Here is a 110,933-nt window from a genome sequence, read left to right on the forward strand (position 1 = left end):
TCTGCCACAGGTTTTGCCCCGGTTACCGTGCTGCCGACCAACTCATTGTTTCCAATGGCATTTCGTCCCAACCACATGGATGGCCGGGTCAACCCTGGCCATGACGATTGGGGACAAAGAGCACGATTGCCGAGCTTTTCCGCCCCCTGGGTGGACGTTCCCCCGAGACCTATAGTCTCATCAGTGAATCGGCGGCGGCGCGGGCCTGGTCGGTGACGTTTTCGCCGGCCAGCATGCGGGCGACCTCTTCGCGTCGCTCGGCCGCGCTCAGCCGTTCCACCGCCGTCAGCACCTTGCCGGGCGTCGCTTCGTGCTTGGCGACGCGGTAATGGTGGGCGCCTTGGGCCGCCACCTGCGGCGAATGGGTCACCACCAGCACCTGCAAGCCCTGGCCCAGGCGGGCCAGCCGGTCGCCGACCGCCGCGGCGACGGCGCCGCCGATGCCGGAATCCACTTCGTCGAACACGATGGTCGGTGTCGGCTGCGACTTGGCCAGCACCACCTTCAGGGCCAGCATGAAGCGCGACAATTCGCCGCCCGAGGCGACCTTGCCCAGCGGCGCCGGCGGGCTGCCGGGATTGGTGGCGACCAGGAACTCGATCTCGTCCAGGCCGTGCGGCCCCCAGGCGCTTTCGGCGGCGGTCGTGACGCGGGTGACGAAGCGGGCCTTGTCCAGCTTCAACGGCGGCAATTCGGCGGCGACCGCCTGGTCCAGCAGGGCGGCGGCCTGGGACCGGGTGGCCGAAAGCCGGCGGGCGGCCTCGACATAGGCGGCGCGGGCCGCCTGTTCGGCGCGGGCCAGCCGGGCCAGATCGTCGCCGCCGCCATCAAGTGCTGCCAGGCGGGACGCCAGATCGTCCTTCAAGGCCGCCAGTTCATCGACGGCGACGCCATGCTTGCGGGCGGCGGCGCGCAGCGCGAACAGCCGCTCCTCGACCTTTTCCAGCCGGCCGGGATCAAGGTCGATCTCGGCCGACACCCGTTCCAGCAGGCCGATGGCCTCGGCGGTTTCGAAGGCGGCGCGGTCCAGGGCGGCGATCACCGGGGCAAGCTTGCCCCCGGCGCGGTCGGCGACTCGCTCCAGCAGCCGCTGGGCGCTGCGCAGCGCCTGCTCGACCTCGGCCCGGCCCGACAGGGCGGCCCCGGCGGCATTGATGGCCTCGACCAGTTTTTCGCCATGCTGCAGCATGGCCCGGGTCTCGGCCAATTGGGCTTCCTCGGCCGGTCTGGGGGCCAGGGCGGCCAATTCGTCATGGGCGTGGCGCAGATAATCTTCCTCGGCCCGGGCCTGCTTAAGGCGGGTTTCGGCCTCGATGCGGGCTTGGGCGGCTTGGCGCCATCCGTTCCACACCTGCCCCAGCGCCTGGACTTGCCCGGAATTGGCGGCGAAGGCGTCCAGCACCGGCCGATGGGTGGCCTGATCCATCAGGCCGTGGCTTTCGAACTGGCCGTGGATTTCCACCAGTTCGTCGCCGACCTTCCGAAGCAGGCCGACGCTGACCGGCTGATCGTTGACATAGGCCTTCGAGCGGCCGTCGGCGCTGACCACCCGGCGCAGCAGCAAGGGCTGGCCGTCGGTGTCGATGTCTTGTTCGGCCAGGATGGCGCGGGCGGGGTGGACGGCCGGCGGGTCGAATTCGGCGATCACGGTCAGTTGCGCGCTGCCGTGGCGGACCAGCGAGGAATCGGCCCGGGCGCCCAGCGCCAGCGACAGCGAATCCAGCAAGATCGATTTGCCGGCGCCGGTTTCGCCGGTGAATACCGACAGGCCGGGATCGAAAGCCAGGTCCAGCTTTTCGATCAGCACCACATCGCGGATCGACAGCGACGCCAGCATCGTCGCGCTACCACAACCAGCCGAACCAGCCCCGGCCCTTTTCATCCGCCTTCTTGGCAGAGGCGGCCGTCTTGCCGGTGTTGAGCAAGGAATAGCTATCCTCGTACCAGTCGCTGCCGGGGAAATTGTGGCCCAGCACCGCCGCCGTCTTCTTGGCCTCGTCGGTCAGACCCAGCACAAGATAGATCTCGACCATGCGGTGCAGGGCCTCGGGGACGTGCGAGGTGGTCTGGTACTGCTCGACCACCGCCTTGAAGCGGTTCAGGGCGGCCAGATAATGCTCGCGGCCCTGGTAATAGCGGGCGACGTTCATTTCCTTGCCGGCCATGTGGTCACGGGCAAGGTCGACCTTCAGCTTGGCATCGCGGGCATAGGTCGAGGCGGGGAAACGGTCGATCACCTCTTGCAGGGCCTTCAGCGCCAGTTCGGTCATCTTCTGGTCGCGGGCGACGTCGGTGATCTGCTCGTAGTAGGACAGGCCCTTGAGGTAATAGGCGTAGGCGGCGTCCTTGTTGCCGGGATGCAGCTGGATGAAGCGGTCCAGGCCGATGATGGCGTCGTCGTACTTGTTGCGCTCGTACAGGGCATAGGCGCCCATCAACTGCGCCTTGGTCGCCCACACCGAATAGGGGTGCTGGCGCTCGACCTCCTCGAAGGCCTTCGAGGCGCGGTAATATTCGTTCTTGTCGATCAGGTCCATCGCCTCGTTGTAGAGCTCCTCGACCGGGCGCTCGACGTAATCGTCCTTCTTGTCGGAGCAGGCCGAAAACGCCAGCGAGGCGGCGATCAGGGCGAAGGCGGCGGTACGGGACAGGGCGCGGCTCATGGAATCCCAAGACACAAGGGGTGGTGCCGGACTATAGCACGCTGTCGGCCGCAAGGAAGAGGCTCAGCGCGTCAGCGACAGAAAGGCCGCCGTCAGTTTCTCGGGCAGGCGCTCGACCTGATCGATCACCGCGAAGCCGTTCTCGCCGAAGATGTCGGCGATATAGGAATCGGCCTTGGTGTCCACCGTCATGCAAAAGGTGTGGATGCCTCGTGCATGCAGTTCGCCGACCGCCTTGTGGGTGTCCCACTTCAGGGTGTCCTCGTCGTCCTCGTCGATGTCGGCCGGCTCGCCGTCCGACACCAGCAACACCAGCTTCTTGTCCTCGCGCCGGGCATCCAGGTGGTGGCCGGCGTGGCGCAGGGCCGCGCCCATGCGGGTGGCCATTCCGGCCTGGGCGGCGGCCAGCCGGCCCTGGGCCAGATCCGACCAAGGCTCGGTGAAGGACTTGATGGGCATGTAGCGCACGTCGAGCCGGGTCTTCGAGGCGAAGCCGGCGACCGCGAAGCTGTCGCCCAATTGTTCGATGGCCCAGGCCAGCAAGGCGGTGGCTTCCTGCGCCAAGGTCAGCAATGTCTGGTCCGATCCGGCGACGCGGTCGTTCAGCGAGTGCGACAGGTCCAGCAGGACCAGGACGGCGATATTGCGCCCGGCCGGGACGTGGCTTTGGTGGATGCGGGTGTCGGGGGACAGGCCGGCGCGGCGGTCGATCAGGGCGGTGATCGCCTGGTCGAGATCGATATCGTCGCCCTCGGCCTGGTGACGGATGCGGCGGCGGTTCTGGGGCTTCAGGCGGTCGATCACCCGCTTCAGGCGTTTGGCGGTGTCGGCGTGACGATCCAGCATCCGGGCGATGGGGGCGGGGTCGCCGGCCGGCGGCGGCGCCTCGAAGACGGTGGTCCATTCGGGGCGGTATTCGGCCCGGCGATAATCCCATTCCGGCCAGTGGACCGGCGCGACCAGCGCCTCGGTCTCGGGCGGAGGGGCGGTGCCGTGGTCGGAATGGAAATCGTCCTTGCTGTCGGTGTCTTCCAGGAACTGCCACAGGAAGCGATTGTCGTCGCGATAGAGGGCGATGGTGTCGTCGAACCAGATCCTGGCCAGGGCGAAATCGGCGGTGCGGATGCGGGGCAGCAGGGCCACGCCCAATCGCACCGCCAATTGCGGGTCATGGGGGTCGGCGGCGATTTCGGCCTGAAAGCGGGCGGCGAACTCGGCCAGGACCGCATCGCAGGCCTGGTGGTCGGGGTCCAGCAGGGCCAGCGACAACCGGGTCAGGACATGGCGGATCGGGTTCCAGCCGGGCGGCACCGACCCGGCAAGCGGCCGGGGATGCAGGGACAAAAACAGCCGGCCCAGGCCGGGATGGAGGCCCCGGGCCAGGGTCTCGACGCGGGCATCCTCGAAACACTCGATGGCCAGATGCTGCAACTGGCTGAAATTGTCGGCCATGAACGGCCGGCTCCAGCGCTTGTGGGCGGCCAGATGGGCGATGGTGGCGCGGTAGATATCCAGGGCGCTCGCATGATCGATCACGTCGGGCAGGTGGAAGCCCAGTTTGTCGAGATGGGGGAACTGGCGCCGCGTCGGGTCGCCCCATTGGGTGAAGGGGTGGATGGCGCAATCTTCGCCCCAGAACGCCCGCAGGGTCAGGCGCAGCTGGCGCTCGATATCGGCCAGCAAGAGTCCGCGTCGCTGCTTTTGCAGGGCGGCGTGGGAATCGGCGGTCTCCAGGTTGAAATAGAGGTGGACCTGGAACGGCTGCTGGCGGTAGGCGTCGATGCCGAACTGGGTCCAGGCCAGCAGACCGTCGAAGGTGACCACTTCCAGCAAGCGCGGCGCGTGGTGCAGCAGCGGCGCCAGGCCGCCGCGCGCCTGGTGGGTCATCCGCTTGACGAGGTCGCACCAGGCCCTGACCTCCTGGTCCGAGCCCAGGCGGGCCGCCACGCCCGGCAGGCAGTCCAGGAAGACCGGCGCCAGATGGGCCAGGTCGGGGATTTCCGACAGATAGCGGGCGGTGTCGGCGCCGGGGCCGCCGGGATCAGGCGAAGGCAAGGTCGATCGCATGGGCCAGGGTGGCGCGGATGTCGGGATCGTCGGTCAGCGGCCGCACCATGGCCATGGCGCAGGCGTCGGGCGGGCTCATGCCGGCCGCGATCAGTTGGGCGGCATAGACCAGCAGGCGGGTCGAGGCGCCCTCGTCCAGGCCATGGCCCTTCAAGGCGCGGGCCTTGGCGGCGACATCGACCAGCCGGGCGGCCAGGGCCGTTTCGATGCCGCCCTCGGCGGCGACGATCGAGGCTTCCGCCTCGGCCGGCAGATAATCGAAATCCAGCCCGGTGAAGCGTTGCTTGGTCGATTGCTTCAGGTCCTTCATCAGGCTCTGGTAGCCGGGATTGTAGGAAATGACCAAGTGGAAGTCGGGATGGGCGCGCACCAGTTCGCCCTTCTTGTCCAGCGGCAGAACCCGGCGATGGTCGGTCAGCGGGTGAATGGCGACCACGGTGTCCTGGCGGGCCTCGACGATCTCGTCCAGATAGCAGATGGCGCCGATGCGCGCCGCCACCGTCAGCGGGCCGTCCTGCCAGCGTGTGCCGTCGGCATCCAGCAGATAGCGGCCGACCAGATCCGACGCGGTGACGTCCTCGTTGCAGGCCACAGTGATCAGCGGCTGGCCCAGGCGCCAGGCCATGTGCTCGACGAAGCGCGACTTGCCGCAGCCGGTCGGGCCTTTCAGCATCACCGGCAGGCGACGGCTCCAGGCCGCCTCGAACTGGGCGATCTCGGCTCCGGCCGGGCGGTAGAAGGGTTCGGTGTCGATCAGATATTGGCGGCGGCTGTCGGTCATCGGTGTCCTCGGGATGGGGGCACGACAACAGTAATGCAGCGGCGCGGCTAAAACAGCTCCCCGTCGCCGGGTGGTCCGACCACTTCCTTGGGGCGGGTGGGAATAGCCTACCCTAAAACAGAACCCCCGCCGTCCGAAGGCGGCGGGGGTTCTGCGCTCGTTCACCTGGATGAGAGGTGAAACTTTCAGACGGCGATGGCCAGGGCGGCTTCGGTGGCGTTCATGCCGTTGGCGGCGGCCGAACCCGGCGCGATGGTGGTCCAGGCCCAGGCGGTCTGGTCGGCGAACAGGGCCTTCAGCAGGCGGTTGTTCAGGGCGTGGCCGGAACGGATTCCGTGGAAGGCGCCGATGATGGGGGCGCCGGCCAAATACAGGTCGCCGACGGCGTCCAGGATCTTGTGGCGGACGAATTCGTCGCCATAGCGCAGGCCGTCATCGTTCAGGACCTTGGTGCCGGTGCTGTCGATCACCACGGCATTGTCGAGCGAGCCGCCGCGGGCCAGGCCGTTGGCGCGCAAGTAGGCGACTTCCTGCTCGAAGCCGAAGGTGCGGGCCCGGCTGATCTCGGACTTGAACGAGCCCTTGGTCACGGCCAGCGCCAAGCTTTGCTGGGCGATGGCCTGGCTGGCGAAATCGATGTCGAAGCGGACCTTGAAGCCGGCGGCGGGGGTGAAGGTGGCGGTCTTGTCGCCATCGGTCACCGACACGCGCTTCAGGATGCGGATGGCGCGACGCGGCGCGGCCAGTTCGACGGTGCCGGCGCATTCGATCAGGAACAGGAAGGGGGCGGCCGAGCCGTCCATCACCGGCACCTCGGCGCCGTTGATCTCGATCAGGCAATTGTCGATGCCCGAGCCGGCCAGCGCGCTCATCAGATGCTCGACGGTGCCGATCTGGACGCCGTCTTCGTTGACCAGGCAGGAATTCATGCGGGTGTCGCCGACATGCGACCACAAGGCCGGCACGATGGCGCCCTGGCCCTTGACGTCGGTGCGGCGGAAACGGATGCCGGTATCGGCTTCGGCGGGCATCAGGGTCATGGTGACCTTGGCGCCGGAATGCAGGCCGACGCCCGTGCAGCTGATGGCGGTCTTCAGCGTGCGCTGGCGCAACGCGGTACGGTCGGAAAGCTCGGGGGCGGGCTGGAAGGCGGAGACCACGTCGGCGGCGATGAACTTCACGTCTTTAACCCCTTATCGCCCCGGTTGATCCCGGGCTTTGGTTTCGACGCTCAAACACTAGCTCTTGGGGGTCCAGGCCTCAAATCAATCATTGTTTCGCTTTGTTACACCGCAGCAAAGGCGGTTCCGGCGAAAGAGGAACCCGACGACCGCCACCTTGGCGGCGGTCGTCGGGTCAAGTCGATATCAAGCGCGGATCAACCTTGCCTAGTTGGCCTGACGGCGCAGGAAGGCAGGGATGTCCAGGTCACCGGAATCACGGCCGATGGTCGGCTCGGAATGGGCGGCCGGAGCCCCCATGCGCGGAGCCTGCGGGGCCGGATTGGCGCGGGGTTCGACGCGTTGCTGCGGCTGCGGCTGCTGCGGCGGTTGCTGCGGCTGGCGACGGCTGCTCAGCAAACCGAACAGGCCGCCGGCCCGCCGCGGTTCGGCCTGCGGCTGCGGCTGCGGGGCCGGGTGGGTCATGCGCGGCGCCGGCTGCTGCGGCTGGGCGACGATGCCCGAGACGGTGCGGCCCAATTCGCCCATGTCGGGATGCTCGGCATGCGCCGGCTCGTCCTCGTAGGACGGCTCGACCGCCGGGGCCGGCTCGCGGGCGAAGGTCGGCTCGGCGCGCTGGGCGTGCGCGGACTCGGCGCGGTGGGCGTGCACCGGTTCGGGCTGCGGCTGCGGCCGGGCCTGCATCTGCGGCTGGGGTTGCGCCTCGGCGCGGGCCTGCGGCTGAGGCAGGGGCATCTCGAGGGTGGTCGGACGTTCGGCCGGGGTGACCCGGACGGCGACCGTCGGGGCGGCGGCGGCGGCCTGGGGCGCCGGGCGGGCGACCGGCTGTTGGGCCGGGGCGGTCTGGGCGGCGGTGACCACGGTCGGACGGAAGGCCGGCTGCGGGGCCTGCGGCGCGACGCGTTGCTGAGCGACCGGAGCGGTGTTGCCGCCGACCAGCGAGATCACGGTCGGCTTCGGCGCGGCCATGGCTTCCGAGGCGATGCCGGTGGCGACCACCGACACCCGCATCTTGCCGTTCAGCTTCTCGTCGAAGGTCGAGCCGAAGATGATGTTGGCGTCGGGATCGACCTCGTCGCGGATGCGGTTGGCGGCTTCATCGACCTCGAACAGGGTCATGTCCATGCCGCCGGTGATGTTGATCAGCACGCCCTTGGCGCCCTTCATCGAGGTGTCGTCCAGCAGCGGGTTCGAGATGGCCGCCTCGGCCGCCGCGATGGCGCGCTTGTCGCCCTCGGCCTCGCCGGTGCCCATCATGGCCTTGCCCATTTCGCTCATCACGGTGCGGATGTCGGCGAAGTCCAGGTTGATCAGGCCGGGCATGATCATCAGGTCGGTGACGCCGCGCACGCCGGAATACAGCACGTCGTCGGCCATCTTGAAGGCGTCGGCGAAGGTGGTGCGCTCGGTGGCGACGCGGAACAGGTTCTGGTTGGGGATGATGATCAAGGTATCGACATAGGCCGACAGTTCCTCGATGGCGCCTTCGGCGGTGCGCATGCGGTGCGCGCCCTCGAAGTGGAACGGCTTGGTCACCACGCCGACGGTCAGGATGCCCTGGTCGCGGGCGGCCCGCGCGATGACCGGGGCGGCGCCCGAGCCGGTGCCGCCGCCCATGCCGGCGGTGATGAACACCATGTTGGCGCCGGCGATCTGGCCGATCACCTCTTCCAGGCTTTCCTCGGCCGCCGCGCGGCCGATTTCGGGACGCGAGCCGGCGCCCAGGCCTTGGGTGATGGCGGTGCCCAGCTGGATGCGGCGCTCGGTGCGCGACTGGGTGATCGCCTGGGCGTCGGTATTGGCGACGATGAACTCGACGCCTTCCAGCTTCGACGAAATCATGTTGTTGACGGCATTGCCGCCGGCGCCACCGACGCCGATGACGGTGATCTTGGGCTTCAGCTCGTTGGCCGCCCCGGGAAGAAAGGTCAGCATGTTCATACCTCCGCGCTTGGTGGGCCCATATTTGTGGCCCTTGGTTAATCTCAATGACGCTAGAAATTCCGTTTCAGCCACTGACCGAACCGGCCCCAGCCCGATCCTTCCTCGTCACTTCCGCCCTTGCGGCCCGTCTTGGCGACGGGCTGGTGGGCCAGGGCGTAACGGATCAGACCGGCACAGCTGGAAAAGGCGGGGCCATTGGTGGCTTCGGGCAGACCGTGAAAACCGACGGGGCGACCCAGGCGGACCTGCTTGTCCAGGACCATCGAGGCCAGGTCGCGGGCTCCTTGCATCTGGCTGGCGCCGCCGGTCAGCACGACCCGGCGCCCGGCCATCTTGTCGAAGCCCGAATGTTCAAGATGCGAGCGCACCAGTTCCAACGTCTCTTCGATGCGCGGCTGGATGATCTGGATCAGCATCGAGCGCGGCACCTGGTTGGAGGCGCCGTCCTCGTCCTCGCCGACCAGCGGGACCTTCAGCATCTCGCGGTCGTCGGCCGCCGACGGCATGCACGAGCCGAAAAGGGTCTTCATCCGCTCGGCATAGGACACCGGGGTCGACAGGCCGCGGGCGATGTCGTTGGTGACGTGGTGGCCGCCGACGGGAATGACGTCGGTGTGCACCAACTGGCCGCCGACGAACACGGCGATCGAGGTGGTGCCGCCGCCCATGTCGATGCAGGTGACGCCCAGTTCCCGCTCGTCATCGACCAGGCAGGCCAGGCCGGCGGCATAGGGGCTGATGACCCGGGCCTCGATATCCAGATGGCAGCGATGGACCACGGTGGTCAGGTTGCGCACCGGCCCGATCGCCGCCGAGACGACGTGGATGGCCACACCCAGCCGGTCGCCGTACATGCCGCGCGGGTCCTTGATGCCCTCGGTGCCGTCGATGGTGTAATCGACCGGAATGGCGTGGATCAGCTCGCGGTCGGCGGTGTGGTGGTGGGCTCGGCCATGGTCCAGCATGCGGCGGATGTCGGCCTCGTTGACGGCGTGGCCGTTCATCGCCACCTCGACCTTGACGTTGGTCGAGGCCGGCGCGCCGCCCGAGATGTTGACCACCACCGCCCTGGCCCGTTCGCCGGCCATGTCCTCGGCGGCATCGACCGAGGCGCGGATCGAATGTTCCAGCTCTTCCATGTCGACCACCGCGCCCAGGCGCATGCCGCGCGCCAGCTGGTGGCCGATGCCGACGATGCGCGGCGCCCCGTCCTCCTGGACGCGCGCCAGGAAGCAGCACACCTTGGTACTGCCGACGTCCAACGCTGCGATCAGGCCGCCTCTCATGTCAGGCTCCGTTGTCCTTGCGCTTCGGCGCGTCGCCCGCAGGCGCAGGCGGCCGTTCGGTTTTCAGGATCAGCCGGTCGCTGGTGCGCAGATCGACCATGCGGACATTGCGCCCGGCGAAGCTTTGGGTGCGTTCCAACTCGGCGAAGCGCTTCCACGCCGCGTCGGCGTTTTCTTCCGGCAGGCGCACCTCCAGGCCGTCCTTGACGTCGTCCAGCATCAGGTTCCAGCGCCGGTTGCCGACGCGGACGATGGCTTTGACCCGGGCGGCCATGTCCGGCTCGGCGGACAGCATGGTCAGCACCTCGTCGGCGCGCGGGCCGGCGCCGTCGCCGACCACCAGGGGCAGGTGCTCGAAGCCGGCGACCGAGCCGGGAATCTGGTGGCCGTCCTTGTCGACCAGGATGTGGCCACCATTGTTCTGCCAGACGGCGATGGGTTGGCGTTCGGTCAGGGTGATGTGCAGGGCGCCGGGCAGGTGGCGTTCGACGGCGGCGGCCTTGACCGAGGCGATGGCTTCCAGCCGGTCCTTCACCTGGGCCAGGCTGACCCCCAGGATCGGGTCGCCGTGGCGCGCCCCCAAGGCGATCGCGACCTGGTCCATGCCGGTGCGGCCGCGACCGGCGACGGTGATGTCGGTCAGACGAAAGCCCGCGTCGGCGGTGGCCTGCATCACCGCGGCGATGGCGGTCTGAGTGGTGCGCTGGATAATCCCGGAATGCCACACCACGGCGCCGCCCACCACCAGGGCGGTGATGGCCACGCCGCCGGCCGCCATCTTCTGCAAGGGCGTGAAGGCGAATTTCGGCAGGCGCATGCGGCGCTTGGGCCGGGCCGGCTTGGCCTCGCCGGCCTTGCGGGCGTCGGGGTTGACACGGCGCGCCTTGGGCCGCGCCTCGGGCTGGATCGAGGCGGGGATGCGGTCGTCCGAGGTGACGACGATGTCGGTGTCGCTTATTCGTCGCATGCGGCGTTCTCCACCATCCAACGAACCAGTTCGGGGAACGAGATGCCGACATGGGCGGCGATCTCGGGCACCAGCGAGGTGGCGGTCATGCCCGGCTGGGTGTTGACCTCCAGGACGTAAAGCTTGGGCGCCTGGTGCGGGTGGGTGTCGTCATAGCGCAGGTCGGTGCGCGACACCCCCCGGCAGCCCAGCACCTGATGGGCCTTCAGGGCCAGGGCGCAGGCGTCGGCGTAATCCTCTTCGGGGATCGGTGCCGGCATGATGTGGCGCGACCCGCCCGGGGCATATTTGGCGTCGTAATCGTAGAAGCCGCGTTCCGAGGTGATTTCCAGCGCCCCCAGGGCACGGTCGCCCATCACCGCCACCGTCAGCTCGCGGCCGGGGATGAAGGCCTCGACCAGGACCTGGCTGGCCTCGAACGGCCAATCCTTCAAGGGATCGCGATTGTCGCCGTCCTTCAGGATATAGACGCCGACCGACGAGCCCTCGTTCAGCGGCTTGACCACATAGGGCCGGGGCATGGGGTCGCCCTGGACCTCGCCCTTTTTGACCACGCGGCCCTCGGCCACCGGGATGCCGGCCTGGGCGAACAGAGTGCGGGCGAAGGCCTTGTCCATGGCGGCGGCCGAGGCCAGCAGGCCGGAATGGGTATAGGGCACGCCCATCAGGTCCAGCACGCCCTGGACGCAGCCATCCTCGCCGAAGCGGCCGTGCAGGGCGTTGAACACCACGTCGGGGCGGGTGGCGGCGATGTCGGTGATCAGCTTGGCGGGGTCGCGGACGGCATCGATCGTGGTGACGGCAAATCCGGCCTGGCGCAGCGCCTCGGCGGCGGCGGCGCCCGAACGCAACGACACCTCGCGCTCGGCGGACGCCCCTCCCATCAGCACGGTGACGCGGCGGCTCATGCTTTTTCTCCCTTGGATCCGATGCGGCGGATTTCCCATTTCAGTTCGATGCCGCTGGTCTCGTGGACGCGGCGGCGGACCTCGTCGCCCAGCGCCTCGATGTCGGCGGCGGTGGCGGTGCCGTTGTTCAAAAGGAAATTGCAGTGCTTTTCCGACACGCTGGCGCCGCCGATGGCCAGGCCCCGGCAGCCGGCCTTGTCGATCAGTTCCCACGCCTTGGCGCCCGGCGGGTTGGCGAAGGTCGAGCCGCCGGTGCGCACCCTCTGGGGCTGGCTGTCCTCGCGCGCGGTGCGGATCGCCTCCATGCGGGCGGCGATCTCGGCCGCGTCGCCGGGCGTTCCTTCCAGCACCGCCGACAGGAAGACGACATCTTCCGGGACGGCGCAATGGCGGTAGGAAAAGCCCAATTCTGCGCCGCTCAGGCGCTGGATGCGGCCCTGGCGGTCCATGGTGACGGCCGACAGGGTGACGTCCTTCATTTCGCCGCCGAAGGCGCCGGCATTCATGCGCAGCGCGCCGCCGATGGTGCCGGGCACGCCGGACAGGAACTCCAGCCCGGCCAGGCCGGCATCGCAGGCATGCTTGGAAACGGTCAGGTCCAGGGCACCGGCGCCCACCTCGATGCGGGGGCCGTCGATGCGGATGTCGGCGAACGGGCTGGCCAGGCGCACCACCACGCCCGGTACGCCGCCGTCACGGATCAACAGGTTCGAGCCGACGCCGACCACGGTCACCGGCACCTCGGGCGGCAGGGCCGCCAGAAGCGTGGCCAGGTCGTCTTCGTCGGCGGGACGGAACAGCATTTCCGCAGGGCCGCCGACCCGGAACCAGGTCAAGCCGGCCAGGGGCGCGTCGAAGGCGACGCGTCCCTTCAGCGGCGGCAGATCCTGGGTCCAGTGGGTGGCCTTGCGGGCGGTCATCATTCGGCGCCCTCCGGGACCGGCAGGGCATCCAGCTCGGCCGGCAAGGCGTGCGCCCATTGGGTGATGTTGCCGGCACCCAGGCACACCACCATGTCGCCCTTCTTGGCGATCGAGCGGACCATCGGGGCCAGCTCGGCCGGGCTTTGCAGGGCCAGGACGTTGCGGTGGCCGCGCTCCTGCAGGCCGGCGACCAGGGCGTTCTTGTCGAAGCCTTCCATCGGCTGCTCGCCGGCGGCATAGACGTCGGCGACGATCACGGTGTCGGCGTCGTTGAAGCAGGTGCAGAACTCGTTGAACAGGCTGGACAGGCGCGAATAACGGTGCGGCTGGACCACGGCGACGACATTGCCGGTCGATGCCGAACGGGCGGCTTTCAGCACGGCGGCGATCTCGACCGGGTGATGGCCGTAATCGTCGATGACGGTGATGCCCTTGGCCTCGCCGGTCTTGGTGAAGCGGCGCTTGACGCCCGAGAAGCCGCCCAGCGCCTTCTTGACCACGTCGTTGGCCAGGCCCAGTTCGTTGGCCACCACCACGGCGGCCAGGGCGTTCAGGACGTTGTGCTCGCCATACATCGGCAGGCGGACATCGTCGATCACCCGGCTTTTGCCGGTGACGCGGTCGTTGACCACCACGTCGAAGCGCGCGCCGCCCGGGCCGATCTTGACGTTGGTGGCGCGCACCAGGGCCTGGGGCGAGAAGCCGTAGGTGACGATCTTGCGGTCGGGCACCCGCGAAATCAGCGTCTGCACTTCCGGATGGTCGATGCACATGGCGGCGAAGCCGTAGAACGGGATGTTCTCGACGAAGGTGCGGAAGGCGTCGCGCAGCTTGTCGAAGCTGCCGTAATGGTCCATGTGCTCGGGGTCGATGTTGGTGACGATCACCGCCGTCGAGGGCAGCTTGGTGAAGGACCCGTCGGATTCGTCGGCCTCGACCACCATCCACTCGCTGGCTCCCAGGCGGGCGTTGGTGCCATAGGCGTTGATGATGCCGCCATTGATGACGGTGGGGTCCAACTGCGCCGCATCCAGAAGGGCGGCGATCAGCGAGGTGGTGGTGGTCTTGCCGTGGGTGCCGCCGATGGCGATGGCGGTCTTCAGGCGCATCAGCTCGGCCAGCATCTCGGCGCGGCGCACCACCGGCACCATCTTGGCCCGGGCGGCGACCAGCTCGGGATTGTCGGACTTGACAGCCGACGACACCACCACCACGCGGGCGTCGCCCAGATTCTCGGCCTTGTGGCCGATCTCGACGGTGGCGCCCTTCTTGCGCAGGCGATCGACGTTGTAATTGTCGGCGATATCCGAGCCTTGGACGCTATAGCCCAGGTTCAGCAGGATTTCGGCGATGCCGGACATGCCGATGCCGCCGATGCCGACGAAATGAATGGTGCCGATGGACAGCGGCATCGTCCTCATGGACGCGACTCCTTGGAAGGGGGCGAAAGAGAGATGACCAGATCGGCCAGCCGAAGGGCGGCGTCGGGGCGGCCGGCGGCGCGGGCACAACCGGCGGCGCGGGCCAGGGTGCCGGGTTGCGCGAACAAGGATTCCAGGCGGGCGGCCAGGGTGGCGGCCGAGAAGTCGGTCTGCGGCATCAGCCAGGCGCCGCCGACCTCGTCCAGGGCGCGGGCATTGGCGGTCTGGTGGTCATCGACGGCGTGGGGATAGGGCACCAGAATCGCCGGCCGGCCCAGGCAGGTCAGCTCGGCCATGGTCGAGGCGCCGGATCGGGCGATGACCAGATGGGCGGCGGCCAGGCGCTCGGGCACATCGGCGAAGAAGCTGTCCAGGGTGGCGTCGATGCCGCTGCCGGCATAGGCGGTGCGTACCCCATCCAGATCCTCGGGCCGGCATTGCTGCGAGATGCGGATGCGCGAGCGCAAGGCCTGGGGCAGGGCCTTCAGCGCGGCGGGCACCACCTCGGACAGGATGCGCGCGCCCTGGCTGCCGCCCAGCACCAGCAGGCTGATGGGCGAGCCGGCATCCAGCGCCGGATAGGCGGCGTCGCGCAAGAGCGCGACCTGCGGGCGCACCGGCATGCCGGTCTGGGTGACCTTGGCGGCCCAGGCCAAATCCAGGTGCGCTACCTTGGCATACGAGGTGGCGATGGCGCGGACCCGGCCGGCCAGCAGACGGTTGGCGCGGCCCAGCACGCCGTTTTGTTCGTGCAGCACGGTCGGCAGGCCCAACATGGCGGCGGCGACCATGGTCGGCACCGAGGCATAGCCGCCGAAGCCGATAACGGCATCGGGCCGGACGCGCTTCAGCAGGGCGCGGGCCTGGATGATTCCAGTTCCCAGGGCGGCGGCGGCCTTGATGCGGGCAAGGATGCCGCGCCCGGCGATGGCGCCGGCATGGATTCGCCAGGTGTCGATGGCGCCCAGCGTGCCGCCATAGGCCTGGCCGCGCCGGTCGGTGACCAGGCCCAGGCGCCAGCCGCGCTCGATCAGCGTCGCCGCCAGCGCTTCGGCCGGGAAGACGTGACCGCCGGTACCGCCGGCCGCCAGCAGGGCCAAGGGCGCGCTCATCGCTCGAACTCCTCGGAGCCATAGCGCTTGCGGGTCAGTGCCAGCAGCATGCCCATGCCCAGCGCCAGGGCCAGCATCGACGAGCCGCCATAGGAAATGAACGGCAGGGTCATGCCCTTGGTCGGCATCAGGCGCAGGGTGGATGCCATGTTGACGATGGCCTGCAGGCCGAACTGCACCAACAGGCCGGCCGAGGCCAGCACCACGAACAGATTCTCTTCGTGCATCACGCGGGTCAGGCCGCGCAGCACCACGAAGGCGAACAGCGCCAGCACCGCCAGGCACAAGATGATGCCGAATTCCTCGCCGGCCACGGCCAGGATGAAGTCGGTATGGGCGTCGGGCAGCACCAGCTTGACCCGGCCTTCGCCGGGGCCGCGGCCGAACAGCCCGCCGCTTTTCAGCGCGTTCAGCGCGGTGGTGACCTGATAGGCGCCGTCGCCGGCCGAGGGGTCGATGAAGCGGTCGATCCGGCTTTGCACGTGCGGGAACATGAAATAGGCCCCGACCGCGCCCACCGCGCCCAAGGCTCCCAGCGCGACCACCAGCACGATCGGCAGGCCGGCCAGAAAGAATTGGGTGCCCCAGATGGCGGTCACCACCAGGGTCTGGCCGACGTCGGGCTGCCGCAAGAGCAGCAAGGCGGTCAAGACGAACAGGAAGCAGGCGACGGCGCGACCGGGGAAGCCCGGGTTCAGCCGGCTTTCGGCGAACATCCAGGCCGAGACGATGGCGAAGGTCGGCTTGACGAATTCCGACGGCTGGATCGAGATGCCGGCGATGTTGAGCCAGCGGGTCGAGCCCTTGACTTCGGGGGCCAGGAACAGCACCGCCACCAGCAGCACCAGCGCGGCCCCGAAGCCGATCACGCCCAGGCGCCGAACCTGGCGCGGGCTCATCAGCGACACCGCCAGCATCACCGTCAGGGCCGGCACCAGGAAGATGAACTGGCGACGGATGAAGTGGAAGGGCTCGGCACCGATTCGGTCGGCCACCGCCGGGCTGGCGGCCATGGTCAGCAGCAGGCCGATGCCGGCCAGCGTCAGCAGGGCGGCGATGGTCCAGCGGTCGACGGTCCACCACCAGCGGCCCAGGATCGAGGTATCGGTGCGGCCGAAGCTCATTTCAGGCCCTCCACCAGATCACGGAAGACCTCGCCCCGATGCTCGAAGCTCTTGAACTGGTCCCACGAGGCGCAAGCCGGGCTTAACAGCACGGTGTCGCCCGGTTCGGCGTGGGCGTGGGCCGACTTGACGGCGATGATCAGCTCGCCGCACTGGCTATAGGGGACCTTGCCGTCGAGAATCTTGGCGAAATCGGCGGCAGCCTCGCCGATCAGATAGGCGTGCTTGATGCGGTCGAAATACTTCTCCAGGCTCTTGATGCCGCCTTCCTTGGCCTGGCCGCCGACGATCCAATGAATGTCCTCGTAGCACACCAGCGCCTTCTCGACGGCGTCGGCGTTGGTCGCCTTGGAATCGTTGATCCAGGTGACGCCGTCGATCACCGCGACCCGCTCTTGGCGATGCGCCAGGCCGGGATAGGTGACCAAGGCCGAGGCGATGTCCTTGGGCAGCAGGCCGTCGGCCCGGGCAAGCGCATAGACGGCACAGGCGTTCTGCCAATTGTGGCTGCCGGGCAGGGTGGGAATGTCGCGCAGGTCGCAGACGGCGCGGCCGTGATCCAGCAGCACCCCGTCAGGCGCCGAGATGCCGTTGTCCAGCACCTTCTGGGCCGAGATCGGCACCACCCGAAGGCCCATGGCCATCAATTGCGCCGACATCGCCCGGCCGGGGCCGTCATCGATGCCGATCACCGCGGCCCCGCCGGGGATCAAAAGGTCGAACAGGCGGCGCTTGGCGGCGATATAGCCTTCCATGCCGCCATGGCGGCCCAGATGGTCGGGGGTGACGTTCAGCAGGACGCCGGCCGACACCTGCAGGCGATCGACCAGTTCCAGCTGATAGGACGACAGCTCCAGCACATAGCGGCCGTCGCCTTCCAGATCGGGCAGGTCCAGGGCGGCGGTGCCCAGATTGCCGCCGGCGGCGACGGAAATGCCGTTGGCGGCCAGCACGTGGGCCAGCAGGGTGGTGGTGGTGCTTTTGCCGTTGGTGCCGGTCACCGCCAGGATGCGGTTGGCTGTCTTGGCCCAGCCCAGCAATTCGACGTCGCACACTACCGGCACGCCGGCCGCGCGGGCTTTTTCCGCCAGGGGGTGGGGGTGGGGGAAGGTGTGGGGGATGCCCGGGCTCCACACCACAAGGTCGGCCTTGGCGATGTCGATGGCCAGAAGGTCGGCGACGGGGATGGCTTCCTCGGCGGCGATGCGGCGCGCCCCTTCATTGTCGTCCCAGGCCATCACGCCCGCGCCCGAGGCCAGCAACGCCTTGGCGGTGGCGATGCCGGACTTGCCCAGCCCCATCACCGCCACCCGCTTGCCCTTCAGTTGCGAGACCGTGATCATCGTGGCCTACCTCAGCTTCAAGGTGGACAGGCCGACCAGCGCCAGGATGCCGGCGATGATCCAGAAACGGATGACCACGGTCGGTTCGGCCCAGCCCTTCTTTTCGAAGTGATGGTGCAGGGGCGCCATGCGGAACACCCGCTTGCCGGTCAGCTTGAAGCTGGCGACCTGGACGATCACCGACACCGTTTCCAGCACGAACAGGCCGCCGACGATGGCCAGGACCAATTCATGCTTGGTCACCACGCTGATGGCGCCCAGCGCGCCGCCCATGGACAGCGAGCCGGTGTCGCCCATGAACACCATGGCCGGCGGCGCGTTGAACCACAGGAAACCCAGGCCGGCCCCGACCAGGGCGCCGCAGAACACCGCCAGTTCGCCCGAGCCGGGGACGTAATGGATCTGCAGATAGTTGGCGAACACCGCGTGGCCGACCAGATAGCTGATCAGGGCGAACACGCCGGCGGCGATCATCACCGGGACGATGGCCAGGCCGTCCAGCCCGTCGGTCAGGTTGACGGCGTTCGAGGCGCCGATGATGACGAACACCGCGAAGGGCACGAAGAACCACCCCAATTGAAGCAGCACGCCCTTGAGGAAGGGCACCGCCAGCGAGCCGGCCAGCGGTTCGCGCTGAATGGCATACACCCACCAGGCGGCGATCAGGGCGATGGCGATCTGGCCGGCCAGCTTGGCCTTGCCGGGCAGGCCCTTGGGGTTCTTCTTCGACACTTTCAGGAAGTCGTCCAGGAAGCCCAGAAGGCCGTAGCCCAAGGTGACCAGCAAGACGATCCAAACATAGTGGGACCGAAGGTCGGCCCACAGAAGCGTGGCGACCACCAGGGCGATCAGGATCAGGAAGCCGCCCATGGTCGGCGTGCCCTTCTTGGTCAGAAGGTGCGATTCCGGCCCGTCGGCGCGAATCGGCTGGCCCTGCTTTTGCCACTTGCGCAGCCACTGGATCAGGCCCGGCCCGATCAGGAAGGCGACCACCAGGGCGGTCAGCACGGCGCCGCCGGTCCTGAAGGTCAGGTACTTGAACAGGTTGAAGACCTGATAATCGTCGGCCAGGGGGTAGAGCAGGTTGTAGAGCATCTTTCCCTCATCCCTCCAGCAAGGTCTTGACGATCAGGCCCATGCGGCTGCCGGCCGAGCCCTTGACCATCACCACGTCTCCGGCCTTGACCAGGCCCTTGATCAGCGGCGCCAACTCGGCCGAGGACCCGGCCGCGGGGCCGCGCTTGTCTTCGGGCAGGGCGTCGGACAGGTGGCGCATCAAGGGGCCGGCGCAGGCGACCAGATCGATGTTCCAGGTGGCGACGGCCCCTGCCAGGTCGGCATGCAGTTCAGGCCCGGAATCACCCAGTTCCAGCATGTCGCCCAGGATGGCGATGCGGCGCGCCCCCTTGGCCGGGCGGGCCGCGGCCAGTGTGGCGATCGCCGCCTTCATCGAGACCGGGCTGGCATTGTAGGATTCGTCGATCAGCTCGAAATTGCCGGCGCCGATGGCGATGCGGTGGCGCTCGCCCCGGCCCTTGGGGGCCTTCATGGCGGCCAGGGAACGGGCGGCTTCCAGCGGGTCGGCGCCCAAGGCCTTGACCGCCAGCAGCACGGCGAGCGAGTTCATGCCCCAATGCAGGCCGGGGACGCCGACGCGGTAGGCCACCGGATGGTCTTCCAGCAGGGCGAAGATCGCGGTCTCGTCGGGATCGACGGCGCAGTCCAGCAGGCGGGCGTCGGCTTCGATATGGCTGCCGAAGGTGCGGATGGTGATGTTGCCGGCCGCCTTGGCCAGGCGGCGGAAATGGCGGTTGTCGCGGTTCAGGCACGCGGTGCCGCCGGGTTCGATCCCCGAGAAGATTTCCGCCTTGGCGTCGGCGATGTCCTCGGTCGAGGCGAAGAAGGCCGAATGCACCGCCTCGACGGTGGTGATGATGGCCACATGGGGGCGGACCATGGCGACCAGCGGGGTGATCTCGCCGGGATGGTTCATGCCCAGTTCGAACACGCCGAAGCGGGCATCGCGCGGCATGCGGGCCAGGGACAGCGGCACGCCCCAATGATTGTTGAAGCTGCCCACCGACCAGTGGGTCTTGCCCTGGGGCGCCAGCGCCACGGCCAGCATTTCCTTGGTGCCGGTCTTGCCGACCGAGCCGGTCACCGCGCAGACGGAAGCGGCCGAGCGGGCGCGCGCGGCCCGGCCCAGGTCGCGCAAGCCCTCCATGGTGTCCTTGACCACCACCAGCGGCAGATTGTCGCAGCCTTCGGGGATTCGGTGAACCAGGGCGGCGGCGGCACCGGCCTCGATGGCGGCCTTGACGTGGTCGTGGCCGTCATGGCTGGGGCCGGCCAGGGCGATGAACAGGTCGGCCTTGGCGATGGTGCGCGAATCGATCGACACGCCGCAGGCTTCCCAGGCGGGACCCCGGGCGGTGCCGCCGGTAGCGGCGCGAACCTCGGCCGAGCTCCACAGCGTCATGCGCCCCTCCTGTCCAGGGCGGCCCGGCATTCGGTGGAATCGTCGAAGGGCAGGATTTCGGTGCCGACGATCTGGCCCTGCTCGTGGCCCTTGCCGGCTACCACCAGCACGTCGCCCGCTTCCATACCGTCAATGGCGGCGCGGATGGCTTTGCTGCGGTCGGCGATTTCGACCGCGCCGGGGCAGGCGGCCAGGATGGCGGCGCGAATGGGGGCGGCGGCCTCGGTGCGGGGATTGTCGTCGGTGATGATGACGCGATCGGCCAGACGGGCGGCGATGGCCCCCATCTGGCCCCGCTTGCCGGGGTCGCGGTCGCCGCCGCAGCCGAACACCACCACCAGGCGGCCATGGGCGTGGGGGCGCAGCGCAGTCAGCACGGTTTCCAGGGCGTCGGGGGTGTGGGCGTAATCGACGAAGATCGAGGGCGCCACCGGCTGCAAGCGACCCGGCACGCCCTCCAGCCCTCCCAGGGCGGCGGTGGCGGCGACGGCATCGGCGCCGCAGGCGATGACCAGGCCCAGGGCGGCCAGAGCGTTGGCGGCCTGGAAGGTGCCGGCCAGCTTCAGATGGATGCGGGCGGGACGGCCCAGGATGTCGAGTTCCAGGACCTGACCGTCGGGGGCGGCGAGCGCCGCCTTCAGGCGCAGATCGGCGCCGTTGGCGCCAAAGGCCAGGATCGGCTGGCCGCGAGTCTTGGCGGCCTTCAGGAACAGGTCGGCGACGGGGCTGTCGGCGTTGATGATGGCGGTGCCGGTGGGCGGCAGCAATTCGGTGAACAGGCGCAGCTTGGCGGCGCCGTATTCCTCCATGGTGCCGTGATAATCCAGATGGTCGCGGGTCAGGTTGGTGAAGGCGGCGGCCTCGAGCCGGACGCCATCCAGGCGGAACTGGGTCAGGCCGTGGCTGGACGCCTCCATGCAGGCATGGGTGATTCCATGGTCGGCCAGGCCGGCCAGGGTGGCGTGCAGGTCGGCCGGGTCGGGGGTGGTCAGGCTGCCGCTGTTGGGCCAATCCTCGGCGATCACCCCCAGGGTGCCCAGGGCGGCGGCAGGGTAGCCCAGGGATCGCCACAATTGGCGGGCGAAATTGGCGGTCGAGGTCTTGCCGTTGGTGCCGGTGACGGCGGCCATGTGGGCCGGCTGGCGACCGTGGAAGGCGGCCGCCGCCAGGGCGAAGGCGCGGCGCGGCTCGGGGTGGGGAACCAGGATCGCGCCGTCCGGGGCGGGGGTACCTTCGGGGGCCAGGATCGCCACCGCGCCGGCCTTGATGGCGCGGTCGATGAAGGCGCGGCCATCGGCCTTGGTGCCGGGCAGGGCGGCGAACAGGAAGCCGGGCGCGACCTTGCGCGAATCGGCGGTCAGGCCGGTGATGGTGGGGTTGGCGCCGGTCCAACCGGCGATCAGCTCAGCGAGTTGCGGCAAGATCGCCCCTCCCGTGGCCGGACGTGGCGGGGCGGGCGGCAATGGTCGGCTCGGGCGTGGCCTTGGGCGCGATGCCCATCATCGGCGCCAGTTGGGCGATGATGCGCCCGGCGGCCGGGGCAGCCGTCCAGCCGGCGGTGATGAAGCCATAGGTTTCCTTGGTGCCCTGCGGCTCGTCGATCATGGCGACAACCACATAGCGCGGCGCGTCCATCGGGAAGGCGGCGACGAAGGACGACAACACCGCCTTCTTCTTATAGCCGCCATGGGCGGCCTTCTCGGCGGTGCCGGTCTTGCCGCCGACGTCGTAGCCCGCCACCTCGGCCTTCTTGCCGGTGCCGTCGGTCACCACCATGCGCATCAGCGCGCGCATCTGGTCCGAGGTGCGGGGCTTCAGCACCCGCTCGCCGGGGATGGCGCGGCCGTCGCCGGCGGCCAGCAAGGTGGCGGGGCGGAAGATGCCGCCATTGACCAGGGCCGCCGCGCCGGAAACCAGTTGGATCGGCGTCACCGACAGGCCGTGACCGAACGAGATGGTGATGGTGTTGATCTCGCGCCACGGGCTGGGAACCATCGGGGCGCCGACCTCGGGCAGTTCGATGGTGGGCGTCTGCAGCATGCCGATGCGGCCCATGAACGAGCGCTGGAACTCGGTGCCGGCTTCCAAAGCCATGCGGGCCGAGCCGATGTTCGACGAATGGACCAGGATTTCCGGGACGGTCATCCAGCGGTTCAGGGCATGGTCGTCGTGGATCTCGTGGCTGCCGTACTTCAACGGGCGGGTGGCATCGAAGCTGGAATGCAGGTTGACCCGGCCGCTTTCCAGCGCCATCGCCGTGTTGAACAGCTTGAAGGTCGAGCCCATCTCGTAGGCGCCCTTGGTGGCGCGGTTGAACAAGGCGTCGTTGGCCCCGGCCGGCGGGTCGTTGGGGTCGAAATCGGGCAGGCTGACCATCGCCAGCATCTCGCCGGTATGGATGTCCATCACCATGCCGGTGGCGCCCTGGGCGCGGAAGGTCTCGACCGCCTTTTGCAGTTCGTTCCTGACCAGGGTCTGGACGCGGATGTCCAGGGACAGCCGCACCGGCTCGGCGCTGGACCGCAGGCCCGCATCGAAGCGCTTCTCGATGCCGGCGATGCCCTTGTTGTCGATGTCGGTCATGCCGACGGCGTGGGCGACCAGCGAACCGTGCGGATAGACCCGGCGCTCGCCCTTCTCGAAGTAAAGTCCGGGAATGCCCAAGGCATTGACGTCGTATTGCTGCCGGGGCGTCAGGTTGCGGCGCAGATAGGCGAAGCTCTTGCCGTTGCCCAGCCGGGCGCGGACTTCCGCCTTGTCCAGGTCGGGCAGCACGCGGGCCAGCTTGTCGACCGCTTCCTGGGCGTCGGGCACTTCGTGCGGGCGGGCGTACAGCGACACGGTGGGCAGGCTGGTGGCCAGGATGATGCCGTTGCGGTCGACGATGTCGCCGCGTTCCATTTCGACGCCGTCGATGCGGGCGTGGGGCAGCGCGCGTGGGCGGGCCGGATTGGAATCCAGCACGGCGACATCGACCATGCGCGCGCCGATGACGCCGAAGATGACGGTGAAGACGGCGACGGTGGCGACCAGACGGCCACGGCTGGTTTCCAGGGCGCGCATGCGAACGCCGTCCAGATACAAAGCGGCGGGACCGTTTTGCAGGTCCTCGCCGGCATGCATCAGGGGCGTGGGGGGCTTGCGCGCGAACAGGCTCATCGCAGCCCTCCCGGTCCATCGGGGGTTTGGGCCAGGGCGGGCGACTGGATGATGATGGTGCGGCCGGGCGGCTGGGGTGCCGGCCGGGGCGGCTGCGGCGCCGGTACCGGCGAGGCGGCCAGGACCGAGGGGGGCGGCGGCATGACCGGCGGCGGCTTGGTGGCGGCGGGCTTGACCGGGTCGGTCTTGGGGGCGGGGCGGCCCGGCTCGCTCTTGCCCGGTTCGCTTTTGCCCATCTGGACCGGGGCGGGCTTGGGGGCGGCCAGGGCGGCGGTGGCGGTCGGCTCCTTGCGGGCCGGGGTCAGCGAGGTGATCTGGCTGGGCGCCATCACCCGCATGGACAGGAACTTTTCGGACAGCTGGCGCAGGCGGGCCGGGTCGTTCAGATAGCTCCATTCCGCCTTCAGGACGTGGATTTCTTCCTGGTTGCGCTGGATCTCGCGGTTCAGCTCGGCCAGGCGGGCTTCCTGGTCGCGGACCTCGTGCTTGACGAAGAATAGGCCGACACCCAGAACACCGGCGATGGCGGCCAGCAACAGGCTGGTTCCCAATCCCTTGATCATGCGTCGCCTCCTTCCCAGGCCGGGGCTCCGGTCCGGATGGCGGTCCGCAGCTTGGCCGAGCGCGAGCGCGGATTGCGCGCCTGTTCGGCCGGGCCGGCGGCAACCGCCTTGCGGGTCAGCAGGGTGAAGGTGGGGGCGGGCCCGGCGGCCTGCATCGGCAGATGGCGCGACGCCCCCTCGACCACGCCCGAGCGGCGCTTCATGAAGGTCTTGACCGCGCGGTCCTCGAGCGAATGAAAGGTCACCACCGCCAGGCGGCCGCCCGGGGCCAGCAGCCGCTCGGCGGCGGCCAGGCCGCGGCTCAGTTCGCCCAGCTCGTCATTGACGTGGATGCGCAAGGCCTGAAAGGTGCGCGTCGCCGGGTCGATGGTGTCGTTGCCCTTGCGCACCGCCCGGCGCACCACCTCGGCCAGGTCCGAGGTGCGCTCGAACCGCTTGTCGGCGCGGGCGGCGACGATGGCGCGGGCGACCCGGCGGGCGTGCCGTTCCTCGCCCAGATGAAAGATGATGTCGGCCAGTTCGCCTTCCGACGCATTGTTGACCACGTCGGCGGCCGACGGGCCGGCCTGCTCCATCCGCATGTCCAGCGGGCCGTCCTTGGCGAACGAGAACCCCCGTTCGGCCTGGTCGATCTGCATCGACGACACCCCGATATCCAGGGCGATGCCATCGACCGAGCCGATCCCATGCTCGGCCAGCAGGCGGTCCATGTCGCCGTAGCGGCCGGCCAGCACGGTCAGGCGGCCGCTGGCCGCCTCGGGCAGGGCGCGGCCGTTGGCGACGGCGTCGGGGTCGCGGTCGATGCCGATCACCCGGGCGGCCCCTTGCCCCAGCAGGGCGCGGGAATAGCCGCCGGCCCCGAAGGTGCCGTCGACGAACACGCCGCCACTCAGCGGGGCCAGGCTGGCCAGCACCTCGTCCAGCAGGACCGGGATGTGGGGGATGGATTCCGAGTCCGGGGCGGGAGCGGGGGCGGTCATCGCGGCTCCTGCGACGGAGCCTTGGGCCTCAAGGGCAGGGTGGGGCGGTTGGCCAGGGCGCGGGCGCGGATTTCCGCCTCGGCCGCGCGGTAGCTTTCGGGTTCCCAGATCTGGAAGGTCTGGCCCTTGCCGACGAAGGCGCAGGATTCGGTGATGCCGGCATGGGCCATCACATCCTCGGGCAGCAGGATGCGGCCCTCGGGGTCCCAGGCCAGCTGGCGGGCGTCGGCGAAGATCAGGGCCGACAGATCGTCCTGTTCGGGCGAGAAGGCGTCGAGGTTCTGGGCGCTGTCGGACAGCCGCTCCATGAAGTCCATGCCGCAACCTTCGATGCAGGCATGGGCGAACGAGCGATAGGCGATGATCCCCTGGAAGGGCTGGACGGACAAGGTCGCGCGGAAGCTCGCCGGGACCGATACCCGGCCCTTGCGGTCAACCTTGTTTACGAATGTGGAGAGGAAAAGCCCCATCCCCCGATATCCGCCTACCGAAAAGCCCGTTGCCCCAATCCCCCCTGCCGAATGCGCGCACTTCACCTGGAAACGCCATGCGGTGGGTGAAAATGGGATATCATGGGTAATCATGGGCGTCAATGGTATTGACTAGTAAAAATCTGGGCCAAGGCGCCTGTTTGCAAATTGACGCCAAATTTACCAAAGTACTCGAAGAATGCGCTTTAATTCATTGAAAAATATGATGTTTTTCCGTTGCGCCGAAATTGGCGCACGACAACCGGCCGGCGCGGCGCGGGCCAGGGCTGGGGGGTGGGCGCCGATGGCGCCGCATGGGATGGTATGGGTGGAAAATCGAGAAATTTGCGCCAGACGGCCTGTAAGCCGGGTTCTGTTCCAGGCTGGGCCTGGTGACGACCATTCATCTGGGATGCCCGTTACCGGACACCTCTCGCGACCGACCCGGGCGGCTACGCGGAAGCGCGTTTCGTTCCTACGGGAAAACCCGCAGAAAACCGCCGCCCCTATTTGGTCTTGCTCCCGGTGGGGTTTGCCGTGCCGGCCCTGTTGCCAGGCCCGCGGTGCGCTCTTACCGCACCCTTTCACCCTTACCCGTCCGAAGACGGGCGGTTTGCTTTCTGTGGCACTTTCCCTAGGGTCGCCCCCGCCGGACGTTATCCGGCACCGTACTTCCGTGGAGCCCGGACTTTCCTCTCTCCGCTCTCGCGAAAAGCGGCCGTCCGGCCGTCTGGCGCGCCGGCACAGTGCACCGACGGCGGTGTCGGCGTCAAGGGGGTGGCTGGATGATGTAAGCCGAGACAAATTTCAATAATAAAAGCGATGTTTACTTGGGAGATGCGCAATCAGGCGAGAACTACATCAAATTAACCTGATTTTGATAAACATTAAAAGAAGATTTACCAATATTTCTTCGACATTAACCGGCTGTGAGCAGGCAAAACAAAAGGGTCGGGACCATCTCTGGCCCCGACCCCCGGTTGGGAATGCGCAAGAAACGCGGTCAGCCGAACAATTTGTCGATGTCGTCCTGGCTGATGCCTTGGTTTTCCAAGGCCGGGCCGTTCAGCAATTTGGCATCGTTGTCGCTGATCTCGGGGGCCTGCTTGGGCACGATCTCGGCGATGTTGTCGGGGCCCCAGATGTCGATCATGTTGGTGATCTTGCCTTCGACGAACTTCAGGGTGCGGACCACCTTCGAGATGCGCTGGCCGGTAATGTCCTGGAAGTTGCAGGCTTCGAACAGCGTGATGACGGTTTCCGAGATGTCGTCGGCCAGGCGCTTGACGTAGGCGTCGCCGTGCGATTCGATCTCGCGGGCCAGGGCGTCGATCTTCTCGGCCCCTTCCAGGATCGAGTTGGTGGCGCCCTCGGTGGCGTTGACGATGGCGTCCAGCTCGAAGGTGACGGTCATCAGCCGGTCGTCGTCGCTGTCCTTGGGCTTCAGAGCGGCGATTTCCTGCTTGGTCTGCTCGATACAGACGGCCAGGGCGCGCAGCTCGGTCTTCAGCATCGACACTTCGGCCTGACGCTGTTGGACCACTTCCTCCATGCTCGCCACCTGGGCGGCCACCGGCGGCGGCTCCTCGCCCTTGATCAGGTGCTCGAGGATCTTGATTTCGTTACGGACTTCCTGCAGTGCCTTCAGGACCTCGTTGTTCGAGGTCCCCATCAGCTGCGGCGCCACGTCGCCCTTGCCCGACATCGCCTTCAGGCGCTGGATCTCGGCTGTGAACAGCTTGCGTTCGGTCATCATGCCTGAAAGAACCTCCCCCCCCCAATCACGTTGTCCAGCCATTGGCTGGTCCGCCCACCGCGCCGTCTTGTTCCTGCGCGGCCTCCACCCAGGGGCCATATGCTTTATCATCTTCCAGAATATGGTCGGTCAACCAATTCTTAAGCAGCGACTGGACGTCGGCGCTCAGCGCGTCGCGTTCTCCGGCCCGCCAGCGCTCGCAGATCTGCGTCACCTTCTTTTCCAGATCGTGATGGAGCTGCTCATGCTGCTCGGCCAAAGGATAGTTGGCCCGGCGCATGATCGCCTCCTCGCGGCGGAAGTGATGTTCGGCGTATTCGGCCAGGACCTTCAGCACGCTGCCCACCACTTCGCGGCTCTGGTCGGTGTCGGTGGCGTCGTTCAGCTGCGCCAGCAGGCTGAAGATGATGCGGTGATCGGAATCGAGGATGGCGCTGCCCACGCTGTAAGCCTCGTCCCATGTCAGCATCGCCATCGTCGGCCTTCCCCGTCCCGTGCCCCAAGCCAAAATGCTACAACGCCAACCTTGGCCGCACAACCTGTCGTCGGGATGGTATGCTGGGGGCTGAACCCATTCATGACGGGGCTGTGTCGTGACCCGCTTGCGCTTGGCCACCTTCAATCTGGAAAATCTGGACGACCGCCCCGGGGCAGGCGACTTCGCCGACCGCGTCGCGGTGTTGGCGCCGCAACTCCAGCGGCTGCGCGCCGACGTCTTGTGCCTGCAAGAGATCAATGCCCATGCGCTGACCAAGCGCGGCCCGCGCGAGGTGTCGGCGCTGGATCGGCTGGTGGCCGGCAGCGATTACGAACACCGCCACCGCGTCGTCTCGCTCAGCCGTGGCGGGGTGCGTCCGGCCGACCGTCACAATCTGGTGGTGCTCTCTCGGCTGCCGGTGCTGGAACATTCCCAGGTGTGGCACGATCTGGTGCCGCCCCCCAGCTATCGGCCGGTCACCGCCCAGCCGCGGCCCGATCTGCCCGAGGCGGTGGAATGGGATCGGCCGATCCTGCATGTGGTGCTGGATGCCGGCGGCGGCCGGCGGCTGCATGTGGTCAACGTTCATCTGCGGGCGCCGCGCGCGGCCTGGCTGCCCGGCCAGAAGGACGGCCATGGCCGCTGGAACAGCATCGGCGGTTGGGCCGAGGGATTCTTCCTGGCCGACATCAAGCGGGCCGGCCAGGCCCTGGAAGCGCGCCTGCTGGTCGAACGTATCCTGGACGGCGAGCCCGACGCCCTGATCGCCGTTCTGGGCGATTTCAACGCTGTCGATCACGAGGCGCCGGTCCGCACCATCCGCGGCGACGAGGACGACACCGGCAACGGCCATCTGGGGCCGCGCGTGCTGGTGCCGGTCGAGCGCTCGATCCCGGAAAGTCAGCGCTTCTCGGTGATCCATCGCGGACAGCGCATCCTGCTGGATCATATCCTGGTGTCGCGCCGCCTGCTGGGCAGCTTCCGCGCCGCCGAGCTGCACAACGAGACCCTGGGCGACGAGCTGATCTCGCCGGCGCTGGTGTGGGCCAGCCCGGAAAGCTATCACGCGCCGCTGGTGGCGGAATTCAGCCTCCGACCATCTCGATGAAGACGCCGTGCGCTTCCGACGGCGGAATGCGGATGGTGCCCTCGCTGTCGCGCGAGAAGCTGACCTTGTTGCGGGCCAGCAGTTCGGCGGCGCGGCCGGTATCGGCCACCTGAAGGGCCAGGGCCACCAAGGCCGGCGCTGGCGGCAACTCGTCCAGCTCGGCTTCGGGATGCAGTTGGGTGACGTCGTCGGGGGGCGTCAGGAACACCAGGCCGCGCCCGGTATGCACGGTGACGGTGGTGTCGGTCAGCACCGCCGAATACGGGCCGAACACCTTGTCCCACGACGCGGTCAGCGCCGACGGCTCGTCGACGATGGCGGTGATTGCCGCGATGCCGAAGGCGCCGTTGGGATGGGCCATCCATTCGGGGAAGCGTTCGCGCTCGGCGGTGATGTGCTGGACCAGACGGCTGCGCACGCCGGGCGTGGCCTCGGCCGGCAGCAGCGTTTCCGAGAACATCAAGGTGGCGGTGCCCTTGGGCGTCTCGAGCTTGCGCGACAGCGAGGCTGGGTCGGGAACGTCCAGGCCGGCCCGGCGCAGGCTTTCGATGGCCGCCGCGCCATTGTCGGAGCCGATGGCGATGCCGATCAGGCCTTCGTTCTGGGCGGTGTAGGCGCGCAAGGATTCCGCCTCGGTGCCGGCGCCTTCGGCGGCCTGCAGGGCGATGTAATCCTGGCCGAACATGATGCAATGGTTGGCGGTGCCCCATTCGGGATGGACGCCCTTGGGTGTCAGGGTGAAGCCCAGCCGGGCGAAGGTCTCGGCGGCCTGGTTCAGGTCGCGCACGGCGATGACGGCGTGATCAAGTCCACGAATGTAATTGGCCATCGGTCCCTCACAGCGTTCGAGCAGCGGGGAAGGGTGACACCCGACCGGGGGGGTGAGTCAACACCCGAACGGTCGGTTCAGGATGATTCTGGATTGCGCGAGGAGTTTGCGCGAAGCGCTGCCCGTGCCGGGCCGTCTCAAGCGCCGCCGGGCTGGGTATCGCATCACCGAAAAGCCCGGCGGCGTCTGAGCCGGCCCGGCACGGGCAGCGCTTCGCGGGCTTTGCCTTTGGCGCGCCCGATCCCGGGCGGCTCAATCGCCGCTCGGGCTTTTGGCACAGCACCTAAGCCCGGCGGCGTCTGAGCCGGCCCGGCACGGGCAGCGCTTCGCGCCTAATGACTCATCAATACCGGCACGGTCATGTGATGCAGCAGATGCCGGGTGGCGCCGCCCATCACCAGCTCGCGCAGGCGGGAACGGCCATAGGCGCCCATCACCAACAGATCGACATCCTCGTCGGCCGCGCGCGACAGCAGCATCTCGCCGATGTTCAGGTCCTCGGACCGGATGTGCTCGCACACCGCGTTGGCGCCGTGGCGCGACAGGTGCAGGCAGATGTCGGCGCCGGGCACGTCGCCATGGCCGGCCATGCCGCCGGTCGGGTTGACGGCGATGACGTGGGCCAGCTTGGCCCGGGTCAGGATCGGCAGGGCATCGTGCACCGCCCGCGTCGCCTCGCGTGAGCCGTTCCATGCCACCAGGATACGCTCGCCGATGGTGTCGAAGCGGCCGGCATAGGGCACCACCAGCACCGGACGCCCGACCTCGAGGATCAGCGAATCGGCCAGGCCGGGGCCGTCTTCGCCGGGCAGGGGCTGGCCGACCACCGTCAGATCGACATAGCGCGCGTGCAGGGCCACCGTGCTTTCCAGCGGCCCATCGACGTCGCGCCACTCGGTGGTGACGCCGTAATCGGGCTGGATGCGGTCGAAGATGGCGCGGGCCTCGCGGGCGGCCTCGGCATTGTGCTCGTCCTCGATCTTGTCGAGGATCGAGCCGTACTGGGCGGCGATATATTGCGGCAGATGCTGGCGGTGGCGCACGTTCAGCGCGATCAGGTGGGCCTGGTGGTCCTTGGCCAGGCGGGCCGCCAATCCCAGACGAACGCCGCATTGCGGCGAGTTGTCGACGTGAACCAGGATATCCTTGAAGGCCATGGGTGCCATCCTGTCAGCAGATTGATTGCCCCGATGATAGAGCATCGGAACTGGTCAGACCAGTGACCTGCAAGCAGCCCTGAATCGACAAAAGCGCCCCCTTGCCCTTTCCATCGGCCAAGGGTGCCCCCACCTGTTGCATCAGTGGGTCCATGGTCTCGGGGAAGTGTATCGTCGATGTTCGGTATCGTGCGCGCCCCTGAAATCGATCGCCCCGGCCAGGTATGGTTCAACGTCGACCGTCCGCTGTCGCTGGCGGACCTGAAGGGCCGTCTGGTGGTGCTGGATTTCTGGACCTTCTGTTGCGTCAATTGCCTGCACACGCTGCCGACGCTGCAGGTGTTGGAACAGGCCTTTCCCGACCGGCTGGTGGTGATCGGCATCCATAGCCCGAAATTCGACCATGAATGCCAGCCGGCGGCGGTGGCGGCGGCCATCGACCGCCTGGGCGTCACCCATCCGGTGGTCCACGACCCGCATCTGATCCTGTGGGAGGAATATTGCGTCCAGGCCTGGCCGACCCTGGTGCTGATCTCGCCCGATGGCCACGTCATCGGCCAACTGGCCGGCGAGCCCCATCCCGACATGCTGCTGAAGGGGCTGGGCGACATGCTGTCGCGCCAGCCGGTGCACAGTGCTGCCGGGGCGCTGCCGATCCGCCCGGCTTTGGCCGGCGGGGGCCGCTTGCGTTTTCCCGGCAAGATCAAGCATTGCCCGGGCGCCGGCGGGCAGAAGCAGTGGGCGGTGGCCGATGCCGGCCACCATCAGATCGTGCTGTTCGATGATGACGGCCGCGAATTGCGGCGCTGGGGCAGCGGCGAGGCCGGCTATGCCGACGGATTGGTCGCCAGTTTCGACGGCCCCGAGGGGCTGGCCTGCGATGCCGACGCCATCTATGTCGCCGACACCCGCAACCATGCCATCCGCCGCATCGACCGCGCCAGCGACACCGTCAGCACCCTGGCCGGCTTCGGCTGTCGCGGCGGATTCCTGGAATTGCCGGCGCCGGGGGGCGATACCGCGCTGGCCTCGCCGTGGGACCTGGAAGTGGTCGGCCGCCAATTGTTTTTCGCCAATGCCGGCAGCCACCAACTGGGCTGTCTGGACCTGGACAGCGGCCAGGTCCGATTGGTGGCCGGCAGCGGCGACGAAGACATCGAGGACGGCCCGGCCCAACAGGCCCGGCTGGCCCAGCCCTCGGGCCTGGCGGTGAATGCCGGCGGTGACGGGCTTTATTTCGCCGACAGCGAAACCTCGGCGATCCGCCATCTGTGCCTGAAATCGGGCGAGGTCAGCACGCTGGCCGGGGCCGGCCTGTTCGATTTCGGCCATCTGAACGGCGACTTGGCGCAGTCCCGCTTCCAGCATCCGCTGGCGGTGGCGACCGCGCCGGGGATGATCTATGTCGCCGACAGCTATAACGGGGTGATCCGCGCCATCGACCTCGAGCATTCGCAGGTCACCGATCTCGCCGGCCCGCCGGTCTTAAGCGAGCCGGCCGGCATCGCCGCCGACGGGATCGGCCGCCTGCTGGTGTGCGACACCAACCAGCACCGCATCCTGGAAATCGACGCGAGCACCCATCAGTCGCGCATCTGGGCCTGAAGCAGGGGGGCATGAACTAGGGTGAACCTCTCTTGCGCGGGGTTCTGAACTGCCGCTACCATCGCAGGCCATGGGTTTCGGGGGTGGGGATGGCAGCAAAATCGCGTTCGGACATCATCGGGGATGTCGAAGACTTCGTGGATCGCAACGGCGGCAATTTCGCCGATTTCTTCGTCGGCGTCACCGGCGCGCCCAAGCAGATGCTGTTTAGCCAGCACAAGCTGAAGGACAAGGGCGACGCCTGGATTTCACGCCTGGCCAAGGACGAGTTGGACGCCCACGACGTGGTGGAATATTTCCGCTCCACCCGTGGCGCCAAGTCGCGCAAGAAAGAGGTGGTCGAGACCGACCTTTACGTCTACGCCTTCAAGATCAAGCCCCACACCCGGACCTGACATGAGCCGCACCGCCGATTCCGACCTTGCCCACCTGTTCCATCCCTACACCAACCTGGTCAAGCACCCCGAGACCGGGCCGCTGGTGATCACCCGCGGCCAGGGGGTGCGCGTCTATGACGAGGCCGGCAAGGATTATATCGAGGGGCTGGCCGGCCTGTGGTGCACGGCGCTGGGCTGGGGCGAGGAACGCCTGGTCGAGGCCGCCGCCCGCCAGATGCGCGAGCTGCCCTTCTATCACCTGTTTTCCAGCCGCACCCATCCGCCGGCGGTGCAACTGGCCGAGATGCTGGCGGCCCGGGTGCCGATCGACGATGCCCGCGTGTTGTTCGCCTGCTCGGGCTCGGAATCCAACGACACCGCCATCAAGCTGATCTGGTACCGCAACAACGCCCTGGGCCGGCCCGACAAGAAGAAGATCATCGCCCGCGAGCGCGCCTATCACGGCGTCACCGTGGCCACCGCCTCGCTGACCGGGCTGGTCAACAACCAGCGCTCGTTCGACGTCCCCATCGACCGCATCGTCCATACCGGCTGTCCCCATTACTGGCGCTACGGCGAAAAGGGCGAAAGCGAGGAGCAGTTCGCCACCCGCCGGGCCGAGGAGCTGGAAAAGCTGATCCTGGCCGAAGGCCCGGAGACCGTCGCCGCCTTCTTCGCCGAGCCGGTGATGGGCGCGGGCGGCGTCATCGTGCCGCCGGCCACCTATTTCGCCAAGATCCAGGCGGTGCTGAAGAAATACGACGTGCTGCTGGTCGCCGACGAGGTGATCACCGGATTCGGCCGGACCGGGGCCATGTTCGGCTGCGACACCTTCGGCATCCGCCCCGACATGATGAGTGTCGCCAAGGGGCTGTCGTCGGGCTATCTGCCGATTTCGGCGCTGATCGTCTCGGGCGAAGTGTTCGGCCCCATCGCCGAGGAAGCCGGCCGCATCGGCGTGTTCGGCCATGGCTTCACCTATGGCGGCCATCCGGTCTCGGCCGCTGTCGCGGTCGAGACGCTGAAGATCTATGCCGAGCGCGACATCCTGGGCCATGTGGCCCGCGTCGGTCCGGTCCTGCAGCGCGGCCTGGCCGAGTTGCAGCAGCACCCCCTGGTCGGCGAGGCCCGCGGCGCAGGCCTGATCGGCGCCGTCGAACTGGTCGCCGACAAGGACAGCCGCACCGCCTTCGACCCCAAACTGGCGGTCGGGGCCAAGGTGGTGGCCAAGGCGCAAGGGCATGGGGTGATCTTGCGGGCGATGGGTGACGCGGTGGCCTTCGCGCCGCCCCTGATCATCTCGGAAGCGGAAATCCTAGACATGCTGGGCCGCTTCCGGCGCGCCCTTGACGAAGCTCATGGAGAGCTGGTGGGGGCGGGGGCAGTCTGACCCCATACCTGAAGGGGTTGGGGAGATTACGGGCAAGTTAGTTGCACCATGAAACCCTAATCCTTTAGGATCGCGCCCTAGACAAAGAATGTTCCGCGCCCGGCCGGCACGACACGAGCTGAAGCGACGCGGGGGAGGCCAGACCAGATGGATTACGAGCATTACTTCGCCAAGCGCATCGCCGACCTGAAAAGCGAGGGCCGCTATCGGGTGTTCGCCGATCTGGAACGCCAGTGCGGCCGCTTCCCGGTGGCGCTGAATCACCGCGACGACGGCGTCCACGAAGTGGTGGTGTGGTGCTCGAACGATTATCTGGGCATGGGTCAGCATCCCGAGGTCCTGGCCGCGGCCAAGGAAGCGGTCGATCGCTGCGGTGCCGGTGCCGGCGGCACCCGCAACATCTCGGGAACCAACCATTACCATGTCCTGCTGGAACAAGAGATCGCCGACTGGAACGCCAAGGAATCGGCGCTGTTGTTCACCTCGGGCTATGTCGCCAACCAGACGACGCTGTCGACCCTGGGGGCGACCATCCCCGGCTGCGTGATCTTCTCGGACGAGTTGAACCACAACTCGATGATCGAGGGCATCCGCCATTCGCGCGCCGCCAAGCACGTCTTTCGCCACAACGACCCGGAAAGCCTGGCCGAGGCGTTGAGCGCGTACCCGAAGGAGACGCCGAAGCTGGTGGCGTTCGAATCGGTCTATTCCATGGACGGCGACATCGCGCCGATCAAGGAAATGTGCGACGTCGCCGAGGCCCATAACGCCATGACCTTCATCGACGAGGTCCATGCCGCCGGCATGTACGGCGCCGAGGGCTCGGGCGTGGCCGAGCGCGACGGCCAGCGCGACCGCCTGACCATCATCCAGGCGACCCTGGCCAAGGCCATCGGCGTGGTCGGCGGCTATATCGCCGGCTCGAAATCGATGGTCGATTACGTCCGCTCGTTCGGGCCGGGTTTCATCTTCTCGTCGTCCTTGCCGCCGATGGTCGCCGCCGCCGCCCGCGCCTCGATCCAGGTGCTGCGCCGCACCCCCGAGATTCGCACCCGCCACCAGGAACGCGCCGCCACCTGCAAGGCGCGCCTGAAGGCCCAGGGCATCCCGGTGATGGACTCGGTCAGCCACATCGTGCCGGTGATGGTGGGCAATGCCGCCCTGTGCAAGCAGGCGTCGGACCTGCTGCTGAAGAAGCACCACATCTACGTCCAGCCCATCAACTATCCCACCGTCCCGGTCGGCACCGAGCGCCTGCGCATCACGCCGACGCCCTTGCACACCGACGAGATGATGGATCATCTGGTCAAGTCGGTGGTGGCGGTGTGGGACGAGCTGGACCTGCACAAGATTCACGTCAAGGCGGCGGAATAGCCGCCACATCCGCCCGCGTCAGCGCGCGTCCTTGAAGCGCAGATCCAGCCGCACGGCGAACGGCGCCTTGGCCTTCAAGGCCTCGGGCAGTTTCAGCGGCTGGGCCTGGCGGATGGCCCGGTACAGCGCATCGATGGTGCGGCGCTGAATGCTTTGCGGGTGCAGCTGGGAATAGCCGTCGAACACCTCGTCGGGGTTCCACGGCCGACGGGAATCGTAAATCTCGGCGAAATAGCCGTCGGGCCGCACCGTCACCGACACCCGCATGTCGGCCTGGTCGTAGGCGGCCAGTTCCTTCGGCGGCTTCCATTGGCGGACCACCTGCGACAACACGAAATCGCGCTCGTTCTGGGTGACCGGAATGGGCTTCTTGACGGCGGCAAGCTTCTCGGCGGGCTTGGCGACCACCGCCGACGGGGCGGTACTTTCCTTGGCCGGCGCAGGACTGGATCGTTGCGCCAACTCGCCCTGTTCCAGTTGAGGAATGGCGCGGCCATCCTTCTCGGGCTGCGGCTTGGCCCCGCCCTGATCGGCCGGCGGGGCCGGCTTCTGGGCAGGTGGGGGCACCAACTCGACCGCCACCGACGGCGGCTCGGGATCCTTGATCCGGGGGATCGGAAAGCCCAGCCAGGCGATCGCCAGGGCCAGATGGACCAGCGCCGACAGCACCAGCGGCACCGCCTTGAAACGGCGGCGGTCAGAGGGCGCTGACATATCGAGAACCGGGGCGGCAAGCATGGCGGGCCGGACCCTACCGTAACGGCGGCCGGGAATAAACCCCTGCGACAGTGGACGCCAGCCGTTGCATCCCTTATATTTGTCGCATTGAACAACGAGGCTTGGCCGATGTTCGCCGACAACACCCTGACCCCGAAGGAAGCGGTGCGCTTGTGCGCGCTGGGCTCGATTGCGCGCGCGCCCCAGCGTTACAGCGAACTGGCCGGCGCGGTGCGTCACTTCATCAGCCGGGTGGCCGGGCCGCAGATCGACTTGATGGGCACCTCGATCGAGCTTCTGCGCTATGAAGGTCTGGTCCAGGCGGTCGATGGCACCGGCGCCGGGATGGAGGACGACGCAATCCTGGCCATCACCGAGGCCGGCCGGGTCGAGCTCATCACCCTGCTGACCGCCCGTCTGCGCGCCGGCAGCGATTTGTCGAAGCTGATCGTCGCCTTGAAGATGCGGTTCATGGATTTGTTGCCGGCCAACCAGCAGCGCGCCCAGGCCGATCTGATGATCGAGACGGTCGAAGGCGAATTGGCCCGCCTGATCGATCTGCGCGGGGCCTTCGCCGGTGATGGCGACGGCTGCCATCTGACCGACTGGCTGGATCACGACATCGAATTGCTGGAAACCCGGCTGACCTGGCTGGAAGAGTTCAGCGCCCGCCTGTGAGCGTCGAACCCGCCCTGCCTGGCCTGGACGACCAGGCCGCCGACGCCAACCCGCATTATCTGGGCCATCGCGACCGCCTGCGCAGCCGGTTTCTCGCCGCCCCCGACAGCCTGCCCGATTACGAATTGCTGGAATTGCTGCTGTCGTCGGTGATCGCCCGCGTCGATACCAAGCCCTTGGCCAAGGCCCTGATCGACGAATTCGGCGGTTTCGGCGAGGTGCTGGCGGCCCCGGTCGCCGTGCTGGAAGCCTTTCCCAAGGTCGACAAGGCCCGCATCACGCCCACCGTCGCCGCCTATCTGAAGGTGGCCGAGCAATCGGCCCGGCGGCTGGCCAAACTGGCGGTGCTGGACCAGCCGGTGCTGACCCGCTGGGACCAGTTGATCGATTATTGCAACATGGCCATGGGCCGCCTGCCGACCGAGCAGTTCCGCCTGCTGTTCCTGGACCGCAAGAACGTGTTGGTCGCCGACGAATTGCAGCAGCAGGGCACCGTCGATCACACGCCGCTTTACCCGCGCGAGGTGGTCAAGCGGGCGCTGGAGCTGAACGCCTCGGCCCTGATCATGGTCCACAACCATCCCAGCGGCGACCCCACGCCGTCCCGGGCCGACATCGACATGACCCGCCAGGTCAGGGACGCCTTGAAGGCGGTCGGCATCGCCCTGCACGACCATCTGATCATCGGCCGCAAGGGCCATAACAGTTTCAAGAGCATGGGGCTGTTGTGAGCGGCACCGACATCGCCGCCCCGGCCCTGCCGCCGATCATCGCCGTGTTCAACCACAAGGGCGGCGTCGCCAAGACCACCACCGCCGCCAACCTGGCCACCTGCCTGGCCGCCTTCGGACTGAAGGTGGTGCTGATCGACCTGGACGCCCAGGGCAACGCCACCGCCGGGTTCGGCGTGCTGCCGCTGCCGGCGGTCGGGTCCTATGACGTGCTCTTGGGCAATTCGGAAATCGAGCCGGTGCTGGCCCCCTCGGGCTTTCCGGGCTTGAGCCTGCTGCCGGCCACCACCGACCTGCGCCTGGCCGAACTGCAACTGGCGACCGACGAACATTCGCACCTGCAATTGCGCAAGTCGCTGACCGAGCACCGATTGTCCCGATGGGCCGACATCGCCGTGATCGATTGCCCGCCATCCCTGGGCATGGTCACCGCCAACGCCCTGACCGCCGCCAGCCATGTGGTGATTCCGGCCAGGCCCGACCCCTATACCCACGAAGGCCTGGTCAATACCTGGCACGAGATCAAGCGGCTGAAGGAAACCGTCAATTCCCGGCTGACGGTGGCCGGCATCCTGCTGACCATGGTCACCGGCGACGCCACCGAAACCGACGTGGCCCGCACCATGCGGGCCGAGTTCGGCGACGTGGTCTACAAGGTCATGGTCGAAACCGACCCCAAGGTGGTCGAGGCGGCCCAAGCCGGCGTGCCGGTGGTGGTGCTGGACCCCGACGGCGCCTCGGGCCGGGCCTATGTGGCGGCGACGTTGGAGCTTCTGACCCGTCTGGCCGCCGGCCAGCCCCTGCCTGACGGCTTCAATCAGGACAGCGTGTTGAACACCTTGCGCGAGTGGCGGGCGCGGCTGCCGGCCCTGCAGCGACGCCCCACCGAGTCCGAGGCATGGGCCGCCGTGCCCAAGGCCTGGGACGATGCCGAGCCGCACGACGATTGGACGCCCGAGCGCCTGACCCCGGCCGAACCGGCGCGGAAGTTCACCTTGGGCTGGCTGGTCGGCGCCTTTTTGGCCGGGCTGGCCCTGGGGGCCGGACTGGCGCTGACTATTGCAGGGTGAAGTATTTGTGCAGCTTGCTGATGCTGATCAGCTTGGCGACCTGACCGGACGCGCCCTTGAGGACCAGTTCGGTCTCGGTCTGCTGGGCGGCGTCGCGCACGATCAGCAGCATGCCCAAGGCCGACGAATCGACGAACTCCACCTTTTCCAGGTCGAAAACGGTGATTTTCGGGCGGTCGGTATTGATGCGGGCCAGGATGTCGCGAAACCCCTTATAGTCCGAATGGGTCATGCGGCCCGAGACATGGATGGTCAGGGCCTTGTCCCGACCTTCGAAGGCATAGTCCATGGCTTGGGCTCCATCCTGCGGTCTGCTGGAATTCTGTTCGCGGGTGCGAACGTCCATGTCATATTAGCGGCTTGCCACGGATGACGACAGTCGGAAAAAGCGTCAATCGTGTGATGATTAATGACACCGCAAGGATCCCAATGCCTCGCCTGTTGTTCGAGGAATGTAGTTCAGCCGAACTGGCGACCGTGCTGCCGGGGCGTTTGAAACGCCGTGAAAATGATGCAGGCGAAATCTTGGTTAAGGCCGACTTCCAGGAGGACGATATTGTCCGCGCGCTGCGGGCTCCCTTTCGCGGCGGCATTCAACTCTCGGCTGATGGCGAGTCCCGGTTGGGCGAGTACTTCCTTGCCCACGTGAGAGACGGCGGGATCGGCTTGTCGCTCTGCACCGGGGCCGCCTACGATGCCGATGTCGCCGGCCCGTTCGTCCAGGCCCTGTGGCGCCTTGCTGCGGCCGGTCCGGCCGACGAGGCGATCTGCCTGGCGGTGCACGAGGCTTTGGCCAATGCGCTGGTGCACGGCAATCTTGAAGTCCCGCGGCTGGACGAGGATTTGGACGCCTTCCTGGGGCATTGCCAGTTGCTGGAAGACGCCAAGAGCGACCCTGCCCGCTGGGGGCGGCGGATCGAAATTTCCGGTATCGGCAAAGGCGGCGACGTCGAGGTCGCCATCCAGGACCAGGGGCTTGGATATCAGGTTCATGGCCCGGCGACCGGCAAGGCTGGGCATCGCCTGCATGGCCTGGAACTGATCAACGCCTGCACCTCGAATGTCCGGGTCGAGGATGGCGGTCGCTGCCTGGTCCTGGTCTTTGCCACGCAAAGGAGCGATGAATCATGACTTTGTCGGATTGCCGCGTCCTGATCGTCGATGATCATTCCCACAATCGGGCCTTGCTGGCCGCCCTGCTGGAAGGGCTGTCGATCACCTTGGTCGAACAGGCCGCCAACGGGATCGAAGGGCTGGAAAAGGTGGCCCGCCGCCGCCCCGACCTGATCTTGCTGGATGTGATGATGCCCGGCATGGACGGCTATGAAATGTGCCGCAAGCTGCGCCAGACCTATTCCCATTCCGACCTGCCGGTGATCTTCGTCACCGCCCTGGACAGCCCCGAGGAACGCTCGGCCTGTTTTGCCGCCGGCGGCACCGACATGGTCGCCAAGCCGATCAACGGGCCGGAAATCGCCGCGCGCGTCGGCGTTCATCTGGAAAACCGCATCCTGCTGGACCGGCTGCGCGCCTTCCAGGAGCGCCTGTCGCTGGAGCTGGAAGCGGCCCGGGCCATCCAGGAAAACCTGACCCCCGGCCAGGCCGAGCTCAACCGGATCGGTGCCGCCACCGGCACGGTGATCCACGCCCATGCCGAGACCAGTTCCGAACTGGGCGGCGATTTCTGGAGCGTGCGCGACGACGGCGACGGCCATGTGGTGGTGCTGCTGGCCGATTTCGCCGGGCACGGGGTGGCCCCGGCCTTGAACGTCATCCGCCTGCACACCTTGTTCGGGCGGATTGGCGCCGCGTCGGCCCCGCACGAGGCGATGGTGGCCCTCAACGCCGAATTGAAGGCCTTGCTGCCGGTCGGCCAGTACGCCACCGCCCTTTACGGCATTTTCGACGCCCGGCGCGGCAGGTTCAGCTTCGCCGGCGCCGCCGCGCCGCCCTTCTGGATCGTCGAGAACGGGCAGGCCCGCTATATCGAGGCGTCCGGCCCGCCGCTGGGCGCATTCGAAGACGCCGAATACGAGACGCAAACCGTCGAGATCGGGCCGGACGCCCAATTGTTCCTGCACAGCGACGCGCTGATGGAAAGCCAGGTCGATGGCGCCGACATCGCCGACGAGCAGATCCTGGCCGCCTGGCTGGTCGAGGATGCCGGGTCGGGTTCGTTGCCCCAGGCCTTGGCGGCCCGCTTCCACCGCCTGCTGCCGGGACCGCCGCCCGACGATCTGACCATGATTTCCATCGCCCGGCGGTAACGACGAAGGCCGGACCATCACTGGCCCGGCCTTTTGATTCGGCAACCGCGACGGAGCGACGCGCCTAGTCCTGGCGGATGGTGGCGAGGCCGGCATCCTTCCAGGCGTTCAGGCCGCCCTTCATGTGGATGGCCCAGCCCTGGCCGGACGAGATCAGCTTGTTGGCGATGGCCGCCGAGCGCACGCCGCCCAGACACGAGATGATCACCTTGCGGCCGGGGAAGGTGGGCCAAGTCTCGAGTTCGAAATCGCTCATGGGCGACAGCACCGAGCCGGGGATGCTTTCCTCGGCGAATTCTTCTTCTTCGCGCACATCGACCAGCACGGCCTCACCGGCATCCAGCATCGCCTTGACGGTGGCGGGGTCCAGTTCGATCAGGCCGGAATTCACGATGCTCATGATGTGCGCTCCTTAATTTCACGTCGCGAATTATCTATATCGCACTGCGATGAGCGATTTCAACACAAAAAAACAGTGTGAAAATAGATTTATGTGCGATAGAACATAAAAACAATGTGAAATATGGGCGACACCCATCACCGGCCGGAGGGCAGCCGGGCGGCTCAGTCGACCAGGCGGGCGAAGTTTCTGACGTTATTGATCAGGATGTGGAGCAGGCGGGTGACGAAGGGATCGACTCCGGCCAGCTTGGTATCGACCAGCATCTTGGGCAGGACGATGACGTTGACGTTGGTTTTGGCGGTGGCGGTGGCCATGCGCGGCGCGCCATCGATCAGGGCCATCTCGCCGAAGATGGCGCCGTCGTTCAGATCGGCGATCTTGGTCCGCCCGCGCGACAACTCGACGGTGCCGGTCTGGACGATATAGGCGACCGAGCCATGGTCGCCTTCCTTGAAGATCACCTCGCCCGCCCCGTAAGAGCGGCGATCGAGAACCGGGCCCTGTGACATGAACTCATCCGATCATGGAAAGACGGCGACCATGATAGGGCCAAACTGTGCGTCCGTCACTGGTGCTTGATGGTGCCCGGGGGGAGAGGGGTGGGGGAATTCCTCACTCCCACTCGATCGTCCCCGGCGGCTTCGAGGTGATGTCATAGGTCACCCGGTTGATGCGCTGGACCTTGGTGATGATTGGAGAAGTTAGCTCAACAGCTGCCATCTTCCCGCCTTTCTGCCATTATAGAGGACAGCAGGAGACGCAAATCGGCAGGACGCCACACACAGCGCCGAGATGGCATTCCGGCCAGCAAGAACGTCAAGCGGTTCCGCACCGAATGAGGGCCGCAAGTTTCCACCGCTGGGCACGGATGCGCCACTCAGGAACGAACCTCCCGTACAGCTTTCCTTTGACGATCAACGTGTGATTTGGTCTTCTCCCGTCCCAACGGAGGACCGAGAGTGACAATCGTAAGGACCATCGGCTACGAGGGGGCAGCTCTAACTGACTTCCTCGCCACGCTTGAGACGGCTGGGGTAACTGTTGTTGCCGACATCCGGGAACTTCCTGTATCGCGCCGCAAGGGTTTCTCCAAGTCTGCACTGGCTAAGGCACTTGATGATAGGGGTATAGGATACGTCCATCTCCCCTCACTCGGAGATCCCAAGGAGGGCCGGGAGGCGGCCCGGGATGGGCGGATGGAGGACTTTCACAAGGTATTCTCCACCCACCTAAACACCCCCAACGCCCAAGAAGGGTTGGCCTCACTCGCCAGTCTCGCGTCGTCTAAGTCGGTGTGCCTACTGTGTTACGAGCGTAATCCCGCACATTGTCACAGATCATTGGTTGTTAAAGCGCTGTCTGGTATTCTTCCCATCAAGGTTCAGAACCTGGGGGTTAGGGATGGCATTGGCGACGCCAGAGAAGCAGGGGCGGGAAAGGGCGCTGGTTCTCGTTAAGGCACTCCCACACGACAGCAAGGTAGGCGAGACCGTGTGCTGCGCGGGAGTGACCGAGAAAAGGGAGTGGCGCCGTCAGTTTCCAATCAGGTTCCGTCATCTCAAGGAAAAGAAATTCAGTCGCTGGCAGTGGATTGAGTACCAGTGGAGAACCCCTGGCACCGATAAACGGTCTGAAAGTCGCCGCGTCCAGGAAGACTCCATCATTCCTGGCGATGTCCTGCCACTTAACAAGAGAGCCGAGTTTCTGGACCCACTTGTTGTTGGATCAGTAGAGGTGGCCGTCCAGAGAGGGCAGTCGCTCGCCCTCATCCGCCCCCGAGACGTGCGGTTTGTCTGCCGAAAAAAGACTGTGGAAGAGATCGAAACCGAGCGCGCCAGCTTCGCAGCGGCAGCAAGTCAAAAGACTTTCTTCGACAAAGATCTGACCGCACTCGACCCATGCCCTTATGATTTCAGGTTCAGGTACAAGACTGACGCAGGTTCGCACGACCATAGCTGTGCCGACTGGGAAACCGCCGTAATGTTTTGGAACTTCGAGAAGAGGTATGGAGAGGACGAAGCACTTCGCCTGATGTCAGGAACCTTTAACGACGAATACCCACGCAAAGGAATGGTCTTTGCGATGGGCACCCACTCCCGCTGGCCTCAATCTTGGCTGCTAATCGGGGTTATCCGGCTGGACGTTCCGAAGCAGATGGCATTCCTGTGATTTAGGTCGTGCACCCTCACTTCCGCCGATCAGGCAGGCCCAGCGTCGGCTGGACAAGCTGCGGGCACTGGACTGCACGTCAGGTCCCATCGTTGGTTCCCGCATCTGTAGACTAGGCCTATCTGTGTCCGGCTCAGCTCCGCCTTGTGCCCACACCTGCAGGCCGGCCTGATCACGCATTTATGCCGGGCAGTTTCTTCATCCAGGCGAAGGAACGTCTTCTTCGCCCGGCCAGTCCAACAACGCACAGAAACACACAGAAGGGACATCCACACACCGACTCCACACAGCAAGAAGGCCCCCGAAGGGGCCTTCCGAAATCAGCTAACCACTTGAAAAATCACTCCCACTCGATCGTCCCCGGCGGCTTGGACGTAATGTCATAGGTCACCCGGTTGATGCCCTTGACTTCGTTGATGATCCTGTTCGCCACGCGGCCGATGAAGGCCATGTCGAAGGGGTAGAAATCCGCGGTCATGCCGTCGGTCGAGGTCACCGCCCGGATGGCGCAGGCATAGTCGTACGAGCGCGAATCCCCCATCACGCCCACCGTGCGCACCGGCAGCAGAACCGTGAAGGCCTGCCAGATGGCATCGTACAGGCCGGCGGCGCGGATCTCTTCCAGATAGATCGCGTCGGCCTTCTTCAGGATGTCCAGCTTCTCGCGGGTGATCTCTTGCCCCGGGATGCGGATGGCCAGGCCCGGGCCGGGGAAGGGGTGGCGGCCGACCATGTCGTCGGGCAGGCCCAATTCGCGGCCCAAGGCCCGCACCTCGTCCTTGAACAATTCGCGCAAGGGCTCGACCAGCTTCATGTTCATGCGCTCGGGCAGGCCGCCGACATTGTGGTGGCTCTTGATGGTGACGCTGGGGCCGCCGATCACGCTGACCGATTCGATGACATCCGGGTACAGCGTGCCCTGGGCCAGGAAGTCGGCGCCGCCGACCTTCTTGGCCTCGGCCTCGAACACGTCGATGAACAGGGCGCCGATGGTCTTGCGCTTGGCCTCGGGGTCGGTCATGCCTGCCAGCCGGCCCAGGAACAGCTCGGACGCGTCGCAATGGACCAGATTGATGTTGAAGCGGTCGCGGAAGACGCTGACCACCTGTTCCGACTCGCCCAGCCGCATCAGGCCGTGATCGACATAGACGCAGGTCAGCTGGTCGCCGATGGCTTCGTGCAGCAGCGCCGCCACCACCGAGGAATCGACGCCGCCCGACAGGCCGCAAATCACCCGGCCCTTGCCGACCTGATCGCGGATGCGGGCGATGGCCTGGGCCTTGAAGGCGGCCATGGTCCAATCGCCCGAGCAGCCGCAGACGCCGTGGGTGAAGTTCTTCAGCAATTGGGCGCCGTGCGGGGTGTGCACCACCTCGGGGTGGAACTGCACGGCGTAGATGCGACGCTCGTCATTGGCGATGGCGGCATAGGGCGCGCCGTCCGAGGTGCCGACCACACGGAAGCCCTCGGGCAAGCGGGTGACGCGGTCGCCGTGGCTCATCCACACCTGCTCGCGGCCGCCCTTGGCCCAAACCCCGGTGAACAAGGCGCAATCGCCGACGATATCGACATAGGCGCGGCCGAACTCGCGGTGGTCGCCCGGCTCGACCTTGCCGCCCAGCTGCTCGCACAGGGTCTGCTGGCCGTAGCAGATGCCCAGCACCGGCAGCTTGCTGTCGAACACCGCCTGGGGGGCCCGCGGGCTGCCGTCTTCCGTCACCGAGGACGGCCCGCCCGACAGGATGATGCCCTTGGCGCCGAACGCCGCCAGGCTGTCGGCGGTGACCTTGTTGAACGGATGGATTTCGCAATAGACGCCGCTTTCGCGCACCCGCCGGGCGATCAGCTGGGTGACCTGGGAGCCGAAATCGAGGATCAGGATGCGGTCGGACATGGCGCGCCTTGGGCGAAGGATTGGGAATGGGCGGACTTTAGCGATGCGGCGGGGGCGGGGCAAGCACTTGCCGGAGGTCAAGGAGGCCGGCTCCAGCTTTCCCTAATGTTGCGGCCACCGATGGGGGCAGCAAGGACGGTTTTCATGCGTGGATGGGTGGTGGCACTGACGGTGCTTTCGCTTTCGGCCTGCTATCAGGTTCAGGTCCCGGTGGTGGACAAGGGCGTCCGGGCGCCGGGTGTCGCCGACGGAACCTGGCGCCGCGACGACGGCACCGAAGTCGGGTTGAGCTGGGACGAGGCGGCCCAGGCCTACCGGGTCAGTGCCGGCGGCGTGGTTCGGCTGGCACCGGCCGCCAACGGGCTGTATGTGGCCGATTATCAGGCCGAGCGGCGCATCGTGCTGCTGCTGCGGGCCAGCCCGCGCGAACTGGTGTTCCTGGCTCCGCCCGAACCGGTCGAGAAGGGCCTGGCCGCTGTCCACGGCGCCGCCATCAAGGCCGGCCCGATCAAGCTGCTGAATGGTGATGTCCAGGCGGTCGCCGCCACCTTGGGCGCCATGGCCGCCCGACCCGACCTGGCCGAGGCCGGTCGATTGACGCGGGTGGGGCCATAGTCACCACCTTCAAGCCCGGCGGCGCTTGAGCCGGCCCGGCACGGGCAGCGCCACGCGCATCAAGCCTGCTTGGCGTCGACGATGGCGCGGCGGATGGCGCGGGTCTCGGTGAAGCGCTTTTCCAGCACCTCGCCCTCGCCCCAGCGGATGGCGCGCTGCAGGGCGGTCAGGTCCTCGGTGAAGCGCTGGATCATTTCCAGCACCGCTTCCTTGTTGGACAGGAAGATGTCGCGCCACATGATCGGGTCCGAGGCGGCGATGCGGGTGAAATCGCGAAAGCCCGAGGCCGAGAACTTGATCACTTCCTGCTGCAGATGGCCTTCCAGATCGTTGGCGGTGCCGACGATGGTATAGGCGATCAGGTGCGGCAGGTGCGAGGTGACGGCCAGCACCTGATCGTGGTGGCTGGGGTCCATGGTCTCGATCATCGAGCCCATGGCCGACCACAAATCGGCGACCTTGGCGACCGCCTTGTCGTCGGTGCCGGGCAACGGCGTCAGGATGCACCAGCGGCCCTCGAACAATTCGGCGAAGCCGGCGGCGGGGCCGGAATGTTCGGTGCCGGCGATGGGGTGGCCGGGGACGAAGTGAACGCCTTCCGGCAGGTTGGGGGTCAGGTCGCGGATCACCGCGATCTTGACCGAGCCGACGTCGCTGACGATGGTGCCGGCGGCGAGGTGCGGGCCGATGGCCCGGGCCACCGTCTCGACCGCGCCGACCGGCGTGCCGATCATCACCAGATCGGCGCCCGGGATCATTTCGGCCGGGTCGGTCGAGGCGGCATCGACGATGCCCAATTCAAGCGCGGTCCGGCAGGCCTGGTCCGAGCTGTCCAGGGTGACGATGCGTGCCGCCAGGCCATGCTTGCGCACCGCCCGGGCGATCGAGGAATTGATCAGCCCGATGCCGACCAGGCAGATGGTATCGAACAGAGGCTGGCTCATGTCATTTCCACCGGGTGGTAAACTCGGCCAGGGCGGCGATCACCGCCTGATTCTCCTCGCCGGAACCGATGGTGATGCGCAGCCAGTCGGGCAGGCCATAGCCGCCCATGGCCCGGGTGATGATGCCCTTGGCGCGCAGGAACGCATCGGCCGCCTGGGCGTTTCTGCCCTCGGCCAGCGGGAACTGGATCAGCACGAAATTGCACACCGACGGCGTCACCGGCAGGCCCAGGCCCTTGATCTCGGACAGCATCCACGGCAGCCAGTAATCGTTATGGCTGCGGCACAGCTCCATGTAGGGGCCGTCTTCCAGCGCCGCCAGGCCGGCTTCCAGCGCCGCCGAGCCGACATTGAAGGGGTTGCGCACCCGGTTCAGCACGCCGGCGATGTCGGCCGGGCAATAGGCCCAGCCCAGGCGCAGGCCGCCCAGGGCGTAGATCTTCGAGAAGGTGCGGCACATCACGGTGTTGTTGCTGGCCTCGACCAGCTCGATCCCGGCGGAATAGTCGTTCCTGGACACGAACTCGGCATAGGCGGCGTCGATCACCAGCAAGATGTCGTCGCGCAAACCCTTGCGCAGGCGCTTGACCTCTTCGGCCGGCAGGTAGGTGCCGGTCGGGTTGTTGGGATTGGCCAGGAAGACGATCCGGGTCTTGGGCGTGACCGCCTTCAGCAGATTGTCGACATCGGCGTGCAGGTCGGTTTCCGGCGCGGTGACCGGGGTGGCGCCGCAGGCCTTGGCGGCGATGGCATACATCAGGAAGCCGTGCGCCGAATACAGCACCTCGTCGCCCGGGCCGGCATAGGCGCGGCACAGGATGCCCAGCAACTCGTCCGAGCCGGCGCCGCAGACGATGCGCTCGGCATCGATGCCCCAACGGGCGGCCAGGGCCTTGCGAAGGGCGGTGGCGCCGCCGTCGGGATAGCGGTGGATTTCACCGGCCATCGCCTTCAACGCGGCGACCGCCTTGGGGCTTGGCCCCAGCGCGCCTTCGTTGGACGACAGCTTCATGATCCGCGAGACCCCCTCGATCGCCGATTCGCCGCCGACATAGGGGCGGATGTCCATGATACCGGGGCGGGGAGTGGGAGCGGTCATGACGGGAAACTCCTTGGGCGGATAAGGTGGCGGGTCAGGCGGACAGCGGCACGGGATAGCCGCCGATGACGCGGGTCGAGCGGATGGTGCCGGTATTGGCCAGCACCAGGGCGATCAGGCGGGCATCGTTCTGGGCGACGAAGCCGCACACCTCGGCAAGATGCAGCCAGCGATCGTCGTCGCGGTGGCTGGCCAGCATCGACACGCATTCCAGCCCGATTCCGGCCTGCAGCGTGCGCAGCCGGTCGCGGCTGACGTCGGGCACCGTTTCGACCACCAGCAGGGTGCGGTCGTTGCCGGTTTCCTCGGGCTCGCTGGTGGCCAGCACGAAGGCGTGCAGGGGCTCGGGATGGTCGGGCGGAATCTCGGGCATCAGCATCGGCAGGCGGCCGATGACGCGCGGCGTGTTGCTCATCTCCGAGACCAGCGACAGCCACCAATCCTCGCCGCCGGCGGCTTCGGGGGCGGCGACCACCCCGACCGAGGCCCGGGCGTTGGCCACTTCGCGCACCACATGGCTGGACCCGGGCAGCACGTTGATCGGCCACACCACGCCGAAATGGTCGCGCGCCAGGTCGATATAGCCGGCGCCGCGCTCGGGCTGGGCCACGGCCACCGAGAAGGGCCGCTGCAGCCCGACCAGTGCGCCCATGATCTCGCGCCAGATGCGGACCAGGGCCGGGCGCGGGAAGGTGCCGGAATGGCGCCCGACCAGGCGGCGGATGATCTGGGCCTCGCGGCCGGGGCGCAGCGCGGCGCCCGGGGTGCCGGCCTTGGCCGCGGCGATGCGTCCGACCAGCGCCGCGCGCTCCATGACGAGGTCGTGCAGACGGTCGTCGATGGCGTCGATCTGTTGGCGCAAGGAATCGAGGGAAGCGGAATCGTCGGCCATGGCTGATGCTGAAAAAGGGAAGGCGAAGCCGGATAGGTTTAGTGCGTCCCCCCCATGAAATCAAAGAAAACATTGACAGTCAGGTCCCGCGTCCATAGCTAGACGTGTTCTTTCGTCTGATCCTGGTTTGCCCCGCGTCCATGAGTGCCGTCGAACCCCTGGGAACCTGCCCGCCGCACAACCCGCTCGGCCATACCGTCGAGCTGGGGCGCGACCGGCCGATCCGGCTGGATTGCGGCATCGAGATGGCGCCGGTGACGGTGGCCTATCAGACCTATGGCCGGCTGAACGCCGACAAGACCAACGCCATCTTGCTGTGCCACGCCTTGACCGGCGACCATTACGTCGCCGACCCCCACCCGATCACCGGCAAGCCGGGCTGGTGGATCGATCTGGTCGGGCCGGGCAAGGTGTTCGATACCGACCGCTATTTCCTGATCTGCTCGAACGTCCTGGGCGGCTGCATGGGCACCACCGGCCCCCGGGACATCAATCCCGCGACGGGCAAGCCGTGGGGCCAGACCTTCCCGGTCATCACCATCGGCGACATGGTCCGGGTCCAGGCCCGGCTGGTCGAGGTTCTGGGCATCGACGACCTGTTTTGCGTCATCGGCGGCTCGATGGGCGGCATGCAGGTGCTGGAATGGGCGGCCAGCTATCCGGACAAGGTGTTCTCGGCCATTCCCATCGCCACGGCGGCGCGCCATTCGGCCCAGAACATCGCCTTCCACGAGGTCGGGCGCCAGGCGATCATCGCCGATCCCGACTGGATGGGCGGCAATTACCAGGAAGCCGGCCTTAGGCCCCATCGCGGCCTGGCGGTGGCGCGCATGGCGGCGCACATCACCTATCTGTCGGAAACCGCGTTGCACCGGAAGTTCGGCCGCAACCTGCAAGACCGCGATCAGGTGTCCTATGGCTTCGGCGCCGATTTCCAGGTGGAAAGCTATCTGCGCCACCAGGGCTCGACCTTCGTCGATCGCTTCGACGCCAATTCGTACCTGTATATCACCCGGGCGATGGATTATTTCGACCTGGCGGCCGAGCGCGACGGCGTGCTGGCCAACGCCTTCAAGGGGACGCGCACCCGCTTTTGCGTGGTGTCGTTCTCGTCGGACTGGCTGTTCCCGACCCCGGAAAGCCGCGCCGTCGTGCATGCCCTGAACGCGGTGGCGGCCAATGTCAGCTTCGTCGAGGTCCAGTCCGACAAGGGCCATGACGCCTTCTTGCTGGACGAGCCCGAGTTCCACGCCACCCTGACCGGCTTCCTGGAAGGGGCGGCCGAGCATCGCGGGCTGCGGCGCAAGGGGAACAGCCCGCCATGATGGTGATCGCCAACGGCAATCTGCGCGTCGATCTGAAGCTGATCGCCGACATGGTCGAGCCCGGCTCGCGGGTGCTCGATGTCGGCTGTTCCGACGGCTCGCTGCTGTCGTGGCTGGGCCGGCACAAGAATGTCGACGGCCGCGGCATCGAACTGTCGATGAGCGGGGTGTCGGCGGCGGTGTCGCAGGGTCTGTCGGTGATCCAGGGCGACGCCGATACCGATCTCAAGGACTATCCCACCGGCGCCTTCGACACGGTGATCCTGAGCCAGACCCTGCAGGCGACCTATGCGCCGCGCGACGTGTTGGCCAACATGCTGCGGATCGGGCGGCGCGCCATCGTGTCGTTTCCCAATTTCGGCCATTGGCGGGTGCGCGTCGGCCTGGCGCTGGGCGGGCGCATGCCGGTGACCGACACCCTGGCCTATGAATGGTACGACACCCCCAACATCCATTTCTGCACCATCCGCGATTTCCTGGTGCTGTGCCGCGATCTGGGGATCACCGTCGAGAAGGGCATCGCCCTTGACCGCGAAGGTCGCGTGCTGCCGTTCGACGGCCAGGGCGTGCTGGCCAACCTGCTGGCCGACCAGGGCTTGTTCGTTCTCAGCCGCTCGTAAATCCCCTTAAGCTTTCAGCTTGTAGCCGGTCGCCAGCATCCGCCAGGTCAGCAGCATCAGCCCGGCATCGACCATTGTGACCATCGCGATTCCCAGCGCCACCGAGCCGTCGGCCTGGCCGATGAAGCCGGCCCGGAAGCCGTCGATCATGTAGAAGAACGGGTTCAGCTTGGCCAGCAGTTGGAAGGTTTCGGGCAGGCGGTCGATGGAATAGAAGGTGCCCGACAGGAACGATAACGGCGTGACGATGAAGTTGGTCACCGCCGCCATGTGGTCGAACTTGTCGGCCCAGATGCCGCCGATCATGCCCAACAGCGACAGCATCAGCGATCCCATCACCGCGTGGAAGGCGATCAAACCCACCGAACTGATGTGGATGCGCACGAACAGCGACATCGCCGCGGTGACCACCAGGCCGACCAGCAGGCCGCGCGCAACACCGCCCAGGGCCACCGCCACCGTCTGCTCGATCGGCGACAAGGGCGGCATCAGCATATCGACGATATTGCCCTGGACCTTGGCGATGATCAGCGACGACGAGGTGTTGGCGAAGGCGTTTTGCACCATCGCCATCATGATCAGGCCAGGCGCCAGGAATTCCTGGAAGGCGACGCCGTGGACGTCGGCCGCGACCCGTCCCAGGGCCAGCGAGAACACCGCCAGGAACAAAAGCGTCGTCACCACCGGGGCGGTGATGGTCTGGAAATGCACCTTCAGGAAGCGGCGGACTTCCTTGGTCAGCAGGGTGCGAAAGCCCAGCCAGTTGACGGCGCCGTAGGACCGGGGGACGGGCGGGCGGGGGATGGCGTTCTCGATCATGGTGTCCTGGCTACGCTTCGGTTAGGCTGAAAGCATGGCGAAGACAAGCGTGCCCCCGCGCATCACCCCATCCTACCTGGAAAATGCCGCGTTGCATTACCTGGAACGCTTCGCGTCGTCCACAGCTTCGTTGCGCCGGGTGCTGAAGCGCAAGGTCGTGCGCTCGGTGGCCCATTGGGGCGACGATGCGGACCAGGCCCTGGCCCACATCGAGGCGGTGATCGCCAAGCTGACCCAACTGGGCTATCTGAACGATTCCGCCTATGCCGAGTTGAAGACCGGGGCGCTGCACCGGCGCGGCAAGGGCGCGCGCGCCATTCGCGCCAGCCTGGCCGCCAAGGGGGTGGGCGCTGCCGATTCCGAGCAGGCCCTGGCCGCCCTGGCCGAGGACCATGCCCAGCCCGACCGCGCCGCCGCCATCACCCTGGCCAGGCGCCGCCGGCTGGGGCCGTTCCGCGCCGCCGGCCGGGCCGAGAACCGCGCCCGCGACCTGGCGGTGATGGGCCGCAACGGCTTCGATTTCGAGACCGCGCGGGCCATCATCGACGCCGCCAGCCCCGAAACCCTGACCGAGGAGGATCAATGAGCACCACCATCTGGCACAATCCCCGCTGCAGCAAAAGCCGCGAGACCCTGGCCCTGGTCGAGGGCAAGGGCATCACGCCGGTCATCGTGGAATATCTGAAGAACCCGCCCAGCCCAGCCGAGTTGAAGCGGGTTCTGGCCCTGTTGGGCAAGGGGCCGCGCGACATCATCCGCAAGAAGGAAGCGGCCGAGGCCGGCATCGATGTCGCAGGGCTTGCCGACGACGCCCTGATCGCCGCCTTGTGCGCCCATCCGGCGGCGATCGAGCGCCCGATCGTCATCACCGCCACCAAGGCCGCCCTGGGGCGCCCGCCCGAGGCGGTGCTGGATATCCTTTGACCATGATCGAGCTGGACGACGGACCCTCGTTCCTGCCGCCCGCCGCCGAGGCGGCCCTGAAACAGGTCGGCGCCTGCTGGGGCGACGAGGCGGCCGCCGAGCGCCTGGTCCTGCAGGCGCTGGAACTGGCCCCCGATACCCTGGCCGCGCGGGTCGGCGCCTATAAGTTCTATTTCTACCGCCACCGCCTGGCCGAGGCGCTGGTTCATGCCTGGTCCTGCCTGGACTGGGTCGCCGAACGGCTGCAGATGCCGCGTGACTGGCGCGAGGTTCAGCCCCGCCACGCCGACTTCACCGGCCTGGACCCGATGCCGCGCCTGTGGCTGCAGATCGTCATCGCCATCGGCTATTGCCAGGCCCGCCTGGGGCAGGTGGAAGAGGGCCAAGAAAGCCTGGCCAAGGTGGCCCAACTGGACCCGGCCGACCGCTTCGGCGCCCGGCGGCTGTCGGACGTCATTGCACGCGGTGGTGTCGATTTGGATGAAGAGGGGGATTGAGCGGGCCGCCCGCTTGGCTATGATTAGCGGCGGGAAGGCAAAGTGGGCGGTGCGGCCATGGTGGCGAATCTACGGTTGATGCCGGGTTACGACCCGGATTGGCGCGACAAGGTCAACGATCTGGCGATGCGCTATCGTGTCTTGGGCGGCCGCAAGGACCTGACGGCGGACGAGGCCGAGGAATTGTCGGTCTTGCGCGGCCGGATCGACGACGCCTTGAACACCCGGTTCCGCACCACCCTGGAATATCGCGATTTCTATTTCGCCCGGGCGCGCGCGCTGCTGGAAGCCGAAGGCATCGAGATGCCGCTGCCCAACCTGCCGGCCGACGCCACCCAGGAACAGATCGACGATGTCCTGTCGGGTGTATGGGCGGCCGTCGAGGTCACCAATTCCGAGACCTTTTAGCGTCGCGCCCGGAAGGGACACGAGCCGTCGCTCCACACTCCGTCATGCCCGTGCTTGACACGGGCATCCATGTGGCGCCGCACAAAATTCGTTTGGAAACAGCGCATTATGCGGATGCGCGGTAAGCGGGGCAAAAGTCCGGGCACTCAAGCGCAGCATAACCCTCGCCCCTTGTGGGCGAGGGTCCGCGCGAAGCGCGGGGGTGAGGGGTCTTACGCGCGGCGAGCGCGTAAAAAACGTCTTTATATCAAACACATCATATGGCGCGCCGACGCGCGCGCCCCTCACCCGGCCGCTTCGCGGCCACCCTCTCCCACAAAGGGGCGAGGGTTATGCTGCATCTGCGTACCCGGACTTATGCCCCGCTTACGAACCGCGTGGAGGGTCAAGCCCGGCCATGACGACGGGGGATGATGCTTCCAGCTCACCGGGAACCGCTGTTAGCGGCGCGCCCCCTTCCTGCGGGCCGGGCAGGAACGGACCGCAACACCCTTTCCGGTGGATCATCCGCCCCGGATCACGGTACAATGCGCATCGTGTCCGCTCTGTGACGGACAGAGCGGCGGTGGAAGGTGCTAGGAACACCCCCCACCGCCTAACCACAACCCTGTACGCAGGAGTACGAGGTCATGGCTGACGTCCATTATAGCCGAAGGTTTCCTTTTCCCACACCGCCGCTTTTGCGCTGCGATGATCGGATAGGGCTGGCCGGAAGTTAAGGGCGGGCGCCGGCGGGTCGGGTTGTCCGATTCGTCGCTGTGGCCCGACCCGTTTGCCCGGCGCCGCTCTGGCTTCCGGCCGGTTTCCCCGGCCGTGAGATTTCTTATCCTCGCCGTCCTGTTGGTGGCGACGTGCCCGCATGCGGTCGCGTCGGAAGCGCTGCCCGGTCCGTATCTGGCCCAGCTTGTCCGGGTGATCGACGGCGACACCGTCGAGGTTCGGGTGCATGTCTGGTTGGGTCTGGACCAGACCGTGCGGGTGCGGCTGGTGGGCGTCGATGCCCCCGAGATGCACGGGGCCTGCCCCGCAGCGGCCATTGCCGCCCGCGACTTCCTGGCCCGTCTGCTGGATGGCGGGCCGCTGGTGCTGACCCGCATCACCCACGACAAATATGGCGGACGGGTCGATGCCGCCATCGGCTTGCCCACCGGCGAAGACGCGGCCCGGGCCCTGCTGGCCGCCGGTCTGGTGGGAAAGTGGCCCCGCCGCAAGGGGGCACCCAATTGCCCGCCGTTTTGACCCCAGATGGCGCACGAAAAAACCCGCAAGGCCAGGCCTTGCGGGTTTTCGTCGATCGTCGGTGACGGTCGATTACTTGCCGTTGACGGCGTCCTTGAGGCCCTTGCCGGCCGAGAACTTCGGCTGCTTCGAGGCCGGGATATTGATCTTCTCGCCGGTGCGGGGATTGCGGCCTTCCGAGGCCGCGCGGGTCGCGACCGAGAAGCTGCCGAAGCCCACCAGGCGCACTTCGTCGCCGCCCTTCAGGGCGGTGGTGATGGCGGCGAACACGCCGTCGACGGCCTTTTCCGAGTCGGCCTTGGTCAGGCCAGAGAGTTCGGCGACGCGCGAAACCAGGTCAGCCTTGTTCATGGACAGTGATTCCCCTGCTGGTGATTGAAATCCGTAACTTCCCCAATGCCAGAGCCCCCGCTCCGCGTCAATGCGGAAATGACGAGAATCGTCACCGAAAGCCGGTTTGAACCAGCAAACGGTGAAATTCCCGCAGATGGGCCTCGGCCTTGCCGGGTTCCGGCACACTTGCAAGAAATTTTTCTTCAAATTGCGGCTGCTTCAGGTGCTCGATCACCCGGGCGCGGGCCAGGTTCAACGAGCGCCCCTCGATCAGCACGCCCGAGCCGCAGAACTTGATCAGCCGGATCGCCCGCATCGCCAGCGGGTCGTCGGGCTTGTCGATCTTCTCGATGACTTCCTCCGCCAAAAGATAGGTCGCCAGCACGTCATCGACCTTGCCGCCCAGCTCGGCGCGGGCTTCCGGCGCCAGGATCTGGCAGGCGACCAGCGCGGCGTTCAGGCCGGCCAGGGCGGCCATCCGTTCCGGCGGCGGCAGGCGCAACGGCACCCATTTGTCGATGTGCTCGGTCTCGTTGACGCGGGCGATGATCAACTCGGCCAGGGCGTCGGTCATGCCTAGCGCCAGGTTCGACTGGGCCAGGGCCAGCAGGTACTGGACCTTCAGGACCTTGTCGGACAGCAACCGCAGCATCAGGTCGATGGCCTGGCTGGCGGTGACGGTGCCCAGATGGGCGTGGATGCGGGTCACCCGGTGCAGCAGTGCCTCGGCGGCGGCACCTTGCGCCAGCACGCCCCGATGGCCGACCAGGCGATGGGCCAGGCGGGTGAAGACTTCGGTTTCCTGCTTGGGTTCGTTGCGCGACAGCGGGTTGGCCCCGCCCAACTCGCGCATGACCCGGGCCAGCAGCACCGCCTTGGACTGGGGCAGGCAGCCCTTGGCGAACAGCGCGTTCAGGGCGGAAAAAGTCGCCTCGGGGGAGAACTTGGCCGGGCTGGCCTTGCCCTCGGCCAGGTCGCACAATTGGGTCAGGGCGGCGCCCAGATTGGCCTGATAGCCCAGCAGGTCCTGGATCAACTGGGCCGACAGCAAGGTGTCGGCGATGAACAGGTCGATGAATTCCAGCGCCGTCGCCGCCTGGGGTTCGGCGGCCCAGGCCAGCAGGATGTCGATCTTGGCCTGGTACGAGCGCACATCCAGCAGGCGGATGGCCATCAGGCTTTGGGTGGCATAGCCGGCATGCTCGCCGCCCTTGGCCACCTCGGCCATGATCTCGGCGAAGCTCTTGCACAGGGGCGGCTTCTTGGCGGCGAAGGCCCGCGCCCGGGCCAGGATGTCGTCCCACGCCTTGGACAGAAAGTCGCGCCGGGCCTTGGATTCCTCGCCCGTGGCTGCCGCCTGCAAGGTGGCGACGCGGTCGATGGCGGAAAACAGCAGATTGCCCTTGTCGCCGAACCGCTTCAGCTCGGCCCCGGAATGCAACAGCTCGGACGGCGTCACCTGCAGCTCGTCCAGATATTTGCGCACCAGTCGGCCGATGGTCTGGCGCGCCTCGGGCAGGTAGAAATCCCCCAGCTCGCGGCAGATCGGCGCGTCGGAAATGGCCCCTAGCGCCAGGTCCGGCCCCTGGTTCTTGACCTCGCCGGTCTTTTCCAGGACCACGGTCTCGGAATGGCTGCCGTCCAGGCGCTGCCAGTCCTTGACCACGCGGACCGCCGCATGGTTGCCCTTTTGCAGCAGGCTTTCGGCGAAGGCCTTGGCCTGGCCCTCGTCGGCCATGAACTGGGTGACCACCCAGTGCTTGTCTTCCAGGACCTGGACTTCGAACGAAACCCGGGGGTTGCTCATCGGCTACCCCCCGTGGCCAGGCGCTGGGCCAGGGCGCGAGCCTTGGCCACCACCGCCTGGTCGTCGGAACCGGCGGCCCGGTTCAGCCAATAGGCCGCCGAGGTCGGGTCCGCCGGTTGGCCGAAACCGGCCAGCAGCATCAGGCCGTAATTCAGCTGGGCCGCCGCCAGTCCCTGCTCGGCGGCCTGGCGGCACCATTCGGCCGACTGCTCGGGGTCAGGCTGGCCACCCACGCCTTGGCGCAGCATGTTGGACAGGTTGAAGGCGCAATCGCAATCGCCCAACTCGGCGCCCTGACGGTAATAGGCCATGGCCTTGGCGGGATCGGCCGCGACGCCGTGGCCAGCCTCGTACAGGGTGCCCAGGGCGAACAGGGCCGCCACCTCGCCATGGGCGGCGGCCTTGGCGTACCATTGCGCCGCCACCGCCGCATCGGCCGGGCAGCCGCGCCCGGCGCGGATCATGTTGCCCAGGTTGAACTCGGCCGGACCGTCGCCCTTGTGGGCGGCGGCCAGATACCAGCGCAGCGCTTCCTTGTCGTTCTTGCGGGTGCCCAGCCCCAGATCGATCATCACCGCCAGCGAATAGGCGCCGCGCACGTCGCCCTGGTTGGCCGCCTTGGTGTACCAGGCCACCGCTTCCACCTCGTCGGCCTCGATTCCCAGTCCCTGGCGATAGACATTGCCCAGCAACACCTGCGCCGTGGCATCGCCGGACGCCGCCGCCGCCCGCACCGCGTCAAGGTCGCCGACCGCGTCCAGGTCCAGCGGATCGGGGTCGGGATCGGGCAGCCGGACCGGGGCGTCGAAGCCGCCGTCATTGGTGCCGGCCGGTTTCAATCCGTCCAGCAATTCCTCGAGACTGGGGGCGGCGCGCCGCACCGGGGCAGGGGCCTCGGGCAGGCGAATGGTGATGTCGGCCCCGTCCTGGGCCATCAGCGCCAAGGAATGGCGGGCGCCGGCATGCCCGCCATCGGCGGCCGCGTTCAGCCAGCCGGCCGCTTCGCGCGGGTCGCGGGGGACCTTCAGACCCAGGCGGAAGGCTTCGCCCAATTGGAAGGCGGCGGCACCATCGCCGGCCTGGGCGGCCCGGCGAAGGGCGATGATATGATCGGGTTCCCTGGCCATCTCCGCCCCCCGGGATCGGTCGTTGCCCACACGCATGAAGGATGCCCGATCCCCCCATCTTCGCCAACCAAAGAAAAGGCCGGCCCCCATTCTGGGGACCGGCCGAAAGTGTGCGCGAAGAAGGTTTATCGCTTGATGTTGACCAGTTCGTCCAACATCTCGTCGGCGGTGGTGATGATCTTGGCCGCCGCCGAATAGGCGCGCTGGGTGACGATCATGGTGGTGAATTCCGAGCCGATATCGACGGTCGAGGCTTCCAGCGACGCCGCGTTGACCGAGCCGGCACCGGCCGAGCCCGCGGTGCGCAGCGTCGGCTCGCCCGAATTGTCGGTCGAGATGAAGACGTTACCGGTCAGGCTGTCCATACCGTTGGGGTTGACGAAGGTCGCCACCGGGATCTGGAAGACCGGGCGGGTCACGCCGTTGTCGAACAAGGCGGTGACGATGCCGTCGGTACCGATCGAGACGCCGGCGAAGTTGCCGAACTTGGCGCCGTTCTGGCTCCAATAGGCCAACTGATAGGCGCCGTTCAGCTGGGTCATGCCGTCCGACAGGTTCAGGTTGCCCAGGAACACGCCGATCGAGTCGGTGCCCGACATGTCTTCCGAACCGTTGGCCCAGTCGATGTCGGCATAGGCGACGTTGATTTCCTTGGGCGTGCCGTCGCCGTTGAATTCGATGGCGTCTTCCGAGGTGCCGCCGGTGATGTTGATGGCCGACACCGTGAAGGTGTCCGAATTGGTGATGTCCTGCCCCTGCTTGGTGGCGGGGTTGCCATCGGACAGGTCCAGGGTGTCCAGGCCGGCGACCACCAGGTCGTCGGTGGCGTCGCGCTGGCGGAAGATCATCGAGTTGGTGCCGGCCAGGCGCTCGGCATAGGTGATGCCGTCGGTGGTCTTGGTGACCGGCACGGCGGCGGTGGTGGTCGTACTACTGTTGGTCCAACTGGCGAAGTCGCCGGTCGAGGTGCCCAACATGGTGAAGCTCATGGCGTCTTCGCTGTAGACGTACAGCCGATTGCCCTGGTTTGCAGCCTTGAGACCCAGCGAGCTGAAGGTGGTGTTCGAATTCAGCGCCGTGGCTGCCGACGCGGCGGTCAGACCATCCAACTCGGCCGCGCTGTTGAAGTTATAGGTGGTGCCGTTGACCGAGATGTTCAGCAGGTTGCCGGCACCGATGGCGGCGCCGACATCGTTGTAAAGCGAGTTGTATTCCAACTGGAACGCCTTGTTGACGTCAGCCGCCAGGCTGTCGACGAAGGCGCCGGTGTTGGCCGCCGAGGACGGGTTGGTGTAGAAGGTGCCGGCGGTGGCCCCGTCGGTACCGGTGTCGGTCTCGAAGGTGTAGGTGGTGCCGTTGATGGCCATGGTCATCGAGCCGGTGGTCTGCGGCAGGCCATTGAAGTCCAGGCGTCCCATCGCCGAATAGATCGTGCTGCTATCCTTTTTCAGGTGCATGCTCTTGGCGCCTTCCGGCGGGATGCCTTCGACGTCCCAGCGGTTCTGCGCGATCTTCTCCCAGGTGAACTGCACGGTGGCGTCGCCGCCCAGGCTGTCATAGATGGTCACCGGCTGCTTGAACAGGTCGCCGACCTCGGCGCCGTTGGGCAGGTTGGCGCCCATGCGCAGGTTGCGGGTCTGCGAGGCGGTGCCGCCGACTTCGTTCATGTTCAGCGGCCGCAGGTGGGTCGCCGACACGATGTTGTCGTTGATGTACGAGGTGTCGCCGCTATCGTCCTTATAGGCCTTCATGTAGACGTCGTTGCCGACGGTGACCTTCGAGGCCTGGGTCGAATTGTCCCAGCCCATCAGGGTCCAGCCTTGCATGAACCAGCCCGACACGTTCTGCAGATAGCCTTCGCTATCGACCTTGAACGAACCGGCGCGGGTATAGGCGAACATGTCGCCGTCCTGCGGGTGGGCGGCTTCGTTGACCACGAAGAAGCCCTGGCCGGACAGGCCGATGTCGGTCGCCGAGCTGGTCGCCTGCAGCAGGCCCTGGATGTCGATGCCGGCGCGCGGCTTCGATTGCACGCCACCAGGCGAGTATGCGGTGAGTGACGTCTGCTTGGTCACCAGCGTCTGGAAGTTTACCTTCGTGCCCTTGTAGCCGATGGTGTTGACGTTGGTGATGTTGTCGGAGATCGCGCCCATGGCCGACGACTGAGCCGCCAGACCAGACACACCCGCGAACAAAGCGCCGTACAAGCTCATGGTACCCTCCTAATCCCGGCCAGTCTTATTGAAGGCTGGCGGTGTCGCGCACGGTCAGCACCTTATCGATGGTGGTGACCACCTTGCCCATGGCAAGGAGCGTTTCTGTGCTATCCGAGGCAACGTCGGTGACCTTGCCGTAAACCGTGATGGCGCTTTCCATCGACTCGCCTTCGCCGTTCATCGCCACCACCTGCACGGTGTAGGCGCCGTCGGTCAGCTTGTTGCCGTTGGTGTCTCGACCATCCCAGCTCGCCTCGTGGCGGCCCGAGGTGGTTTCGGCCGGCAGGTTGGCGACAACCTTGCCCGAGGCGTCCTTGATGACCAACGCGGCGCTGCGGGCTTCTTCCCCCAGGGTGTAGCTGAAGTTGGCCTTGCCGTCCTGCAGCGGAACCTGGCTGCTCTCGGTCTCGATGGTCTGGCCGATATAGGCGATGGCCTGGGCCTTCAAATTGACCTGGCCGACACCGATCAGCTTTTCCAGATTGGTGTTGGCGGCGATCTGCTGCTCGACGTTGGCGAACTGGACCAGCTGGTTGGTGAACTCGTTCGAGTCCATCGGCGACAGCGGGTCCTGGTTCTTCAGCTGGACGGTCAGCATGGTCAGGAAGGTGTCGAAATTCTCGGCCAGCTTCTTGCCGGATGCCAGCGACTTGCTGGTGTCGGCGGCTGTAAGGCCGGTGGTGTCGATGGCGGTAGTCATCGGGGTGCTCCTTAGACCTGGATGTCGACGCCGGAGCGGTTGCCGGCGAAGCGCCCTTGCGCCTGCTGCGCGGCGCCCGAGGCGGTGGCGTCGAGTCCGGTGGGGGCGCCCTGGCGACGGCCGCGGCCGCGACCCTGGGCATTACCTTCCTGGGCGCTCTGCTGCGATCCTTCGCGCAGGTTGAAGGTCAGCGAGCCCGCCTCGGTCTTGTACCCGGCGTCCTCGAGAGCCTTTTCCAACCCGCGGGAGTCCTTTTGCAGGATGGCCAGGGTTTCCTTGTTGTCGGCGGTGACGGTGCCCGAGACGCGGCCGTCCTGGGCCAGGTCCAGCTTGACCTCGATGGCGCCCATCTCGACCGGCTTCAGCTGGATCTTGATGGTATCGACACCGTCCTTGGCCTGCTTGGCGATCTGGACGTTGACCTGGTCCATCACCTGCTGCTGCAATTGCTGCGGCTGGCGCGGGGCGTGCGGGGCCTGCGGGGCCTGGGCCTTCGAGGCGGCCTGCGTGCCGGACGGGCCGTTCAGACCGGCGACGGCCTGGCCCGATTGCTGGCCCTGCGAGGTCTGCGGCTGGTTCGAGGCCTCGATCTGGGCGGCCAGGGCGGCGATGAAGGGCTTGGCCTCGGCGGCCTTGCCCTGGGCGGAAGCCGCATTGTCCAGGGCCGGATTGGCGGCGATCTGCTGGCCGGCATTGTTGGTGCCCTGGCCCGAGGCGCCGTTGTTGCCGGCCGGGGTCTGGGCCAAGGCCAGCTGTTCCGGGGTCAGGCCGACATCCTGGGCCATCAAAAGGTCCAGCGACGAAGCGGCATCGGTGGTGGCGGCGGCGGTCTGGACCTGGACCTTGACGGCGACGCGGGCGGCCGTGCCGGCCAGCATGTCGGCCAGTTGGTCGGCCTGGTCCTGGGCGGCCTGGTCGATCGCCATATCCTCGGCGCCGTCCTTGGCCTTGCTCTTGCCGGTCTTGGCGGCGGTCGAGGCCAGGGCGGCAAATTCTGCCTGACCGGCTTCGTCGGCGTCGGACTGGGCGGTATCGTCGGTGTCGGCGGCCCCATTGTTGACGATCGGGCCGGCCAGGTCGGCATCATCGTCTTTGGTCACCACCTGGGCGGCTGCGACCTCTTCGACCTGTTCGACGTCCACGACGTCCTGAGCGACCGGCTGGATCGCCACGGCGACCACCGGGGCCTCGATGACATCGACGGTCTCGGTCTCGACCGCGACCACCTCTTCCGGGGCGGATTGGGTCAGATCGTCGTCGGCGCTGGTGTCGAGCTTGGCCTGCTCTTCCGGGGCCGGGGCGGTGTCGGCCTTGGCTTCCGGCTTCGAGGTGGTCGGCTCGGGGCGGCTCGAAGCCTCGGCTTCCTTGCGGGGCGCCGGGCGGCTGGATTCCTTGGGCGCGGGCCGTTCGGCCTTTTCCGGGGCCTTGGCCGGGCGGGCCTCGGGGGCCGGACGGTCGAAGCTGGCCTTCATGGCGCTTTCGGCGTTGGGCTGCGTCGCCGCGACCGAATAACGGCCGCCCGACGATTGCAGGGCAGCGGCGAAGGCGTCGGCGGCGGTCTGGGCCTTGGAGCCCGAGGCAGGGGTCATATTGGCCTGCTCGAACGCGCGCTTGTTGATCGAATATACCGTCATGGTCCGGTTCCCCGTAAATGGAGCCTTTGGCAGCCTTTCCTTCGCAATAGGCGTGCCAGACCGTGCCAATAGGCCTAGTGTGCTGAAAAACAACGATAAAAAATTTCACGGGGTGTCGTTGGCATGGTGCCGACCGGGAAAAACTTGCCGAGAGGGGGCAGGGATTGCCGGGCTTAATCCGGATCGGACTCGTCGGCCTTGGCCATGTTCATGATGCCGACGCCCATGCCGACGCTGCCGAAGGTGACGAACAGGCCGAAGAAGAACAGCACCAGGACCAGGATCGGATGGCTGGACGACAGCGCCAGCGTGCGCAGATGGCCCAGGTCGATGGCCAGGGTGCCGATGCCGAAGGCGGCTCCGGCCGACAATCCGTAGACCAGATGGGCGCCTAGATAGCCCAGGGCTTCCTTCGCCTTGCGATCAAGCGGCATGGCATGGTCCTTATCGCCCGCGGGGAAAAGTCCCTCGGCTTCGCCTCGGTGTACTTTATGAATCACCGTGAGAAAGTACACCGAGCGAAGCGAGGGACTTTCTTACGGCTGATCTCACACCCATTCGCGCAGGATGGCCACCAGGGGGATGTCGGCGGGCGGCATCGGCATGTCGCCCATGCGCGCGGGTCGCACCCATTTCAGTCCCTGGCCTTCCTTGGCGATCGGGCTTCCTTTCCATGTGCGCACGGCATAGAGCGGCATCAACAGGTGGAAGGTGTCGTAATCGTACGAGGCAAAGGCCAAGGGCGCCAGACAGCTTTCGCCGACGTCGATACCCAGCTCTTCGTGCAGTTCGCGGATCAGGGCGGCTTCCGGGGTCTCGCCGTCATGGACCTTGCCGCCGGGGAATTCCCACAGGCCGGCCATCATCTTGCCGGGCGGCCGGCTGGCCATCAGCACCCGGCCGTCGGTGTCGATCAGCGCGGCCGCCGCGACCAGCAGCATCGGCCGCGCCGCGTGGGTGGCCGTCCACTGGTCGGCGGTCAAGGCGAAGCGGGGCGACACCACCGAGCACCCGCGCGAGGCCACGGCGCATTGGCTGTGGCCGTCGGGCAGGAAGCCGGCCTTGCCCAGGACGGTCTTGGACGCCGGATTGTCGGGATGGACCATCGCCCACAGCCGATTGATGCCCAGATCGGCGAACAGGTGGCGGGTCAGCCGGCGAAGCGCCTCGGTGGCGTAACCCTGGCCCCAGGCCTCGCGGGCCACCCAATAGCCCAGTTCGGCCGAGCCGTCGCAATCCATGGTGAAGCCGATGGCGCCGATCACCTGTTTGTCGGTGGTCCGCTCCATCGCCAGGCCGGCGCCTTGGCCCAATTGGCGGCGCTGTTCCTGCAGCAAGATGAAGGCGTGGGCGTCGGTCTCGTGATAGGGATGCGGGATGTTGGCGGTGTATTTCGCCATGTCCCAATCGTCGAGAACCGCCGCCAGCCGGGGCGCGTCGGCATGGGTGAACGGGCGCAGGCGCAGCCGGGCGGTGGCCAGCGCCGTGCCGGCCCACACCGTCCCGGCCGACCAGCAGCCCGCTTCCTCGGTCACGTCCGGTATGACCCGTTGATGTCGATATAGGCGTGGGTCAGGTCGCAGGTCCACACCGTGGCCTTCGACCGGCCGACGCCCACGTCGGTCTCGATGACGATGTGGCTGCCCTTCATGTGGGCGGTCACCGGAGCCTCGTCATAGCCGGGCACCACCTCGCCGTCGCGGGCGACCTGGACGCCGCCGATGCGGATCGACAGCTTGTCGCGATCGGCCTTTTCGCCCGACTTGCCGACGGCCATCACCACCCGGCCCCAATTGGCGTCCTCGCCGGCGATGGCGGTCTTGACCAGCGGCGAATTGGCGATGGACAGCGCGATGCGCTTGGCCGCGCGCGTGCTGGCGGCCCCGGTCACAGTGACCTCGACGAACTTGGTCGCCCCTTCGCCGTCCTTGACCACCTGATGGGCCAGATCCTTCAGCAGGTCGAACAGCTTGGCGCGGAAGTCCTTGAGGCGCGAGTCGGCCGGATCGGCCACGGGCGCGTGCTTGGCCTGGCCGGTGGCGAACAGCATCAAGGTGTCCGAGGTCGAGGTGTCGCTGTCCACCGTGATGGCGTTGAACGAGCCCTCGACCCCCTTGGACAGCAGGGTCTGCAGCAGGTCGGCCGGCAGGGCGGCGTCGGTGAAGACGTAGGACAGCATGGTCGCCATGTCCGGCGCGATCATGCCGGCGCCCTTGGCGAAGCCGTTGATGGTGACGGTGATTCCGTCGATGCGGGCGGTGCGGGTGGCGCCCTTGGGGAAGGTGTCGGTGGTCATGATGGCCCGCGCCGCCTCGGCCCAGCAATCGCCGGCCAGCTTGGGCTTCACCTGATCCAGGACGGCGGTGATCTTGTCGTCCGGCAAGGTCACACCGATGGTGCCGGTCGAGGCGACGAACACCTCGTGAGCAGCGCAGCCGAAGGTCTTGACCGCGCCGGCGACGGTGCGTTCGACCGAGGCGATGCCGGCCTTGCCGGTGAAGGCGTTGGCATTGCCGGAATTGACGATCAGCACCCGCGCGCTGCCGCCGGCCTGGGCCTGGCGACACCAATCGACCGGGGCCGAGCGGGTCAGCGACCGTGTATAGACCCCGGCAACCGACGTGCCCGGCGCCATTTCGACCACCAACAAGTCGGTGCGCCCCTGATAGCGGATGCCGCAGGCATGGCTCGCCAGACGGATGCCGGCCAGCGGAGGCAGGCTGGGAAACTGGGCGGGAGCCAGCGGCGAAACGGCGTCGGACACGGCGGCTTCTCCTATCCTACTTCTTGGCGGGCGGGTTGGCTTCCAGCGGCTGGCCGTCCGGGGTGAACAGCTTGACCTTGGCCTTGCCGCGCATGTCGGCGACCATCTTCTGGGCGGTTTCCTCGGCCAGCTGCTCGCGGATGGCCGGGGCGGCCTGCTCCAGCGACGGCGCGCTGGCCATGCGGCGCTCATCGACCTTGATGACGTGCCAGCCGAATTGGCTTTTCACCGGGGCCGCCGACAGTTCACCCGGCTTCATGGCGAAGGCGGCATCAGCGAATTCCTTAACCATCTCGTCCTTGGTGAAGAAGCCGAGATCGCCGCCATTGGCCTTGGCCGACGGGTCCTTGGACTTGGTCTTGGCGGTTTCGGTGAAATCGGCGCCCTTCTTCAGGTCGGCCAGCACCGCCTTGGCGGCATCCTCGCCCTCGGTCAGGATGTGGCGGGCGCGCACTTCCTCTTCCGGCTTGAACTCGGCGAGGTAGCGGTCATAGGCCTGCTTGACGGCGCCGTCGGTGATGGCGGCCTTCAGCTTGCGGTTCATCCACGCCTTGACCAGCAATTGCGATTCCAGCTCTTTCAGGGCCTGGCGGACCTGGGGGTCCTTTTCCAGGCCATCCTTGCGGGCCTGTTCGGCGACAAGATAATTGTTGACCGCCATGTCCAGAAGCACAGGATAGGGAGCTTGGGCGGCCATCTGCGGAGGCAGCGAGCGCTGATAGGCGACGATGTCGCTGGTATGCAGCTTGGCCCCATTGATTTCGGCGACCACGGATTCCTTGTCGGCGGCGACGGCCAGACCCGGAACACACAGGCTCAGGACACACAGGCGGGCAAAAGTGGTCTTCATGTTCGAACTTCCTTGCGAGACGGACGGCAACGGCCGGCGACAAGGCGGTTGAACCACAGAAATGCTCCCTCGCACAAGAGGGGCGCGCGCGCTCGATGCAGCGTGCTATGTTTATGGTTGTAAAAGTGGTGGCGGATTCATGACCGACCCGATAAGGAAAAGCCTATCGCTGGCGGTATTGCTGGCGCTGATCTACGCGGTTTTCGGCGTGTTGTGGGTGGTGTCGTCGGATACCATCCTGGCGCTGATGGTCAGCGACCCCGCCCGCATGACCCTGATCCAGACCTGGAAGGGTTGGCTGTTCGTTGCTATCAGTTCGGGATTGATCCTTGCTGTTGGCAATCGTTTGTTGCGTGCTGTCGAGGAATCCGAAGGCCGCTATCGGCTGATGTTCGACGGCAATCCGGAAGCGATGTTGCTCTATGATCCGGCGACCGCCCTGGTGGTCGAGGTCAACCCGGCATTCGGCCGGCTGTTCGGCTATGGCGTCGATGAGATGCGGGCAATTCCGGTCGATACCATTCTGCCTATGTCCGAGCGCGAGCGATTCTCCCGCGAGATCGAGCGGTTGCGCGAATCGTCGTCGGACGAATCGATCTGGCAGGTGATGCGCAAGGACGGTTCGTTGTTCGAGGTCGCCTCGCACGGGCAGGGGGTCTTCATCAAAGGCCGTCTGTTGCGGCTGGTTCGCATCTCGGACGTCACCGCCCGGCTGCGCTCCGAGCGGGAACTGATCCGTGCCCTGGGCGAAGTCGCCGCCGGCAATGACCGCCTGCGCGAGTTGGGCCATGCGGTGTCGCACGACCTGCAAGAGCCGTTGCGTCAGGTCGGCAGTTTCGTCCAATTGCTCGATCGCCGCTATTCCGAGCGTCTGGACGACGAGGCCCGGCAATTCATCGCCTATGCCGTCGAGGGCGTGAAGCGGTTGAAAAGCCTGATCGGCGATTTCGAGCGGTTCGTCGAGCCGTCTTCGGCGATTCGCCAGACCGTGCCGGTCCGAACCGTGGTCGATCAGACCGTCCAGGATTTGCGGCTGTCGATCGACCGCGCCGCCGCCGACATCCAGATCGGGGATCTGCCGGTGATCCAGTCCGATCCCGGCAAGTTGGCGGTGATCTTCCACGCCCTTTTGGAAAACGCCCTCAAGTTTCGCGCCGGCGACAGGCCCTGCCGCATCAGCGTTTCCGCCGAACAGGGCGAGGCCGAAATCATCTTCCGCGTCACCGACAACGGAATCGGCGTCGAAGCCGGCCTGGGCGAGGACATCTTCGCCTTGTTCCGCCGCCTGCACACCCGCGACCGCATTCCCGGCAACGGCAGCGGGTTGGCCCTGGCCCGCAAGTTGACCGAGGCTTTGGGCGGCCGAATCTGGGCCGATCCGGCGGTTGGCGGCGGTTCGGTGTTTTCCTTCACCATTCCGCGGGTGCCGGTCTAGTTCCAACGAACTACGCCGCAGAGTCCCTACAATCAAAAGGGTTGAATGCGGCCGTGCCGCTATGCCTTTGCGCCCTGGCCCCGGCCGGCGGCGGCGACTAGTCTGGTGAATACGAAAGGCGCCCCCATCCGGGAGGCGCCTTCATTTTTAAGAATAAGAAAGGAGGCGGACAATGAACATGCAATCCGTCCGCTGCGGTTGGCAAATTGGCAAGGGGGGCGAGAACGATCTCGAGGGGCTGCACGACATCTTGGTATGCGCCAGCCGTCGTGGCTGCGGCGACTGCGTCGATTGCAGCGAGAGGGCGTTGGAAATGGTGCTACGGGCGTCGCGCAAGCCCGCCGCGCCGTCGGGGGGCGACGGCGCCGAGCGCTAGTTGCGGCCGCTCATCTGGCCGAATTGCTGGGTGAATTCTTCGCGGACCGACAAGGCGACCGCGTCCCATAGATTGGGGGGGATGGTTCCGGCGCTTTGCCCGCCCATGCCCGTCAGCCCTTGCGCACAGATCCAGTCCGGGCTCACCGTGTGGCCGAACAGGTCATCCCTGGCCAGCGCCTTCATTCCCGCATCGCCGAATTCCTGGGCATGGCTGTTGCCGTAGCGGGCGACCACCGCCGCCTGGCGGGCCAGGCCGCCGACGGCGCGCTTGGCCGAGCGGTCCTGGCAGCGTCCGGCATCGTAATGGCCGCGCATCAGGGCGATCGCATACCATTCCAGGGCGTCATGGGTCCGCCCGGCCGCCAGCAGCCGCCGTGAAAGGTCGAACAGGAAACCCGACGACACCAGGCGTTGGTGAGCCAGACTCCAGTCGATCACCTGGGCATCCTGGGCCGGGCCCATGCGGGCGACTTGGCCGTACAGGTCGGCCTGCTTCAGCCAGTCGGTCGGCGGCGGCACCGGCAGGGGCTGCTCGGCGGCCAGGGCGGCTGGCCCGGCCAGCAGGAAAAGTGCGACGGCAAGGCGGGCAATACGCATCGGCTGGTCCTTGGGCTGGTCAGAACCGCTCGGCCAGGAAGGACTGCACGGCGCTGAACAATTGGCGGCGATTCTTTTCCATCAACAGGCTGTGGGTTCCCTCGCCGACCAGGATATAGCGCCGCTGCGGCGCGCTGGTCAGCAAGGCGAACACCGACAACCCCATGTCGGGCGGCGTTTCCACATCCCATTCGCCCTGGATCACCAAGGTCGGCACCGAGACGCGGCCCGGCTCCCACATCGGCTTTCCGGCGGCCCAGAACCGGTAGAAATCGGCCACCGGCCCATTGGGAACCCGCAAGATTCCGGGCAGCGGGTCCACCTCTTCCAGGGCGTTCAGCCAGGCCTTGCCGATCGCCTCGGGGATCAGGTCCCGCCGCTCCTTTTCTGGCGCCGATTGCCGCCACCTTTCCTTGACGGTGGACAAGGCGACCTCGCGCCACGCCCCCAAATTGTCCGGCGCGCCCGCGGGCGGCGGGGTGTCGGACAGCCATTGCGGCGAATACAGCACCAGCCGATCGACCTTGGCCCCGGCCCGCACCGCATAGGACCCGGCCAGGGTGGCGCCCCACGACCAGCCGACCAGGACCAGCTTGTCCAGGCCCCGGCGCGACAGGATGTACTCGACCGCCTTATCGACGTCGCGCAGCGCGGTCTGGGTATCGACCGCCGGCGGGTTGGCCTCGGCCGGCTGGTCGAAGCTGGGCGGGCGGCTGGATTTGCCGTAGCCGCGGATGTCCAGGGCATAGACGTCATAGCCACGCTGGGCCAGGAAATCCATCCAGCTGCCGTTTTCCAGCGGCACGTCGAAGGTGGCGCCGCCGGGGAAGGTGGCGCCGTGCAGGAACAACACGGTGCGGTCGGCCTGGTGCGGCGCGTAATAATCCTTGGGATGCTTGTTGTGCAGCGCCAGGCGGATGCCGTCGTCGCGGGCGTCGAAGCTCAGCTCTTCCGTCACCAGGGACGACAGCGGCAACAGGGTCTGGGCGGCGACCGGGCACGCCAGGGCGGCCAAGACCAGAATAGCGACGAAGACGCGAACCAACATCTGGGCTTCCTCCCGGGGCGACCACGCCGGCATGATGGGCGAGGCGGCCATGCCCCGTCAATCCAGGGTCAGCCCGTATAGACCGTGGGGTCGGGCACGCCGGCCTGTTCGAAGCCCTTGCGGCGCAGGCGGCAGGAATCGCAGCGGCCGCAGGCGCGGCCCAGCTGGTCGGGGTCGTAGCAGGAAGAGGTCAGGGCGTAATCGACCCCCAGCTCGACCCCTTTGGCGATGATCTGGGCCTTGGTCAGATCGATCAGCGGGGTGTGGATGGTCAGTTTGTGGCCTTCCACCCCGGCCTTGGTCGCCAGGTTGGCCATGCGCTCGAAGGCGGCGACATATTCCGGGCGGCAATCGGGATAGCCGGAATAATCGACGGCGTTGACGCCGACGAAGATGTCGAAGGCTTCCAGCACCTCGGCCCAGGCCAGGGCGAAGGACAGCATGATGGTGNCAGGGCGAAGGACAGCATGATGGTGTTGCGCGCCGGCACGTAGGTCACCGGGATGCCCCCGGCGATGGTCGCATCGTCGCGATCCTTGGGGACGTCGATGTCGGCGGTCAGCGCCGAGCCGCCGAAGGCCCGCAGGTCGATCTCGGCGACCCGGTGGCTTGCAGCGCCCAGGGCGGCGGCGACCCTGGCGGCGGCGGCCAGTTCGACCGCGTGGCGCTGGCCATAGCGGAACGACAGCGCCCAGCATTCGAAGCCGGCCTTCTGGGCCATGGCCAGCACGGTGGCGGAATCCAGCCCGCCCGACAGCAAGACGACGGCGCGCCGTGTCATCGGCTACAGCGAGAAATGCGACTGCACGAAGGCGTCGATCTCGGCCTCGGCCCAGCCCTTGGCGGCCAGATCGGCGCGCACGGCGGCGATGTCGATGTTGGGCCAGGTGTGGCAGCTGTCCACCGTGTGCTTGTCGGCGTCCATGATGCGGAAATCGTAGGGCCGGCTTTCGCTTTGGAAGACGTCGTAATACAGCACCTGATCGACGGCGTTGTCGGGCAGATAGGTCAGGATGCGCGGCTTCAGGGTGTAAAGCTCTTCCGGGCCCTTGATGAATTCGGTGGCGGCGATGATCACCTCGTCGCCGGCCTGGCAGGTGCGGGCGGCGGCGCCGTTCAGGATGCAGCAGCGCGAGCCGGGCTGACCGAAGATCACGTAGGTCGACAGCCTGGCCCCGGAATTCTTGTTCCAGATATCGACGAATTCCATGGGATAGATGCCGGCCAGCGCGCACTGTTCGGGATCCAGGGTGATGGAACCGTGATAGTTCAGGTCGGCGCTGGTGACGCGGATGCCGTGCAGCTTGGCGCGAATGACCTTCATCATGACAAGAATCCCAAGGAAAAGTGCGGCGGTCGTTGCGGGGGAGATAGCGTCTCGGGCACAGGAAAGCAACTCAATCTTGAGCGCTGGCCTCGGGTAAAACAATTCTATTGATTTCACAGGGCGCGAGACTCAGTATCTCGGGGTTGATTCCACCCTGGACCCACGAGATATCGGTTATGGACGCCCAGAAGCTTGCCAAGGTGCTGGCGCTGGCCGCCTCGGACAACGATTCCGAGGCGCTGCACGCGTTGCGGACGGCCAAGCGCCTGCTGGAAAGCCAGGGGGCCGATTTCGTCGAACTGGCGCGCCGCGTCGCCGACCCCAAGGGCGGCACCGCCGAGGCGCTGGAAGACGCGGTGTTCGACTTGCGTAACGAGGTGCGCCGCCTGCGGGCCGAGAACGAGCGCCTGCGCCAGATCGGCCCGGGCACCCTACCGCCCGAGGCCAAGCCCGAGCCGCAAGGCTTCCAGGACGCCGCGCGCGAGGCCGCCGCCGGCATCCGTCTCAGGGCCGAACTGGCCCGGATGACCGAAGAGCTTGAGGTCGCCCGCACCGAGATGCTGCGCCTGAAATCCCACGAGGCGACCATGCACGACCAGTTCCGCGAGGCGCTGGCCGAGGCCGGCAAGCTGGGTGTGCGCCTGTCCGAGGCCGAAAGCCGGCGCATGCGCCTCGAGGCCGAGAACCGTCGTTTGTCGCACGCCAACCATGCCCTGAAAGTCGAGCTGGACGAGTTGCTGGCCCAGCGCCATCACGCCGCCGCCCAACTGGTCGCCCACGAAGTCCGCCAGGAGCTGGAAGGCAAGAAGCCGCGCAAGACCCGCTCGAAGCTGAAGGATTCCGCGGGCCAGTACGCCCTGCTGTAGGGATCATGGAACCCCGCCCCAGCCTGTGGATGCGTGCGGTCGCCGTCTGCCGCGCCGAACTTCGCCATCTGACCACCATCCATCCTACCGACCGGCCGTGGGAATTGCCGGTCGGCGCCGCTATCGCCACCGGCCTGCCCTTGTTCATCGGCGCCTTCTTCGACCGGTTGGATTTCGGCCTGGCCTCGTCGCTGGGCGGATTGTGCTTCATGTACCTGCCGGCGACGGCCTTGTCGCACCGGATGGTGATGCAGATGGCCTGCGCCTTCGGCCTGATCGCCTGCTACGCCCTGGGTGTGACAAGCCAGTTCGTGCCGTTCCTGGCGGTGCCGGTGCTGACCTTCGCCGCCATTCTGGTCACCATGGTCTGCCGCTTCTACGGGGTCGGCATGCCCGGCAGCCTGTTCTTCGTGATGGTCGCGGCCATCGGCGCCGATCTGCCGGTCACCGCGCTGGAGGTGCCGGCCCGCGTCGGCCTGGTGGCCATGGGGGCGGTGCTGGCCTGCCTGATCGGCTTTCTTTACAGCATCCACGTCCTGCGCCGCCGGGCGCCGCACCAGCCGCCGCCGCCGACCGCCTCGTTCGATTTCGTGGTGTTCGATTCGGTGGTGATCGGACTGTGCGTCGGGCTGTCGGTCGCCGTGGCCCGGGGATTGGGCGCCGAGCAGGCCTATTGGGTGCCGGTCAGCTGCCTGGCGGTGATCCAGGGCGCGTCGTTGCGGGCGGTGTGGACCAAGAAGCTGCAGCGTATCCTGGGGACCTCGGCCGGCCTGCTGCTGACCTGGGGCCTGTTCCTGCTGCCGCTGGGGCCGTGGACCATCGCGCTGACCATGACCGTCCTGATCTTCATCATCGAGACCATGGTGGTCCGTCATTACGGCCTTGCCGTCATGTTCATCACGCCGCTGACCATCCTGCTGGCCGAGGCCACCACCATGGGGCAAGGCCCGGCGGCGGATTTGATGCAGGCGCGGCTGTTCGACACCGTGCTGGGCGCGTTCGTCGGATTGCTGGGCGGCATCGCCCTGCACAGCCCGCGCTTTCGCGGGGCCGCGGGCGGCGCGATGCGACGTCTGATTCCGGCCCGCTTTCGCGGCGGATCAGCGCCTGAGCCAGCGGCGGATACGGGCACGGACCTCGCGGCCCGAGGGGAATAGCGGCAGTTTCGGCTTGTCGATCTCGGTGGGCTCGGTGGCCAGGCCGATCTCGGTGATGGAATCGTGAGGACCCAGGGCGCGCACGATCAGTTCCACCTCGCCCAGGCCGACCCGGTCGCCGATGCCGGGATAGCTGCCCAGGGTCTCGCGCATCCACTGCGCCACGGTGACGTCTTGCGAATCGGGCGGCATGGCCAGCCCGTACAGCAGGCCCAGATCGGACATGCGGGCATGCGGGTCGATGGGAAAGTCGCCGAAGAATTGGCGGTCGGCCTCGGCGGCGTCGGCATGGCTGGCGAACAGGCGGTCCAACTGGGACAGGCGTTCGGGGCGGGCGAACAGCCATACCAGATCGCCCGGCTTCAAGGCGTGCATCGACGCCCCCAGGAAGGAATGGCCGTCGCGCACCACCAGTGACGGGCGCGCCCAACTGGGCAGTTTGTGGCCGCGCGCCACCAGCGAATCCGGCACGATGCGGTAAGACACCAATTCGTGGCGGGTGCCGGGGATTTCCAGCTCGACGCGCTCGACCGGGCCGATCCGGCGCGGCACCACCTGGCCCAGCCAGCGGGCCACGGGCGCGATGGTCCAGCCCTGCAGGGCCAGCGAGACCAGCACCACCATGAAGGTGACGTTGAAGAACAGCCGGCCGTTTTCCATGCCGGCCACCATCGGCAGGATCGACAGCAGGATCGACACAGCGCCGCGCAGGCCGATCCAGGCGACGAAGGCGGTTTCGTTGCGGTTCATGCGAAAGGGCAGCAAGCCGACCCACACCGCCACCGGGCGGGCGACGAACATCAGCACGAAGGCCACGCCCAGGCTGGGCAGGATCAGCGGCAGGAATTGCGACGGCGTCGCCAACAGGCCCAGCGCCAGGAACATGGCGATCTGCGCCAGCCACGAGGCGGCGTCCTGGAAGCGGCGCATGGTGTCGGGGGCCGACAGTCGGGCATTGCCGGCCAGCAGGCCGGCGACATAGACGGCCAGGAAGCCCGAGCCGCCGATCAGGGCGGTGGCGGCCATCAGCATCAGCGCCATCGACAGGGCGGCGACCGGCAACAGGCCGCGCTCGATGCCCAACCGGTTGACGGCGGCGATGATCAGATAGCCGCCGCCCAGGCCGGCGATCAGCCCGATCCCCACCTCCATGGCCAGGTGGCCCAGGATGAAGGCGACCAGATCGTCGCCGCCGCCGCCGGTCAGGACCCGGATCATGACGATGGTCAGGAAGATGGCCATCGGGTCGTTCGAGCCCGATTCCACTTCCAGGATCGAGCGGACGCGATCGCGGACATGGATGCCGCCGACGCGCAGCAGGAAGAACACCGCCGCCGCGTCGGTCGAGGCGACGATGGCGCCCAGCAGCAATCCCTGCGGCCAATCCAGCCCCAGCAGGTAATGGCCGGGCACCGCCACGATCGCAGCCGTCAGCACCACGCCGACCGAGGCCAGCGACAAGGATGGCAGCGCCGCCTGGCGCACGCTTTTCAACGGGGTATGGAAGCCGGCGTCGAACAGCACGATGGCCAGGGCCACGGTGCCGATGGCATAGGCGGTGCCGACATCGTCGAAGCGGATGCCGCCCAGCCCGTCCTCGCCGGCCAGCAGGCCGACGGCCAGGAACACCAACAGCAGCGGCGCGCCGACCCGAAAGGACAGCAGGCTGGAAAAGATGGAAAGGGTCACCAGACCCGAAAGAACCAGCAAGGTGATGTTCAGACTTTCGATCACCCGGTTTGGCTCCTTTAGCCGAGGTTGATGCCTCCCTCTTTTACCAGCTTACGGTCACTTGTGATAGAAACCGGCCCCGACCACGTGGTCGCCGACCTGGACGACATACGAGGTCTTGTTTTCCAACTTGCCGGTGGTCGGGTTCTTCCACAGATAATCGACGGTGGCGGTGCCGTCGCGCTTGGCCTTCTTGACGATTTCCTGAACCACCTTCAGGCCGGCGGCGTCGGTCATCTCCCAGGCGTTCTGGCCGGTGCGCTCCGGCCGGTAGCCGGTGGCCCGATAGACCCCCTTCTTGTCGAAGGCGAACAGGTAAAGCTCGCCCCGGATCCATTTGCCGGCCGGGTCGTTGAAATCGGCGAAAGCCTTGTCGGGGCCGACCGCCTTGATATGGGCGACGCCTTCGTCAACCAGGGCCTTGGCCTGGTCGAAGGTGTGGCGCGGAGCCTCGGCCTTGGCCGGTTCGGGCACCAGGTCGGCGGCGAAGGCGGGGGCACCGCCCAGAACCGCCGCTCCGACCACCAACACCGCCAGAATCTTAACGAAAGCCATCACCCACACTCCCCGCAACGAAAAATCTTGCCCAATTCTAATATACCCTTTGCTGCACTGCAATCACCCGACGCCGTTGGCCTTCAGCCAGGCCTGCAACTGCATCCAGCCATCCTTGGCCGGCTCGGCCCGATAGCTGGGGCGGTAATCGGCGTGGAAGGCGTGGGGGGCGCCGTCATAGACCTTGATCTCGGTCTTGACCTTGGCCCCCTTCAGGGCGGCGCGCATCTTCTCGACCGAGTCCGGCGAGATGCCCTGGTCGGCGCCGCCGTAAAGCCCCAGCACCGGGGCCTTGAGCTCGGCGGCGATATCGACCGGATGCTTCGGGCTGTTGGCCGAGGCATCGCCGACCAGACGGCCATACCACGCCACGCCGGCCTTCAGCATGGGATTGTGGGCGGCGTACAGCCAGACGATGCGCCCACCCCAGCAAAAGCCGGTGATGGCCAGCTTCTTGGGGTCGCCGCCGGCGCTTTTGGCGGCCCAGGTGGCGACGGAATCCAGGTCGGCCAGCACCTGCTCGTCGGGAACCGAGGCGACGATGGTCTTCAACAGGGTCGGAATGTCGGAAATCTTCGAGGGATCGCCCTGGCGGACGTAAAGCTCGGGGGCGACGGCCAGATAGCCCAGCTTGGCCAGGCGGCGGCAAACGTCGCGGATATGTTCGTGCACGCCGAAGATTTCCTGCACCACCATCACCGTGGGCAGCGGGCCGGTGGCCTCGGCCGGGCGCGCCGCATAGGCCGGAAGCGAACGGTCGCGGGCCGGGATCAGGACGTCGGCCGTCTCCAGGCCGGCGGTGTCGGTGACGATGGCCTCGGCCCTGGCCGGCCCGGCGGCCAAGGCGAAGCCGGTGGCGGCCAGGGCGGTGCCGACGAACCCGCGGCGGCTGAAATCGGGATTAAGGCTCTTCAGATCGGCCAGCATGCGGACATCCTCCCCAGGATTGAATTGTGGCGACCAGTGTGAACTGGTTATGGGCGCCTGAAAAGGCAAGTCGGCATCGCTTGACCTTTGTCAGGTCGGGGCTGGTTCGTTCGCGGTAGGCTGTCGCGCGAAACCCGGAAGGAACCACCATGCCTCGCATTACCCTTGCCCTCGTCTTTGCCGCCGGCTCAGCCGCCGCCGCCGACTTTTCCTGCCCCAGCATGGCCGACATCGTCCAGGTCGGCTCGTGCCCGACTGAATCTGAGATGAAATGGGGATTTTCCGGCTATTGCAGCGACAATGCCCGCATGTACGACAAGGACGGCAAGGATATCTGCACCGACATCGAGCGCTACAAAGAGGCCAAGAACGTCTCGCTATGGGAAGCCGGCCCGTTCCAGGGCTATCTGTCCTGCACCGCCCCGCAAGACTCCCTGAAAGCGGCCAAGCTGGACGATGTGGGAATCGGCAAGGCCGGGGCGATCACCCGCGTCGTCTGCCGCTATGAGGGCGGCCACGAAATGGTGATGCGCACCCGCGCGCCGTGCACCCGCCAAGGCGACAAGGCCGTCTGCGGGGATTAGCGGATTCCGAACTGCGAAATCCGCGCCAAGCCCGCGCGGCGTTGAGCGTGCCCGGGACGGGCCATACGGACAAATTCCAGAGCCGATTTCGATTGAACGAAATCGGCTCTGAGGGTCAGCTGCCGACCGGGCCGCCATCGTCCTTGGTGATGGCGACGATGGCCGGCCGGGGCGGCAGGTCGGGCCGGAAATCCGGCCAGCGGGTCGAGGGCCGGTCGAAGGTGGAATCCTTGTCCTCGCCGGGATGCTGGACGGCGACGAACAGCGTGCGGTTGTCGGGGGTGAAGGCCGGGCCGCACATCTCGGCGTCGCGCGGGACGCCATAGAAGAACTTGACCAGCGCCCGGCCGGGGCCATCGACGTCGCAGGCATAGATGCCGTCGGGAATGGCGTTGGTGCGCTGGTGCGAGCCCTGGTCGCTGGAAATCCACAGCCGCCCGCGATTGTCGAAGGCGCAATTGTCGGGTGCCGACAGCCAGGCGCCATAGGTCTCGTTGGCCGGGTGATAGGTGGCGCCGTCGGCGCGCCGGCCGGCCAGGAACAGGATTTCCCAGCGGAAGCGCTCGGCGTCGTGGCGGCCGATCCGGCCCTTGCCGGCGCCGGGCGGGGTCAGTTCCAGCACATGGCCATGGCGGTTGTCGGCGCGGGGATTGGCCCCGTTCACCTGCTCGGGCTTTCGCTGGCTGTTGTTGGTCAGCATGACGTAGACGCGGCCGTTGGCCGGATTGGTCTCGACATCCTCGGGCCGGTCCATGGGGGTGGCCCCGACCAGATCGGCGGCACGGCGCGCGTCGATCAGCACGTCGGCCTGGCTGGCGAAGCCGTTGGCCGGGGTCAGCTTGCCCTGGCCCCACACCAGCGGCAGCCAGGTCATGGTGCCGTCCTTGTCGAAGCGGGCCACCGAAAGCGTGCCGTGATCCAGCAGGCCGAAATTGGCGCGGCGGTTCTTGCGGTCGATGGGGTCGCGGCTGACGAAGCGGTACAGGTACTCGAACATCTCGTCATCGCCGGTATAGACCACGACGCGGCCGTCGGCCAGGGTCACGCAGGTCGCCGCCTCGTGCTTGAAGCGGCCCAGCGCGGTGCGCTTGACCGGAACCGAGGTGGGGTCGTAGGGGTCGAACTCGACCACCCAGCCGAAGCGGTTGGGTTCGTTCGGTTCCTTCTCGACGTCGAAGCGGTCGTGGAAGCGCGACCAGGCATAGCGGCTTTTGCCCTTGATCCCCAGGCGGATATGGTTGACCGATTCCGGGGTCTTCTTGGGGTCGCCCGAGAAATAGGTGTCGAAATTCTCCTCGGCGATCAGCACGGTGCCCCAGGGCGTGACGCCGCCGGCGCAGTTGTTGAGGGTGCCCAGCACCGACCGCCCCGACGGGTCGGCCTTGGTCTTCAGGCGGTCATGGCCGGCGGCGGGGCCGGACATCTGGAACTCGGTGGTCAGCGCCGACAGGCGCCGGGCGAACGGGCTGGCGGGGACCACCTGCCAGCTTTGCCCGCTTTTCTTGACCTCGATCACCGAATGGCCATGGGCGGCGATCTCGACATCGACCTGCTCGCGGGTCAGCTTCTCGGTCTTGTCCTTCAAGGTCAGGCCGGGAAACATCAACTCGGCGTTGGTGTATTCATGGTTGACGCACAAGAGGCCATGTTCCGACGCCAACGAGCCCACCGGCAGCGGCATGAAGGCGACGAAATCGTTGTTGTAGCCGAACTGGCGATCCTGGGCGGCAGCACTTTGCGCAAGGACGTCGAAGGCCGGCGCGTCGGCGGTGACGCCGTCGCCCCAGCGGATCAGAACCTGGGCCTGATGGCCGGCGGCGACCCGATGGGTGTCGGCGATGGTGTGCTCGGGCTGGCGGAAGGCCAGGCTGGAGGGATCGGAAGCGCCTTCCTTGGCCGAGGCCTGGCCGGGCAGGGCGGCCACGGCGCCGGCGGCGGCCGAGGCGGCAAGGATTTGGCGGCGGCTCAGCACGATCTCGGTCGAATCCAGGCGGCGCATCAAGAACTCCTCAATGGAAGAAATAGTCGCGGTCGGCCCCGCAGGACGGGCAGGTCCAGTCGGGGGGCAAATGTTCGAACGCGGTCAGTGGTGGAATGCGTCGGGTCGGATCGCCCTCGGCCGGGGCGTAGACCCAGCCGCAACGATTGCACACCCACAGTGCCAATTTTCCATCCGCCTCGGTGGCGGGTTGGCCCGTCACATTCGTCTCCACATCGGCCCTCGCCTGGCGGGAACTTTACGAATCCCGCCGGGCGGCGCGGGTGAAGGTTCAGTGAAGCTTGTGCAGGCGCAGTCGGGCCAGGATCGGGGCGTACTGGGCCTGGATGGACTGGGTGACCCCCTCGAGGTCGGGCTCGGCCGAGGTCAGCGCCCGATAAAGCGTGTGGCCGATCCCGGAAAAGACCGGCTCATCCAGGTCGCCGGCGAAGGTGACCGGGAAGGTGCGCAGCACGGTCAGGCCGGCTTCCAGGCTGTCACCGAAGCGGGTCTTGGACATGGTGGTCCATACCTGGAACAAGGCGGTGACCGCCTGGGTCAGGGTGGCCTCGTCATAGCGGCGCTTCAGCACCTCGCGCAATTGGAACACCAGTTCGGTCGGCCGGCGCCCGATTTCGGCCGGCAGGAACGGCCGGCGCGAGGCCAGCGCGCTGTTGTCGCGCGCCTCGCCGATGCAGACGTCGTAAAGCTCCTTGAAGCCGAAGGCGTGGTCGTTGGTGCCGCCCAGGAACAGCAGCAGGATCAGGGCGTCGGACAGATAATTGGCATAGGTCTCGTCCAGCGCCTTCAGGCGCTCGAACAGATAGGCCCGGGTGGTCTCCTTGTGACCGGCCAGGGCGACGATCTCGCGGGCGGCGTGGGCGAAGGCCTTGGCGTCGAATTCCAGCAAGATGCGCAGGAACTGGAAGTCGCACCCGGGCGGCAGTTCCAGCCCGGCCTCGCCGGCCAGATCGGAAAAGTGCGCCAGCAGGGTCAGCGCCTCGCGCTCGGATTCCTCGAGTTCGGTCGAGGCGCGCAGACGCACCTTCATGCGCTGGCTGACCGTCTGCTTGCCCAGGCGGAACGACACCCCCAGCACGGTGACGACCCGGGGCTTCGACACCGGGATATCGACTTCCTCGAATTCGGGGCCGCCGGTCGCGGGCGTGCTTGCCGCCTCGATCTTGGCCTCGGCCTGGCGGTGCTGGGCGGCCAGCTTGCCCAGGCGCTCGATCAGAATCTTCCAGATCGTCGGGCGCTTTTCGGTCAGGAAGGCGTCCAGCAGCTTCGGGCTGACCAGGGTCTGGGCGTCGGCGGTGCGGTAGACGTGACGTTCCAGCGGCGCGCGGCAGGTCGGGATCAGCACCTCGGTCAGGAAGCGGCGGGCCACCGGGGCGAAATCCGGCTCGAACAGGAAGAAGGTGCGTTCGTGGCTATAGGCCACCGAGGGGAACGGGGTCGCCGGCAGCCGGAAGATGCCCAGGCGGCGTTCCAGAACGTCGGCAATCCAGGCGGCGACCAGGCTTTCGGCATCGGCGAAGTCATAGGGTGGCGGCGGCGGCGCGACCGTCGCCACCTGTTCTTGCGCCTCTTCCAGCAACTCGATCTCGATGCCGTCCAGGTCGGGAAGGTCGTCGTCGGCGGCCGGCAAGGTCTCGCCGCGGTCGGCGGCGCGGCGGGCCTGGCCGGGGGCGACGGCGTCGTGCAGGGCCTGCCAGGCCTTGGCGATCTCGGGCCGCTTGGCGATCACCACCGCCAGCACGCCGCGCGCCAGCATGACCTGATCGGGCCAGTCGCGGCCGGCCAGGCCGGTGATGAAGCTGTCTTGCACCTGGGCGCGAAATTCCGCATCGCCGGCCCGGCGAAGCAGCGAGCGCATCACCTCGGCCATGAAGGCGATCAACTGGGCCTGGTCGGTGACGCCGTTCAGCTTGGCGCACAGATCGTGCAGCAGACGTTGCTGGTCGATCGGCAGGGCCATGGGGCTCAGCCTCCCTGTCCGGGCGGGACCGGCACCACCGAAATGGAATTCTTGGGCGAGCCCTCGATGATGCGGTCGGAATAGACCAGATAGACCAGGACGTTGCGCTTCTTGTCATAGAAGCGCACCACCTGCATGGTCTTGAACAGCAGCGAGGTGTCCTTCTCGAAGACCGTCTCGCCTTCCTTGAGCTTCGTCTTGAAGGCGATGGGGCCGACCTGGCGGCAGGCGATCGAGGCGTCGGACGGGTCCTCGGCGACACCCAGCCCGCCGCTGACGCCGCCCTTCTTGGCCCGCGACAGATAACAGGTGACGCCGCTGATCTTGGGGTCGTCGAACGCTTCGACCACGATCTTGTCGTTGGGGCCCAGCATCTTGAACACCGTCGATACCGAGCCGATCTCCTCGGCCTTGGCGGGGCCGGCGATCAGGGCCAGGAATGCAACGAGGGCGATCCACTTCATCAGTGACTCCGGCGCTTGTGCGCATAATTGAATAAAATTGTAGCGTTCGCGGACACCAACTCAAATATAGGATAAGGAAAGTGGGCGCGAAAGGGGCTTGATCGGGCTCAATGTTGTCGCGCGTGGTTTTGTGGTCGTTTGTCGGTCTCTCGTCACCCCAGGACCCCGATGTCATGAAACTGCCGGATTTCTTCGACCAGGCCCCCCGCATCACCGTCTATGACCCGCTGGCCGCCTTTCTGGGGGCGCCGACAGACGGATGCTTCACTTATGGCTACGGCGATGCCGTGCGACTGGCCGGGCATTCCTGCCCCACCGTCGCCGGGGCCTGGCTGATGACGCGCGCGGCCTTGGCCGCCCTATGGCCGGGCCAAACGCCCGAGCGCGGCGCCATTCAGGTCTTGTTGCCAGAGGCGCAGGGCGAAGGGGTGGCGGGCGTGATCGCCGCCGTGGCCGGCCTGGTGACCGGTGCCGCCGGCCCGGGCGGCTTCAAGGGCATCGCCGGACGGTTCTCCCGCCTGGACCGGCTGGCCTTCGATATGCCGGTGCCGGCCACGCTGGGATTTCGCCGCACCGACAGCGGGGCTGGCGTGGCGGCGCGTTATCGACCGGAATTGGTGCAAGCCGATCCAATGATGCGCGGCCACCTGCAGGCCTTGTTGTCCGGGGATGGCGACGATCGGTCGGGGGCGGCCTTCGCCGAATTGTGGCAAGACCGCGTGCGCAGGATTCTGATCGACCATGCAGACGATCCCGAACTGATCGCGTTGGCTCCCTTCTAGCCGGCCGAGAAATCTGCTAGAACGCGCCTTTCGGGTTAAGAACAAGGCGGTTGGTGGCATGTCCGTATTGGTTCCGGTGTCGTGGGGCGAGGTGATCGACAAGATCACCATTCTGGAAATCAAGGCCGAGCGCCTGACCGACGCGGGCAAGCTTGCCAACGTCAACAAGGAGCTGGACGAGCTGGTGGCCGTGCGCGAGCGCGAGTTCCCGGGCCATGCCGGCCTGGCGGCACTGGCCGCCGAGTTGAAGGCCATCAACGAGAAGCTGTGGGTGATCGAGGACGACATCCGCGATTGCGAGCGCGCCAAGGATTTCGGCCAGACCTTCGTCGAACTGGCCCGCGCCGTCTATTTCACCAATGACGAACGCGCCTTGGTCAAGCGCAAGGTCAACGACCTGCTGGGCTCGGCCCTGGTCGAGGAAAAGTCCTACGCCCCCTATGCCTGACGGAGTGTGACGGGTGCGCGCCCATCGCCTGCTTGATCCGCTGCTGAAGCTGGAACTGTCGTTGAAGCGGAGGCGCGGCAAAGCCAGCGGCGTGCTGCTGATCAGTGCCGGCGGGCTGGGCGACACCGTCTTGCTGGCGGTGGTTCTGCCGCGGTTCCTGGCGCTCGCCCAGCCGGACGAGCCGGTGACGGTGCTGCTGCGCTCGGATGCCGCCCGGATGGGCTTCGTCATGCCGCCGGGCGTCAAGGTCAAGTCCGTCGATTTCACCCGCCTGCGTGACCTCGCCTATCGCCGCCGCATTTTCGGCGAGCTGCATGGAGCCCATTACCGGCTGGTGATCCACACCGACTATCTGCGCCATCCCGACCTGGACGAGGCGCTGGTCGAGGCGTGCGCTGCAGGGGAAGCGGTGGCGATGGAGCCCCGGCCGTCGGACAAGCATGGCGAACGCCTGGCCGCCAATCGCCGTCTTTATTCCCGCCTGTTCGATTCAGGCCCGCCCAAGACCGACAAGGTGGTGCGCTGGTCGGCCTTCGCCGATTTCCTGACCGGCACGCATTCCGATCCGCCGGTGGTCCATCTGGGTCAGTTCGTCCAGCGGGAGCTTCTGCCGGCCGCCACCGTGCTGTTCCAGCCGTTCTCGGCGGTCAAGGCCAAGCAAAGCCCGCCGGAAGTCTGGAAGCTGATCGCCGCCCGTCTGCCGCAGGGCTGGCACGTGCGACTGGCCGGCCACCCGTCGGACCTGGACAAGAACCCGGAATTCAAGGCGCTGCTGGACCTGCCCAATGTCAGTTTCGAAGGGGCGCCGTTCGACCGCCTGGCCGCCTTGATCCGCGGCTGCCGGATGGTGGTCAGCGTCGACACCGCCTGCATGCATCTGGCCGTGGCCTTGGGCACGCCGACCCTGTGCCTGGCCTCGGCCGCCTATGTCGGCGAGATCGTCCCCTACGCCGCCCAGGTCACGCCGGCCAACATGCATGTGCTTTATGCACCCGTAGAGTGCCAGGGCTGTCTGGGCAACTGCTCTTTCCCACTCGAGGACGGCATGTATCCGTGCGTCGCAGCACTTGACCCGGACGCGGTGCTGGGCGCCGTCGACGACATCATCGCCAGGGGCTGCTGATGGGGCTGCTGTCGAGCTTGTTTCCGCGCGGCATGCGTCGGCGTTGGTGGCTGTTTCGCCCCATCGACGCCCTGGTCGCCCTGACCCCGGCCCCCAAGGCCCGCAAGGGCGTGGTGGTGGTGCGGATGGACGGCATCGGCGACATGGTGATGTTTCGCCGCGCCCTGGAACATCTGCCGGCTTTGCTAGACGTGCCCAAGTCCGACATCACGGTGCTGGGCTGCCATTCGTGGAAGGGCCTGGGGCCCGAGGTGTTCGCCGGCTTCAATCTGGTCACCATCGACGAGCATGCCTTCGAGAAGAAATGGTGGTACCGCGCCAAGATCGCCCTGTGGGTCCGCCGCCAGGGCTTTCAAATGGCGATCTGCGACATGTTCATGCGCAAGGTGCTGACCGCCGATTCGCTGGTATGGATGAGCCGCGCCCCCCAACGCATCGTCTGCCAACCGTTCATCACCGACCGCACGCGGGCGGAATATGGCTGGTATCTTGACCGCGCCACCCGGGTCATCGACACCGGTCCCTATCCGACCCATGAAGGCCTGCGCCACTTCACCTTCCTGTCGGCACTGGCCGGGCGGACCCTGGCCCCCGAGGTGCCGGCCTTTCCGTGGCGCGACCAGGAACCGAAGCTGCCCGCGGGCGGGCCCTATGTGGTGATGAATTTCGGCTCGAACGAGCCAGGAAGACGCTGGCCGTTCGGCCAATTCCTTGACGTCGCCAGGCGTTGCCTGGATGCGGGCCTCAGGGTGGTGTTCGTGGGTGCTGGCCAGGAAGCCTTCGCCAAGCCGCTGATCGCACAGCTTGACCATCCCGGGGTCATCGACACCATCGGCGCGCTGAAGCTGGGCGAACTGGTCGATGTCTTGAAGCACGCGGCCTGCGTGGTCACCAACGACACCGGACCGGGCCATCTGGCCCTGGGCGTCGGGGCGCCGACGGTACTGATCGCCGGCGGCGGCCATTTCGGCTGCTTCGTGCCGTACCCGGACGAAATCAGTCCGCCGGGCGCGATTTTCCTATCGCATGAGATGGAGTGCTATCACTGCCTGTGGCGTTGCCCCAAGCGGGCCAGCGACCAGGACGCTTTTCCGTGCGTCGCCCTGGTGACGCCCGATCGGGTATGGCAGGCGGTCGCGGAGCTGACGCACATTTCCTGAGAAAGTCCCTCGGCTTCGCCTCGGTGGACTTTCCCCCGGGAATCCCTTTACGCCCCGGTCATGAAGCGGTCGGCGAAGACGTAGGGGTCGAATTCCGGCTTGCCGAAATAATAGCCCTGGCCGAAATCGACGCCGCATTGATAGACCCGGCCGGCCATGCGCTTGTCTTCCACCATCTCGGCCGCCGTGCGCACCCCCATCGAGGCGCACATGCGGGCCATCGAGGCCAACAGGTCCGACCCCTTCTGGCTGGCCGCCGCCCGCTTGATCACCGGGCCGTCAAACTTGACCACGTCGATGTCCAGCGCGTTCAGATAGTCGAAGCTGGCCGCGCCCGAGCCGAAATCGTCCAGGCAGAAGCGGAAGCCCAGGTTACGGAAGCTTTGGATGACGTTGTTGACCTCGGTCAGATGGTCGATGCGCACCGATTCGGTCAGTTCGAACATCAGCTTGCGCGGCTGGATGCCCGACCGACGCAGCAGCATGCGCAAATCTTCGACGAAGCGGGGGTTCGACAGCGATTGGCCCGACAGGTTGATGGCCACCGACGGCATCAAGCCGCGCTTGGCCACCATGTCGCCGATGGTGCGGATGGTGGTGTCGACCACCGCCAGATCCAACTCGTGGACGATGCCCACTTCCTCGGCCAGGCAGAACAGGTGATAGGGCGAGGTGCCGGGCTTGGCGTCGCGGTAGCGGGTCAGGGCCTCGAAATGGTGGATGCGTTCGACCCTCAGATCGCAGATCGGCATGAAGGCCATGTCGAAATCGCGTCCGGCCACCACACGGCGGATGAAGGCGACGTTCTCGATGGTGTCGGACACCATGCCGGTCAGCACCTGCGAGATGCTTTTCTTCTTGTCGAGATGGCCTTCTTCCGAGAAGCGGCGGATGGTGTGGGCGATGGCCTTGGCGACCTGATGCTCGGCCAGGCCGGCGCCATCGGCGTCCAGGGTCTGGCCGGTGGTCTTGACATCGCCGTTGAACAACCGCTTGGCCGCGTCGGAAATCATCGACGACACTTCCTCGGGATCGACGTCGTCGCGATGCAGATACGAGAAGCTGTCTTCCGAGATGCGCCCGGCGGTGCCGCCGCCCAGCGAATGCTTGGCCAGGATGTCGCCGACGGTGTTCATCACCTCGCGCCGCTCGCTGGTGCCCAGCGCGGTGGTCATCTCGGCGAAGTTCTCGACCTTGATGACGGTGATCTGCGGCCGGCCGCCGGCCCGCTTGAAGGCCAAGGCCCGCTCGGCCGCCTGCGAGGCGAACGAGGCCTCGTCCAGAAGGCCGGTCTCGTCGTCGCGCTTCAGCTGGGTTTCCGACAGGCGCTCGGCCTGCAGTGCCGGCTCGACCTTCAGGGCCAGGAAGAAGTGGTTGTCGAAATCGGGAACCCGATAGCCGGCCATCGCCACGTTGGGGCGCCGGGTGCCGGGGCCGGACAGGCGGACCACCACGTCGTCGATACGGCCTTGGGCCCGGGCCGCGTCCAGCATTTCGGCCGCCAGGGCGCGATCGGGCTCGGCGACCAGGTCCAGGAACGATTTGTGCCGCAATTGGTCCGGCCCCAGGCCCAGCAGGAACTGGGTGGCGCCGGCTGCGAAGACGACGTCGTGCTCGTCGTCCAACTCCAGCAAGATATCGGCGCGGCAAAAGGCCAGGGCGACGAAGCGGTCGCGCTCACGATCGGCCATGATGAGGAAACATCCTTAAGGAATAAGCGACGTTCCCATCATGACCGTTGCCGTGAGTCCGCGCAACCCTAACCGCGGGCGAACACCGCCTTCAGGGCGGCGCCGACCTCGCCTTCCTCCATGTACTTCAGGCCCCACACACCGCCGAAGATCACCGATCCCAGCGCGATCAGCGAGGTGATCGACAAGGTGCTCATGCCGGTCAGGCCCTGGCCGATGGTGCAGCCCATGCTGAGCACGCCGCCGACGCCCATCATGGCGGCGCCGATCAGGTGGCGGCCCATGTCCTCGGTGCCGGCGAAGGCCTCGAAGGCGAAGGTCTTGCTGGCGATCGCCGCCAGGAACGAACCGACGATCACACCGCCGACCGCGGCGATGCCGAAATTGATGGTCGAGCCGGTGAAGGTCATCAGGTACTGCATGGTATCGCCGATGGGGGCGACGAAGGTGAAGCTGGCGATGGCGGTGGGCTCGAACTCGTCGTTGCCCAGGACGCCGGTGACCCACCAGCCGGCCACGATCAACAGGCCGATGACCAGTCCGCCGAACAGGTCGGCCGGGCTGGAACGGAACTCGCCATCCTTCAGGCAGAACACCAAAAGGCCGCCGCCGATCACCGCCACCGTGCCCCATTGGGCCACGGACGCCGGGATGCCGATCATCGCCAGCAGGGCCGGAATGCCCTGGTTGGCCGCCTTGCCGGCCACGGCGATGGCGGTCAAGCTGTCCATCTGGACGCGGGCCAGGCCGATGAAGCCCTTCAGCGTCATATAGGCGAACAGCGCGATGACCATGAAGGTGACCAGGCTTTTCAGGTTGCCGGCGCCCAGGCGGACCAGGGTCTTGTTGCCGCAGCCGCCGGCCATGGTCATGCCGAAGCCGAACAGCAAGCCGCCGATGACGGCGCCGGCCCAGCCGATGGCGCCCTGCAGATAGATGCTTTTCGACAGGTCGATCATGCCGGCCGATTGCATCGCCTGGGTGCCGATCAGGCCGATGGCCAGGGCCAGCATCCACGAGCGGAAACGCTTCCAATCGCCCATGAAGACGATGTCGGACAGCGCACCCATGGTGCAGAAGTGGGTACGGTTGGCGACAGCGCCGAAAATCAGGCCGGTGACGAAGGCACCCAGGCCGACAATGGTGGAAATCGGAAGTTCGCTCACGGTCATCCTCCCTGGATGGATGTCTGGTCTGCCGCGTCGTTGGTGAAGGGACTTGGCGGCGGGACCGAACCCATATATATTTCTTCACTCTAAATTAGCATCGACCCGCGTGTCCGCACAAGCAGGCAAGTGGGGCGATTTCAGGGTCACCAAAAAACGTTTCAGGTGGACCTATCAGGGGAAACTTTTCAGGCGTAGGCAAAGGCTACTACCCGCCCGCCATGACGGTGGTTGCACATTAGCAAAATCTGATGCAATCATGTCAATGGAGTTCGAGTGATGGCCGAAACCGGCAAGTCGATGTCGATCATCGTCACCAAGGGGACGCTTGATTGGGCCTATCCGCCGCTGATCCTGGCCAGTACGGCCGTTGCGATGGATCTGAACGTCACGCTGTTCTTCACGTTCTATGGGTTGACGCTGTTGAAGAAGAAGCTGGATCTCAAGGTGACGACGCTGGGCAACGAGGCGATGGAGATGCCGATGATGGGCATGCACATGGCCATGCCCAACCTGTTGGCCGCCATGCCCGGCGCTCCTGGCCTGACCACCATGATGATGAAGGACCTGATCAAGAAGAAGGGCGTCGCCAGCATCGAGGAATTGCGCGATGCCTGCCAGGATGCCGGCGTGCGGATGATCGCCTGCCAGATGACCATGGACCTGTTCGAATACCAGCCTTCCGACTTGATCGACGGCATCGAGTTCGCCGGAGCGGCCACCTATATCGAGACGGCAACCCAGTGCGACATCAACCTGTTCATCTAGGCACCCCCGAGCCGGCCTTCCTGAGCGACCGGACCGGCACCGGTCCGCTGGCCCGCCTGTTCGGGTTGTGCAATTCCGAGCAGGCGCGTGAATACGCGCCCGAGAAACGCTCGATCCGCATCCATGGCCATTCCACCACCATCCGCCTCGAGCGTGCCTTCTGGACGGTGCTGGAGGAAATGGCCCGGGACGAGGGCGTCACCGCCAACGCCCTAATTGCTCGCGTACATGATCATTGTCTTATCAACAACGATAAGAATCTGGCATCATGTCTGCGGGTTGTTTGCCTGAAATACATCAATCTCGTCGCGTAAGCGGTGCGCGGCCTGAGGAAATCAACTGAGAAGGGGAGTATCTGTTATGAGCACGGTTCTCGACGTCAAGGGCCTCAACTGCCCGCTGCCGATCCTGCGCACCAAGAAGGCCATCAAGGACATCGCGGTGGGCTCGGTCCTGGAAGTGATCGCCACCGATCCCGGTTCGGTCAAGGACATGGAAGCCTTCTGCAAGCAGACCGGCAATGTTCTGCTCGAGAGCAAGGATGCCGGCGGCACCTATACCTTCAAGATCGAACGCAAGGCGTAAGCCTGTCGTGAGGCGAGCCCTCGCCGCGCTGGTGGCGGTCCTGGTGTCGTTGGGCGCCGGGACCGCCCTTGCCGCCGAGTTGGTGATGGTTGAATCCGAGGGCTGTCCGTTCTGCGTGCGCTGGCACCGCGAGATCGGCCCGATCTATCCCAAGACCGAAGAAGGAATCCGGGCGCCGTTGCGCCGGGTGTCGTTGCGCGCCTTGCCGGCCGATCTTCGCTCGGTCAAGAACCTGCGCTATGCCCCCACCTTCCTGGTCATGCAATGCGGCCGCGAAGCCGGGCGTATCGTCGGCTATGCTGGCGACGACTTTTTCTGGGGCGAATTGTCCGCCATTCTGCGAAACTTGAAGTCCAAGACCTGTTGAACCCGGGAGGGAACTGTCATGCGTAAGATGCTGCTGGCCGCTTTGGTGGCCTGTGCCCCGCTGGCCCCCGCGGCCCATGCCGCCGAGGGTACCTTCAGCCAGACGATGCTGACCCCGGAAGTGGCCTTGAAGGCCGCCCAGGCGGCGCTGGAAAGCTGCCGCAAGAATGGCTGGCAGGCGGCGGTTGCGGTGGTCGATCGTGGCGGTAACGTCCAGGCGCTGCTGCGCGACCGTTATGCCGGCCCGCATACGCCGGGTGTGGCCACCGGCAAGGCGTGGACGGCGGTCAGCTTTCGCACCAACACCACCGATCTGGTCGCCATGACCGGGCCGGGCATGCCGCAGGCCGGCCTGCGCAACGTGCCGGGCGCCACCATCCTGGGCGGCGGGCTGAAGATCGAATCGGCCGGCTCGATCGTTGCCGGCATCGGTGTCTCGGGTGCCCCCGGAGGCGATGCCGACGATGTTTGCGCCAAGGCCGGCATCAAGGCCATCGAGGACGCGCTGAACTTCTAGTGTCCTGCCCCCGAAATTCGCAAGGCGAATTCCGGGGATAAGCAGGCCACTAATTGGTTGAATTGTGTGGTGATTCTGAAATTAGCATGGTCATGCGAATTTCAGAATCACCACACTAGGGCAGCTCCGACCCCGTCGCGGCCTCGTTGGCGGGCCGCGACGGGGCGGGGTCTACCTCAGGCTGGCCTCGATATTGCCGCCATCGACCGTGATGGTGCAGGCGGTGGTCTTGGTGGCGCGCGCCAGCCACACGAAGGCGTCGGCGACATCTTCCGCCGTGACTTCGCGGCCCAGCAGATTGCCGGCCATATAGTCCTTTTCCGTCACGCCACGGGCCTTGGACCGCGCCGCGATCATCTCGGGGGTCAGCAGGCCCGAACGGATGCGGTCGGCATTGACCGCGTTCGAGCGGATGCCGTCGCCGCCATGATCCAAGGCGTATTGCTTCATCAGGAACAAGGTCGCCGCCTTGGGCATGCCGTAGGGGCCGAAATTCTTGCCGGGGTTCAGCGCCTGCTTCGAGGTGTTGAACAGCAGGCAGCCGCCGGTCCCTTGCGCCTTCATCACCGCCACCGCCGCCTGGGCGACGCTTTGATGGGCGAAGAAGTTCAGCTCGAAGCTTTGCCGCACCACCGAGTCATCGACGATGCCGACCTGGCCCTGCCAGGCGGCGCCGGCATTGGACACCACGATGTCGATGCCGCCGAAATGGGCGGCGACCGCCTGGAACGCCGCCTTGACCGAGGCCGGGTCGGTGACGTCGCAGGCCACACCCAGGGCCTTGCCGCCGACCTGGCGGGCGGTGTCCTTGGCGGCCGCTTCGTTGCGGTCCAGCACCGCCACTTCACAGCCTTCCTTGGCAAAGGCGCGGGCGGCGGCGGCGCCGATGCCCGAACCGCCGCCGGTGATCACCGCCACCTGGCGGGCCAGCGCCTTTTCGGTCCCCTTGCCCAGCTTGGCCTGTTCCAGGCTCCAATATTCGCAATCGAACATGTCGGCTTCGGTCACCGGGCTGTAGGTGCCGATGGCCTCGGCGTCGGTGACGCTTTCCACGGTATTGACGGCGATGTCGGCGGCGATCATCGCGTCCTTCTTGCTGGCACCCACGCCGAACAGGCCCAGCCCCGGCACCAAGATGACGCGCGGCATCGGGTCCAGCTCGGTCTTTCCGGGGTGGAAGCGTTCGTTGTTGCGGGCGAAATAATCGTGATACAGCGCTTCGAAGGCGCCGATGGCGGTCTTGGCGCCGGCCGCCCATTCGTCCAGCTTGCCGGCCTCGGGGGCGGGCAGCACCACCGGCCAGTTCTTGGTGCGGATGGTGTGGTCGGGGGTGACCACGCCGACCTGGGAATAGCGCTCGACGTCCGCGCCATCGACATAATTGCGGATGGCGTCCGAGGTGCGGAAATCCAGCACCCAGCGCTTATAGGCGCCGTCACCCTGGTCCAGCGACAGCAAGCCGCGCAGGATCGGCGCCACCTCGGCGACGCTTGCGGTCTTGGCCGGCAGCTTGGCCGGCACGAACACCTGCTTGCGGTTCGTCTTCAGCCTGTCCTCGGCCAGGGTGACCATCTCGATCATCAGCTCATAGGCCGAACGCGCACTGTCACCGAAGGTGAAGATGCCGTGCTTCAGAAGGATCAGGCCCTCGACGGTGGGGTCCTGCTCGAACACTTCCGCCGCCTTCTTGGCCAGGGCGAAGCCGGGCATGATATAGGGGACATAGCCCATGCGCTTGCCGTACAGGGCGCGGCACTGTTCCTCGCCGTCGGGCTGGTCGGTGACCGACAGCACGGCGGTCGAGTGGGTGTGGTCGATGAATTTATGCGGCAGGAAGGCGTGCAGCAGGGTCTCGACCGACGGGTTGGGGCTGGTCTGGTCCATCAGGTTGGCGCGCTGATAATTGACCATGTCCTCGTCGGACAGCTTGTCCAGCTGGCGCAGCTTCAACAAAGGTTCCATGCGCACGGCGGGCAGGCCGGCCGGCTCGATATTGCCCATGTCCCAGCCCGAGCCCTTGACGCACAGCACATCGACGCTGTCGCCCAACAGATCGGTGGCGCGGGTCTTGACCGAGGTGTTGCCGCCGCCATGCAAAACCAGGCGCGGATCACCGCCCAGCAGCCGGGTGGTGTAGACGCGTAGGGCCACATCCTCGTTGTGGCCCTGGTCCTTGTACTTGGCGACGAAGGCTTGGGCGTCGGAATCGGACCACAGGGACTTCATCGGGTGACCTCACGCATATTCGGGAAACAGGGTGGCCAGCCCTTCCGGGCTGGCGGGGCAGACGCCCCGTTCGGTGATCAGGCCGGTGACCAGGCGGGCCGGGGTGACGTCGAAGCCCCAATTGCCGGCCGGGCTGCCGTCGGGGGTCACCTGCACGGTGACGATGGCGCCGTCGGCATTCTTGCCGGTCATGTGGGTCTGCTCGGTGACGTCGCGTTCCTCGATGGGGATTTCCTTGACCCCGTCCGCGACAGTCCAATCGATGGTCGGGCTGGGAAGGGCCACATAGAACGGCACGTTATTGTCCTTGGCGGCCAGCGCCTTCAGATAGGTGCCGATCTTGTTGCAGACGTCGCCCAGCCGGGTGGTGCGGTCGGTGCCGACGATGACGAGATCGACCATGCCATGCTGCATCAGATGGCCACCGGTATTGTCGGCGATCACCGTGTGCGGCACGCCGTGCCAGTTCAGCTCGCGCGCGGTCAGGGAAGCGCCCTGGTTGCGCGGCCGGGTCTCGTCGACCCACACATGCACCGGGATACCGGCATCATGCGCCTTGTAGACCGGCGCCAGCGCGGTGCCCCAATCGACCGTGGCCAGCCAGCCGGCATTGCAATGGGTCAAAACATTGACGTGGGTCGCGCCCCGGGCCTTGGCCTTGTCCCATGCGTCGGCGATCAGTTTCGCGCCGTTGTCGCCGATGGCGGAATTGATGGCGACGTCCTCGTCGGCGATTTCGGCGGCGCGCTTCCAGGCCAGGGCGAAGCGCTGGGATTCGGGGATGCCGCCCAAGGTCTTGATCATCTCGTCCAGCGCCCATTTCAGGTTGATGGCGGTCGGACGGGTCGAGTGCAAAACGTTATAGGACACGGTCAGCGCCAGGTCGGACGGATTGGCCTTGGCGGCCAGCGCCATGCCATAGGCGGCGGTGGCGCCGATCAAGGGGGCGCCGCGGACCAGCATCGCCTTGATGGCGTGCGCCGCGTCGGCCAGCGTTTCCAGCCGGACGGTGACGAATTCGTGGGGCAGGCGGGTCTGGTCGATGATCTCGACCGCTTGTCCGTCGGCGGCGGGCCAGATGGTGCGGGTGGGGGTGCCGTTGATCTTCATCGCGCGTGTCTTCGTTCCTGCCGGAAAGGGACGGTCGGGCGCGCACCTTAAGGGATGGCGCCCGACCGTGCAACGTCCCCCGACGTTGACAGGCCCCCGTTAGGCCTCTATCTCTTGCCGGTCGCACCAAGGCCCGGCGCCCCGGGGCCGTCCCGCCGTCTTGAATACCGAGGTACCGCCCATGTTTGGCGCCATTGCCCGCCGCCTTTTTGGAACCGCCAACGACCGCATCGTCAAGGGTCTGAAGAAGCGGGTGGACGCGATCAACGCGCTCGAGCCGCAAATGGCGGCCTTGTCCGACCAGGACCTGCGCGCCAAGACCGACGAATTCCGTGCCCGCCTGGCCGACGGCACCGACCTGGACGATCTGCTGGAAGAAGCCTTCGCCACCGTGCGCGAGGCCGCCAAGCGGACCCTGGGCCAGCGTCATTTCGACGTCCAGCTGATGGGCGGCATGGTGCTGCACATGGGCAAGATCGCCGAGATGCGCACCGGTGAAGGCAAGACCCTGGTGGCCACGCTGCCGGTCTATCTGAACGCCATTTCCGGCGCCGGCGTTCATGTGGTCACCGTCAACGATTACCTGGCCCAGCGTGACGCCGAGTGGATGGGCCAGGTCTACAAGTTCCTGGGCCTGAGCGTGGGCTGCATCCATCACCGCCTGGACGACGACCAGCGGCGCGAGGCCTATGGCTGCGATGTCACCTACGGCACCAACAACGAGCTGGGCTTCGACTATCTGCGCGACAACATGAAGTTCCGGCTGGAGGAAATGGTCCACCGGCCCTTCAACTACGCCATCGTCGACGAGGTCGATTCGATCCTGATCGACGAGGCCCGCACGCCCCTGATCATCTCGGGCCCGACCGAGGACAATTCCGAGCTGTACCGTTTCGTCGATCGCCTGATCCCCGAGCTGGGCGAGGCCGATTTCGAGAAGGACGAGAAGACCCGCGCCGTGACCCTGACCGAAGTCGGCACCGAGCGGATCGAGGAATTGCTGATCGGGGCCGGCCTGTTGAAGGAAGGTGGCAACCTTTACGACATTCAGAATGTCAGCCTGGTCCATCACGTCAATCAGGCCTTGAAGGCGCACAAGCTGTTCACCCGCGATGTCGATTACATCGTCAAGGACGGCAAGGTGATGATCATCGACGAATTCACCGGCCGCATGATGGAAGGCAGGCGCTTTTCGGAAGGCCTGCACCAGGCGCTGGAGGCCAAGGAAGACGTCACCATCCAGAACGAGAACCAGACGCTGGCCTCGATCACCTTCCAGAATCTGTTCCGGCTTTATCCGAAACTGTCGGGCATGACCGGCACGGCGATGACCGAAGCCGGCGAGTTCCAGGAGATCTATAATCTCGAAGTCGTCGATATGCCGACCAACATGCCGGTCAGCCGTGTCGATGCCGACGACGAGGTCTATCGCACCGCCCGCGAGAAGTACGAAGCCATCGTCACCCTGATCGAGGAATGCCGTACCCGCAAGCAGCCGGTGCTGGTCGGCACCACCTCGATCGAGAAGTCGGAATTGCTGTCCGACATGCTCAAGAAGAAGAAGATCCCCCATCAGGTGCTGAACGCCCGCCACCACGAGCAGGAGGCGACCATCGTCGCCCAGGCCGGCGTGCCCGGCGCGGTGACCATCGCCACCAACATGGCCGGCCGCGGCACCGACATCCAGCTGGGCGGCAATGTCGATATGCGCATCCGCCTGGAACTGGCCGACATCACCGACGAGGCCGAGCGGGCCAAGCGCATCCAGGCCATCAAGGACGAAGTCGCGGCCGGCAAGGCCGAGGCGCTGGCGGCCGGCGGCCTTTACGTGGTCGGCACCGAACGCCACGAATCGCGGCGCATCGACAACCAGTTGCGCGGCCGTTCGGGTCGCCAGGGTGATCCCGGCGGCTCGAAGTTCTTCCTGTCGCTGGAAGACGACCTGATGCGCATCTTCGGCTCGCAGCGCATGGACGGCATGCTGCAGAAGCTGGGTCTGAAGGATGGCGAGGCGATCATCCATCCGTGGATCAACAAGGCCCTGGAAAAGGCCCAGCAGAAGGTCGAGGCGCGCAATTTCGACGTCCGCAAGAACCTGTTGAAGTTCGACGACGTCATGAACGACCAGCGCAAGGTCATCTATGAGCAGCGCAAGGAGCTGATGCAGGTCGACGACGTCTCGGACGAGATCGTCGGCATGCGTCACGAGGTCATCGACGAGATGGTCGCCCGCTGCATCCCCGAGCGCGCCTATGCCGAGGAATGGAACACCGCGCTGTTGCACGAAGAGGTTCTGCGCGTCTTCAACATGGACCTGCCGGTGGTCGAGTGGGCCAAGGAAGAAGGCATCGCCGACCAGGAGATCAAGGCCCGCATCACCGACCACGCCGATCGCAAGATGGCGGCCAAGGCGGCTGAATACGGCCCCGACATCATGCGCATGGTGGAAAAAAGCCTGCTGCTGCAGATCCTCGACCAGTCGTGGAAGGAACACCTGCTGCAACTGGATCATCTGCGCCAGGGCATCGGTCTGCGCGCCTATGGCCAGCGCGACCCGTTGAACGAATACAAGCGCGAAGCCTTCAACCTGTTCGAAACCCTGCTGAACGACCTGCGCGAGCGCGTCACCAGCGTCCTGGCCCATGTCGAGCTGAGGGTCGGCCCCAACGAGAACGAGGTTCAGGACGCCCTGACCCCGGCCCCGCGCGAGATGCATGAAAGCCGCATCGACCCGGCCTTCGGCCGCGACCCGGAATCCGATGCCGCCATCATGGCCGGGCCGCCCCAGCAGGTGCGCAAGCAGGTGGCGGTGGCCGGCGATCCCTCGACCTGGGGCGACACGCCGCGCAATGCCCCCTGCCCGTGTGGATCTGGCAAGAAGTACAAGCATTGCCACGGGGCGGTGGGCTAGGCTTCGCCCGCGTTTGCCGGGGCGGGGGATCGGGTATAGACTTGTCGTCTGGCTCAACCCCTTGGCGAAGTCGACGTGACCGACCAATCGCACGCCCATTTGAATCGCCGCGCCTCGGATCTGCTGGGGGTTGAACGGTTCTTCGAGCTTAGCTCGGACCTTTTGTGCATTCTCGATGCGCAAGGAAACTTCCTGCGACTGTCTGATTCGTGGCAGCCGACCTTGGGCGTCGCGTTGGGCGAATTGCAGGCCCGCCCGGTCACCGACTGGGTCCATCCCGACGATCTGGAAGCGACCATCGCCGCCTTGGCGGGCAACCGGCGCGGCGAGCGGGTGTCGGGCTTCGTCAACCGCTTTCGCACCGGGTCCGGCGGCTGGTGTCATCTGTCGTGGAACTCGGCCCCGGCCGAGACCGACGGACTGATCTTCGCCGTCGCCCGGGTGGTCAGCGATCGGGTGCGGGAACGCGAGGCGTTCTATCACGCCGCCATCGAAGCCACCAATGATGGGTTCTGGCTGGCCGACCCCCAGGGGCGGATCGTCGATGCCAACAGCGCCTATGCCCGGATGTCCGGCTACAGCCTGGACGAATTGCGCGCGATGGGCATCGCCGATGTCGAGGTCATGGAAGACGAAGCCGATGTCGCTGCGCGCATGGCCGCAATCCGCGCGAGCGGGACCTCGATTTTTGAAACCCGCCATCGCCGCAAGGACGGCAGCGTCTGGGATGTCGAGGTCACCGTGTTGTTCTCGGACATCGACGGCGGGCGCTGTTTCGCCTTCCTGCGCGACCTGCGCCGGCGGCGCCGGGCCGAGACCCTGCTGAAGGCCCGCCTGCATCTGTCGGACGTGGGGCGCTCGGGCGATATCGACCGGCTGATGACCGAGGTGCTGGATGCCGCCGAACGTCTGACCGGCAGCTCGATCGGATTCTTCCACTTCGTCGATCCCGGCCAAAGCACCCTGAGTCTGCACGCCTGGTCCACCAACACCCTGGCCCGGATGTGCACGGCCGAGGGCAAGGGCGCGCATTATCCGGTGGCCGAGGCCGGCCTGTGGGCCGATTGCCTGCGCACCGGCGAGCCGCTGGTGTGCAATGATTATGGCGCCGCCCCCAACCGGCGCGGCATGCCCGACGGCCATGCGGTGGTGAGCCGCCTATTGTCGGTGCCGATCCCCGGGCGGCAGGGATTCGTCGCGGTGATCGGGGTCGGCAACAAGACCGAGGATTACGTCCCCGATGATATCGACCTGGTGCGGGAACTGGCGACCATCGCCATGGATATCGTCAACTGGCTGCGCGCCCAGTCCGATCAGCGCGCGCTGAGCGACGCCCTGGCGGCGACCGCCCGGGAATGGTCGGCGGCGATGGACAGTTTCCAGGGCGGTGTCGCCATTCTGGATGCCAAGCGCCGGCTGATCCGGGCCAACCAGGCCTTCTTCGCCTTGACCGCCAGCCAGCCCGACGACCGGCTGGGCAAGCACGTCCACTGCCTGCAAGACGTCGGCGAATCGATAGCCGATTGCCCGTTGTGCGATGCCCTGAGCAAGGATCAGCCGTGGCACGCCACGCTGGAGGCCGATGACCCGGCCAATCCGAGTGGCCGCCCGCTGGAGGTCCGCCTGGCGCCGATCGCCGATGAAACGGGTGCCGCCCGCAGCCTGCTGCTGTCGCTTTACGACCTTAGCGAGACGCGCGAGCGCGAAATCCAGATGGCTCGGACCATCGACCAGTTGACCGACAGCAACGCCGAGCTGGAGCGTTTCGCCCAGGTCGCCGCCCATGATCTGCAGGAACCGGCGCGGCGGCAGGTGCTCTATTCCCAATTGCTTCTGCGTCTGTTGCAGGGGCAACTGGACGAGGAGAAACAGCGCTATTTCGGCTATATCATGGATGGCGCGCTGCGCATGCGCGACATGGTGCGCGAGTTGCACACCTATGCCGATGCCGGTCGGTTGCCCCAGGCCGACGAGGCTGTCGATCTCGATCAGGTTCTGGCCGATGTCCTTTCCGCCTTGGACCACGATATCGACGAAAGCGGGGCGCAGGTTTCGGTGGTCGGCCTGGGCCGCGTCGCCGGACGGCGGCCCCGCCTGCATCTGCTGCTGCTGAATCTTCTGTCCAACGCCTTGAAGTTCCATCGCCCCGGCACGCCGCCTTGTATCACCGTCTCGGCCCTGGACCATGACGGCTGGCTGGAGGTGGCCATCGCGGACAATGGAATCGGCATCCCCCGCGAGCATCGCGCCAACCTGTTCGGCCTGTTCCGCCGGGTGCACGCGGTGGGCGATCGGCCGGGGATGGGGATGGGCTTGGCGCAGTGCCGCCGCATCGTCGAAGCCTTGGGCGGCCGCATCTGGATCGATGACGGCTGCGTCCAGGGAACGATCGTGCGCTTCACCCTGCCCAGGGCGCAGGTTTAGGGCCCGGCCCACTCGCCCAGCAGGCGGGCCAGTTCGCGCGCGGTCTTTTCGTCCAGATCGATGATGGTGAAGCGCGCGCGACCTTCCTTGATGCGCATCTTCAGCATGCGCAGGCCGCTTTCATGGTCGATCGCCGACAGGCTGATCTCGCGGCTCCACGGCGCTTCCAGCGTCGCGATGGGGGTGGCGGTCTCGGTGGCGAATTCGGGGGCGTCGGTGGTCATGCTGTCCTCTGGGCTCAAGTCCCGCTGATCCTGTCGTGATAGCGCGCCCGGTACAAGAGCCGTGGATGGGCGGGATCGTCCTTGAACGGTTCGCGGGTGTGCAAGACGTTGTTGCTGACCAGGCCCCAGCCGCTTTCCAGGCGGGCCTGGAACAAGGTGGGGGCGGGGCCGTCGAGATGGCGGCGGATGGCGGCGGCCGCCGCCTGGACCTCGGGATCGCCATGCCACTCGATCGAGCGGGTCCGCGCGGTATAGCGCATCTGCAGGCGCCCCCGTTCCACGAAGAAGACCGGGCCGGCCATGGCCGGCCGCGTCATGCCTTCGTCCTCGTTGGGCGGAATGGTCATGGCGTCGGGCCGCATCAGGGCCGCCACCAGGGCCGGGTCCTCGTCGCGCAGCGCGATATACAAGGCCTCGGGGTCCATCAGCTTGTTGGCGCCCCCCTCGGCCGCCGGCCGGGCGCAATAAAGCAGCAGGCCGCGCACCCGGTGGGACGGGGCGTTGTAATAGCCGTCGGTGTGCCAGGCGATGGGGCGCTCGGTATAGGGGATGTAGCGCGCCCTGGTTCCGTCACGGTGCACCGCCAGCGGGGTGATGCCGTCATCGTCGGCCAGGTGGTTGCCGTCCAGCGATTCCAGGCCCAGGGTTCGGCCCAGGGCGCGCAGCGCCTTCTTGTCGTCGCGGTCGGGCGGGACCTGCTTTTCGACCGTCACCGCCATGTTGCAGGCGGCCACCAGCGCCACCAGCTTGGCGTGCTCGGATGGGGTGGGGTTGGCGATGTCGGCGACCTCGACCAGCAGGTCCTCGACCCGGGTTGGTGCCGATTCCAGGCGCAAATCCCGCCACTTTTGATACGCGCTCTTGTTGGAAAGATCAAATTGCGGCGCGGCCAAAAGCGCTGAATCCTGCTGGTCTTGGGTTGTTCTTAGAATCATTTTACCTCGCATTTCCGCGCCTTCTCAACGAATTGCCGTTGGATGAAAGAATCCGCTTGGAACGGGCTGCTGCACAATATTATAATCAATTAATGTAAAGGGCCACCCACGAGAATGGCCCACCAAAAGGGACGGATCCAAGGTCTGCGCAAGCGACCCCTGGACACAAGTGTATGAATGCGATGAACCCCGCACCGGGTGGGCCGGCGGCGGGAGCAGGATGAGGGATGCGCGGCGTGCGCCACCTCGCCTAGGACTAATGACGGTCAGGGAGATGAGGACTATGTCGAAGAAGATGCCCGAGACCCCGCTTCTGGATCAGCTGGAAAGCGGTCCGTGGCCGAGCTTCGTGACCGGCTTGAAGCGGCTGGCCACCGACGAGGGCAAGCCCTATGCCGACTACATGAAAAGCCTGCTGGGTCAGCTTGAAAAGAGCTACGTGACCCGCAAGGGCTACTGGAAGGGCGGCACGGTCGGTGTGTTCGGTTATGGCGCCGGTGTCATCCCGCGCTTCTCGGAAGTCGCCGACCAGTTCCCGGAATCCTCGGAGTTCCACACGCTGCGCATCATGCCGGCGCCGGGCTTCTTCTACGACACCAAGACGCTGCGTCAGATGTGCGACATCTGGGCCGAGCATGGCTCGGGCCTGATCGCCCTGCACGGCCAGTCGGGTGACATCATGCTGCAGGGTGCCCGCACCGACCAGGTGCAGCCGGCCTGGGACAAGATCAACGAGATGGGCTTCGACATGGGCGGCGCTGGCGCCGGCGTGCGTACCGCCGCCTCGTGCATCGGTCCGGCCCGCTGCGAGCAGGCCTGCTACGACACCCTGAAGGCGCACCGCGCCATCATCAACGACTTCACCGACGACATTCACCGTCCGTCGTTGCCCTACAAGATGAAGTTCAAGTTCTCGGGCTGCGCCAATGACTGCGCCAACGCCACCCAGCGTGCCGACGTCGCCATCCTGGGCACCTGGCGCGACGACATGGTCGTCAACCAGGAAGAAGTCAAGGCCAAGGTCAAGCAGCTGGGTCGCAAGGAATTCATCAATCAGGTGATCCGCATGTGCCCGACTCAGGCGCTGGCGCTCAACGACGACGACACCTTGGACGTCGACAACAAGAGCTGCGTGCGCTGCATGCATTGCATCAACGTCTGCACCAAGGCGCTGAAGCCCGGCAAGGACAAGGGTATCTGCATCCTGGTCGGCGGCAAGCGCACGCTGAAGATCGGCGATCTGTTCGGTTCGGTGGTGATCCCCTTCATGAAGCTGGAAAACGACGAGGATTACGAGAAGCTCGTCGAACTGGCCCACAACATCCTGGATTTCTTCGCCGAGAACGCCCTGGAACACGAGCGCACCGGCGAGATGATCGAGCGCATCGGCCTGGTCAATTTCCTGGAAGGCCTGGGTCTCGACCTGGACGTCAACATGATCGCCCAGCCGCGCACCAATTCGTACATCCGTACCGACGGGTGGGACGACGAAGTGCGCAAGTGGAACGATCGTAAGACCGCCGCGGCCGAGTAATCGGGACAACCAATTCAGAAATAGAGGGAGCTAGGACGATGAGCCAGTTGCGCCGTCCCGACGAATGTGGTGTGCCCGAGGCCACCCAGTTTATGCATCCGGTCCTGAAGAAGAATTATGGCCAATGGGCCTATCACGACCGGCCCCGCCCGGGCGTTCTGCGCCACGTGTCCAATTCCGGCGAACAGGTGTTCACCGTCAAGGCCGGCACCCAGCGCCAGATGGACGTCTATACCATCCGCAATCTGTGCGACATCGCCGACCAGTTCTGCGACGGCTATATCCGCTTCACCATCCGTTCGGCGGTCGAGTTCATGACCCCCGACGAAGCCAAGGTGCAGCCGCTGATCGACGCCCTGGAAAAGGCCGGCTATCCGGTCGGCGGCACCGGCAACTCGGTGGGCTTCATCAGCCACACCCAGGGCTGGCTGCACTGCGACATCCCCGGCACCGACGCCTCGGGCGTGGTCAAGTCGCTGATGGACGAGTTGTCGGAAGAGTTCCGCAACGAAGAGATGCCCAACCGCGTCAAGATCACCACCAGCTGCTGCCAGATCAATTGCGGCGGCCAGGGTGACATCGCCATCAACATCCAGCACACCAAGCCGCCGGTGATCAACCACGACCTGGTGGCCGGCGTCTGCGAGCGTCCGGCGGTCATCGCCCGCTGCCCGGTGGCGGCCATCCGGCCGGCCCTGGTCAACGGCAAGCCGACCCTGGAAGTGGACGAAAAGAAGTGCGTGTGCTGCGGCGCCTGCTATCCGCCGTGCCCGCCCATGCAGATCAATGATCCGCAGAACTCGAAGATCGCCATCTGGGTCGGCGGCAAGCATTCCTCGACCCGCTCGAAGCCGATGTTCCACAAGCTGGTCGCCGCCGGCATCCCGAACAACGCGCCGCGTTGGCCGGAAGCCGCCGAGATCGTCAAGTCGATCCTGGGCGCCTACAAGAAGGATGCCAGGGCCTGGGAACGTATGGGCGAATGGATCGAGCGCATCGGTTGGCCGCGCTTCTTCGAACTGACCGGCCTGCCGTTCACCAAGTACCATGTGGACAGCTGGCGCGGTGGTCGTTCGAACCTGAACCAGTCCGCCCATCTGCACTTCTAGGCTTGGGGAAGAAAGCACATGAAGTTCGGCATTTTGGTCAACGAAGGCCCTTACAACCATCAGGCCTCGGATTCCGCTTACCAGTTCGCCAAGGCGGCGCTGGAAAAGGGACACGAGATCTTCCGGGTCTTCTTCTATTACGACGGCGTCTTGAACGCGACGAAGCATTCCGAGCCGCCGTCGGACGACCGCAACGTGATCAAGAACTGGCAGAAGCTGGCCGAGGATCACAAGGTCGATCTGGTCGTCTGCGTCGCCGCCGGCTTGCGCCGCGGCATCGTCGAGAGCAGCCTGGCCCCGGGTTTCCGTATTTCGGGCCTGGGTCAGCTGATCGAATCGGGCATTCAGTGTGACCGTATGGTCACCTTCGGCGATTAAGGGAGACCTGAGATGGAAGAGGATTTCGAGGGCGGAATCGTCAAGAAGTTCATGTATGTGAACCGCAAGGCCCCCTATGGCACCGTCTATGCGCTGGAAGTGCTGGAAATGGTGCTGATTTCGGCGGCCTTCGACCAGGATGTGCATGTCGCGTTCCTGGATGACGGCATCTACCAGATCAAGAAGGGCCAGGACACCAAGGAACTTGGCCACAAGAACTTCTCGCCGACCTATCGGGCGCTGGAAGGCTATGACATCGAGAAGCTGTATGTCGAACAGGAAAGCCTGGACGAACGCGGCCTGACCGAAGCCGATCTTCTGGTTCCCGTCGAGGTCATCAGCCGCGCCGACATGGCCAAGCTGATGGGCGAGATGGACGTGATCCTGACCGCGTAAAGGGGCAAAACCGATGAGCATTCTGCACACCGTCAACAAGAGCCCCTTCGAGCGTTCGAACCTCGACAGCTGCCTGAAGCACGCCAATGCCGGCGATTCGGTGCTGTTGCTGGAAGACGCCGTGGTCGCCGCCATCGCCGGCACCGCCTTCGCCGCCCGTCTGACCGACGCGGCCAAGATGGTCAAGCTGTGCGTGCTGGGCGCCGATCTCAAGGCGCGTGGGCTTGATCCGGCCAAGGTCATCGACGGCGTCGCCGTCGTCGATTACGCCGCCTTCGTCGACATGGCCGCCGCCAACAACGCGGTCCATGCCTGGTTATAATCTCGGGGTACCCAAATAAATAGGGAGAGTGGAGACATGGCTTATTCTGTTTCGGGCAAGAGCATCGAGGCCGATGAAGAGGGTTACCTGGTTGACATCAACCAGTGGAACGAAGAGCTGGCCGATCTGATCGCCAAGGACGAGGGCATCACCATGAGCCCCGAGCATTGGGAAGTCGTCAACTTCCTGCGCGAATATTATGCCGAGTACCAGATTGCTCCGGCCGTGCGCGTGCTCACCAAGGCCATCGCCAAGAAGATGGGCCCGGAAAAGGGCAGCAACAAGTACCTGTACGAGCTGTTCCCGTACGGCCCCGGCAAGCAGGCGTGCAAGATCGCGGGTCTGCCCAAGCCGACCGGCTGCGTCTAAGGTTTTCGTTGGCGTCGCCCCCGCGTAAGCGGGGGCCCAGTTCCAAGCTGGATGTCCGCGTTCGCGCGGACATGACGGGACTTTGCGTGCGTGAAGGGACTGCTTCGGCGGGAGCGAGGAAGACGTGACAACCCTATTCGCCATCCTGTTCTACGCGGCGTTCGCCGTGCTGCTGGCCGGCCTGGGCTTCAAGATTGCCCAGTACGCCCGCACGCCCGCGCCGTTGAAGATCCCCACCACCCCCGGGCCGATCACCACCCCCGGAATCGCCTTCCGTCTGGGACGCGAGGCGGTGCTGTTCGAAAGCCTGTTCAAGTCCAACAAGCCCTTGTGGATTTTCGCCATCATCTTCCACTTCGGCCTGTTCGTGGTGCTGGCGCGCCACCTGCGCTATTTCCAGGAGCCGGTGTGGTTCTGGGTCGGCCTGGTCCAGCCGTTCGGCCTGTATGCCGGCCTGGCGATGGTCGCCGGCCTGGGCCTGCTGCTGCTCCGCCGGTTCGTGATCGACCGCGTCGCCTATGTCACCAGCCCGTCCGACATCTTGATGCTGCTGCTGTTGCTGGGCATCGGGATCAGCGGCCTGGGCATGACCACGGTTGCCCATACCGACATCATCGCGGTCAAGGCGTTCTTCCTGGGGCTGATGCGCTTTTCCCTGCAGCCGCTGCCGACCGATCCGGCCCTGCTGGTCCATCTGGCGCTGGTGGCGGTTCTGATGATCGTCTTCCCGTTCTCGAAGCTTTTGCATGCGCCCGGACTGTTCTTCAGCCCGACCCGCAATCAGAAAGACGACCCGCGCGAGCGCCGCCATCTGTCCGACTGGGCGGCGAAACTCGAAGCGGGAAGGAACTGACCCATGGCCGATATCGACATTCCCGTCCTGGGTGATCCCGCCGAGCGCGAGATTCCGGCGGTCCATCCCGGTGCGATGGCCGGCTCGAAGCCCTATGTCGCCCAAGCCGTCCACCAGGAGCCGCTGGGCTTCGCCGGCGAACTGCCCGAGGATTGGCAGGCCAAGGCGCTGGGCCGCATGGGCGACCTGCTGGGCCGCTACCGCTCGCTGCAGGTGTTCATGGACATCTGCGTCAAGTGCGGCGCCTGCACCGACAAGTGCCATTATTTCATCGGCACCGGCGACCCCAAGAACATGCCGGTGGCCCGTCAGGACCTGTTCCGCTCGGTCTATCGCCGCTATTTCACCCCGGCCGGCCGCGCGTTGGGCGCCATCGGCCTGGGCAGCCTGGTCGGCGCCAAGGAATTCACCCGCGAGCTGCTGGACGAGTGGTTCAACTACTTCCACCAGTGCTCGCAGTGCCGCCGCTGCTCGGTGTTCTGCCCCTACGGCATCGATACCGCCGAGGTGTCGATGGCCGCGCGCGATGTGATGAACCACATCGGCATGGGCCATAAATACGCCAACGAGATCATCGGCAAGGTCCACAAGATCGGCAACAATCTGGGCCTGCCGGCTCCGGCCTTGCTCGATACGCTGGAAGGGCTGGAAGAGGACGTCAAGGACGACACCGGCGCCGACGTCAAGTTCCCGATCGATGTCGAGGGCGCCGAGGTCCTGCTGGTCACGCCCTCGGCCGACTTCTTCGCCGAGCCGCATGTCTTGGGTCTGATCGGCTATGCCAAGGTGTTTCATGCCGCCGGCATCTCGTGGACCTTGTCCACCAAGGCCTCGGAAGCCGGCAATTTCGGCATGTTCATCGGCAATTACGAGCAGATGCGCAAGATTTCCATGCGTATCCGCGAGGCCGCCCAGGAACTGAAGGTCAAGCGCATCGTCTTCGGCGAATGCGGCCACGCCTGGCGCGTCGCCTATTCCTTCCTTAACACCCTGGCCGGTCCGTGGGACTTCCTGGACCCGCGCTATCCGGTGCCGCAGCACATCCTGGAAGTCACCGACGGCCTGATCAAGAAGGGCGGCATCAAGCTCGACAAGTCCGGCAATGACGGCATGGTGCTGACCGTGCACGATTCGTGCAACGTGGCCCGCGCCAGCCGGATGGGCGACTGCCCCGGCGGCCAGTTCACCATTCCGCGCGACGTCATCAAGGCCAGCGTGCCCAAGTTCGTCGATATGCACCCCGACACCACCCACGAGAAGACTTTCTGCTGTGGCGGCGGTGGCGGCTTGCTGACCGACGAGTTGATGGATCTGCGCGTCAAGGGCGCCAAGCCCCGCATGGAAGCCCTGAAGGACGTGATCGACCGCGAAGGCGTCACCCACATGGCCGCCATGTGCGCGATTTGCAAGGCCCAGTTTACCAAGATCCTGCCGATCTACGGCTACGACAGAGAGATGGTGGTTTCGGTTCACCAGCTGGTGAGCAACTCCATCCTTCTCGGCAACAACGATTAAGATAAGTTCAAGGGAGACCACCATGGCTAAGACCACCGCCAAGGCCATCACCGAGGGCATGAATTTCCGCCGTTACAAGGACGGCGATCACAAGCCGTCGGCCTGGCAGGACGAGATCTTCAAGGCCGGATGGTCGCACAAGTGCCCGACCTACGTGCTGCGCACGCCGCCCTGCTCGGGCTCGTGCCCGTCGGGACACGACATCCGCGGCTGGCTGGACATCGTGCGCGGCATCGAAAAGCCCGCCGAAGGCCAGAGCTGGCAGGAATACGCCTTCCGCCGCATGACCGAGGCCAACCCGTTCCCGTCGGTGATGGGCCGCGTCTGCCCGGCGCCCTGCGAGCAGGGTTGCAATCGCAACATGGTCGAAGAGCATGTCGGCATCAATTCGGTCGAGCATTTCGTCGGCGATTGGGCCATCGAAAACAACATGACCTTCGCCAAGCCGGATCATGAAACCGGCAAGAAGATCGCCGTCATCGGTGGCGGCCCGGCCGGCCTGTCGGCGGCGTATCAGCTGCGCAAGAAGGGCCACTCGGTCACTTTGTTCGAGGACAAGCCGGAACTGGGCGGCTTCATGCGCTATGGCATTCCCGGCTACCGCACGCCGCGCGACAAGCTGGACGCCGAGATCAAGCGCATCATCGACACCGGCATCACCGTCAAGACCAATTGCCGTGTCGGCCGTGATCTGAAGGTCGCCGACCTGGAACGCGATTTCGACGCCATCTTCTGGGGTGTGGGCACCCATTCCGGCCGCGGCCTGCCGATCCCCGGCTGGGCCGATACCCCCAATTGCGTCTCGGGCGTCGCCTTCCTGAAGGCCTTCAACGAGGGTCGCCTGCAGGCGGTCACCGGCCGCATCATCGTCGTCGGCGGTGGCGACACCTCGATCGACGTCGCCTCGGTGGCCCGTCGCCTGGGTCACATCAAGGAAGTGTCGAGCCAGGACCGCATCGAGCACATCATCCTGGGCCAGACCGCCCACGACGTCGCCGCCACCGCCCAGCGCGAGGGCTGCACCACCACGCTGACCAGCTTGTTCCCGGTCGAGAAGATGATGGCCGCCGAGCGCGAGGTGGAAGACGCCAAGCGTGAAGGCATCGACATCAAGGGCGGCGTGATGCCCCTCGAGGTGCTGAAGGGCGCCGACGGCCGCGCCACCGGCCTCAAGATGTGCAAGTGCACCATGAACGGCATGGTCCCCGAGCCGATCGCCGGCACCGAATTCATCGTCGAGGGCGACCTGATCGTCGCCGCCATCGGCCAGAAGGGCGATCTGGTCGATCTGCCGGAAATGGACAATGGCAACGGCTTCATCAATGCCGACAAGACCATGCGGGTGCCGGGCAAGCCGAAGCATTTCGTCGGTGGCGATGTGGTCCGTCCGCATCTGTTGACCACCGCCGTCGGCCATGGCCGCATCGCCGCCGCCTCGATCGAGGAATTCCTGGACTCGGGTGAAATCAGCAAGCGTCCCAAGGTCGATGTTCACCAGTTCAACCTGTTGAACAAGCTGCGCGAGACCAACCTGTCGCCTGAGACCTATGACGGCACCGCCACCCGGGGCACCTCGACCGCCAAGTTCGCCGTCCACAATTTCGAGGACCGCGCCTCGGCCGAGATCATCCCGCACGACCAGCTGTTCCTGGGCCACTTCACCCAGGTCGCGCGCAACCACCGCGACGAGGTGCATATCGGCGCCGACGAGGTGATCGGCAATTTCGCCGAGCGCCTGATGCCGCTCTCGGAAAAGACCGTCGTCGACGAGGCCAAGCGCTGCATGTCGTGCGGTCTGTGCTTCGAGTGCGACAATTGCGTGGTGTTCTGCCCGCAAGGCGCGGTCAGCCGCGTCTCGAAGAAGGAACGCACCACCGGCCGCTATGTGGAAACCGATTACGCGAAGTGCATCGGTTGCCATATCTGCTTCGACGTGTGCCCGACCGGGTACATCCAGATGGGCCTGGGCGAGTAAGGATCGACGGCCATGCGCGCTTGGGTGCTGTCATTGCTGATGGGGTTGGTCTGGCTGACCGGTCAGGCCTGGGCGGGCGATATTTCGCCCGTCATCCCCAAGGCGCAAGGGGCGTGCGTCGATGAGCCGCAGGCCATGCGACGCCATCATTTCGACTTTCTGAAGCACCAGCGCGACGACACGCTGCGGTCGGGCATTCGGGGCGCCAAGTATTCCTTGAAGGAATGCGTGTCGTGCCATGCCCTGCGCGGCCATGACGGCAAGGCGGTCCCGGTCAATGCCGAAGGCCAGTTCTGCCAGTCGTGCCATTCCTATGCCGCGGTGTCGATCGATTGCTTCACCTGCCACGCCACCGTGCCGGACAAGGCGCCGAAAACGGCCGGAGTGACCCAATGACCGAGACCACTCGCCGCGATCTGCTGAAGGGAGCCGCCGGGGCCGTTGTCCTGGCCCCCGGCCTGACCCTGATCGCCGCCGAAGCCCAGGCCCGCGCGCCTGGCTCCGCCGCCAGCGCCGCCAACCGCTTTGGGATGCTGATCGATACAAGGAAGTGCGATGCCGGCTGCACCGCCTGCGTCGATGCCTGCAAGACCGAGATGGGGCTGGCCGGTCACGACCGTCCCGCCACCGACGCCCAATATATCCGCAAGGTGAACGTCAAGGACCCGACCTCGGGTGCTGCCCATTCGGTGCCGGTGATGTGCCAGCATTGCGCCAAGCCGCCTTGCGTCGATGTCTGTCCGACCGGGGCCAGCATGAAGCGGGCCGACGGCGTCGTCTTGGTCGATCGCCACATCTGCATCGGCTGCCGCTATTGCATGATGGCCTGTCCCTACAAGGCGCGCTCGTTCGCCCACGAGGACCAGACCAATCAGCGCGAAGCCAATCCGCGCGGCAAGGGCTGCGTCGAGGCCTGCACGCTGTGCGCCCACCGCATTGATGCCGGCGGCCAGCCGGCTTGCGTCGAGGCCTGCGCCGCCACCGGCAAGGCGGCGATGCTGTTCGGCGATCTGGCCGACCCCAATTCCGAATTGTCCCGCCGCGTCGCGGCCGAGGCCAGCACCCGCATCCGCGCCGATCTGGGCACCGGTCCGGCCGTGCGCTATCAGGGGATCTGACCATGAAGCGCATCACCTTCCGGGAACTGACCCCGATGACCACCGGCTGGCTGGCCCTGATGGGCGCCCTGGCGGTCCTGGCCGCCATCGCCGGCGCCGCCGTGCTGTACATGGAACATCAAGGCCATTGGGTCACCGGCATGACCAACCAGATCGTCTGGGGCATGCCGCACGTCTTCGCCATCTTCCTGATCGTCGCCGCCTCGGGGGCGTTGAACGTCGCCTCGATCGGCTCGGTGTTCGGGCGCGAGCCCTATCAGCCGCTGGGGCGGCTGTCGGGCCTGTTGGCCATTGCCCTGCTGGCCGGCGGCCTGGCGGTGCTGGTGCTTGATCTCGGTCGGCCCGACCGGCTGATCGTCGCCATGACCCACTTCAATTTCAAGTCGATCTTCGCGTGGAACGTCATCTTGTATTCCGGCTTCTTCGCCATCGTCGGCGCCTATCTGTGGACGATGATGGATTGGAAGATGAAGGGCTATTACAAGGGCGCCGCCGTCGCCGCCTTCGTCTGGCGCCTGGTGCTGACCACCGGTACCGGCTCGATCTTCGGGTTCCTGATGGCCCGCGACGCCTATAACTCGGCGGTGATGGCGCCGTTGTTCATCGCCATGTCCTTCGCCTTCGGCCTGGCCGCCTTCATCTTGGTGGTGATGGGCGCCTATGCGGGAAGCGGCCGGCCGGTGGCGCCCGAACTGGTCACCCGCATGGGCCGTCTGCTCGGGCTGTTCTGCGCCGCCAATTTGTATTTCGTCGCGGTTCAGCATCTGACCGCGCTTTACATGGCCGATCGCGGCGCGGTCGAGGCCTTCATCCTGGCCGATGGCGGCATCTACACCCTGCTGTTCTGGGGCGTCCAGGTGGCCCTGGGCGGGCTGGTGCCGATGGCCATTCTGTTCTCGAAGAACGCCACCCGCTGCACCGTGCGTTTCGCCGCCATCCTGGTGATGATCGGCGGCTTCGCCCAGGTCTATGTCATCCTGATCGGCGGTCAGGCCTTCCCGTTGACCCTGTTCCCGGGGATGGAGGTGTCGTCCGCGTTCCAGGATGGGGTGGTCGGGGCCTATGCCCCCAGCCTGCCCGAGATCCTGCTGGGCATCGGCGGTTTCGCCGTCGCCGGCCTGATCACCCTGGTCGGCGCCACCTTCCTGCGCATCCTGCCGGACAGCCTGGCGGCCGAATAATCATCCTCGAAATCAGTCGCAAAAGACGGCGCGGGCCCATGGGCCCGCGCCGTTTGCATTTGTGGACAATTTTACTCAAATTAATATTGGTTGTGTCATAAATACACATATAACACCATTTGTTGTAGTGTTGATGCAACTGGGTTATATTCTGTTCAAGAGTTCCTCCTTGGGACGAAAGCCATGGGTACCCCAGTCTGCGCTCCGATCCTGCCAACGGCCGACCCGATCGACACCGTGCGCACTTTGCTCCGTCACGACATCGCCGCCATTTTGCGCAAGAACCTGCCGGCCCTGAAGCTGGTGGCCGAGGACAAGGTCTATGACAAGGTGATGGACGACCCGATCCTGCTGGATCAGGGTTTCCGCCTGCTGAGATCCAAGCCCGAACTGTTCAAGGAGGTGGTGCGCACCCGCGAGCGGACCCTGCCTTCGTCGGATACCGATCCCTTGTGGTGCGGCCGCACCTTGGCCGAGGCGGTGGCCTTGGTGGTGCGGGCCTGTGCCCGGCGCTATTTCCGCCGTCGTCTGA

The 110,933-nt window shown here is 66.3% G+C and carries 109 protein-coding genes, 1 other RNA gene and 2 pseudogenes (1 of these 112 running past the window's edge); 49 read left to right on the forward strand and 63 right to left on the reverse strand.

The annotated features are described in order from the left end of the window. Positions 1–169: 169 nt before the first annotated feature. The 24 genes from recN to MTBLM5_RS16525 form a co-directional block, all read right to left on the reverse strand. Positions 170–1,837, reverse strand: coding sequence for a DNA repair protein RecN (gene recN / locus MTBLM5_RS16410; protein WP_173977136.1), 1,668 nt, complete (start codon positions 1,835–1,837; stop codon positions 170–172). A 7-nt stretch (positions 1,838–1,844) separates the two neighbouring features. After that, the gene (locus tag MTBLM5_RS16415) at positions 1,845–2,663 is read right to left on the reverse strand and encodes an outer membrane protein assembly factor BamD (protein ID WP_173977137.1); all 819 of its coding nucleotides are present in this window, start codon (positions 2,661–2,663) and stop codon (positions 1,845–1,847) included. A gap of 63 nt (positions 2,664–2,726) precedes the next feature. Beyond that, entirely contained in the window at positions 2,727–4,718 is a 1,992-nt protein-coding gene (locus MTBLM5_RS16420) for a nitric oxide reductase activation protein NorD (protein ID WP_173977138.1), read from the reverse strand. Continuing rightward, positions 4,705–5,511 (reverse strand): CbbQ/NirQ/NorQ/GpvN family protein, encoded by an 807-nt coding sequence (locus MTBLM5_RS16425; RefSeq protein WP_173977139.1) that lies wholly within the window; start codon positions 5,509–5,511, stop codon positions 4,705–4,707. The genes MTBLM5_RS16420 and MTBLM5_RS16425 overlap by 14 nt, the downstream gene beginning before the upstream one ends. 185 nt (positions 5,512–5,696) lie before the next feature. Further along, positions 5,697–6,623: a UDP-3-O-acyl-N-acetylglucosamine deacetylase gene (gene lpxC, locus MTBLM5_RS16430; RefSeq protein ID WP_173977283.1), complete on the reverse strand. Its 927-nt coding sequence runs from the start codon at positions 6,621–6,623 to the stop codon at positions 5,697–5,699. A 276-nt stretch (positions 6,624–6,899) separates the two neighbouring features. After that, positions 6,900–8,627: a cell division protein FtsZ gene (ftsZ, locus tag MTBLM5_RS16435; RefSeq protein WP_173977140.1), complete on the reverse strand. Its 1,728-nt coding sequence runs from the start codon at positions 8,625–8,627 to the stop codon at positions 6,900–6,902. Between the two features lie 59 nt (positions 8,628–8,686). Further along, on the reverse strand, positions 8,687–9,922 hold the full coding sequence (gene ftsA, locus MTBLM5_RS16440) for a cell division protein FtsA (RefSeq protein ID WP_173977141.1): 1,236 nt from the start codon (positions 9,920–9,922) through the stop codon (positions 8,687–8,689). 1 nt (position 9,923) lies between these two features. Continuing rightward, positions 9,924–10,889 (reverse strand): cell division protein FtsQ/DivIB, encoded by a 966-nt coding sequence (locus MTBLM5_RS16445; RefSeq protein ID WP_173977142.1) that lies wholly within the window; start codon positions 10,887–10,889, stop codon positions 9,924–9,926. Continuing rightward, positions 10,877–11,797 (reverse strand): D-alanine--D-alanine ligase, encoded by a 921-nt coding sequence (locus MTBLM5_RS16450; RefSeq protein ID WP_173977143.1) that lies wholly within the window; start codon positions 11,795–11,797, stop codon positions 10,877–10,879. Before MTBLM5_RS16450 ends, MTBLM5_RS16445 begins: the two co-directional genes overlap by 13 nt. Beyond that, on the reverse strand, positions 11,794–12,717 hold the full coding sequence (gene murB / locus MTBLM5_RS16455) for a UDP-N-acetylmuramate dehydrogenase (protein ID WP_173977284.1): 924 nt from the start codon (positions 12,715–12,717) through the stop codon (positions 11,794–11,796). The genes MTBLM5_RS16450 and murB overlap by 4 nt, the downstream gene beginning before the upstream one ends. Next, positions 12,717–14,141 (reverse strand): UDP-N-acetylmuramate--L-alanine ligase, encoded by a 1,425-nt coding sequence (gene murC / locus MTBLM5_RS16460; RefSeq protein ID WP_173977144.1) that lies wholly within the window; start codon positions 14,139–14,141, stop codon positions 12,717–12,719. The genes murB and murC overlap by 1 nt, the downstream gene beginning before the upstream one ends. Then, a complete protein-coding gene (gene murG, locus MTBLM5_RS16465) occupies positions 14,138–15,253 on the reverse strand; it encodes an undecaprenyldiphospho-muramoylpentapeptide beta-N-acetylglucosaminyltransferase (protein WP_173977145.1) in 1,116 nt (371 codons plus the stop codon). The genes murC and murG overlap by 4 nt, the downstream gene beginning before the upstream one ends. Next, entirely contained in the window at positions 15,250–16,377 is a 1,128-nt protein-coding gene (gene ftsW, locus MTBLM5_RS16470) for a putative lipid II flippase FtsW (protein ID WP_173977146.1), read from the reverse strand. Before ftsW ends, murG begins: the two co-directional genes overlap by 4 nt. Beyond that, positions 16,374–17,720 carry a UDP-N-acetylmuramoyl-L-alanine--D-glutamate ligase gene (gene murD / locus MTBLM5_RS16475; protein ID WP_173977147.1) on the reverse strand — a complete coding sequence of 449 codons (1,347 nt, stop codon included), beginning with the start codon at positions 17,718–17,720 and terminating at the stop codon, positions 16,374–16,376. The genes ftsW and murD overlap by 4 nt, the downstream gene beginning before the upstream one ends. Before the next feature lie 6 nt (positions 17,721–17,726). After that, positions 17,727–18,815 carry a phospho-N-acetylmuramoyl-pentapeptide-transferase gene (gene mraY / locus MTBLM5_RS16480; protein ID WP_173977148.1) on the reverse strand — a complete coding sequence of 363 codons (1,089 nt, stop codon included), beginning with the start codon at positions 18,813–18,815 and terminating at the stop codon, positions 17,727–17,729. 7 nt (positions 18,816–18,822) lie between these two features. Further along, positions 18,823–20,199, reverse strand: a complete 1,377-nt coding sequence (locus tag MTBLM5_RS16485) for a UDP-N-acetylmuramoylalanyl-D-glutamyl-2,6-diaminopimelate--D-alanyl-D-alanine ligase (protein WP_173977149.1) — start codon at positions 20,197–20,199, stop codon at positions 18,823–18,825. Further along, on the reverse strand, positions 20,196–21,620 hold the full coding sequence (locus MTBLM5_RS16490) for a UDP-N-acetylmuramoyl-L-alanyl-D-glutamate--2,6-diaminopimelate ligase (protein WP_254431100.1): 1,425 nt from the start codon (positions 21,618–21,620) through the stop codon (positions 20,196–20,198). The genes MTBLM5_RS16485 and MTBLM5_RS16490 overlap by 4 nt, the downstream gene beginning before the upstream one ends. Continuing rightward, positions 21,604–23,358 carry a penicillin-binding protein 2 gene (locus MTBLM5_RS16495; protein ID WP_173977150.1) on the reverse strand — a complete coding sequence of 585 codons (1,755 nt, stop codon included), beginning with the start codon at positions 23,356–23,358 and terminating at the stop codon, positions 21,604–21,606. The genes MTBLM5_RS16490 and MTBLM5_RS16495 overlap by 17 nt, the downstream gene beginning before the upstream one ends. After that, the gene (locus tag MTBLM5_RS16500) at positions 23,355–23,921 is read right to left on the reverse strand and encodes a cell division protein FtsL (protein ID WP_173977151.1); all 567 of its coding nucleotides are present in this window, start codon (positions 23,919–23,921) and stop codon (positions 23,355–23,357) included. Before MTBLM5_RS16500 ends, MTBLM5_RS16495 begins: the two co-directional genes overlap by 4 nt. Then, positions 23,918–24,901: a 16S rRNA (cytosine(1402)-N(4))-methyltransferase RsmH gene (rsmH, locus tag MTBLM5_RS16505; RefSeq protein ID WP_173977152.1), complete on the reverse strand. Its 984-nt coding sequence runs from the start codon at positions 24,899–24,901 to the stop codon at positions 23,918–23,920. Before rsmH ends, MTBLM5_RS16500 begins: the two co-directional genes overlap by 4 nt. Next, positions 24,898–25,371: a division/cell wall cluster transcriptional repressor MraZ gene (gene mraZ / locus MTBLM5_RS16510; protein WP_173977153.1), complete on the reverse strand. Its 474-nt coding sequence runs from the start codon at positions 25,369–25,371 to the stop codon at positions 24,898–24,900. The genes rsmH and mraZ overlap by 4 nt, the downstream gene beginning before the upstream one ends. 346 nt (positions 25,372–25,717) lie before the next feature. Next, positions 25,718–26,105: RNase P RNA component class A (gene rnpB / locus MTBLM5_RS16515), an RNA gene on the reverse strand. Positions 26,106–26,374: 269 nt separating this feature from the next. Beyond that, positions 26,375–27,127 carry a protein phosphatase CheZ gene (locus MTBLM5_RS16520; protein ID WP_173977154.1) on the reverse strand — a complete coding sequence of 251 codons (753 nt, stop codon included), beginning with the start codon at positions 27,125–27,127 and terminating at the stop codon, positions 26,375–26,377. Positions 27,128–27,152: 25 nt separating this feature from the next. Then, positions 27,153–27,602 (reverse strand): bacteriohemerythrin, encoded by a 450-nt coding sequence (locus tag MTBLM5_RS16525; protein ID WP_173977155.1) that lies wholly within the window; start codon positions 27,600–27,602, stop codon positions 27,153–27,155. Between the two features lie 118 nt (positions 27,603–27,720). On the opposite strand from MTBLM5_RS16525, the gene MTBLM5_RS16530 reads away from it, so the two are divergent. Next, positions 27,721–28,713, forward strand: a complete 993-nt coding sequence (locus MTBLM5_RS16530) for an endonuclease/exonuclease/phosphatase family protein (protein ID WP_217425051.1) — start codon at positions 27,721–27,723, stop codon at positions 28,711–28,713. Here MTBLM5_RS16530 and MTBLM5_RS16535 read toward each other — a convergent pair. Together MTBLM5_RS16535 and MTBLM5_RS16540 are read right to left on the reverse strand one after the other, a co-directional pair. Then, positions 28,691–29,542, reverse strand: coding sequence for a VOC family protein (locus tag MTBLM5_RS16535; protein WP_173977156.1), 852 nt, complete (start codon positions 29,540–29,542; stop codon positions 28,691–28,693). The two genes, MTBLM5_RS16530 and MTBLM5_RS16535, sit on opposite strands and share 23 nt — an antisense overlap. A 332-nt stretch (positions 29,543–29,874) precedes the next feature. Beyond that, complete coding sequence (locus MTBLM5_RS16540; protein WP_173977157.1) at positions 29,875–30,699, reverse strand: universal stress protein; 825 nt, start codon at positions 30,697–30,699, stop codon at positions 29,875–29,877. Positions 30,700–30,876: 177 nt separating this feature from the next. On the opposite strand from MTBLM5_RS16540, the gene MTBLM5_RS16545 reads away from it, so the two are divergent. The 4 genes from MTBLM5_RS16545 (at position 30,877) to hemA (ending at position 35,445) form a co-directional block, all read left to right on the forward strand. Continuing rightward, positions 30,877–32,304, forward strand: a complete 1,428-nt coding sequence (locus MTBLM5_RS16545; RefSeq protein ID WP_173977158.1) for a thioredoxin-like domain-containing protein — start codon at positions 30,877–30,879, stop codon at positions 32,302–32,304. A gap of 89 nt (positions 32,305–32,393) precedes the next feature. Beyond that, positions 32,394–32,699, forward strand: coding sequence for a hypothetical protein (locus tag MTBLM5_RS16550; RefSeq protein ID WP_173977159.1), 306 nt, complete (start codon positions 32,394–32,396; stop codon positions 32,697–32,699). Position 32,700: 1 nt separating this feature from the next. Beyond that, complete coding sequence (locus MTBLM5_RS16555) at positions 32,701–34,071, forward strand: aspartate aminotransferase family protein (RefSeq protein ID WP_173977160.1); 1,371 nt, start codon at positions 32,701–32,703, stop codon at positions 34,069–34,071. 147 nt (positions 34,072–34,218) lie between these two features. Further along, positions 34,219–35,445, forward strand: coding sequence for a 5-aminolevulinate synthase (hemA, locus tag MTBLM5_RS16560; RefSeq protein WP_173977161.1), 1,227 nt, complete (start codon positions 34,219–34,221; stop codon positions 35,443–35,445). Positions 35,446–35,463: 18 nt separating this feature from the next. On the opposite strand, the gene MTBLM5_RS16565 is transcribed toward hemA, so the two are convergent. After that, on the reverse strand, positions 35,464–36,159 hold the full coding sequence (locus MTBLM5_RS16565) for a hypothetical protein (protein ID WP_173977162.1): 696 nt from the start codon (positions 36,157–36,159) through the stop codon (positions 35,464–35,466). Positions 36,160–36,291: 132 nt separating this feature from the next. Between MTBLM5_RS16565 and MTBLM5_RS16570 the strand changes: the two genes are divergently transcribed. From MTBLM5_RS16570 to MTBLM5_RS16580, 3 genes are read left to right on the forward strand one after another with little or no spacing between them, the layout of a single operon-like run. Then, positions 36,292–36,840 (forward strand): hypothetical protein, encoded by a 549-nt coding sequence (locus MTBLM5_RS16570; RefSeq protein ID WP_173977163.1) that lies wholly within the window; start codon positions 36,292–36,294, stop codon positions 36,838–36,840. After that, positions 36,837–37,571 carry a DNA repair protein RadC gene (gene radC, locus MTBLM5_RS16575; protein WP_173977164.1) on the forward strand — a complete coding sequence of 245 codons (735 nt, stop codon included), beginning with the start codon at positions 36,837–36,839 and terminating at the stop codon, positions 37,569–37,571. The genes MTBLM5_RS16570 and radC overlap by 4 nt, the downstream gene beginning before the upstream one ends. Further along, positions 37,568–38,641 carry a ParA family protein gene (locus tag MTBLM5_RS16580; RefSeq protein ID WP_173977165.1) on the forward strand — a complete coding sequence of 358 codons (1,074 nt, stop codon included), beginning with the start codon at positions 37,568–37,570 and terminating at the stop codon, positions 38,639–38,641. Before radC ends, MTBLM5_RS16580 begins: the two co-directional genes overlap by 4 nt. Here MTBLM5_RS16580 and MTBLM5_RS16585 read toward each other — a convergent pair. Then, positions 38,628–38,930, reverse strand: a complete 303-nt coding sequence (locus MTBLM5_RS16585; RefSeq protein WP_172822327.1) for an STAS domain-containing protein — start codon at positions 38,928–38,930, stop codon at positions 38,628–38,630. The two genes, MTBLM5_RS16580 and MTBLM5_RS16585, sit on opposite strands and share 14 nt — an antisense overlap. A gap of 80 nt (positions 38,931–39,010) precedes the next feature. On the opposite strand from MTBLM5_RS16585, the gene MTBLM5_RS16590 reads away from it, so the two are divergent. Beyond that, a complete protein-coding gene (locus MTBLM5_RS16590; RefSeq protein WP_173977166.1) occupies positions 39,011–39,772 on the forward strand; it encodes an ATP-binding protein in 762 nt (253 codons plus the stop codon). Then, the gene (locus MTBLM5_RS16595) at positions 39,769–40,908 is read left to right on the forward strand and encodes a PP2C family protein-serine/threonine phosphatase (RefSeq protein ID WP_173977167.1); all 1,140 of its coding nucleotides are present in this window, start codon (positions 39,769–39,771) and stop codon (positions 40,906–40,908) included. Before MTBLM5_RS16590 ends, MTBLM5_RS16595 begins: the two co-directional genes overlap by 4 nt. A 64-nt stretch (positions 40,909–40,972) precedes the next feature. Here the strand turns inward: MTBLM5_RS16595 and MTBLM5_RS16600 are convergent, their stop codons facing one another. The 3 genes and pseudogenes from MTBLM5_RS16600 to MTBLM5_RS19070 all read right to left on the reverse strand — a co-directional run. Beyond that, a complete protein-coding gene (locus tag MTBLM5_RS16600) occupies positions 40,973–41,308 on the reverse strand; it encodes a rhodanese-like domain-containing protein (protein WP_173977168.1) in 336 nt (111 codons plus the stop codon). A 164-nt stretch (positions 41,309–41,472) separates the two neighbouring features. Further along, positions 41,473–41,820: a cyclic nucleotide-binding domain-containing protein gene (locus MTBLM5_RS16605; protein ID WP_173977169.1), complete on the reverse strand. Its 348-nt coding sequence runs from the start codon at positions 41,818–41,820 to the stop codon at positions 41,473–41,475. A gap of 103 nt (positions 41,821–41,923) precedes the next feature. Then, positions 41,924–42,004, reverse strand: a pseudogene (locus MTBLM5_RS19070) (hypothetical protein); the annotation flags it as partial. 266 nt (positions 42,005–42,270) lie between these two features. Here MTBLM5_RS19070 and MTBLM5_RS19195 point away from each other — a divergent pair. Together MTBLM5_RS19195 and MTBLM5_RS16620 are read left to right on the forward strand one after the other, a co-directional pair. Next, entirely contained in the window at positions 42,271–42,768 is a 498-nt protein-coding gene (locus tag MTBLM5_RS19195; RefSeq protein WP_173977170.1) for a DUF488 domain-containing protein, read from the forward strand. Continuing rightward, positions 42,713–43,480 carry a hypothetical protein gene (locus tag MTBLM5_RS16620; RefSeq protein ID WP_173977171.1) on the forward strand — a complete coding sequence of 256 codons (768 nt, stop codon included), beginning with the start codon at positions 42,713–42,715 and terminating at the stop codon, positions 43,478–43,480. Before MTBLM5_RS19195 ends, MTBLM5_RS16620 begins: the two co-directional genes overlap by 56 nt. Positions 43,481–43,820: 340 nt before the next feature. Here the strand turns inward: MTBLM5_RS16620 and guaA are convergent, their stop codons facing one another. Beyond that, a complete protein-coding gene (guaA, locus tag MTBLM5_RS16625) occupies positions 43,821–45,374 on the reverse strand; it encodes a glutamine-hydrolyzing GMP synthase (RefSeq protein WP_173977172.1) in 1,554 nt (517 codons plus the stop codon). A 144-nt stretch (positions 45,375–45,518) separates the two neighbouring features. Between guaA and MTBLM5_RS16630 the strand changes: the two genes are divergently transcribed. After that, positions 45,519–45,989, forward strand: coding sequence for a hypothetical protein (locus tag MTBLM5_RS16630; protein ID WP_173977173.1), 471 nt, complete (start codon positions 45,519–45,521; stop codon positions 45,987–45,989). Positions 45,990–46,048: 59 nt separating this feature from the next. On the opposite strand, the gene MTBLM5_RS16635 is transcribed toward MTBLM5_RS16630, so the two are convergent. The 3 genes from MTBLM5_RS16635 to pheA are packed head-to-tail and all read right to left on the reverse strand — an operon-like array spanning position 46,049 to position 48,924. Continuing rightward, on the reverse strand, positions 46,049–46,933 hold the full coding sequence (locus MTBLM5_RS16635; protein WP_173977174.1) for a prephenate/arogenate dehydrogenase family protein: 885 nt from the start codon (positions 46,931–46,933) through the stop codon (positions 46,049–46,051). A gap of 1 nt (position 46,934) precedes the next feature. Continuing rightward, positions 46,935–48,032 (reverse strand): histidinol-phosphate transaminase, encoded by a 1,098-nt coding sequence (gene hisC, locus MTBLM5_RS16640; RefSeq protein WP_173977175.1) that lies wholly within the window; start codon positions 48,030–48,032, stop codon positions 46,935–46,937. A gap of 34 nt (positions 48,033–48,066) precedes the next feature. Further along, positions 48,067–48,924, reverse strand: coding sequence for a chorismate mutase (gene pheA / locus MTBLM5_RS16645; RefSeq protein WP_173977176.1), 858 nt, complete (start codon positions 48,922–48,924; stop codon positions 48,067–48,069). Between the two features lie 140 nt (positions 48,925–49,064). On the opposite strand from pheA, the gene MTBLM5_RS16650 reads away from it, so the two are divergent. Continuing rightward, complete coding sequence (locus tag MTBLM5_RS16650; RefSeq protein ID WP_173977177.1) at positions 49,065–50,249, forward strand: homoserine O-acetyltransferase; 1,185 nt, start codon at positions 49,065–49,067, stop codon at positions 50,247–50,249. Next, the gene (metW, locus tag MTBLM5_RS16655; protein ID WP_068504774.1) at positions 50,246–50,869 is read left to right on the forward strand and encodes a methionine biosynthesis protein MetW; all 624 of its coding nucleotides are present in this window, start codon (positions 50,246–50,248) and stop codon (positions 50,867–50,869) included. The genes MTBLM5_RS16650 and metW overlap by 4 nt, the downstream gene beginning before the upstream one ends. 6 nt (positions 50,870–50,875) lie before the next feature. Here the strand turns inward: metW and MTBLM5_RS16660 are convergent, their stop codons facing one another. Then, a complete protein-coding gene (locus tag MTBLM5_RS16660) occupies positions 50,876–51,688 on the reverse strand; it encodes an ABC transporter permease (protein ID WP_173977178.1) in 813 nt (270 codons plus the stop codon). A 34-nt stretch (positions 51,689–51,722) separates the two neighbouring features. Between MTBLM5_RS16660 and MTBLM5_RS16665 the strand changes: the two genes are divergently transcribed. The 5 genes from MTBLM5_RS16665 (at position 51,723) to MTBLM5_RS16685 (ending at position 54,756) form a co-directional block, all read left to right on the forward strand. Continuing rightward, entirely contained in the window at positions 51,723–52,274 is a 552-nt protein-coding gene (locus tag MTBLM5_RS16665) for a regulatory protein RecX (RefSeq protein ID WP_173977179.1), read from the forward strand. After that, positions 52,271–52,612: an arsenate reductase (glutaredoxin) gene (arsC, locus tag MTBLM5_RS16670; protein WP_173977180.1), complete on the forward strand. Its 342-nt coding sequence runs from the start codon at positions 52,271–52,273 to the stop codon at positions 52,610–52,612. Before MTBLM5_RS16665 ends, arsC begins: the two co-directional genes overlap by 4 nt. A gap of 2 nt (positions 52,613–52,614) precedes the next feature. After that, complete coding sequence (locus MTBLM5_RS16675) at positions 52,615–53,109, forward strand: M48 family metallopeptidase (RefSeq protein ID WP_173977181.1); 495 nt, start codon at positions 52,615–52,617, stop codon at positions 53,107–53,109. A 78-nt stretch (positions 53,110–53,187) separates the two neighbouring features. Next, positions 53,188–53,517 (forward strand): hypothetical protein, encoded by a 330-nt coding sequence (locus MTBLM5_RS16680; RefSeq protein WP_173977182.1) that lies wholly within the window; start codon positions 53,188–53,190, stop codon positions 53,515–53,517. An 813-nt stretch (positions 53,518–54,330) separates the two neighbouring features. Beyond that, positions 54,331–54,756 (forward strand): thermonuclease family protein, encoded by a 426-nt coding sequence (locus MTBLM5_RS16685; RefSeq protein WP_173977183.1) that lies wholly within the window; start codon positions 54,331–54,333, stop codon positions 54,754–54,756. Between the two features lie 72 nt (positions 54,757–54,828). Here MTBLM5_RS16685 and MTBLM5_RS16690 read toward each other — a convergent pair whose 3' ends face one another. The 10 genes from MTBLM5_RS16690 to MTBLM5_RS16735 form a co-directional block, all read right to left on the reverse strand. Beyond that, complete coding sequence (locus tag MTBLM5_RS16690) at positions 54,829–55,107, reverse strand: HU family DNA-binding protein (RefSeq protein ID WP_173977184.1); 279 nt, start codon at positions 55,105–55,107, stop codon at positions 54,829–54,831. A gap of 91 nt (positions 55,108–55,198) precedes the next feature. Then, positions 55,199–56,896: a hypothetical protein gene (locus MTBLM5_RS16695; RefSeq protein ID WP_173977185.1), complete on the reverse strand. Its 1,698-nt coding sequence runs from the start codon at positions 56,894–56,896 to the stop codon at positions 55,199–55,201. Next, the gene (locus MTBLM5_RS16700; protein WP_173977186.1) at positions 56,893–58,023 is read right to left on the reverse strand and encodes a tetratricopeptide repeat protein; all 1,131 of its coding nucleotides are present in this window, start codon (positions 58,021–58,023) and stop codon (positions 56,893–56,895) included. Before MTBLM5_RS16700 ends, MTBLM5_RS16695 begins: the two co-directional genes overlap by 4 nt. Before the next feature lie 125 nt (positions 58,024–58,148). Then, positions 58,149–60,236 carry a flagellar hook-basal body complex protein gene (locus MTBLM5_RS16705; protein WP_173977187.1) on the reverse strand — a complete coding sequence of 696 codons (2,088 nt, stop codon included), beginning with the start codon at positions 60,234–60,236 and terminating at the stop codon, positions 58,149–58,151. 25 nt (positions 60,237–60,261) lie between these two features. Beyond that, positions 60,262–60,939, reverse strand: coding sequence for a flagellar hook assembly protein FlgD (locus tag MTBLM5_RS16710; RefSeq protein WP_173977188.1), 678 nt, complete (start codon positions 60,937–60,939; stop codon positions 60,262–60,264). An 11-nt stretch (positions 60,940–60,950) separates the two neighbouring features. Next, positions 60,951–62,573, reverse strand: coding sequence for a flagellar hook-length control protein FliK (locus MTBLM5_RS16715; protein ID WP_173977189.1), 1,623 nt, complete (start codon positions 62,571–62,573; stop codon positions 60,951–60,953). 173 nt (positions 62,574–62,746) lie between these two features. Continuing rightward, on the reverse strand, positions 62,747–63,007 hold the full coding sequence (locus MTBLM5_RS16720) for a hypothetical protein (protein ID WP_173977190.1): 261 nt from the start codon (positions 63,005–63,007) through the stop codon (positions 62,747–62,749). Between the two features lie 114 nt (positions 63,008–63,121). Further along, complete coding sequence (locus MTBLM5_RS19150; RefSeq protein WP_173977191.1) at positions 63,122–64,108, reverse strand: bifunctional GNAT family N-acetyltransferase/(deoxy)nucleoside triphosphate pyrophosphohydrolase; 987 nt, start codon at positions 64,106–64,108, stop codon at positions 63,122–63,124. Continuing rightward, positions 64,105–65,337: a bifunctional glutamate N-acetyltransferase/amino-acid acetyltransferase ArgJ gene (gene argJ, locus MTBLM5_RS16730; protein ID WP_173977192.1), complete on the reverse strand. Its 1,233-nt coding sequence runs from the start codon at positions 65,335–65,337 to the stop codon at positions 64,105–64,107. The genes MTBLM5_RS19150 and argJ overlap by 4 nt, the downstream gene beginning before the upstream one ends. A gap of 16 nt (positions 65,338–65,353) precedes the next feature. Beyond that, complete coding sequence (locus MTBLM5_RS16735) at positions 65,354–66,187, reverse strand: peptidylprolyl isomerase (RefSeq protein ID WP_173977193.1); 834 nt, start codon at positions 66,185–66,187, stop codon at positions 65,354–65,356. 139 nt (positions 66,188–66,326) lie between these two features. Here MTBLM5_RS16735 and MTBLM5_RS16740 point away from each other — a divergent pair, with 139 nt between their 5' ends. Both MTBLM5_RS16740 and MTBLM5_RS16745 read left to right on the forward strand, forming a co-directional pair. After that, on the forward strand, positions 66,327–67,622 hold the full coding sequence (locus tag MTBLM5_RS16740; RefSeq protein WP_173977194.1) for an ATP-binding protein: 1,296 nt from the start codon (positions 66,327–66,329) through the stop codon (positions 67,620–67,622). Positions 67,623–67,794: 172 nt separating this feature from the next. Next, positions 67,795–67,998 (forward strand): hypothetical protein, encoded by a 204-nt coding sequence (locus tag MTBLM5_RS16745; RefSeq protein WP_173977195.1) that lies wholly within the window; start codon positions 67,795–67,797, stop codon positions 67,996–67,998. On the opposite strand, the gene MTBLM5_RS16750 is transcribed toward MTBLM5_RS16745, so the two are convergent. The 4 genes and pseudogenes from MTBLM5_RS16750 to MTBLM5_RS16765 all read right to left on the reverse strand — a co-directional run bounded on the left by MTBLM5_RS16750 (position 67,995) and on the right by MTBLM5_RS16765 (position 70,972). Further along, positions 67,995–68,597: a hypothetical protein gene (locus tag MTBLM5_RS16750; protein ID WP_173977196.1), complete on the reverse strand. Its 603-nt coding sequence runs from the start codon at positions 68,595–68,597 to the stop codon at positions 67,995–67,997. The genes MTBLM5_RS16745 and MTBLM5_RS16750 overlap by 4 nt on opposite strands. Before the next feature lie 19 nt (positions 68,598–68,616). After that, on the reverse strand, positions 68,617–69,645 hold the full coding sequence (locus tag MTBLM5_RS16755; RefSeq protein ID WP_173977197.1) for an alpha/beta hydrolase: 1,029 nt from the start codon (positions 69,643–69,645) through the stop codon (positions 68,617–68,619). A 68-nt stretch (positions 69,646–69,713) separates the two neighbouring features. Continuing rightward, positions 69,714–70,426 (reverse strand): annotated as a pseudogene (gene queC / locus MTBLM5_RS16760) (7-cyano-7-deazaguanine synthase QueC). A 3-nt stretch (positions 70,427–70,429) separates the two neighbouring features. Then, positions 70,430–70,972 (reverse strand): aspartate 1-decarboxylase, encoded by a 543-nt coding sequence (locus MTBLM5_RS16765; RefSeq protein ID WP_173977198.1) that lies wholly within the window; start codon positions 70,970–70,972, stop codon positions 70,430–70,432. 176 nt (positions 70,973–71,148) lie between these two features. Between MTBLM5_RS16765 and MTBLM5_RS16770 the strand changes: the two genes are divergently transcribed. Next, positions 71,149–71,838 carry a metalloendopeptidase gene (locus MTBLM5_RS16770; RefSeq protein ID WP_173977199.1) on the forward strand — a complete coding sequence of 230 codons (690 nt, stop codon included), beginning with the start codon at positions 71,149–71,151 and terminating at the stop codon, positions 71,836–71,838. 5 nt (positions 71,839–71,843) lie between these two features. Further along, positions 71,844–72,995, forward strand: coding sequence for an FUSC family protein (locus MTBLM5_RS16775; RefSeq protein WP_254431101.1), 1,152 nt, complete (start codon positions 71,844–71,846; stop codon positions 72,993–72,995). Here the strand turns inward: MTBLM5_RS16775 and MTBLM5_RS16780 are convergent. From MTBLM5_RS16780 to MTBLM5_RS16790, 3 genes are all read right to left on the reverse strand, one after another. Continuing rightward, the gene (locus MTBLM5_RS16780) at positions 72,939–74,729 is read right to left on the reverse strand and encodes a potassium/proton antiporter (protein ID WP_173977200.1); all 1,791 of its coding nucleotides are present in this window, start codon (positions 74,727–74,729) and stop codon (positions 72,939–72,941) included. The genes MTBLM5_RS16775 and MTBLM5_RS16780 overlap by 57 nt on opposite strands. 54 nt (positions 74,730–74,783) lie before the next feature. After that, positions 74,784–75,281, reverse strand: coding sequence for a cache domain-containing protein (locus MTBLM5_RS16785; protein WP_173977201.1), 498 nt, complete (start codon positions 75,279–75,281; stop codon positions 74,784–74,786). 63 nt (positions 75,282–75,344) lie between these two features. Then, entirely contained in the window at positions 75,345–76,208 is an 864-nt protein-coding gene (locus MTBLM5_RS16790; protein WP_173977202.1) for a dienelactone hydrolase family protein, read from the reverse strand. Positions 76,209–76,357: 149 nt separating this feature from the next. On the opposite strand from MTBLM5_RS16790, the gene MTBLM5_RS16795 reads away from it, so the two are divergent. Then, positions 76,358–76,792, forward strand: a complete 435-nt coding sequence (locus MTBLM5_RS16795; protein WP_173977203.1) for a hypothetical protein — start codon at positions 76,358–76,360, stop codon at positions 76,790–76,792. A gap of 115 nt (positions 76,793–76,907) precedes the next feature. Here the strand turns inward: MTBLM5_RS16795 and MTBLM5_RS16800 are convergent, their stop codons facing one another. The 4 genes from MTBLM5_RS16800 to MTBLM5_RS16815 all read right to left on the reverse strand — a co-directional run bounded on the left by MTBLM5_RS16800 (position 76,908) and on the right by MTBLM5_RS16815 (position 81,215). Continuing rightward, entirely contained in the window at positions 76,908–78,791 is a 1,884-nt protein-coding gene (locus tag MTBLM5_RS16800) for a PhoX family phosphatase (RefSeq protein WP_173977204.1), read from the reverse strand. Between the two features lie 10 nt (positions 78,792–78,801). Next, entirely contained in the window at positions 78,802–78,993 is a 192-nt protein-coding gene (locus MTBLM5_RS16805; protein WP_254431102.1) for a rubredoxin, read from the reverse strand. Between the two features lie 69 nt (positions 78,994–79,062). After that, a complete protein-coding gene (locus MTBLM5_RS16810; RefSeq protein ID WP_173977205.1) occupies positions 79,063–80,751 on the reverse strand; it encodes a hypothetical protein in 1,689 nt (562 codons plus the stop codon). A gap of 5 nt (positions 80,752–80,756) precedes the next feature. Then, the gene (locus MTBLM5_RS16815) at positions 80,757–81,215 is read right to left on the reverse strand and encodes a CreA family protein (protein WP_173977206.1); all 459 of its coding nucleotides are present in this window, start codon (positions 81,213–81,215) and stop codon (positions 80,757–80,759) included. A 173-nt stretch (positions 81,216–81,388) separates the two neighbouring features. Here MTBLM5_RS16815 and MTBLM5_RS16820 point away from each other — a divergent pair, with 173 nt between their 5' ends. The 4 genes from MTBLM5_RS16820 to MTBLM5_RS16835 are packed head-to-tail and all read left to right on the forward strand — an operon-like array spanning position 81,389 to position 84,728. Next, a complete protein-coding gene (locus MTBLM5_RS16820) occupies positions 81,389–81,997 on the forward strand; it encodes a hypothetical protein (protein ID WP_173977207.1) in 609 nt (202 codons plus the stop codon). Positions 81,998–82,055: 58 nt separating this feature from the next. Next, positions 82,056–82,445, forward strand: coding sequence for a DUF6165 family protein (locus MTBLM5_RS16825; RefSeq protein WP_068504828.1), 390 nt, complete (start codon positions 82,056–82,058; stop codon positions 82,443–82,445). A gap of 13 nt (positions 82,446–82,458) precedes the next feature. Then, positions 82,459–83,568: a glycosyltransferase family 9 protein gene (locus tag MTBLM5_RS16830; protein ID WP_173977208.1), complete on the forward strand. Its 1,110-nt coding sequence runs from the start codon at positions 82,459–82,461 to the stop codon at positions 83,566–83,568. Further along, entirely contained in the window at positions 83,568–84,728 is a 1,161-nt protein-coding gene (locus MTBLM5_RS16835) for a glycosyltransferase family 9 protein (protein WP_173977209.1), read from the forward strand. Before MTBLM5_RS16830 ends, MTBLM5_RS16835 begins: the two co-directional genes overlap by 1 nt. 47 nt (positions 84,729–84,775) lie before the next feature. On the opposite strand, the gene MTBLM5_RS16840 is transcribed toward MTBLM5_RS16835, so the two are convergent. Next, positions 84,776–86,419 (reverse strand): EAL domain-containing protein, encoded by a 1,644-nt coding sequence (locus MTBLM5_RS16840; protein WP_173977210.1) that lies wholly within the window; start codon positions 86,417–86,419, stop codon positions 84,776–84,778. A gap of 68 nt (positions 86,420–86,487) precedes the next feature. Then, entirely contained in the window at positions 86,488–87,591 is a 1,104-nt protein-coding gene (locus MTBLM5_RS16845) for a YeeE/YedE family protein (protein WP_371814028.1), read from the reverse strand. A 273-nt stretch (positions 87,592–87,864) separates the two neighbouring features. Between MTBLM5_RS16845 and MTBLM5_RS16850 the strand changes: the two genes are divergently transcribed. Genes MTBLM5_RS16850 through MTBLM5_RS16870 form a run of 5 tightly spaced genes read left to right on the forward strand, consistent with a single transcriptional unit; the run spans position 87,865 to position 89,821 of the window. Further along, positions 87,865–88,353, forward strand: coding sequence for a DsrE/DsrF/DrsH-like family protein (locus tag MTBLM5_RS16850; protein ID WP_173977212.1), 489 nt, complete (start codon positions 87,865–87,867; stop codon positions 88,351–88,353). Then, the gene (locus tag MTBLM5_RS16855; protein WP_173977213.1) at positions 88,329–88,667 is read left to right on the forward strand and encodes a ribbon-helix-helix domain-containing protein; all 339 of its coding nucleotides are present in this window, start codon (positions 88,329–88,331) and stop codon (positions 88,665–88,667) included. The genes MTBLM5_RS16850 and MTBLM5_RS16855 overlap by 25 nt, the downstream gene beginning before the upstream one ends. A 46-nt stretch (positions 88,668–88,713) precedes the next feature. Further along, positions 88,714–88,938 carry a sulfurtransferase TusA family protein gene (locus MTBLM5_RS16860; protein WP_173977214.1) on the forward strand — a complete coding sequence of 75 codons (225 nt, stop codon included), beginning with the start codon at positions 88,714–88,716 and terminating at the stop codon, positions 88,936–88,938. Between the two features lie 7 nt (positions 88,939–88,945). After that, positions 88,946–89,305, forward strand: coding sequence for a hypothetical protein (locus tag MTBLM5_RS16865; RefSeq protein WP_173977215.1), 360 nt, complete (start codon positions 88,946–88,948; stop codon positions 89,303–89,305). A gap of 18 nt (positions 89,306–89,323) precedes the next feature. Further along, a complete protein-coding gene (locus MTBLM5_RS16870) occupies positions 89,324–89,821 on the forward strand; it encodes a heme-binding protein (RefSeq protein ID WP_173977216.1) in 498 nt (165 codons plus the stop codon). A 171-nt stretch (positions 89,822–89,992) separates the two neighbouring features. Here MTBLM5_RS16870 and MTBLM5_RS16875 read toward each other — a convergent pair whose 3' ends face one another. Together MTBLM5_RS16875 and mtnA are read right to left on the reverse strand one after the other, a co-directional pair. Then, entirely contained in the window at positions 89,993–92,047 is a 2,055-nt protein-coding gene (locus MTBLM5_RS16875; protein ID WP_173977217.1) for a bifunctional aldolase/short-chain dehydrogenase, read from the reverse strand. A gap of 9 nt (positions 92,048–92,056) precedes the next feature. After that, positions 92,057–93,157, reverse strand: a complete 1,101-nt coding sequence (gene mtnA, locus MTBLM5_RS16880) for an S-methyl-5-thioribose-1-phosphate isomerase (protein ID WP_173977218.1) — start codon at positions 93,155–93,157, stop codon at positions 92,057–92,059. Positions 93,158–93,338: 181 nt separating this feature from the next. Between mtnA and secA the strand changes: the two genes are divergently transcribed. Continuing rightward, complete coding sequence (gene secA, locus MTBLM5_RS16885; protein WP_173977219.1) at positions 93,339–96,068, forward strand: preprotein translocase subunit SecA; 2,730 nt, start codon at positions 93,339–93,341, stop codon at positions 96,066–96,068. Positions 96,069–96,143: 75 nt separating this feature from the next. Then, entirely contained in the window at positions 96,144–98,492 is a 2,349-nt protein-coding gene (locus MTBLM5_RS16890; protein WP_173977220.1) for a PAS domain S-box protein, read from the forward strand. Here the strand turns inward: MTBLM5_RS16890 and MTBLM5_RS16895 are convergent. Both MTBLM5_RS16895 and MTBLM5_RS16900 read right to left on the reverse strand, forming a co-directional pair. Next, a complete protein-coding gene (locus MTBLM5_RS16895) occupies positions 98,489–98,716 on the reverse strand; it encodes a hypothetical protein (protein ID WP_173977221.1) in 228 nt (75 codons plus the stop codon). The genes MTBLM5_RS16890 and MTBLM5_RS16895 overlap by 4 nt on opposite strands. A gap of 14 nt (positions 98,717–98,730) precedes the next feature. Beyond that, complete coding sequence (locus tag MTBLM5_RS16900) at positions 98,731–99,552, reverse strand: TauD/TfdA family dioxygenase (RefSeq protein WP_254431103.1); 822 nt, start codon at positions 99,550–99,552, stop codon at positions 98,731–98,733. Positions 99,553–99,934: 382 nt separating this feature from the next. Here MTBLM5_RS16900 and dsrA point away from each other — a divergent pair, with 382 nt between their 5' ends. The 13 genes from dsrA to MTBLM5_RS16965 form a co-directional block, all read left to right on the forward strand. Further along, a complete protein-coding gene (gene dsrA / locus MTBLM5_RS16905) occupies positions 99,935–101,185 on the forward strand; it encodes a dissimilatory-type sulfite reductase subunit alpha (protein WP_173977223.1) in 1,251 nt (416 codons plus the stop codon). A 38-nt stretch (positions 101,186–101,223) separates the two neighbouring features. Beyond that, positions 101,224–102,294 (forward strand): dissimilatory-type sulfite reductase subunit beta, encoded by a 1,071-nt coding sequence (gene dsrB, locus MTBLM5_RS16910; protein WP_068504860.1) that lies wholly within the window; start codon positions 101,224–101,226, stop codon positions 102,292–102,294. Positions 102,295–102,312: 18 nt separating this feature from the next. Next, complete coding sequence (tusD, locus tag MTBLM5_RS16915; RefSeq protein WP_068504861.1) at positions 102,313–102,672, forward strand: sulfurtransferase complex subunit TusD; 360 nt, start codon at positions 102,313–102,315, stop codon at positions 102,670–102,672. 12 nt (positions 102,673–102,684) lie between these two features. Next, complete coding sequence (gene tusC / locus MTBLM5_RS16920; RefSeq protein ID WP_173977224.1) at positions 102,685–103,068, forward strand: sulfurtransferase complex subunit TusC; 384 nt, start codon at positions 102,685–102,687, stop codon at positions 103,066–103,068. 13 nt (positions 103,069–103,081) lie between these two features. After that, a complete protein-coding gene (gene tusB, locus MTBLM5_RS16925; protein ID WP_173977225.1) occupies positions 103,082–103,390 on the forward strand; it encodes a sulfurtransferase complex subunit TusB in 309 nt (102 codons plus the stop codon). Positions 103,391–103,426: 36 nt separating this feature from the next. Further along, on the forward strand, positions 103,427–103,759 hold the full coding sequence (locus tag MTBLM5_RS16930) for a TusE/DsrC/DsvC family sulfur relay protein (RefSeq protein ID WP_068504868.1): 333 nt from the start codon (positions 103,427–103,429) through the stop codon (positions 103,757–103,759). Between the two features lie 124 nt (positions 103,760–103,883). Further along, complete coding sequence (locus MTBLM5_RS16935) at positions 103,884–104,612, forward strand: respiratory nitrate reductase subunit gamma (RefSeq protein ID WP_173977226.1); 729 nt, start codon at positions 103,884–103,886, stop codon at positions 104,610–104,612. A gap of 3 nt (positions 104,613–104,615) precedes the next feature. Then, positions 104,616–106,127 (forward strand): sulfate reduction electron transfer complex DsrMKJOP subunit DsrK, encoded by a 1,512-nt coding sequence (dsrK, locus tag MTBLM5_RS16940; RefSeq protein ID WP_173977227.1) that lies wholly within the window; start codon positions 104,616–104,618, stop codon positions 106,125–106,127. A 22-nt stretch (positions 106,128–106,149) separates the two neighbouring features. Next, positions 106,150–108,102, forward strand: a complete 1,953-nt coding sequence (locus tag MTBLM5_RS16945) for an NAD(P)-binding protein (RefSeq protein ID WP_173977228.1) — start codon at positions 106,150–106,152, stop codon at positions 108,100–108,102. Between the two features lie 12 nt (positions 108,103–108,114). After that, a complete protein-coding gene (locus MTBLM5_RS16950) occupies positions 108,115–108,498 on the forward strand; it encodes a cytochrome c3 family protein (protein WP_173977229.1) in 384 nt (127 codons plus the stop codon). Continuing rightward, entirely contained in the window at positions 108,495–109,220 is a 726-nt protein-coding gene (dsrO, locus tag MTBLM5_RS16955; protein ID WP_173977230.1) for a sulfate reduction electron transfer complex DsrMKJOP subunit DsrO, read from the forward strand. The genes MTBLM5_RS16950 and dsrO overlap by 4 nt, the downstream gene beginning before the upstream one ends. A gap of 2 nt (positions 109,221–109,222) precedes the next feature. Continuing rightward, entirely contained in the window at positions 109,223–110,401 is a 1,179-nt protein-coding gene (nrfD, locus tag MTBLM5_RS16960; RefSeq protein WP_173977231.1) for an NrfD/PsrC family molybdoenzyme membrane anchor subunit, read from the forward strand. 183 nt (positions 110,402–110,584) lie between these two features. Further along, positions 110,585–110,933 carry the beginning of a hypothetical protein gene (locus tag MTBLM5_RS16965; RefSeq protein WP_173977232.1) on the forward strand. The gene runs 773 nt beyond the window's last position, so the window shows 349 of its 1,122 coding nt (coding positions 1–349); its start codon is at positions 110,585–110,587; its stop codon lies off the right edge, out of view.

It is taken from the genome of Magnetospirillum sp. LM-5 (genome assembly GCF_902729445.1).
Taxonomy (GTDB): Bacteria; Pseudomonadota; Alphaproteobacteria; order Rhodospirillales; family Magnetospirillaceae; genus Magnetospirillum.

Excerpts from the sequence above, each read along its gene's own strand:
- MTBLM5_RS16735 (WP_173977193.1), bottom strand. The coding sequence starts at position 66,187 with ATGAAGACCACTTTTGCCCGCCTGTGTGTCCTGAGCCTGTGTGTTCCG.
- MTBLM5_RS16485 (WP_173977149.1), bottom strand. The coding sequence starts at position 20,199 with ATGACGCTGTGGAGCTCGGCCGAGGTTCGCGCCGCTACCGGCGGCACC.
- MTBLM5_RS16695 (WP_173977185.1), bottom strand. The coding sequence starts at position 56,896 with ATGAGCAACCCCCGGGTTTCGTTCGAAGTCCAGGTCCTGGAAGACAAG.
- MTBLM5_RS16825 (WP_068504828.1), top strand. The coding sequence starts at position 82,056 with ATGTCCGTATTGGTTCCGGTGTCGTGGGGCGAGGTGATCGACAAGATC.
- MTBLM5_RS16740 (WP_173977194.1), top strand. The coding sequence starts at position 66,327 with ATGACCGACCCGATAAGGAAAAGCCTATCGCTGGCGGTATTGCTGGCG.
- MTBLM5_RS16570 (WP_173977163.1), top strand. The coding sequence starts at position 36,292 with ATGTTCGCCGACAACACCCTGACCCCGAAGGAAGCGGTGCGCTTGTGC.
- MTBLM5_RS16840 (WP_173977210.1), bottom strand. The coding sequence starts at position 86,419 with ATGGCCGATCGTGAGCGCGACCGCTTCGTCGCCCTGGCCTTTTGCCGC.
- MTBLM5_RS16945 (WP_173977228.1), top strand. The coding sequence starts at position 106,150 with ATGGCTAAGACCACCGCCAAGGCCATCACCGAGGGCATGAATTTCCGC.
- MTBLM5_RS16620 (WP_173977171.1), top strand. The coding sequence starts at position 42,713 with ATGGCATTGGCGACGCCAGAGAAGCAGGGGCGGGAAAGGGCGCTGGTT.
- recN (WP_173977136.1), bottom strand. The coding sequence starts at position 1,837 with ATGCTGGCGTCGCTGTCGATCCGCGATGTGGTGCTGATCGAAAAGCTG.
- dsrA (WP_173977223.1), top strand. The coding sequence starts at position 99,935 with ATGTCGAAGAAGATGCCCGAGACCCCGCTTCTGGATCAGCTGGAAAGC.
- MTBLM5_RS16445 (WP_173977142.1), bottom strand. The coding sequence starts at position 10,889 with ATGCGACGAATAAGCGACACCGACATCGTCGTCACCTCGGACGACCGC.
- arsC (WP_173977180.1), top strand. The coding sequence starts at position 52,271 with ATGAGCACCACCATCTGGCACAATCCCCGCTGCAGCAAAAGCCGCGAG.
- MTBLM5_RS16705 (WP_173977187.1), bottom strand. The coding sequence starts at position 60,236 with ATGAGCTTGTACGGCGCTTTGTTCGCGGGTGTGTCTGGTCTGGCGGCT.
- dsrO (WP_173977230.1), top strand. The coding sequence starts at position 108,495 with ATGACCGAGACCACTCGCCGCGATCTGCTGAAGGGAGCCGCCGGGGCC.
- MTBLM5_RS16585 (WP_172822327.1), bottom strand. The coding sequence starts at position 38,930 with ATGGACTATGCCTTCGAAGGTCGGGACAAGGCCCTGACCATCCATGTC.
- MTBLM5_RS16605 (WP_173977169.1), bottom strand. The coding sequence starts at position 41,820 with ATGTCACAGGGCCCGGTTCTCGATCGCCGCTCTTACGGGGCGGGCGAG.
- MTBLM5_RS16540 (WP_173977157.1), bottom strand. The coding sequence starts at position 30,699 with ATGGCCTTCAAGGATATCCTGGTTCACGTCGACAACTCGCCGCAATGC.
- MTBLM5_RS16815 (WP_173977206.1), bottom strand. The coding sequence starts at position 81,215 with ATGAAGTGGATCGCCCTCGTTGCATTCCTGGCCCTGATCGCCGGCCCC.
- MTBLM5_RS16690 (WP_173977184.1), bottom strand. The coding sequence starts at position 55,107 with ATGAACAAGGCTGACCTGGTTTCGCGCGTCGCCGAACTCTCTGGCCTG.
- tusD (WP_068504861.1), top strand. The coding sequence starts at position 102,313 with ATGAAGTTCGGCATTTTGGTCAACGAAGGCCCTTACAACCATCAGGCC.
- MTBLM5_RS16850 (WP_173977212.1), top strand. The coding sequence starts at position 87,865 with ATGGCCGAAACCGGCAAGTCGATGTCGATCATCGTCACCAAGGGGACG.
- MTBLM5_RS16710 (WP_173977188.1), bottom strand. The coding sequence starts at position 60,939 with ATGACTACCGCCATCGACACCACCGGCCTTACAGCCGCCGACACCAGC.
- murB (WP_173977284.1), bottom strand. The coding sequence starts at position 12,717 with ATGACCGCCCGCAAGGCCACCCACTGGACCCAGGATCTGCCGCCGCTG.
- dsrB (WP_068504860.1), top strand. The coding sequence starts at position 101,224 with ATGAGCCAGTTGCGCCGTCCCGACGAATGTGGTGTGCCCGAGGCCACC.
- MTBLM5_RS16765 (WP_173977198.1), bottom strand. The coding sequence starts at position 70,972 with ATGATGAAGGTCATTCGCGCCAAGCTGCACGGCATCCGCGTCACCAGC.
- hemA (WP_173977161.1), top strand. The coding sequence starts at position 34,219 with ATGGATTACGAGCATTACTTCGCCAAGCGCATCGCCGACCTGAAAAGC.
- murD (WP_173977147.1), bottom strand. The coding sequence starts at position 17,720 with ATGATCACGGTCTCGCAACTGAAGGGCAAGCGGGTGGCGGTGATGGGG.
- tusC (WP_173977224.1), top strand. The coding sequence starts at position 102,685 with ATGGAAGAGGATTTCGAGGGCGGAATCGTCAAGAAGTTCATGTATGTG.
- MTBLM5_RS16550 (WP_173977159.1), top strand. The coding sequence starts at position 32,394 with ATGGCAGCAAAATCGCGTTCGGACATCATCGGGGATGTCGAAGACTTC.
- MTBLM5_RS16415 (WP_173977137.1), bottom strand. The coding sequence starts at position 2,663 with ATGAGCCGCGCCCTGTCCCGTACCGCCGCCTTCGCCCTGATCGCCGCC.
- MTBLM5_RS16520 (WP_173977154.1), bottom strand. The coding sequence starts at position 27,127 with ATGATGACCGAACGCAAGCTGTTCACAGCCGAGATCCAGCGCCTGAAG.
- MTBLM5_RS16750 (WP_173977196.1), bottom strand. The coding sequence starts at position 68,597 with ATGCGTATTGCCCGCCTTGCCGTCGCACTTTTCCTGCTGGCCGGGCCA.
- MTBLM5_RS16660 (WP_173977178.1), bottom strand. The coding sequence starts at position 51,688 with ATGATCGAGAACGCCATCCCCCGCCCGCCCGTCCCCCGGTCCTACGGC.
- guaA (WP_173977172.1), bottom strand. The coding sequence starts at position 45,374 with ATGTCCGACCGCATCCTGATCCTCGATTTCGGCTCCCAGGTCACCCAG.
- MTBLM5_RS16675 (WP_173977181.1), top strand. The coding sequence starts at position 52,615 with ATGATCGAGCTGGACGACGGACCCTCGTTCCTGCCGCCCGCCGCCGAG.
- MTBLM5_RS16795 (WP_173977203.1), top strand. The coding sequence starts at position 76,358 with ATGCCTCGCATTACCCTTGCCCTCGTCTTTGCCGCCGGCTCAGCCGCC.
- murC (WP_173977144.1), bottom strand. The coding sequence starts at position 14,141 with ATGAGGACGATGCCGCTGTCCATCGGCACCATTCATTTCGTCGGCATC.
- metW (WP_068504774.1), top strand. The coding sequence starts at position 50,246 with ATGATGGTGATCGCCAACGGCAATCTGCGCGTCGATCTGAAGCTGATC.
- MTBLM5_RS16810 (WP_173977205.1), bottom strand. The coding sequence starts at position 80,751 with ATGGCCCTGCCGATCGACCAGCAACGTCTGCTGCACGATCTGTGCGCC.
- MTBLM5_RS16720 (WP_173977190.1), bottom strand. The coding sequence starts at position 63,007 with ATGCCGCTTGATCGCAAGGCGAAGGAAGCCCTGGGCTATCTAGGCGCC.
- MTBLM5_RS16860 (WP_173977214.1), top strand. The coding sequence starts at position 88,714 with ATGAGCACGGTTCTCGACGTCAAGGGCCTCAACTGCCCGCTGCCGATC.
- MTBLM5_RS16895 (WP_173977221.1), bottom strand. The coding sequence starts at position 98,716 with ATGACCACCGACGCCCCCGAATTCGCCACCGAGACCGCCACCCCCATC.
- MTBLM5_RS16525 (WP_173977155.1), bottom strand. The coding sequence starts at position 27,602 with ATGGCGATGCTGACATGGGACGAGGCTTACAGCGTGGGCAGCGCCATC.
- MTBLM5_RS16600 (WP_173977168.1), bottom strand. The coding sequence starts at position 41,308 with ATGAGCATCGTGAATTCCGGCCTGATCGAACTGGACCCCGCCACCGTC.
- MTBLM5_RS16565 (WP_173977162.1), bottom strand. The coding sequence starts at position 36,159 with ATGTCAGCGCCCTCTGACCGCCGCCGTTTCAAGGCGGTGCCGCTGGTG.
- MTBLM5_RS16495 (WP_173977150.1), bottom strand. The coding sequence starts at position 23,358 with ATGAGCCTGTTCGCGCGCAAGCCCCCCACGCCCCTGATGCATGCCGGC.
- MTBLM5_RS16500 (WP_173977151.1), bottom strand. The coding sequence starts at position 23,921 with ATGATCAAGGGATTGGGAACCAGCCTGTTGCTGGCCGCCATCGCCGGT.
- MTBLM5_RS16555 (WP_173977160.1), top strand. The coding sequence starts at position 32,701 with ATGAGCCGCACCGCCGATTCCGACCTTGCCCACCTGTTCCATCCCTAC.
- murG (WP_173977145.1), bottom strand. The coding sequence starts at position 15,253 with ATGAGCGCGCCCTTGGCCCTGCTGGCGGCCGGCGGTACCGGCGGTCAC.
- pheA (WP_173977176.1), bottom strand. The coding sequence starts at position 48,924 with ATGGCCGACGATTCCGCTTCCCTCGATTCCTTGCGCCAACAGATCGAC.
- MTBLM5_RS16650 (WP_173977177.1), top strand. The coding sequence starts at position 49,065 with ATGAGTGCCGTCGAACCCCTGGGAACCTGCCCGCCGCACAACCCGCTC.
- ftsA (WP_173977141.1), bottom strand. The coding sequence starts at position 9,922 with ATGAGAGGCGGCCTGATCGCAGCGTTGGACGTCGGCAGTACCAAGGTG.
- MTBLM5_RS16665 (WP_173977179.1), top strand. The coding sequence starts at position 51,723 with ATGGCGAAGACAAGCGTGCCCCCGCGCATCACCCCATCCTACCTGGAA.
- MTBLM5_RS16800 (WP_173977204.1), bottom strand. The coding sequence starts at position 78,791 with ATGCGCCGCCTGGATTCGACCGAGATCGTGCTGAGCCGCCGCCAAATC.
- MTBLM5_RS16950 (WP_173977229.1), top strand. The coding sequence starts at position 108,115 with ATGCGCGCTTGGGTGCTGTCATTGCTGATGGGGTTGGTCTGGCTGACC.
- MTBLM5_RS16590 (WP_173977166.1), top strand. The coding sequence starts at position 39,011 with ATGACGACAGTCGGAAAAAGCGTCAATCGTGTGATGATTAATGACACC.
- MTBLM5_RS16845 (WP_371814028.1), bottom strand. The coding sequence starts at position 87,591 with ATGACCGTGAGCGAACTTCCGATTTCCACCATTGTCGGCCTGGGTGCC.
- MTBLM5_RS16745 (WP_173977195.1), top strand. The coding sequence starts at position 67,795 with ATGAACATGCAATCCGTCCGCTGCGGTTGGCAAATTGGCAAGGGGGGC.
- MTBLM5_RS16755 (WP_173977197.1), bottom strand. The coding sequence starts at position 69,645 with ATGTTGGTTCGCGTCTTCGTCGCTATTCTGGTCTTGGCCGCCCTGGCG.
- MTBLM5_RS16700 (WP_173977186.1), bottom strand. The coding sequence starts at position 58,023 with ATGGCCAGGGAACCCGATCATATCATCGCCCTTCGCCGGGCCGCCCAG.
- MTBLM5_RS16770 (WP_173977199.1), top strand. The coding sequence starts at position 71,149 with ATGGACGCCCAGAAGCTTGCCAAGGTGCTGGCGCTGGCCGCCTCGGAC.
- ftsW (WP_173977146.1), bottom strand. The coding sequence starts at position 16,377 with ATGAGCTTCGGCCGCACCGATACCTCGATCCTGGGCCGCTGGTGGTGG.
- mraY (WP_173977148.1), bottom strand. The coding sequence starts at position 18,815 with ATGCTCTACAACCTGCTCTACCCCCTGGCCGACGATTATCAGGTCTTC.
- rsmH (WP_173977152.1), bottom strand. The coding sequence starts at position 24,901 with ATGACCGCCCCCGCTCCCGCCCCGGACTCGGAATCCATCCCCCACATC.
- dsrK (WP_173977227.1), top strand. The coding sequence starts at position 104,616 with ATGGCCGATATCGACATTCCCGTCCTGGGTGATCCCGCCGAGCGCGAG.
- MTBLM5_RS16595 (WP_173977167.1), top strand. The coding sequence starts at position 39,769 with ATGACTTTGTCGGATTGCCGCGTCCTGATCGTCGATGATCATTCCCAC.
- mtnA (WP_173977218.1), bottom strand. The coding sequence starts at position 93,157 with ATGAAGATCAACGGCACCCCCACCCGCACCATCTGGCCCGCCGCCGAC.
- MTBLM5_RS16425 (WP_173977139.1), bottom strand. The coding sequence starts at position 5,511 with ATGACCGACAGCCGCCGCCAATATCTGATCGACACCGAACCCTTCTAC.
- MTBLM5_RS16635 (WP_173977174.1), bottom strand. The coding sequence starts at position 46,933 with ATGAGCCAGCCTCTGTTCGATACCATCTGCCTGGTCGGCATCGGGCTG.
- secA (WP_173977219.1), top strand. The coding sequence starts at position 93,339 with ATGTTTGGCGCCATTGCCCGCCGCCTTTTTGGAACCGCCAACGACCGC.
- MTBLM5_RS16680 (WP_173977182.1), top strand. The coding sequence starts at position 53,188 with ATGCCGGGTTACGACCCGGATTGGCGCGACAAGGTCAACGATCTGGCG.
- MTBLM5_RS16835 (WP_173977209.1), top strand. The coding sequence starts at position 83,568 with ATGGGGCTGCTGTCGAGCTTGTTTCCGCGCGGCATGCGTCGGCGTTGG.
- ftsZ (WP_173977140.1), bottom strand. The coding sequence starts at position 8,627 with ATGCTGACCTTTCTTCCCGGGGCGGCCAACGAGCTGAAGCCCAAGATC.
- MTBLM5_RS16775 (WP_254431101.1), top strand. The coding sequence starts at position 71,844 with ATGGAACCCCGCCCCAGCCTGTGGATGCGTGCGGTCGCCGTCTGCCGC.
- nrfD (WP_173977231.1), top strand. The coding sequence starts at position 109,223 with ATGAAGCGCATCACCTTCCGGGAACTGACCCCGATGACCACCGGCTGG.
- tusB (WP_173977225.1), top strand. The coding sequence starts at position 103,082 with ATGAGCATTCTGCACACCGTCAACAAGAGCCCCTTCGAGCGTTCGAAC.
- MTBLM5_RS16535 (WP_173977156.1), bottom strand. The coding sequence starts at position 29,542 with ATGGCCAATTACATTCGTGGACTTGATCACGCCGTCATCGCCGTGCGC.
- MTBLM5_RS16930 (WP_068504868.1), top strand. The coding sequence starts at position 103,427 with ATGGCTTATTCTGTTTCGGGCAAGAGCATCGAGGCCGATGAAGAGGGT.
- MTBLM5_RS16715 (WP_173977189.1), bottom strand. The coding sequence starts at position 62,573 with ATGACGGTATATTCGATCAACAAGCGCGCGTTCGAGCAGGCCAATATG.
- MTBLM5_RS16870 (WP_173977216.1), top strand. The coding sequence starts at position 89,324 with ATGCGTAAGATGCTGCTGGCCGCTTTGGTGGCCTGTGCCCCGCTGGCC.
- MTBLM5_RS16875 (WP_173977217.1), bottom strand. The coding sequence starts at position 92,047 with ATGAAGTCCCTGTGGTCCGATTCCGACGCCCAAGCCTTCGTCGCCAAG.
- MTBLM5_RS16630 (WP_173977173.1), top strand. The coding sequence starts at position 45,519 with ATGCGTGGATGGGTGGTGGCACTGACGGTGCTTTCGCTTTCGGCCTGC.
- hisC (WP_173977175.1), bottom strand. The coding sequence starts at position 48,032 with ATGACCGCTCCCACTCCCCGCCCCGGTATCATGGACATCCGCCCCTAT.
- MTBLM5_RS16450 (WP_173977143.1), bottom strand. The coding sequence starts at position 11,797 with ATGAGCCGCCGCGTCACCGTGCTGATGGGAGGGGCGTCCGCCGAGCGC.
- MTBLM5_RS16785 (WP_173977201.1), bottom strand. The coding sequence starts at position 75,281 with ATGGCTTTCGTTAAGATTCTGGCGGTGTTGGTGGTCGGAGCGGCGGTT.
- mraZ (WP_173977153.1), bottom strand. The coding sequence starts at position 25,371 with ATGGGGCTTTTCCTCTCCACATTCGTAAACAAGGTTGACCGCAAGGGC.
- MTBLM5_RS16790 (WP_173977202.1), bottom strand. The coding sequence starts at position 76,208 with ATGCTGGCCGATCTGAAGAGCCTTAATCCCGATTTCAGCCGCCGCGGG.
- MTBLM5_RS16820 (WP_173977207.1), top strand. The coding sequence starts at position 81,389 with ATGAAACTGCCGGATTTCTTCGACCAGGCCCCCCGCATCACCGTCTAT.
- MTBLM5_RS16545 (WP_173977158.1), top strand. The coding sequence starts at position 30,877 with ATGTTCGGTATCGTGCGCGCCCCTGAAATCGATCGCCCCGGCCAGGTA.